At 61.1% G+C, this 114,128-nt stretch carries 105 protein-coding genes, 1 other RNA gene and 4 pseudogenes (1 of these 110 cut by a window edge); 54 read left to right on the forward strand and 56 right to left on the reverse strand.

The features are described 5' to 3' along the window. Positions 1-226 precede the first annotated feature (226 nt). From A7X77_RS12755 to A7X77_RS12820, 14 genes are all read left to right on the forward strand, one after another. Positions 227-3,223: a BPTD_3080 family restriction endonuclease gene (locus tag A7X77_RS12755; RefSeq protein WP_064683276.1), complete on the forward strand. Its 2,997-nt coding sequence runs from the start codon at positions 227-229 to the stop codon at positions 3,221-3,223. Continuing rightward, a complete protein-coding gene (locus A7X77_RS12760; protein ID WP_064683277.1) occupies positions 3,220-4,224 on the forward strand; it encodes a DUF3883 domain-containing protein in 1,005 nt (334 codons plus the stop codon). Before A7X77_RS12755 ends, A7X77_RS12760 begins: the two co-directional genes overlap by 4 nt. Next, the gene (locus A7X77_RS12765) at positions 4,224-7,184 is read left to right on the forward strand and encodes a site-specific DNA-methyltransferase (protein ID WP_064683278.1); all 2,961 of its coding nucleotides are present in this window, start codon (positions 4,224-4,226) and stop codon (positions 7,182-7,184) included. The genes A7X77_RS12760 and A7X77_RS12765 overlap by 1 nt, the downstream gene beginning before the upstream one ends. A 2-nt stretch (positions 7,185-7,186) precedes the next feature. Beyond that, on the forward strand, positions 7,187-8,008 hold the full coding sequence (locus A7X77_RS12770; RefSeq protein ID WP_064683279.1) for a hypothetical protein: 822 nt from the start codon (positions 7,187-7,189) through the stop codon (positions 8,006-8,008). Positions 8,009-8,014: 6 nt separating this feature from the next. Then, a complete protein-coding gene (locus A7X77_RS12775; RefSeq protein ID WP_064683280.1) occupies positions 8,015-8,383 on the forward strand; it encodes a hypothetical protein in 369 nt (122 codons plus the stop codon). Positions 8,384-8,393: 10 nt separating this feature from the next. Then, positions 8,394-10,451, forward strand: a complete 2,058-nt coding sequence (locus A7X77_RS12780; RefSeq protein WP_064683412.1) for a 3'-5' exonuclease — start codon at positions 8,394-8,396, stop codon at positions 10,449-10,451. 259 nt (positions 10,452-10,710) lie between these two features. Further along, positions 10,711-12,084 (forward strand): DUF4365 domain-containing protein, encoded by a 1,374-nt coding sequence (locus tag A7X77_RS12785; RefSeq protein ID WP_156668103.1) that lies wholly within the window; start codon positions 10,711-10,713, stop codon positions 12,082-12,084. Further along, positions 12,081-13,532 carry an argonaute/piwi family protein gene (locus tag A7X77_RS12790; protein WP_064683282.1) on the forward strand — a complete coding sequence of 484 codons (1,452 nt, stop codon included), beginning with the start codon at positions 12,081-12,083 and terminating at the stop codon, positions 13,530-13,532. Before A7X77_RS12785 ends, A7X77_RS12790 begins: the two co-directional genes overlap by 4 nt. A gap of 1,111 nt (positions 13,533-14,643) precedes the next feature. Continuing rightward, positions 14,644-15,771, forward strand: a complete 1,128-nt coding sequence (locus A7X77_RS12795) for a hypothetical protein (RefSeq protein WP_064683283.1) — start codon at positions 14,644-14,646, stop codon at positions 15,769-15,771. Between the two features lie 197 nt (positions 15,772-15,968). Beyond that, positions 15,969-17,345 (forward strand): hypothetical protein, encoded by a 1,377-nt coding sequence (locus tag A7X77_RS12800; RefSeq protein WP_156668104.1) that lies wholly within the window; start codon positions 15,969-15,971, stop codon positions 17,343-17,345. Further along, on the forward strand, positions 17,346-20,744 hold the full coding sequence (locus A7X77_RS12805; RefSeq protein WP_064683285.1) for a hypothetical protein: 3,399 nt from the start codon (positions 17,346-17,348) through the stop codon (positions 20,742-20,744). It abuts the gene before it with no gap. Beyond that, positions 20,741-21,529 carry a hypothetical protein gene (locus A7X77_RS12810; RefSeq protein ID WP_064683286.1) on the forward strand — a complete coding sequence of 263 codons (789 nt, stop codon included), beginning with the start codon at positions 20,741-20,743 and terminating at the stop codon, positions 21,527-21,529. Before A7X77_RS12805 ends, A7X77_RS12810 begins: the two co-directional genes overlap by 4 nt. A 195-nt stretch (positions 21,530-21,724) precedes the next feature. Beyond that, entirely contained in the window at positions 21,725-23,176 is a 1,452-nt protein-coding gene (locus tag A7X77_RS12815; RefSeq protein WP_064683287.1) for an AAA family ATPase, read from the forward strand. Then, positions 23,173-23,808 carry an HNH endonuclease gene (locus A7X77_RS12820; protein WP_064683288.1) on the forward strand — a complete coding sequence of 212 codons (636 nt, stop codon included), beginning with the start codon at positions 23,173-23,175 and terminating at the stop codon, positions 23,806-23,808. Before A7X77_RS12815 ends, A7X77_RS12820 begins: the two co-directional genes overlap by 4 nt. 89 nt (positions 23,809-23,897) lie before the next feature. On the opposite strand, the gene A7X77_RS12825 is transcribed toward A7X77_RS12820, so the two are convergent. The 4 genes and pseudogenes from A7X77_RS12825 to A7X77_RS12835 all read right to left on the reverse strand — a co-directional run bounded on the left by A7X77_RS12825 (position 23,898) and on the right by A7X77_RS12835 (position 25,602). Next, the gene (locus A7X77_RS12825) at positions 23,898-24,158 is read right to left on the reverse strand and encodes a DUF2312 domain-containing protein (protein ID WP_064683289.1); all 261 of its coding nucleotides are present in this window, start codon (positions 24,156-24,158) and stop codon (positions 23,898-23,900) included. A 112-nt stretch (positions 24,159-24,270) separates the two neighbouring features. Continuing rightward, a pseudogene (locus A7X77_RS32290) lies at positions 24,271-24,405 on the reverse strand (GapR family DNA-binding domain-containing protein); the annotation flags it as partial. An 87-nt stretch (positions 24,406-24,492) separates the two neighbouring features. Beyond that, positions 24,493-24,798 (reverse strand): DUF1244 domain-containing protein, encoded by a 306-nt coding sequence (locus A7X77_RS12830; RefSeq protein ID WP_064683290.1) that lies wholly within the window; start codon positions 24,796-24,798, stop codon positions 24,493-24,495. Between the two features lie 15 nt (positions 24,799-24,813). Next, positions 24,814-25,602 carry an N-formylglutamate amidohydrolase gene (locus A7X77_RS12835; protein ID WP_064683291.1) on the reverse strand — a complete coding sequence of 263 codons (789 nt, stop codon included), beginning with the start codon at positions 25,600-25,602 and terminating at the stop codon, positions 24,814-24,816. 202 nt (positions 25,603-25,804) lie between these two features. Between A7X77_RS12835 and A7X77_RS12840 the strand changes: the two genes are divergently transcribed. From A7X77_RS12840 to A7X77_RS12850, 3 genes are all read left to right on the forward strand, one after another. After that, entirely contained in the window at positions 25,805-26,290 is a 486-nt protein-coding gene (locus tag A7X77_RS12840; RefSeq protein ID WP_156668105.1) for a DUF1036 domain-containing protein, read from the forward strand. Continuing rightward, positions 26,290-27,729, forward strand: coding sequence for a pyruvate kinase (pyk, locus tag A7X77_RS12845; protein ID WP_064683293.1), 1,440 nt, complete (start codon positions 26,290-26,292; stop codon positions 27,727-27,729). The genes A7X77_RS12840 and pyk overlap by 1 nt, the downstream gene beginning before the upstream one ends. 124 nt (positions 27,730-27,853) lie before the next feature. Further along, positions 27,854-28,489, forward strand: coding sequence for a LysE family translocator (locus A7X77_RS12850; protein ID WP_064683294.1), 636 nt, complete (start codon positions 27,854-27,856; stop codon positions 28,487-28,489). Between the two features lie 8 nt (positions 28,490-28,497). Here A7X77_RS12850 and A7X77_RS12855 read toward each other — a convergent pair. Beyond that, positions 28,498-29,048 (reverse strand): annotated as a pseudogene (locus tag A7X77_RS12855) (DUF4865 family protein). Next, a complete protein-coding gene (locus tag A7X77_RS12860; RefSeq protein WP_064683295.1) occupies positions 29,045-29,464 on the reverse strand; it encodes a tautomerase family protein in 420 nt (139 codons plus the stop codon). The pseudogene A7X77_RS12855 and the gene A7X77_RS12860 overlap by 4 nt, the downstream one beginning before the upstream one ends. A 117-nt stretch (positions 29,465-29,581) precedes the next feature. Here A7X77_RS12860 and A7X77_RS12865 point away from each other — a divergent pair, with 117 nt between their 5' ends. Next, entirely contained in the window at positions 29,582-30,475 is an 894-nt protein-coding gene (locus tag A7X77_RS12865) for a LysR substrate-binding domain-containing protein (RefSeq protein ID WP_064683413.1), read from the forward strand. Between the two features lie 52 nt (positions 30,476-30,527). Here the strand turns inward: A7X77_RS12865 and A7X77_RS12870 are convergent, their stop codons facing one another. Next, positions 30,528-31,472 carry a GlxA family transcriptional regulator gene (locus tag A7X77_RS12870; protein WP_064683296.1) on the reverse strand — a complete coding sequence of 315 codons (945 nt, stop codon included), beginning with the start codon at positions 31,470-31,472 and terminating at the stop codon, positions 30,528-30,530. 128 nt (positions 31,473-31,600) lie between these two features. Between A7X77_RS12870 and A7X77_RS12875 the strand changes: the two genes are divergently transcribed. Then, positions 31,601-32,413, forward strand: a complete 813-nt coding sequence (locus tag A7X77_RS12875; RefSeq protein WP_064683297.1) for an SDR family NAD(P)-dependent oxidoreductase — start codon at positions 31,601-31,603, stop codon at positions 32,411-32,413. A 9-nt stretch (positions 32,414-32,422) separates the two neighbouring features. On the opposite strand, the gene A7X77_RS12880 is transcribed toward A7X77_RS12875, so the two are convergent. The 8 genes from A7X77_RS12880 to A7X77_RS12915 all read right to left on the reverse strand — a co-directional run bounded on the left by A7X77_RS12880 (position 32,423) and on the right by A7X77_RS12915 (position 39,367). Further along, positions 32,423-33,397 carry a threonine ammonia-lyase gene (locus A7X77_RS12880; RefSeq protein WP_064683298.1) on the reverse strand — a complete coding sequence of 325 codons (975 nt, stop codon included), beginning with the start codon at positions 33,395-33,397 and terminating at the stop codon, positions 32,423-32,425. 124 nt (positions 33,398-33,521) lie between these two features. Beyond that, on the reverse strand, positions 33,522-35,258 hold the full coding sequence (ggt, locus tag A7X77_RS12885) for a gamma-glutamyltransferase (RefSeq protein WP_064683299.1): 1,737 nt from the start codon (positions 35,256-35,258) through the stop codon (positions 33,522-33,524). Between the two features lie 75 nt (positions 35,259-35,333). Next, positions 35,334-36,419, reverse strand: coding sequence for an alpha/beta hydrolase (locus tag A7X77_RS12890; protein ID WP_064683300.1), 1,086 nt, complete (start codon positions 36,417-36,419; stop codon positions 35,334-35,336). Between the two features lie 120 nt (positions 36,420-36,539). After that, entirely contained in the window at positions 36,540-37,154 is a 615-nt protein-coding gene (locus tag A7X77_RS12895) for a tetratricopeptide repeat protein (RefSeq protein WP_064683301.1), read from the reverse strand. Between the two features lie 108 nt (positions 37,155-37,262). Further along, a complete protein-coding gene (ykgO, locus tag A7X77_RS12900; RefSeq protein ID WP_003582204.1) occupies positions 37,263-37,388 on the reverse strand; it encodes a type B 50S ribosomal protein L36 in 126 nt (41 codons plus the stop codon). Positions 37,389-37,552: 164 nt separating this feature from the next. Further along, entirely contained in the window at positions 37,553-38,629 is a 1,077-nt protein-coding gene (locus A7X77_RS12905) for a 5-(carboxyamino)imidazole ribonucleotide synthase (RefSeq protein ID WP_064683302.1), read from the reverse strand. After that, positions 38,626-39,120: a 5-(carboxyamino)imidazole ribonucleotide mutase gene (gene purE / locus A7X77_RS12910; protein WP_004679370.1), complete on the reverse strand. Its 495-nt coding sequence runs from the start codon at positions 39,118-39,120 to the stop codon at positions 38,626-38,628. The genes A7X77_RS12905 and purE overlap by 4 nt, the downstream gene beginning before the upstream one ends. 43 nt (positions 39,121-39,163) lie before the next feature. Further along, positions 39,164-39,367 (reverse strand): YdcH family protein, encoded by a 204-nt coding sequence (locus A7X77_RS12915; protein ID WP_010028538.1) that lies wholly within the window; start codon positions 39,365-39,367, stop codon positions 39,164-39,166. Positions 39,368-39,595: 228 nt separating this feature from the next. On the opposite strand from A7X77_RS12915, the gene A7X77_RS12920 reads away from it, so the two are divergent. Beyond that, on the forward strand, positions 39,596-39,769 hold the full coding sequence (locus A7X77_RS12920) for a YdcH family protein (RefSeq protein ID WP_009996782.1): 174 nt from the start codon (positions 39,596-39,598) through the stop codon (positions 39,767-39,769). Positions 39,770-39,969: 200 nt separating this feature from the next. Here A7X77_RS12920 and A7X77_RS12925 read toward each other — a convergent pair whose 3' ends face one another. Both A7X77_RS12925 and A7X77_RS12930 read right to left on the reverse strand, forming a co-directional pair. Beyond that, complete coding sequence (locus A7X77_RS12925) at positions 39,970-40,230, reverse strand: ArsR/SmtB family transcription factor (RefSeq protein ID WP_003552646.1); 261 nt, start codon at positions 40,228-40,230, stop codon at positions 39,970-39,972. A gap of 72 nt (positions 40,231-40,302) precedes the next feature. Further along, positions 40,303-41,067 (reverse strand): sulfite exporter TauE/SafE family protein, encoded by a 765-nt coding sequence (locus A7X77_RS12930; protein ID WP_064683303.1) that lies wholly within the window; start codon positions 41,065-41,067, stop codon positions 40,303-40,305. A 108-nt stretch (positions 41,068-41,175) separates the two neighbouring features. Between A7X77_RS12930 and A7X77_RS12935 the strand changes: the two genes are divergently transcribed. Together A7X77_RS12935 and A7X77_RS12940 are read left to right on the forward strand one after the other, a co-directional pair. Then, the gene (locus A7X77_RS12935) at positions 41,176-41,829 is read left to right on the forward strand and encodes a thiamine phosphate synthase (RefSeq protein ID WP_064683304.1); all 654 of its coding nucleotides are present in this window, start codon (positions 41,176-41,178) and stop codon (positions 41,827-41,829) included. Between the two features lie 10 nt (positions 41,830-41,839). After that, entirely contained in the window at positions 41,840-42,922 is a 1,083-nt protein-coding gene (locus tag A7X77_RS12940; protein WP_064683305.1) for a tetratricopeptide repeat protein, read from the forward strand. A 34-nt stretch (positions 42,923-42,956) separates the two neighbouring features. Here the strand turns inward: A7X77_RS12940 and A7X77_RS12945 are convergent. Next, positions 42,957-44,707: pseudogene (locus tag A7X77_RS12945) on the reverse strand (chemotaxis protein). Between the two features lie 277 nt (positions 44,708-44,984). Between A7X77_RS12945 and A7X77_RS12950 the strand changes: the two are divergent. The 4 genes and pseudogenes from A7X77_RS12950 to A7X77_RS12965 all read left to right on the forward strand — a co-directional run. Next, a pseudogene (locus A7X77_RS12950) lies at positions 44,985-45,568 on the forward strand (CheB methylesterase domain-containing protein); the annotation flags it as partial. 204 nt (positions 45,569-45,772) lie between these two features. Beyond that, a complete protein-coding gene (locus tag A7X77_RS12955) occupies positions 45,773-46,573 on the forward strand; it encodes an inositol monophosphatase family protein (protein ID WP_064683306.1) in 801 nt (266 codons plus the stop codon). A gap of 112 nt (positions 46,574-46,685) precedes the next feature. Further along, positions 46,686-47,789: a MotA/TolQ/ExbB proton channel family protein gene (locus A7X77_RS12960; protein ID WP_064683307.1), complete on the forward strand. Its 1,104-nt coding sequence runs from the start codon at positions 46,686-46,688 to the stop codon at positions 47,787-47,789. Between the two features lie 3 nt (positions 47,790-47,792). After that, the gene (locus A7X77_RS12965) at positions 47,793-48,824 is read left to right on the forward strand and encodes a peptidoglycan -binding protein (protein WP_064683308.1); all 1,032 of its coding nucleotides are present in this window, start codon (positions 47,793-47,795) and stop codon (positions 48,822-48,824) included. Here the strand turns inward: A7X77_RS12965 and A7X77_RS12970 are convergent, their stop codons facing one another. The 5 genes from A7X77_RS12970 to A7X77_RS12990 form a co-directional block, all read right to left on the reverse strand. Continuing rightward, positions 48,825-50,075 (reverse strand): RNA polymerase sigma factor, encoded by a 1,251-nt coding sequence (locus A7X77_RS12970; RefSeq protein ID WP_064683309.1) that lies wholly within the window; start codon positions 50,073-50,075, stop codon positions 48,825-48,827. Positions 50,076-50,088: 13 nt separating this feature from the next. Continuing rightward, positions 50,089-50,421, reverse strand: coding sequence for a YciI family protein (locus A7X77_RS12975; RefSeq protein ID WP_064683310.1), 333 nt, complete (start codon positions 50,419-50,421; stop codon positions 50,089-50,091). Positions 50,422-50,666: 245 nt separating this feature from the next. Then, positions 50,667-50,855 carry a YegP family protein gene (locus A7X77_RS12980; RefSeq protein WP_064683311.1) on the reverse strand — a complete coding sequence of 63 codons (189 nt, stop codon included), beginning with the start codon at positions 50,853-50,855 and terminating at the stop codon, positions 50,667-50,669. Positions 50,856-51,108: 253 nt separating this feature from the next. Then, positions 51,109-52,101 carry a Bug family tripartite tricarboxylate transporter substrate binding protein gene (locus tag A7X77_RS12985; RefSeq protein WP_064683312.1) on the reverse strand — a complete coding sequence of 331 codons (993 nt, stop codon included), beginning with the start codon at positions 52,099-52,101 and terminating at the stop codon, positions 51,109-51,111. Between the two features lie 144 nt (positions 52,102-52,245). Continuing rightward, positions 52,246-54,048: an ABC transporter transmembrane domain-containing protein gene (locus A7X77_RS12990; protein WP_064683313.1), complete on the reverse strand. Its 1,803-nt coding sequence runs from the start codon at positions 54,046-54,048 to the stop codon at positions 52,246-52,248. 192 nt (positions 54,049-54,240) lie between these two features. Between A7X77_RS12990 and rpmE the strand changes: the two genes are divergently transcribed. Then, on the forward strand, positions 54,241-54,462 hold the full coding sequence (gene rpmE, locus A7X77_RS12995; protein ID WP_003566413.1) for a 50S ribosomal protein L31: 222 nt from the start codon (positions 54,241-54,243) through the stop codon (positions 54,460-54,462). Between the two features lie 136 nt (positions 54,463-54,598). Here the strand turns inward: rpmE and A7X77_RS13000 are convergent, their stop codons facing one another. The 3 genes from A7X77_RS13000 to A7X77_RS13010 form a co-directional block, all read right to left on the reverse strand. Continuing rightward, a complete protein-coding gene (locus A7X77_RS13000) occupies positions 54,599-55,114 on the reverse strand; it encodes a DUF1465 family protein (RefSeq protein WP_004679442.1) in 516 nt (171 codons plus the stop codon). 389 nt (positions 55,115-55,503) lie between these two features. Then, a complete protein-coding gene (locus tag A7X77_RS13005) occupies positions 55,504-55,695 on the reverse strand; it encodes a DUF1192 domain-containing protein (protein ID WP_064683314.1) in 192 nt (63 codons plus the stop codon). A 152-nt stretch (positions 55,696-55,847) separates the two neighbouring features. After that, a complete protein-coding gene (locus tag A7X77_RS13010) occupies positions 55,848-57,128 on the reverse strand; it encodes an MFS transporter (protein WP_064683315.1) in 1,281 nt (426 codons plus the stop codon). A 173-nt stretch (positions 57,129-57,301) separates the two neighbouring features. Here A7X77_RS13010 and A7X77_RS33480 point away from each other — a divergent pair, with 173 nt between their 5' ends. Continuing rightward, complete coding sequence (locus A7X77_RS33480) at positions 57,302-57,466, forward strand: hypothetical protein (protein WP_097664134.1); 165 nt, start codon at positions 57,302-57,304, stop codon at positions 57,464-57,466. Between the two features lie 22 nt (positions 57,467-57,488). On the opposite strand, the gene A7X77_RS13015 is transcribed toward A7X77_RS33480, so the two are convergent. The 8 genes from A7X77_RS13015 to tkt form a co-directional block, all read right to left on the reverse strand. Continuing rightward, on the reverse strand, positions 57,489-58,412 hold the full coding sequence (locus A7X77_RS13015) for a PhzF family phenazine biosynthesis protein (protein WP_064683316.1): 924 nt from the start codon (positions 58,410-58,412) through the stop codon (positions 57,489-57,491). Positions 58,413-58,557: 145 nt separating this feature from the next. Beyond that, on the reverse strand, positions 58,558-59,583 hold the full coding sequence (locus A7X77_RS13020; RefSeq protein ID WP_064683317.1) for a class I fructose-bisphosphate aldolase: 1,026 nt from the start codon (positions 59,581-59,583) through the stop codon (positions 58,558-58,560). Between the two features lie 283 nt (positions 59,584-59,866). Further along, positions 59,867-61,069: a phosphoglycerate kinase gene (locus tag A7X77_RS13025; RefSeq protein WP_197486832.1), complete on the reverse strand. Its 1,203-nt coding sequence runs from the start codon at positions 61,067-61,069 to the stop codon at positions 59,867-59,869. 70 nt (positions 61,070-61,139) lie between these two features. After that, positions 61,140-63,014, reverse strand: a complete 1,875-nt coding sequence (locus A7X77_RS13030; RefSeq protein WP_064683319.1) for a potassium/proton antiporter — start codon at positions 63,012-63,014, stop codon at positions 61,140-61,142. 382 nt (positions 63,015-63,396) lie between these two features. Further along, entirely contained in the window at positions 63,397-63,576 is a 180-nt protein-coding gene (locus A7X77_RS13035) for a hypothetical protein (RefSeq protein WP_064683320.1), read from the reverse strand. Positions 63,577-63,717: 141 nt separating this feature from the next. Beyond that, positions 63,718-64,032 (reverse strand): hypothetical protein, encoded by a 315-nt coding sequence (locus A7X77_RS13040; protein ID WP_064683321.1) that lies wholly within the window; start codon positions 64,030-64,032, stop codon positions 63,718-63,720. A 141-nt stretch (positions 64,033-64,173) separates the two neighbouring features. Continuing rightward, the gene (gene gap, locus A7X77_RS13045) at positions 64,174-65,184 is read right to left on the reverse strand and encodes a type I glyceraldehyde-3-phosphate dehydrogenase (protein WP_064683322.1); all 1,011 of its coding nucleotides are present in this window, start codon (positions 65,182-65,184) and stop codon (positions 64,174-64,176) included. An 81-nt stretch (positions 65,185-65,265) separates the two neighbouring features. Continuing rightward, complete coding sequence (tkt, locus tag A7X77_RS13050; RefSeq protein ID WP_064683323.1) at positions 65,266-67,239, reverse strand: transketolase; 1,974 nt, start codon at positions 67,237-67,239, stop codon at positions 65,266-65,268. 333 nt (positions 67,240-67,572) lie between these two features. On the opposite strand from tkt, the gene A7X77_RS13055 reads away from it, so the two are divergent. The 3 genes from A7X77_RS13055 (at position 67,573) to ssrS (ending at position 68,470) form a co-directional block, all read left to right on the forward strand. Beyond that, positions 67,573-67,848, forward strand: coding sequence for a DUF4164 domain-containing protein (locus tag A7X77_RS13055; protein WP_009994078.1), 276 nt, complete (start codon positions 67,573-67,575; stop codon positions 67,846-67,848). A 16-nt stretch (positions 67,849-67,864) separates the two neighbouring features. After that, positions 67,865-68,242 carry a cell division protein ZapA gene (locus A7X77_RS13060; RefSeq protein ID WP_064683324.1) on the forward strand — a complete coding sequence of 126 codons (378 nt, stop codon included), beginning with the start codon at positions 67,865-67,867 and terminating at the stop codon, positions 68,240-68,242. 69 nt (positions 68,243-68,311) lie between these two features. Continuing rightward, positions 68,312-68,470: non-coding RNA, 6S RNA (gene ssrS / locus A7X77_RS13065), on the forward strand. Between the two features lie 78 nt (positions 68,471-68,548). On the opposite strand, the gene A7X77_RS13070 is transcribed toward ssrS, so the two are convergent. From A7X77_RS13070 to A7X77_RS13080, 3 genes are all read right to left on the reverse strand, one after another. Beyond that, on the reverse strand, positions 68,549-69,532 hold the full coding sequence (locus A7X77_RS13070; protein ID WP_064683325.1) for an NAD-dependent epimerase/dehydratase family protein: 984 nt from the start codon (positions 69,530-69,532) through the stop codon (positions 68,549-68,551). A 97-nt stretch (positions 69,533-69,629) separates the two neighbouring features. Next, a complete protein-coding gene (locus tag A7X77_RS13075; protein WP_064683414.1) occupies positions 69,630-70,166 on the reverse strand; it encodes a helix-turn-helix transcriptional regulator in 537 nt (178 codons plus the stop codon). 67 nt (positions 70,167-70,233) lie between these two features. Continuing rightward, positions 70,234-70,566, reverse strand: coding sequence for an ArsR/SmtB family transcription factor (locus A7X77_RS13080; RefSeq protein WP_064683326.1), 333 nt, complete (start codon positions 70,564-70,566; stop codon positions 70,234-70,236). A 56-nt stretch (positions 70,567-70,622) separates the two neighbouring features. Here A7X77_RS13080 and A7X77_RS13085 point away from each other — a divergent pair, with 56 nt between their 5' ends. The 4 genes from A7X77_RS13085 (at position 70,623) to A7X77_RS13100 (ending at position 75,070) form a co-directional block, all read left to right on the forward strand. After that, positions 70,623-71,105, forward strand: coding sequence for an SRPBCC domain-containing protein (locus tag A7X77_RS13085; protein WP_064683327.1), 483 nt, complete (start codon positions 70,623-70,625; stop codon positions 71,103-71,105). 11 nt (positions 71,106-71,116) lie between these two features. Next, on the forward strand, positions 71,117-71,473 hold the full coding sequence (locus A7X77_RS13090) for a hypothetical protein (RefSeq protein WP_064683328.1): 357 nt from the start codon (positions 71,117-71,119) through the stop codon (positions 71,471-71,473). A gap of 247 nt (positions 71,474-71,720) precedes the next feature. Then, on the forward strand, positions 71,721-72,752 hold the full coding sequence (gene gnd / locus A7X77_RS13095; RefSeq protein WP_064683329.1) for a phosphogluconate dehydrogenase (NAD(+)-dependent, decarboxylating): 1,032 nt from the start codon (positions 71,721-71,723) through the stop codon (positions 72,750-72,752). Between the two features lie 206 nt (positions 72,753-72,958). Next, the gene (locus A7X77_RS13100; protein ID WP_064683330.1) at positions 72,959-75,070 is read left to right on the forward strand and encodes a mechanosensitive ion channel family protein; all 2,112 of its coding nucleotides are present in this window, start codon (positions 72,959-72,961) and stop codon (positions 75,068-75,070) included. A 6-nt stretch (positions 75,071-75,076) separates the two neighbouring features. Here A7X77_RS13100 and A7X77_RS13105 read toward each other — a convergent pair whose 3' ends face one another. After that, positions 75,077-75,454, reverse strand: coding sequence for a DoxX family protein (locus A7X77_RS13105; RefSeq protein ID WP_064683331.1), 378 nt, complete (start codon positions 75,452-75,454; stop codon positions 75,077-75,079). A gap of 233 nt (positions 75,455-75,687) precedes the next feature. Here A7X77_RS13105 and mprF point away from each other — a divergent pair, with 233 nt between their 5' ends. Together mprF and A7X77_RS13115 are read left to right on the forward strand one after the other, a co-directional pair. Then, positions 75,688-78,291: a bifunctional lysylphosphatidylglycerol flippase/synthetase MprF gene (gene mprF / locus A7X77_RS13110; protein ID WP_064683332.1), complete on the forward strand. Its 2,604-nt coding sequence runs from the start codon at positions 75,688-75,690 to the stop codon at positions 78,289-78,291. Continuing rightward, positions 78,288-79,670 carry a virulence factor family protein gene (locus tag A7X77_RS13115; RefSeq protein WP_064683333.1) on the forward strand — a complete coding sequence of 461 codons (1,383 nt, stop codon included), beginning with the start codon at positions 78,288-78,290 and terminating at the stop codon, positions 79,668-79,670. The genes mprF and A7X77_RS13115 overlap by 4 nt, the downstream gene beginning before the upstream one ends. On the opposite strand, the gene A7X77_RS13120 is transcribed toward A7X77_RS13115, so the two are convergent. From A7X77_RS13120 to ruvC, 10 genes are read right to left on the reverse strand one after another with little or no spacing between them, the layout of a single operon-like run. Beyond that, entirely contained in the window at positions 79,667-80,230 is a 564-nt protein-coding gene (locus A7X77_RS13120) for a DinB family protein (protein ID WP_064683334.1), read from the reverse strand. The genes A7X77_RS13115 and A7X77_RS13120 overlap by 4 nt on opposite strands. A 49-nt stretch (positions 80,231-80,279) precedes the next feature. After that, entirely contained in the window at positions 80,280-80,792 is a 513-nt protein-coding gene (locus A7X77_RS13125; RefSeq protein WP_064683335.1) for an NUDIX hydrolase, read from the reverse strand. Between the two features lie 7 nt (positions 80,793-80,799). Continuing rightward, the gene (locus A7X77_RS13130; RefSeq protein ID WP_064683336.1) at positions 80,800-81,702 is read right to left on the reverse strand and encodes a metallophosphoesterase; all 903 of its coding nucleotides are present in this window, start codon (positions 81,700-81,702) and stop codon (positions 80,800-80,802) included. Beyond that, a complete protein-coding gene (ruvB, locus tag A7X77_RS13135) occupies positions 81,703-82,743 on the reverse strand; it encodes a Holliday junction branch migration DNA helicase RuvB (protein ID WP_064683337.1) in 1,041 nt (346 codons plus the stop codon). Next, complete coding sequence (locus A7X77_RS13140) at positions 82,740-83,138, reverse strand: PIN domain-containing protein (RefSeq protein ID WP_064683338.1); 399 nt, start codon at positions 83,136-83,138, stop codon at positions 82,740-82,742. The genes ruvB and A7X77_RS13140 overlap by 4 nt, the downstream gene beginning before the upstream one ends. Next, positions 83,135-83,395 (reverse strand): AbrB/MazE/SpoVT family DNA-binding domain-containing protein, encoded by a 261-nt coding sequence (locus tag A7X77_RS13145; RefSeq protein ID WP_064683339.1) that lies wholly within the window; start codon positions 83,393-83,395, stop codon positions 83,135-83,137. Before A7X77_RS13145 ends, A7X77_RS13140 begins: the two co-directional genes overlap by 4 nt. 54 nt (positions 83,396-83,449) lie before the next feature. After that, positions 83,450-84,067 carry a Holliday junction branch migration protein RuvA gene (gene ruvA / locus A7X77_RS13150; RefSeq protein WP_064683340.1) on the reverse strand — a complete coding sequence of 206 codons (618 nt, stop codon included), beginning with the start codon at positions 84,065-84,067 and terminating at the stop codon, positions 83,450-83,452. A 13-nt stretch (positions 84,068-84,080) separates the two neighbouring features. Continuing rightward, positions 84,081-84,494, reverse strand: coding sequence for a type II toxin-antitoxin system VapC family toxin (locus A7X77_RS13155; protein ID WP_064683341.1), 414 nt, complete (start codon positions 84,492-84,494; stop codon positions 84,081-84,083). Further along, positions 84,494-84,745, reverse strand: a complete 252-nt coding sequence (locus tag A7X77_RS13160; protein WP_064683342.1) for an AbrB/MazE/SpoVT family DNA-binding domain-containing protein — start codon at positions 84,743-84,745, stop codon at positions 84,494-84,496. The genes A7X77_RS13155 and A7X77_RS13160 overlap by 1 nt, the downstream gene beginning before the upstream one ends. Positions 84,746-84,801: 56 nt before the next feature. Next, entirely contained in the window at positions 84,802-85,311 is a 510-nt protein-coding gene (gene ruvC / locus A7X77_RS13165; protein WP_064683343.1) for a crossover junction endodeoxyribonuclease RuvC, read from the reverse strand. Between the two features lie 241 nt (positions 85,312-85,552). On the opposite strand from ruvC, the gene A7X77_RS13170 reads away from it, so the two are divergent. Together A7X77_RS13170 and A7X77_RS13175 are read left to right on the forward strand one after the other, a co-directional pair. Continuing rightward, positions 85,553-87,868 carry a methyl-accepting chemotaxis protein gene (locus tag A7X77_RS13170; protein WP_064683415.1) on the forward strand — a complete coding sequence of 772 codons (2,316 nt, stop codon included), beginning with the start codon at positions 85,553-85,555 and terminating at the stop codon, positions 87,866-87,868. Between the two features lie 126 nt (positions 87,869-87,994). Then, on the forward strand, positions 87,995-88,996 hold the full coding sequence (locus A7X77_RS13175) for an LLM class flavin-dependent oxidoreductase (protein ID WP_064683344.1): 1,002 nt from the start codon (positions 87,995-87,997) through the stop codon (positions 88,994-88,996). 260 nt (positions 88,997-89,256) lie between these two features. Here the strand turns inward: A7X77_RS13175 and A7X77_RS13180 are convergent, their stop codons facing one another. Then, on the reverse strand, positions 89,257-90,003 hold the full coding sequence (locus A7X77_RS13180) for a YebC/PmpR family DNA-binding transcriptional regulator (RefSeq protein WP_064683345.1): 747 nt from the start codon (positions 90,001-90,003) through the stop codon (positions 89,257-89,259). A gap of 141 nt (positions 90,004-90,144) precedes the next feature. On the opposite strand from A7X77_RS13180, the gene A7X77_RS13185 reads away from it, so the two are divergent. Continuing rightward, positions 90,145-90,648: a pyridoxamine 5'-phosphate oxidase family protein gene (locus A7X77_RS13185; protein ID WP_064683346.1), complete on the forward strand. Its 504-nt coding sequence runs from the start codon at positions 90,145-90,147 to the stop codon at positions 90,646-90,648. Between the two features lie 33 nt (positions 90,649-90,681). On the opposite strand, the gene A7X77_RS13190 is transcribed toward A7X77_RS13185, so the two are convergent. From A7X77_RS13190 to A7X77_RS13215, 6 genes are all read right to left on the reverse strand, one after another. After that, positions 90,682-91,530, reverse strand: coding sequence for an MBL fold metallo-hydrolase (locus A7X77_RS13190; RefSeq protein ID WP_064683347.1), 849 nt, complete (start codon positions 91,528-91,530; stop codon positions 90,682-90,684). Positions 91,531-91,631: 101 nt separating this feature from the next. Next, positions 91,632-92,456, reverse strand: a complete 825-nt coding sequence (locus A7X77_RS13195; protein WP_064683348.1) for a TIGR00282 family metallophosphoesterase — start codon at positions 92,454-92,456, stop codon at positions 91,632-91,634. 3 nt (positions 92,457-92,459) lie between these two features. Next, positions 92,460-93,047 carry a 5-formyltetrahydrofolate cyclo-ligase gene (locus tag A7X77_RS13200; RefSeq protein ID WP_064683349.1) on the reverse strand — a complete coding sequence of 196 codons (588 nt, stop codon included), beginning with the start codon at positions 93,045-93,047 and terminating at the stop codon, positions 92,460-92,462. Positions 93,048-93,134: 87 nt separating this feature from the next. Continuing rightward, the gene (locus A7X77_RS13205; protein WP_064683350.1) at positions 93,135-94,097 is read right to left on the reverse strand and encodes an NAD-dependent epimerase/dehydratase family protein; all 963 of its coding nucleotides are present in this window, start codon (positions 94,095-94,097) and stop codon (positions 93,135-93,137) included. Next, positions 94,094-94,933, reverse strand: a complete 840-nt coding sequence (locus A7X77_RS13210) for a glycosyltransferase (protein ID WP_064683416.1) — start codon at positions 94,931-94,933, stop codon at positions 94,094-94,096. The genes A7X77_RS13205 and A7X77_RS13210 overlap by 4 nt, the downstream gene beginning before the upstream one ends. A gap of 264 nt (positions 94,934-95,197) precedes the next feature. Next, positions 95,198-96,418 (reverse strand): NAD-dependent epimerase/dehydratase family protein, encoded by a 1,221-nt coding sequence (locus A7X77_RS13215; RefSeq protein ID WP_064683351.1) that lies wholly within the window; start codon positions 96,416-96,418, stop codon positions 95,198-95,200. Between the two features lie 163 nt (positions 96,419-96,581). Between A7X77_RS13215 and ybgC the strand changes: the two genes are divergently transcribed. The 13 genes from ybgC to serA all read left to right on the forward strand — a co-directional run bounded on the left by ybgC (position 96,582) and on the right by serA (position 112,706). Continuing rightward, positions 96,582-97,037, forward strand: a complete 456-nt coding sequence (gene ybgC, locus A7X77_RS13220; RefSeq protein WP_064683352.1) for a tol-pal system-associated acyl-CoA thioesterase — start codon at positions 96,582-96,584, stop codon at positions 97,035-97,037. Positions 97,038-97,411: 374 nt separating this feature from the next. Beyond that, positions 97,412-98,131: a protein TolQ gene (tolQ, locus tag A7X77_RS13225; RefSeq protein WP_004671617.1), complete on the forward strand. Its 720-nt coding sequence runs from the start codon at positions 97,412-97,414 to the stop codon at positions 98,129-98,131. 18 nt (positions 98,132-98,149) lie between these two features. After that, a complete protein-coding gene (gene tolR, locus A7X77_RS13230; RefSeq protein WP_003566333.1) occupies positions 98,150-98,605 on the forward strand; it encodes a protein TolR in 456 nt (151 codons plus the stop codon). Between the two features lie 8 nt (positions 98,606-98,613). Next, the gene (locus tag A7X77_RS13235) at positions 98,614-99,750 is read left to right on the forward strand and encodes a hypothetical protein (RefSeq protein ID WP_064683353.1); all 1,137 of its coding nucleotides are present in this window, start codon (positions 98,614-98,616) and stop codon (positions 99,748-99,750) included. Positions 99,751-99,771: 21 nt separating this feature from the next. Further along, entirely contained in the window at positions 99,772-101,082 is a 1,311-nt protein-coding gene (tolB, locus tag A7X77_RS13240; protein ID WP_064683417.1) for a Tol-Pal system beta propeller repeat protein TolB, read from the forward strand. Positions 101,083-101,232: 150 nt separating this feature from the next. Continuing rightward, a complete protein-coding gene (gene pal, locus A7X77_RS13245; protein ID WP_064683354.1) occupies positions 101,233-101,766 on the forward strand; it encodes a peptidoglycan-associated lipoprotein Pal in 534 nt (177 codons plus the stop codon). 159 nt (positions 101,767-101,925) lie between these two features. Continuing rightward, complete coding sequence (ybgF, locus tag A7X77_RS13250) at positions 101,926-102,915, forward strand: tol-pal system protein YbgF (protein WP_064683355.1); 990 nt, start codon at positions 101,926-101,928, stop codon at positions 102,913-102,915. 11 nt (positions 102,916-102,926) lie between these two features. After that, positions 102,927-104,429: a tRNA lysidine(34) synthetase TilS gene (tilS, locus tag A7X77_RS13255; RefSeq protein ID WP_064683356.1), complete on the forward strand. Its 1,503-nt coding sequence runs from the start codon at positions 102,927-102,929 to the stop codon at positions 104,427-104,429. Between the two features lie 96 nt (positions 104,430-104,525). Then, entirely contained in the window at positions 104,526-106,457 is a 1,932-nt protein-coding gene (gene ftsH, locus A7X77_RS13260) for an ATP-dependent zinc metalloprotease FtsH (protein ID WP_038691074.1), read from the forward strand. A 242-nt stretch (positions 106,458-106,699) separates the two neighbouring features. Continuing rightward, the gene (gene glmM, locus A7X77_RS13265) at positions 106,700-108,052 is read left to right on the forward strand and encodes a phosphoglucosamine mutase (protein ID WP_064683357.1); all 1,353 of its coding nucleotides are present in this window, start codon (positions 106,700-106,702) and stop codon (positions 108,050-108,052) included. Positions 108,053-108,831: 779 nt separating this feature from the next. Further along, entirely contained in the window at positions 108,832-109,668 is an 837-nt protein-coding gene (locus tag A7X77_RS13270; RefSeq protein ID WP_064683358.1) for an outer membrane protein, read from the forward strand. A 186-nt stretch (positions 109,669-109,854) separates the two neighbouring features. Beyond that, on the forward strand, positions 109,855-111,033 hold the full coding sequence (locus tag A7X77_RS13275) for a phosphoserine transaminase (protein WP_064683359.1): 1,179 nt from the start codon (positions 109,855-109,857) through the stop codon (positions 111,031-111,033). 77 nt (positions 111,034-111,110) lie between these two features. Then, on the forward strand, positions 111,111-112,706 hold the full coding sequence (gene serA, locus A7X77_RS13280; protein ID WP_064683360.1) for a phosphoglycerate dehydrogenase: 1,596 nt from the start codon (positions 111,111-111,113) through the stop codon (positions 112,704-112,706). A gap of 80 nt (positions 112,707-112,786) precedes the next feature. Here the strand turns inward: serA and A7X77_RS13285 are convergent, their stop codons facing one another. Then, positions 112,787-113,053 (reverse strand): hypothetical protein, encoded by a 267-nt coding sequence (locus A7X77_RS13285; protein ID WP_064683361.1) that lies wholly within the window; start codon positions 113,051-113,053, stop codon positions 112,787-112,789. 497 nt (positions 113,054-113,550) lie between these two features. Here A7X77_RS13285 and mnmA point away from each other — a divergent pair, with 497 nt between their 5' ends. Continuing rightward, positions 113,551-114,128: the 5' end (the start) of a tRNA 2-thiouridine(34) synthase MnmA gene (mnmA, locus tag A7X77_RS13290; RefSeq protein WP_064683362.1), read on the forward strand. Its footprint extends 622 nt past the window's final position; only the first 578 of its 1,200 coding nucleotides appear in the window; the start codon lies at positions 113,551-113,553; the stop codon falls past the right edge of the window.

Genomic DNA, 114,128 nt, shown 5'->3' on the forward strand with positions numbered 1-114,128 from the left:
GGCTGTGAGACGGGTCGAACTAGATCATGCCGGGCGTCTCTCTACAACCTGTAGGGACGCTGGGGACAGCTCTGAAAAGTCAGTAATTGTAAAGGACTTCATTTAATTTCTTTTCACGCGGACTTCTTGCACCTTCAATTTCCCACTGGTCGTCGCCCCATATGGACGTTACGTGTTGCAACCGAAAACACCGCAATCGAATCGACGTTCTCGGGGGGCGTTAGTAGTGAGCAGCTTTTACGAACGTCCTATTCTTAACTCGCCTTACCGCGCCCCCGAATTCCATCATCCGCTGGATAAGAACGGTCAGCCTCTCGACGGCGAGCCGCGGCAAGGTCGTCGCGCGTCGCGCTTCATCGTCCCGGTCCCAGCATCGCGTAAGAAGGCGGCGGCATCCCAAGCGTCCCTTGATCTCGAGACGTACAATGAGAACGCGTTGATCAACGCGATCCGAGGACACCTCGACGCGTGGCGAAAGCTACACAATCCGGCAGATTGGGGTGTAACAGCGGCGACGCAGAGACTGCTGGAGCATTGGCGGATGCACGAGTTCAACGGACCTAAACCTTTCTTCTGCCAGGTTGAGGCCGTCGAGACGATTATCTGGTTGACAGAGGTGGCTCCGAAGCGTGCCGCCACCAAGGCCTTCATCAATGACTTAGCTGCCGCCAATGCCGAAGCAAATCCGGCACTGTTCCGCCTGGCGATGAAGATGGCGACGGGCAGCGGCAAGACGACCGTGATGGCAATGCTGATCGCATGGCAAACAGTTAATGCAGTCAGACGGGGATCGAAGGACTTCTCCCGCGCCTTTCTAATTATCACCCCAGGCATCACGATCCGGGACCGGCTGCGAGTCCTGCTACCCAGTGAAGCCGACAACTACTACGAGACGCGCGAGATCGTCCCGCCGGAGATGCTGCCGGATATTCGCCGGGCCGAGATCGTCATCACAAATTACCACTCGTTTCAGCACCGCGAGACGCTTTCTCTCCCCAAGGTCGCTCGCAGCTTCTTACAGGGCAATTCGCCGGAGCCGGTGAAGACCACCGAAACCGATGCGGACATGCTCAAGCGGGCGTGTGAAAAACTGCTGAACTTCGACCGCGTCAATGTGATCAACGACGAAGCGCATCACTGCTATCGCCACAAGGTGGATGGAGACGATGAAGGGCCCCTGACCGGCGACGATAAGAAAGAGGCAGCCGAGAACGAGGAAGCAGCCCGACTTTGGATCAATGGTATCGAGGCGCTTGACCGAAAGCTGTCGAAGGGCGTTCGCGCCGTATACGACCTCTCTGCGACTCCATTCTTCCTGAAAGGATCGGGATATCCGGAAGGTTTTCTGTTTCCATGGGTCGTTTCTGACTTCAGTCTGATCGACGCGATCGAATGCGGCATCGTGAAGCTTCCCCGCGTCCCGGTAACGGACAATCTCGTTCAGACAGACTCGGTAATTTATCGCGATCTCTGGAAGCACATCGGCAAAGACCTTCCCAAAACCGCAGCCGGTGCGAATAAGCTCAGCCCATTCGATCTTCCAAACCAGCTCAAGACTGCCCTGAGTGCCCTCTACAGCCACTACGAGGGTGAGTTTGAACGGTGGCAACGCGAAGGAATCGAGGTTCCGCCGGTCTTCATCGTGGTCTGCCAGAACACGGCAATCTCGAAGCTTGTATTTGAATGGATCGGAGGTTTCGAGCGAGGTGATGCCGAAGAAGGCGAACGCGCTGCATTCCATGCAGGACATCTCGAGCTATTTCGGAACTATGACGAGAACGGCACCAGGTTGCCGCGGCCGCGAACACTGCTCATCGACTCGCGTCAACTTGAATCCGGGGACGTACTAGACAAAGGATTCCACGAGGCCGCCAAAGCGGAGATCGAGCAGTTCAGGCGCGAGATGGCGGATCGAGAAGGCGCCGGCAGTATCGCGACCGCAACGGACGAGAGCGCGCTGCTGCGCGAGGTGATGAACACCGTCGGCCGTCCAGGACGCCTCGGCGAGCAAATCCGCTGCGTTGTATCGGTGTCGATGTTGACGGAGGGGTGGGATACGAACACCGTCACCCACATTCTGGGCGTTCGTGCCTTCGGCACGCAGCTTCTGTGTGAACAAGTGGTCGGCCGCGGGCTACGTCGCCAGTCCTATGAGCTGAACCCCAAGACCGGCCTGTTCGATGTCGAATATGCGGATATCATGGGCATTCCCTTCGACTTCGCATCTGCTCCCCAGGTCGCGAAGCCGACCAAGCCGAAGCCTGTGACCCGCGTGCACGCGGTCAAGGAGAGGGCGAGCCTTGAGATAGTCTTCCCACGGGTCAGTGGCTATCGGCGCGAACTACCATCTGAGAAGCTGGAGGCTGTCTTCAACGATGACAGCCGTCTGGTAATTACGCCCGAAGACATCGGGCCGACTTCGGTTGTGATGGAGGGCATTGTTGGCGCAGGCGTCACCATTACGCCGGCCGTTCTCGAGCGCCTGCGACCATCCGAGATCAGCTTCAATCTCGCGAAGCACCTTCTCTACACCCATTTCCGTGATGATGACGGCTTTCCCAAGCAACATCTCTTTCCGCAGATCCAACGGTTGGCGCGCCGGTGGCTGGACGAGGGCTACCTCGTCACGAAGGGCGTGCCGGTCGGGGCGATCCTCTACCAAGACCAGCTAACCCGCGCGGCCGAGAAGATCGACATCGCGCTCACGCGCGGCGGCGAAGGTCGAATCATCGCGGTCCTGGATCCTTACAATCCCAAGGGATCCACGCGGCACGTCAACTTCATCACATCAAAGCCGTGCTGGACGACCGGGGCTCGGCCTGCAAAGAGCCACATCAGCCATGTCGTCCTCGATTCAACCTGGGAGGAACAGCTCGCGCTGACGCTGGAGGGGCACCCGCGCGTCATCGCATACGCCAAGAACCAGGCGATGGGTTTCGAGGTTCCCTACCTCGACGGTGGCGTCTTACGCCGCTACCTCCCCGATTTCCTTATGCGGCTTGATGACGGCAGGGCGGAGCCGCTGAACATGGTTCTGGAGGTCAAGGGCCTTCGCGATGAAGCTGACAAGGCGAAGTCCCAGACGACGAGAGACCTCTGGGTGAAGGGCGTCAATGCCCTCGGTGGCTTTGGCCGTTGGGAGTTTGCCGAGTTTCGGGATTGGACTGTGATGGAGGAGGACTTCGCTGCCTTGGTCAAGCAGTACGCGGGAGATCGGTCGTGAAGAAGGTGCTCTGGGTGAAGTTCGGTTGGTCCGAATACTACCGCGGCGGCTCAGTCGATGGCAACTTCGGCTGGCTGAAGGACGCGAAGGGCAGCAAGAACGAAGGGAAGGGCCATGAAGCCTTCAACTTCATGCCTATCAATGGCACCTATTATTGCTACGTTCCCCCTCAGAAAAAGGAATACGCTCCTTGGAACGAGGACAATCACGGGTGGACCGTACTCTGCCTCGCGAAGCACCCGAAGCGTAGCGGGATACACATCGTAGGTTGGTACGAGGATGCGACACTTTTAGGAAAGTGGCTGAAGCCTCCTCGGGACAGAGCACGCACTGAGGTGGAGGATGAGGGCTCAGCCTACGGTTGGTCTTATTGCATCAAGAGCAAATCCGCCTTCTTGGTACCTCCAGAGAATCGAACAATCCCATTTTCACATCCTTCGGTGCGGCAAGGTAAGTTTTCCTTCCTGGTCGGGCCGCATATTGAGCCGAAACCTGAAAAAAAGGCCTTGCTGAAAGTTCTCACAAACCGCCTTGATCAATTGCGCGCCCTTGCCGTCCACCAACCTTCAGAGGAAGCAATCCCGGATCCGGAACTGAATCCTTCTGATCCGTTGACAGGATTCGGTTCCCCTGAGCACAGGAAGCAGGTGGAGAAGGCGGCGGAAAAGGCAGTGATTGCCTACTATGCAAAAAGAGGATTTGAGAGCCACGACATGACAAAGGTGAAGTGCGGATATGACTTTCTCTTCAGGAAGGGTTCGGCCTCCCTGCACGTTGAGGTCAAGGGTACCTCGAGCGAGAATGCCGGTTTCTTTCTCACTCGCAACGAACATGATGTCGGCTTACAGAATGACCCGGCATGGCGCATGGCCATGGTGACGAAGGCCTTGTCAGACAATCCTGTCGTCCAGGTATTCGATGCCAAACAACTTCGGAAAGCCTTTGACCTTGCGCCTTACGTCTACCTCGGCCGGCCGGTCGTCGAACCGGAGCCTGCGTAATGGCACGTGCACCTAAATCTCCTCGCATTATTGATACGCTGAAACATGAGGGCGCGAGCCGCATAAACATTCCAACGGCCGAGATGGAGAGCTTCTTCCGACGGGACGAGGACACCTCTCCGATGCCGCCGGTGCACTATCCGCGGGCTCGACCTCTTCCCCACGGCGTGACACGGACCGTGGAAGAACCGGGCAAGCCCGAACTGATATGGAACGGTGCGACCATCACCATCTCCGACGAGCAAATGCAGGAATTGACCGAGACAGGGCGGCTTACCCTATCGGATGCGCAACTCGTCTGGCGTGGGAAAGACCGTCAGGATTGGTCGGACCTCGTGGTCAACGTGCCGCCGCTTTACATTCAGGAGAAGATCCACCCCAAGGCTATCATTGATGACCTGAAGCGCCGGTCGGCGGCGAACCGGGAGGCGCAGACGGACGCGCCGGATCTTTTCGCCGACTTCAACGGCATCGAGCCTGACCAGCGTGCCGAGTTCTACCAGCACGACCAGCACTGGTCGAACCGCATGATCCTGGGGGACAGCCTGCAGGTGATGGCGAGCTTGGCCGAACGCGAGAGCCTGCGCGGCAAGGTGCAGTGCATCTTTTTCGACCCGCCTTACGGCATAAAGTTCAACTCGAACTGGCAGGTCTCGACGCAGTCGCGGGACGTGAAAGACGGCAAGCAGACCGACATCAGCCGAGAGCCTGAGCAAGTCAAAGCATTCCGGGACACCTGGAAGGACGGTATCCACTCTTACCTGACTTATCTGCGGGACCGCCTGACGGTAATGCGCGACCTGCTGACCGACAGCGGATCAATCTTTGTGCAGATCGGCGACGAGAACGTCCATCGAGTGCGCGCAGTAATGGATGAGGTGTTTGGTGCGGAAAATTCAATTGTCGATATAGTATTTGCCAAAACCGTTGCACAAACGTCAGAATTCTTACCAGGAATTACAGACTATTGCCTTTGGTACGGTAAGATCCGGGAGAAGACAAAATTCAAACCACTCTTGAAGACGAAAGAAATTGGTGGCGAGGGAACCAGCGGCTATCGTTTTCATGAAAGTGGCCCTTTCGACTGGCGTCCACTTACCCAACAGGAAAAAACGGGAGTAGCTTTGGTCCCGACCAGTGGACGGCTTGTTGCGATTGGCGACCTATCCTCACAAAGGCAGGGTCGCTCTTCGGGTGCGAATTCGGCTATGGGCTTTCCGATCGAGATGCACGGGAAACTCTTCAAGCCTTCCGGAACCCGCGGGTGGTCAACCACTAAGGAAGGTATATCTAGGCTAAAGCGCGCAAACCGGATCTATTCTTCAGGGACTGGATTGGGATATATTCGCTATCTCGATGACTACAACACGTTGCCTCTTAGTAACGTGTGGACCGATACGGTTGGTCAGGGCCAATACAGTGGTGAAAAGCTATATGTTGTTCAGACGGGTAATCGCGTTATAGAACGCTGCGTCTTGATGGCCACTGACCCCGGTGATCTCGTCCTCGACCCTACGTGCGGCTCGGGCACTACTGCCTTCGTTGCCGAGCAATGGGGGCGGCGCTGGATCACTATGGATACGAGTCGCGTTGCGCTAGCACTCGCCCGCACGCGGCTGACGGCAGCGCGATATCCTTGGTATTTGCTAGCCGACAGCCGTGAAGGCCGTTTGAAGGAGGCGGCACTGACACAGCGGCCGCCGACCGACACGCCCGTTCGCAACGACATCCGCCAAGGATTCGTCTACGAGCGCGTTCCACACATCACGTTGAAGTCGATCGCCAACAATCCGCTGATCGATGAAATCTGGGAGAAGTGGCAGGCAGTGCTCGAGCCTCTGAGGATCGAATTGAACCACCTTGTCGGTAAGGACTGGCAGGAATGGGAGATCCCACGGGAGCCGGATAAGTTGTGGTCAGACAATGTTCGTGGCGCCCATAAAGCCTGGTGGGACGCCCGCATCGCTCGCCAGACCGAGATCGATGCCTCAATCGCGGCACGGGCCGATGTCGAATATCTCTACGACAAGCCGTACTCCGACACCAATCGCGTTCGTGTCGCCGGCCCCTTCACCGTGGAAAGCCTTTCGCCGCACCGCGTGCTGCCAGCCAGCGAAGAGGAACTGATTGATAATCTCAAGGCCGCAGAAGGCCGGCGCTCTGTCGCCGACGCCGATCTCGCGGGCCAAGACTTCGCAGCGATCGTCATTGACTATCTCAGGACGGAAGGTGTTAAGCAGCAGGACAAGGGCGACCGCATCACCTTCGACAGCCTGACGCCCTGGCCGGGCGGAAGGTTCATCGGAGCGAGCGGCACCTTCATCGAGGGCGAGAGCGGGCCGGAGCGTCGTGCCGCAATCCTGATCGGGCCCGAATACGGCACGGTCGGGCGGCAGGACATCGTCGCTGCTGCGCGCGAGGCGGTCGATGCCCGCTTCGACGTGCTGATCGCCTGCGCCTTCAACTTCGACGCCCATTCATCAGAACTTGGGAGCCTGGGCAGCCTGAGAATTCTCAAGGCCCGGATCAACCCCGACATGCACATGTCGGAGGAGCTGAAGAACACCGGGCGCGGCAACATGTTCGTCGTCTTCGGCGAACCGGACGTCGATATTCTCGACGATGGCGGGCCGCAGATCCGTGTCAAGGTGAACGGCGTCGACGTGTTCGACCCGAACACAGGAGACATACGCTCGAACGACACCGCCGGCATCGCCGCCTGGTTCGTCGACACGGACTACAACGAGGAAAGCTTCTTCGTCCGCCACGCCTACTTCCTCGGCGCCAACGATCCCTACAAGAGCCTGCGCACGGCGCTCAAGGCCGATATCGACGAGGACGCCTGGGCGACGCTATATTCGGACACGTCACGCCCGTTCGAACGCCCGGCAACGGGCAGGATTGCGGTGAAGGTCATCAACCATTTCGGTGATGAAGTGATGAAGGTGTTTGGGGTTTGAGCATGAAGATCGCAAAGCCGCTCAACATCGTCCAAACAACCTTCAACGAACTTTGCGGGAAGGGTGGCGGAATCGGCGGAGGCCCAGCACGATCAAAAGTTCAGCAACTCCTGCACGAGGGCAGTAAAAAGCTGAATAAGTTCGCGTTCGACGAAATCACAGACCAGTTGGCCAAGTTTCCCGATCGCGACCCGTGGCACGTCTGCTTCGCCGTCGGGCTAGGATGGGGGCATCTAGCCCAGATACACGACGACTTTACGGACAACGCGACGAAGGTCCTCTCAAGTCTTGATATTACGTCACTTGGCAAGGCGAAGGCATTTCACCTTGAGCGCGGCCCGACCCCGATCGAACAGTCTCTCACAGGCGGCTATGCGATGTTTCAGAAGGTCAGGCTGCCCGAGGGCCTTCCGAATGACCTTGCGAGCTATCGCCGCGCGCAAGAAAGGTGGCTGCAGCCAATCCTTTCGAAATCCAACGAGCGGCCGCGCTACATCGGCAGTTGGAATGCAACCGCCATGTTCATGGTGGCACTGTTCTCCAAACCTGCGTTGGCATCCACACTCAAGAATCGAGAAGTCATGCTTCCGCCAGGAGGGCCGATTTATATGGCTTTGTCGCTGTTACACCAGGCCAAGTTGATTTCCCAAAAACCTGCGGGAAGCGCACTTGATGACGAGGCATTCGAACCGGGCGCCATCTATGAAAACAATGCTCTGATGGACGAACTCCTCAAGGGTAAATCGGATTGGAGCATATTAGACGTTCATAGTGGCCTCTACATGCTCGGAACACGCCACAACCTTTCTGATCAGTGGGCGTAGCTGAACATGAAGCGGGAAAACTTCGACCACGGATTCAGCGCCGCGGACTGGAGGAAGGCCAAGGCCGAAGCCCTGACCGTTCTCAGGGAAAGAGCGAAGCGCGGTGACCCAATCACCTATTCGGATCTCGTGAGCAAGATTTCGGCAGTTCGGATGGAGCCACATGATCCGCGGCTCGCCCATTTTCTTGGTGAAATTTCTGCCGAGGAACACGAGGTTGGCCGCCCCCTTATCACCGCGCTGGTGGTTCACAAACACGATCTGCAACCGGGCAAGGGCTTTTTCGAACTTTCACGATCGCTTGGGTACTCCTTCGTTGATGAGATCGAATTCTGGAGCGATCAGATCGACCGACTGCGCACACAATGGAAGTGAGGTGGTAGACGTGAATTTCCTAATTGCAGAGACATTCACGGCATCGTTCAGTCGCCTTTCCGGCGTAGATCAGAAGGCAGTAAAAGCAAGCGTCTTCGACCTGCAAATGGACGCCACCGGGAATGGGCTGCAGCTTCATCGCATTGGCAACAGCAAGGATCCTAATTTCTGGTCGGTCCGGGTCAACCGCGATATAAGACTGATTGTCCACAAGTCGGGCGATAGCGTGCTGGTCGCCTATGTTGACCACCACGACCCAGCTTATGCCTGGGCTGAGCGTCGACGGATTGAGGCGCATCCGCGAACCGGGGCTATCCAGATAGTCGAGGTACGCGAGCGCGTCGAAGACGTAGTGCCGCCGGCGACGTTTGACTTCGTTTTCCCGGAGCCTACGAAAAGCAAGGAGGATGCGCCGCCGGCTGAATCCCTCTTCGCGTCTCTCGACGATGAGGCGCTTCTATCGGCAGGCGTTCCGGTAGACTGGCTCGCCGACGTCCGCACCGCCAACGAGGACGGTTTCTTCGCACTCGCGGCGCATCTGCCAGCAGAGGCCTCCGAGGCGCTACTGGAATATGCTGCCACCGGAATGCTGCCCGCGCCGATTGCTCGCGTTGCTGATCCATTCTCGCACCCTGATGCGCTGCGCAGGATTCGTCCGATCGCCGACCAAGATGAACTGGAACAGGCGCTCGCCTTCCCTTGGGAGAAATGGGGCGTCTTCCTCCATCCCTCGCAGCGGGCGTTGGTTGAGCAAACGTTCGCGGGACCTGCCCGCGTTGCGGGCTCGGCCGGGACAGGCAAGACGATCGTCGCGATTCATCGCGCGGTCAGGCTGGCCCGGCAGAACCCGAATGCTCGGATCCTGCTAGCAAGTTTCTCGCAGCCCCTTGCTGACGCCATGGCGAAGAAACTTCTCGTGCTCGCGCCGGAGAATGGCGGCATCGTACCCCGCATCACCACCGCCTCGTTTCGCGGAATTGCAGAGCAGATGCATCAGCTAGAATATGGCGTGCGCCCGCGGATTGCGTCAGAAGCGATGCTGAGGGATCGCATCCACGATGCCGCGACGAAAGCCAACCTCAAGGGATTCTCTGATCGTTTCCTGCTGTCGGAGTGGACCAACGTGGTCGACGCCTGGGGTATTACGTCGCCCGAGGCATACGCGACCGTTCAAAGAATGGGCCGCAAGAGCCGTCTCGGCCCCAACCAGCGCGAGCGGCTTTGGCCTGTGTTTGCGTCGGTGCGCGCGTCATTGTCGTCTGAGCGATACACGACGTGGTCTGAGGTCTTCACGAGTCTCGCTATTTCAATCATCGACCGCGGGTCGAAGCCATTTGACCATATCATCATCGACGAGGCACAGGATCTTGCGCCAGCCGAACTACGATTCTTTGCAGCTCTCGCTCCGGTCGCAACGGACGCCATTTTTCTGTCTGGGGACGTCGGGCAGCGCATCTTCCAGCACCCCTTCTCGTGGGCCGGGCTGGGCATTGACGTTCGCGGGAGGTCGCATACGCTCAAGGTCTGCTATCGCACTTCACAGCAGATTCGGCGGGCTGCTGACAAGCTCTTGCCTAACATCCTACGCGACACCGATGGACTTGAGGACGAGCGCCGCGGAATCGTCTCCGTCTTTTCAGGGCCGCCGCCCGAAATTAGGACCTTTGAGAATGAGCATGAGGAAGCCGACAGTGTGCGCGCCACCATCGGCGCCTGGCTTGCCGAAGGTATCGCCGCTCATGAAATCGGCGTCTTCGTGCGGACGGCTCAATTAATCCCGCGTGCCCGGTTAGCACTGGATGGGATCAATGAGGCGGCCGAGATTGTCACGTCCCCGTTGAGCCTGGCAAAAGGTCTGGAATTTCGCGCCGTAGTCGTGATGGCTTGCGATGAAGGAATTCTTCCTCTCGACGAACGCGTGGCGGATGCCGCTGACGAGGCAGAGCTTGACGATGTATATGAAACCGAGCGGCGCCTGCTCTACGTGGCATGCACCCGCGCGCGGGAACATCTAGTTCTTACCGGCCTGCGGCCGGGATCCGAGTATCTCGCCGACTTCAGTGAGTAGCCGCAGCCCGTAGCGGGAAGCGAAATCGTTTCTCCGCAGCATCGAAGGGCGCTCCGAGTCAGAAATGCGCGTGACAATCTCGCGCTCGTCAAACTGCTCGATAGGTGGCGCGGACTGAAAGAAGGCCATGCCGCGGACGAGATCCTAGAGGGAGAGCATTCGTGTCTGTACCCTTCGATTCGTAAGCTACGCCAAATAATGGGTGCCGGGTGAAGTTCTGCTTGCTGTGCATAGCGGACGAAACATAAGGCGAACGTCTTTGAAACTCAACGCTTTCGCGTATGCTCTTCGAATGGACAAGCGAATCACCGAAAGTCAGATCCTCGGCGAGCTTGGCGAAACGGTCGTCAAGAAGATCGTCCTCGAAAACGGGTTCATCTACGAGCCCCGTGGCCGGCTGGAAGCTGGTACCGATGGCCTGATAGAGTTGCGAGATCCGAAAACTGGCTCTCCTCTCGGCAAGTGGCTGGGCGTTCAGGTCAAGTCCACTGCGGACGGTCGGTACACCCGCGAGACTGAGGACCATTTCGAGTATCTTCTGAAACCTCAGGATCTTCGAAACTGGCGTCAGTCGAACATTCCGATCATCATCGTGGTCTGGCGGAAGTCAGACAATTCCGCTTATTGGAAGGAAGTAACGGATTCCGTTGCCGGCGAGGAGCGCCGCCTGTTTTTCAGCAAGAATGACGACGTGTTCGACGGCGTCTGCGGTGATCGGCTCGGGGCCTTGACTGTGGACCGACGGACACCCGGCGTGTTCCTCCCCCCGTTGAACGGTGGCGAAGGCGCCATCATCAATATGTTACGGATCCGAATGCCGGACGAAATCTTCATTAGCACGTCGCCGTTCGGCTCGGGTCGAGATGCATTTCCCGAACTTCTTGAGCAGGACGACATTGCCTTAGACTGGGTCATTCGGAAGCGCCGCTTTATCTCGTTCTCCAATCCGCGCTCGACCGGCGCACGAGCGATCGTCGACGAAGATCAGGTAGAGGCCATCGAAACCGCTCTGCTGGCCGACAGCGACGACCAAGACGACGTCAATGATATGATCCATCTCCTTCGCAGGACATTGGAACGGCAGTTGTCGCAGGATCTCGCATATTCGAGGCATGAAGGGCTTTTCTATTTCAAGGCCTTCGCGCGCAACGCCGTTCGCCGATATCAATACATGTCGAGTTCAAAGAAGACCGCCGCGGGAGTGGTCGGCGTATATCCTGGTAAGGGTGGTTCTGGCTCCAAGGCATATGTGCGACACCATGCTGCCACGTTCCGGTTCGAACGTCTCGGAGATGAATGGTTTGTGGTGATCGATCCGACCTTCTTCTTCACCAATGACGGTTTTTCCCCGCACCGGTACCCTGGCGCGCTTCTCGCAGGAAAAAAGCGGCTCGAGAGGAATGCTGCTGTGAGGGGGCAGGTCATCATGTGGCAGCATCTGCTCGTCGAAAGCGGAAAGCAAGAAGATGGTCTGCTTTTCGCGATGCCAAAGGAACGCCCGGTCCTCGGGTTCGAGACGCTTCCTATCATTGATCTTCCCAGCGCGGTGCCCGAGGCCTCTTGGATGAGAACCGACCCTCGTGCGGAGCAGATGGTACCCATGGATCTGCTCGAGAGGCTGATATCGGCATGATGTTCAAAAGCCGTATTTTCGAGGAGCCGGCGCTGGAATTCGGCGATGGAGGTAAGGGGCCGGATCCGAGGCAGGGATTGCGGGAACACGGGCCGCTGCAACCCAAGCCGGGCGACCTTGTCAGGATCGGCGTCATCGGTACGGAAGACACCGTAGAGGGCTTTTCCGAGTTCATCGAAGAGGTCGCGGACGGAATTGAAAGCGGCAACGAGAAGCTTATCAACTTGAACCCAGACTTTCCGGGTCTTTCGAACCAGAATCCATTCCGTTGCCGTTTCGAGGTTCAAAGCGATGCAATGGTCTTGATCTCAAAGCGCCAGATAAACGAGATCCGGAAGATTGCGAAGCACGAGGACGCCGTCAGGGCTGCCGTGGATCTTATGGCGGGCCAGATTGCGGCGCTCGTAGAAAGCAGCGCAAAGCCAGACGTGATCGTTCTCGCGTTGCCGCTGCTCCTGATCGAGAAGGTCGTCAACGCGAAGAGCGATCCGGAGGAGGAAGGGGCCGAGGAAGACAGCGGCGACGAATCCTTGAACTTCCGCGATCTGCTCAAGGCCCGAGTCCTTCACATCGATGTTCCCTGCCAGATCGTCTGGCCCGATACCTGGGACGACAGGGCAGTCATTCCCCGGAAGGTGAAGCGTTCGAAGAACCGGCAGACGCAGCCGAAGGCGACGCGCGCTTGGAACCTTCTGAACGCGCTTTTCTACAAGGCGGGGAAGGTGCCATGGCGGCTTCTGCCGGATCAGGCCGAATATCGCACAAGTTTCCTTGGTATCGGCTTCTACCGCGATCTCGATGGTCAGCAACTTTGGACGAGCACGGCCCAGATGTTCGACGAGCGGGGACGAGGATTGATTCTCCGTGGAGCTCGGGCCCAGACTGAGACCAAGGGGCGCCATCCTTATCTGACTGCGGAGGATGCCGAGGATCTGGTTGCACGGTCGATCGACGCCTACAAGGCTCATCACAAGCATGTACCGGCCCGCATTGTTGTGCTCAAGACCTCGCGATTTCGTCCGGAAGAGGCTGAAGGCATCCATGCCGCGCTTAAGCGGTGCGGTATCGAACTGTGCGACATGGTCTGGGTCCAGGAAAGCTCCCCGATAGCGATCTTCCGCGACGGGAACTATCCGGTTCTTCGTGGAACGTTCATCGACCTTGGAGAGAAGGGGCTGCTCTACACTCGCGGAAGCGTCCCCTACTATGGGACCTATCCTGGCTTGCGGGTACCAAGGCCGCTGCTCTTGGTTCCTCATGAGGACAGCGACAGCCCGCTCTGGAGGATCGCAGAAGAGGTTCTAGCGCTGACGAAAGTGAACTGGAACACGACGCAGTTCGACCAGAAGCTGCCCGCGCCGATCAAGGCCTCCCGCGACGTCGGACGGATACTCAAGCATGTCCCATTTGGAAGTGGGGAATCGTCGGATTTTCGACGATACACTTAAAGCCACGAACCATGGTAGAGGATGTCAATCTTCTCGATCCTGCGCCGGAGTGGCGCCTTGTTAGCGGCATGGCGAATCCTTGCCGGCTGTCGATGCGCGAGGTCGATGGCCGTCCCTGAGGCCGAACTAGCGATGTGACTTGGCCCCGGATTAGGGCGAAAGCTTCGCCGACCATCTTATCGTTGATGGACGCGTTTGGAGGCCTCGGAGGTGTCGAAGAAGGACACGGCTCGGTCGATCCTCGCCCTGAGACGCCCGACCGCCTCGGTGCGAACGTAGGTCGTCGATGACAGTTCAATCGCTGCCGAACCCGATGGTCGATAGCTTGGGGTCGAGCTTTACAAGTTTATGCTTCTGCTCGTCCCCTCCGACTGTGTTTCCATCCGGCCGCCAACCGGCGACCTACCGGAGAGAGTGCCTCGCCTCTGCTCCACGCTATCACAGGGCTCGTGGACCCGAGCCGCCGAAGCCAGTGACCCGCGATCTCCATGCTGTTACCGATCCCGTATCCGCCATGGATGATGAAGGGACAATGTCCTTTCCCGAGCAATCGTGAGACTGAGGGAAGGATCTGATGACGGGAGACGCCGTCATTCCTCAGATGTGGAAGCCGATAGCCCGAGCTGTGTCGGGCGACGTCGCTCACTAACCTCGCAAGCGACGGGGGATAGCCGGAACCCGTCACCCGGCTCGCCTGCGCGACAGTTTCTTCATTGTCCTCCGGATGGAGCATGGTAGGGACGATTTCGAAGAGAGCGGCTTTTTGTGCTTCGCTGGCCGTTGGTTGGCCAGACATTCCAGGATTCGAAGAGGTGCCTCCGCATAACGCGCCGCCGTTCAAATCCTTCACCGGATGAAGTGCGAATCCTTGAATGCCTGTTCATTACCGCCGTTCATAAAGAAAGTCTATTTGATTTTAATAAAGGATTCAAATATCATTTTTGGATGTAGAAAATTGTCAACAATTATACTTTCCATTTACATTACATTTTTTATTATGTCAAATAAATTTACATGACAATCTCCAGATTACATGTGATGAGGCGGGATCTTTACATTCCAACTTTTCGTCGGCCATCTTTCCCGGCAGACATGCAAGCCGGGAGATCGCATGAAGCTCGAACACAAACTGGATGCTCCTCTACGGGGTGGGGCCCTGACGCAAGCTGCCAAATGGGCGATTCACTTCCCGGCCGCCATAACGGTGCTTCCAGAGCATGACGAATATCCAGCCGATCTTCCTAGAAAACTGGAAGCCACGCCGGAATTGAATGATCTTATCGAGCAATTCCGGATCGGTGCGCTTGTGCCGGGCTTTCCTGACGACTTTCTGACTCGTGGGCGTCTGCATCCGCGCATCTTGTTCCAGCGGCTTGATCGCTTCGACTTCGACGAACGCTGGTCTTTGGGACTGTCACAGTCCATCCTCGGGGTTGCCGTTCCGATCGATGAACTTAGAGATCTCGGGTCTTACACCAACGTCATACCGGGCATGCCTCACTGCCTTCTCAACGACTTCGAGGCATGGGACAGAGGGCGTTCGGGCGGGAAGAAAGTGCTTGTGCCAGATGGCAAAGGCGATTTCGACTTCACACAGGGTCTGCCGCTTTTCGCCGGGGGCGAAGCCGCCTTCAGTGCTATGGCGATCATAGCTCCATGGTGGAACGAGGCCGAAAGAATCCAGCGTTTCCTGACCGCTCGCCAGCTAGGCTATCGGTATGGGCGCTGGGATAAGCCATTCTCGAATTCGGCAGAAAAATTGCTGGCTAACAGTGTTGTGCTGTGCGTAGAGGAGCTGGTTAACGCCAATCCGTGCTCGATCGAGGGCTTGAAACTCGGGACGGAAGTGGACCAACTCTGGGAAATTCCCGGCGTCTACCGGCCAAGCGTTTTGGAGCACGAGCGGGTACTGGGCCCCGTCATTGAGCGTCTCCTGCCGATTGCCGATGAACACGGTTTGGCGGTGATCCCGACGGGCGGCATGATCCACTGCATTGCGTTCGAACCCAAGGCCGGCGATCCGTTCTCCGACTTTCTGGTAGATTCTGCCTGGGCCATACCAACCATGAGCGACCGTCCCAACCAATACCTTTTCAATCTGCAGCGACTATTTGGATCCCTACATGGCGCGACACCGCTCGGCCTTCGACTGGTCAGAAAGATCTTAAGCGAACACCTGGATTTTGACTTCTACATTAAGGACTTCAACTTAGGCGATGGCGCCGAAGATGTCCTCTAGGCCCCCACTTGCGCCTGCCGATCTGTGACGCAGTCTTTAGACGGGTGATCTGCCGGCTCACCCGTCGCAGGTGATGCGGTCTCAGTACCCCTTAACCAGCGTGATCGAATGGCGCCTACGGTCCACGGGCCGGCGTCCAACATCATGCGCGAGCTACTCTCATTGAAAGTTTGAAGAAAGCGGTCAAGGACGGAAGCATGAATGACGATAGCCCGACGGCTCCTGACGCTACCGCCATCGTGATCGACGTTCCGGTCCGATTGAAGAGGTTCGGCAGCATGATGGATGTGCCGCTGCCTATTCTCGTGGTCCTGGAGAAGGGCGAGGTCAATGTTCCGTCAGACACGTACCAATTTGCTCTTAATCGAGCAGCGGTTGAGAGGTTCGACGCGCTCCACCGGATGCTCGTTGCGATCCGGTCTCTATATGCCTTCTGGCGCTCTTCCGGGTTGTCGATCCGGACAGGTGAAGAAGTCGACGTGGTGATCTGGAGCTACTTAGGCTGGCGGCTCACCGGACCGGAGAGCGTGGGCTACGGCACGGTCGGGATCGAGTTCGCGGACATTCGAACCTACGTAAGATTTTGTCGGAGGCAAGATCGTCTGGCCTCACCGTTCGCTCGGGCTTTAGGGTCTGAAAGCCGGCTTTTTGAAACGAAAATGCCCGTTCGTCCGACGGCTGCGTTTCTGCAGCATCTAAAAATCCAGAGGGAAAGATTTCTCGAACTTCAGGAGTTGGAGGCCGTCCTTCCCACAGATTTCAGGAAAATCGCAGTACCTTCATTCAAGAAGGCGAAGCATATCATACGGTTCCCTACGGAAAACCAGATGGACGACCTGATCTTGTCCGAGCCGAACCCGGTGTATCGGGCCCTCTACTGCCTTCTCGCCGCCACTGGCGCCCGGCTCTCCGAGGCGCTGCACATGTGGCGTTGCGACGTGCTTCCGCCGAGCTACGCCGGAAGGTTCAGCGGTTCGAACGATGGGAATCCGTTCGTGATCTACGCCCATCCTGAGGCGTCAACATGGACGGGAGAGAGCTTCGCTAGCAGAGGCGTGCGGTGTCGGAAAGAGGTTCTTGAGACTGAGTATAACGCGACGTCGCGCCTCTGGACGGTATCAAAGAAGGAGCGCCTCGGATGGAAGGGGATGCTGCTGTTTGATCCTCGCAATTTGTCGTGGGGGTTCTGGGTCGTAGACCGGTACGCCAAGGAGTTCGCGCGGCTTCTCCCTTCTATCCACGCCCTTCACGAGGAACTTCGTACGGACGAACAGCATCCATATATCTGGATCAACCCTAGCAACGCGTCCTATCGCGGAAATCCGATGCGTCGGCAGATGCTCCGGAGAGCAATTGGCAGAGCCTGCGCCCGGATCGGCATCGAGCCATTTATCGACGAGGGCGGACATGGTCACGGATTCCGTCACTTCGCCGGCTGGTACGCCGAAGCGAAACTCGGGATGTCTCCTTCTGAAAAGCAGCTCGTCCTGCGGCATGGCGACGTGCAGTCGCAGGAAGACTATGGGCGCCGCTTGGCGGACATTTTCTCGAAACTCGCATCAGGGAAATCATAGTTGGAAGTCTATTCTGAAACCCACGTGAAATACTTCGATCAGGACGGGGGCTGCACGGTCAACGTCTCCGATCAGATCGTAATGCTCGCAAACCCGCAGACGCTCGATCTCGAAGCCCTGTGGTGGGAGTTCGACAGGACGCTGCGCCGCGAACTCGGAGCCTTGCTGAAGACGGAATACGGTCAGATCGTCCAGAAGTACGGTCTACTCAACTTCAATGAAAGATACGTGGTAGAGCGGCACAACACGCTTCTGGGCCTGTTTCTGCGCGGTAAAGGCGGCAAGCTTCACGTCTTCGAGAACGCGCCGGTCGTAAGAGCTCTGGTGGATCTGGAATTGGTTCAGGCCGGGCGGGCCAGGGCCGGACGCTGGCAGAAAGCGTATTCGGGAGCCACAGGCGATTTCGTTGCGACGTTGCCGAAGCAAGTCCAGCTTCAGATCATCGACAGAGTTTTGAACGACGATCTCGACGACGCCATTCGTCTGGGCCAGCGCGAGAGCCTGGGCATGTCGGACCTTGAGACGACGCTGTTCCTTGGAAAGCCCCGCACCGTCGACGCACTTCGGACCCTAGCCGGCTTGATGGAGAGCAACGTCGCGCCGGTCGACAGGTCCAAAGGCGTATCCTCGGTCACGGGGACGGGTCGGACCTACGCCCCGATCTGGTTCGCGCAGTTCCTCGCAGCCAGAGGGGTGTGGCTGCTGCCGCTGCGATTCTACGATCGCATCCTCGCGTTCTGGCCGTACCATCTCCGGCCGCTTCTGCTGCTGCTTTCCGTGCCTCCGCATTCCCGCGACGTCGCCGACGGTATGTTGGCGACCTTTGACCGAGAAATGACGTCCCTGCGCCAGGTTCCGAGCGCGTTCGTCATGGCTGCGCTCTCGAGCACGATGTGGTCGCAGCGCCGGTTCTGCCCCGCGCCCCTGTTTCATATGAAGATGCACTACGGGACGGCGGACCAGGGTCGCTCATCGTCAATCAACCATGTCTACACGGTTCTGGCCGGGGCGTTCGACGTTGATGTTAGGGAGCGCGGAGAGGCGCGCCTGCTGGATGGAAGAAAGCGGACGTCCTCGATCGAAGCGTTCAGGTGGATCGAGCATCCCTCGGCGTCGAACATGAAGAAGGCATCGCGCATCCTCGGGCGGGACTGGAACGAGATAGAGATCCCGGAGAGTACGCGGCAACTGGCTGCGGAGATGCGAGAGCTGCTGCCGACCTTCAAGGTCCAGAACATGCGCGCAGTCGAAGACGCGCTAGATTACTTTCTCATCTATTCGATCGTGCTCGGACCGGAACTGCGGATCAGTCGCCTCCGCGACATCACCCGTCATGACCACGTGAGGTCGGAGGTCGCACCCCAGGAGACGTTCTACGAATTTCTCTTGTCGAGATGTCTGGCCGTAGGATCGGATTCGGCCAGGTCGGCGATGTCGAAAATGCAGGATCTATGGAGGGCCGGCGCGGCGAGGGGCGGCTACGACAGACATGTTCCGTGCCCCTTCGACGCGACGTTCGATCGCCTTCCTTCCAAGAAGAGGGAACGGGGCCGCGCTGGGCGGGCGCTCGAGAAGGAGGTGATCGATCTTCTGATCGAAATAAACCGTTCGGGCGGCTGGGCCTTCGCCAGAAGTCTTCCAACATCCTATGCAGTCGTACGGAATCCTGAAGGGGTCTTCGAGCGCGTGTTCTGGCCGTTCGCTCCGCTTGCGTTGGAAATCTCCCTTCGAACCGGCCATAGGCTGAGGACAGTTCGCTGGCTCGATAGCGGCGAAGGCGACGAGCAAACCTACGATCCCGTAACGATGACGCACAGTCCGAATACGCTGCCATGTGCGATCGCTGGGCACAATCAGTTCGCGATCAGATACCTTCGTCTCGACGACGCCGAGCGTACCCCCGTCAACGCCATGTACCTGTGCGTCGCCAAGAGCGGGGCGTACGAAAGCGTCTACCTGCCAGAAGAGCTGATAGGACCAATCTGCGAGCTTCGTGACCTTCAGATACGCTACAACCGTATGAACAAGCCGGTGCCGGCCGTCGACAACGGGGCGAGGACGGCCGATACGGATGACGATCTTTTTTCCCACGTATTCCCTCTATTTCGCTCCCCCGACAAGTTCCAGGACGTTGTGTCGGATTCCAAGATGCGGACCTACTACAAGGGTTTTCTCAAATACGCGCAACCGATCGTCGCCGAAAGACTAGGGCGCGACTATCCGCTTGTGGATTTGGAGCGTGATCTGGTGCTCACCACCTTTCATGACCATCGCCGAAGCCTGGTGACCAATGGCGAAGAACGCGGCGTGCCGATCGGCGTGCTGAGGCAACTCCTCGGTCAGGCCTCCAATGAAACTACGAACATCTACAATCGGGTTCGAAGTCGCCGGATCCATGCTGTCACGCAGCGCGCCACCTACGACGCCACGTTGATCGAAGGGATCGCGCAGAACCAGCCGGAGGCTCTGACGTCGATGTTGGAGCAGATCGAGGCTGTCGCCGGGACGGAATCTCCAGCAGCCCTTCGGATGCGCGAGGTCGTCACGGGTAAGCGACCGGCCTCTCTCGATATCTTCATGCATGGGCTTTGTATCAACGGCGACTGCGCAACTGGGAGGATCAAAGGTGGGCAGCGAATTCCAATGTGGCGGTTACGCGCATGCGGGGGCTGCATGTATCGTGGCAACGGCTACGCTTTCCGTGCTGGCGTCGTTAACCGCATAAATCTGCTCATGATCGAACTGCGGATGTCCGGGACGCGGAGCATCGACCTGAATGAGAGGATCAGAAGGGAATCCGCCGCAGGTAGACCCGTGAAGGCGCTTGAAAAGGGCCGTGCGATTGAGGAGGAGCTCCGCCGGAACCTGACTGAAGAGCTTCGCCTGGAACAGGACGTCCTTCGGCGAATAGACATCGCGGCGAAGGCCGCCCGTATGGCCGGCCGGTCGCCCAACAGTGTCGTCATCGCCAATGCTGTGTTCGATTTCAACAAGGTCGAGACGGTCGAGAACAGGGTTCACGAATTCGAGTTGCTGCTCTCCGTCATGAGGGACGTCGTGATCATTCCGGCGGCGGCTATCGAGCTGCCGTCCGCCGTTCCCTTCGAAGCCGAGAGGCACGTGCGCTCAATATTGCGTGCCAACAAGCTCGAAGACGTGATGCATAGGATTCCCGAGACTGATAAGATCGAAGCGCTTGTGGCGATAGGCGACGTCCTCCTTGATCTCTTCGGTGAAGTCGAGGAGTTTCAACGGGTACTCGATGAAAGCCGCTCCGGCATAGCCCAGCCTGCCATCGAGGCAATCGCGCAACGAATCCGGGAGGCGGCAGAACGGCCCTCCGGAGCGCTTCTGGGATCGCTGCGAGGACTGCCTCCAACGTCGGAGGCGCGCGGGTGAGCGAAGATTCAGATGGACTTTTGTCCAGCCAGATAATGGCGAGGCTGATGCTGGAAGCCAAGGACAATGGCAGCGACAGACGCCTGGGCACGCTCACCAGGCTCAGGGAAGCCTGCGATGACATCCTTTCCGGCCGCGCGCTCGAACTCGCAAGAAAGAAAGGCTGGAGCACGACCTACTTCCATCCGCATCGTCGACTGGTGGCACTAAGCGTCCACGAATACAGGAAGCTGAAGCAGTCTCTGTCGCCCGGAACGGAGCCACCGGGACCGACGAAGGACACCATCGCCCACGACAAGGGGCTATCGGACTATCTACAGGCGCGGGACGGAGAGCGCAACGGTGCCCGGCCGTCCGCGCGAAAAGGCACACGAGCCCGCAGGACAGACGAGATTCTGTTGGAAAAGCTGGACTTCAACGACCAGTCTGTAGTCAGGACGGAACTCGAGGAAGGGCGGCGGGCCCGGCTTCGCTATAACACGCTGGCGGCGTTCTTTCACAAGCTTTCGGGGGTTGACCTCCGCGACCGTGAAAACTTCTCGTTCGAGGACGTTGCGGCCGAGATAAGAGGGCAGATTAGCGGCGAAGATCGGCAGGAACTCTCGAGCCTCGTGGCTCGTCTGCGTGACAACCGGGCACTAGCTGGAATGGGCCTGCAGTACGAGAAGGACTCGGCGAGGATCATGACCGACCTGGGTGACCTGGTCCTCGTCACTGGGAGCGAGATGCGAGTGCTGGTGCGCCTGGCAGGTCTCAATCCTGACAGACTAAAGCCGATCGACTGACAGGTGTGTGCGCACCGATGGATTAGAGGATCCAATGCGATGCGGCGGTCCCGAACCTCAATGCAGTCGCGGGCGGATTCGATCCGTCCAATTTCAGTGGTAGTCTTCAAAAAAATCGTTCACATATGCGACATCGCAACTTGACCGCTGGTAGATGGGTCCTCTCGACGCTGCCAGGAAAGGCACGCCTAGACAGTGGAAACTACATTTATCGTCAGACGAGGGCGATTCACGGACGCGGACACGTACTTCGACCTCGTGAGCGAGCATGCCGATCTCGCGACCACCCATATTTCCATCCTTGCTGGCCAGAACGGAAGCGGCAAGAGCCGGATCCTTGCCTCGATCGCGAACCTTCTCGGCGTGGTCTACAACGCGTCCGAGTTTCGGAAGCTGCCTGACTATGACAATCGGGGCTTCTGTCGTGGATTAGATGTCCACAATGGAGAGACGACAGCCAGGGTTGGACTCGGTAGGCTCTATCGGGATGACGCGATAGAAAGGCTTCCTACCCGCGTGCTGGCCATTTCGAATTTAGTGTCCGATCGCTTTCACTTCCAGAAGGCGCAAAGCAGGGACGACTTCTACTATTATCTTGGAGCACGCCAGAGCAGCAATCTCATGACGACCGGCGCGGTGGAGCGCGGAGTCGCCGAGGCATTGCTAAATATGGGTTCGGATCCCATAAGGCTCGCCGCCTTTCGTCGCTGGCTTTCGCTGGTGGTCCGGGACGCCGCCGCCGGCATCTGGATCATGTTTCCAAAGATCTCGCCAGGCGAACTGACCGGACTTCTGAAGCTGGACGAGGTCGAGTGGCTTGATCGTGTGCGCAAGCGACTTGGCCGTCCATCGTCACGGATAGAGCCGACGGAGGAGAACGTAAGAAACTACGCCGGCCAAGTACGCAGGCTATTCGTTGCATTGGAAAGTGCGACGGAGCGCGTCCGACACCCCGGCAGCCAAAGATCCTTCCTGGCCGTTTCGCTTGATGATATGGCCGGTCGGTATGGCGCCTTCCTGGCCGATGAATTTAGCGACCTCGCCCCATACGCCCAGCGGCTAGGCTTCAACGTGTCGCCATCCGTCACCTTTGGTGCGCCGTTCGACATCGAGTTCGGGCACCTCAGCTCCGGTGAGCAGAATATCCTTGCTGCCGGCTCGAAGCTTGTTTCCTACGCCCGCCCCGGATCCCTCGTTCTGATCGATGAGCCGGAAGTCAGCCTTAACGTTACCTGGCAGCAACGTTACATCGAACTCGTGTCACAGTCGCTGGATCACGCTGAGGGAAGCCACGTACTCATAGCGACACATTCTCCGCACCTTATCTCCAATCTGCCGAAGGGGCGCGCCACCGTGGTGACAGTTACGACGGACGCCGGCGGCGTGGTGCTCGAAGCGGTGGACGCCCGCTTCGAAGGATGGGGCTCCGAAGCGGTCCTATACCAGGTGCTGGGTATCCCATCCGCGTCGAGCACGCTCTTCTATGAGGATCTGGCTGCGACCCTCGAGCACGTCCAGACCGGTGGCGACGACGTCGGCCTGCTCGACGCATTCCTTGAAAAGGCCGCCAGACTGGATCTCGCCGGAGACAAGCCCCTGCAGATCGTAGTGGAAGAGATCAAGGCATATCGACGGAAAATTCGATGATCAGAATACGCGTGCCCGCATACGACTGGGCGCTTGTCCAGCATCTTTCGAGAAGGGACGATGACGCTAAACCGACTCTTTGGGAACGAACGACGGGTCGCGTGGGCCGCTTCAAACGCGACGTCACCGCGCTCTTGATGGTCCAGCAACGCCGTCGATGTGCCTACTGCCGTTCGTATCTTCACGAGGATTATCCTGCGAGAGACCATGTCGCACCGAAGGCGGTCTATCCAAAGTGGACGTTCCGGCCGGAAAATCTCGTTCTGGCCTGCTACGCCTGCAATACGGACCGAAAGGACTCGTACGACCCTATCGAGGTCTGGCATCGCAAATACAGACGCTGCCGCTTCAAGATTGTTCATCCTTACTTCGACAGGCCAGGCGCTCATCTCGACTACTCGATCGGCGGCCCGCGGCAGATCCTGATCGCCGGTATAACACCAAAAGGAGACGAGACGATAAGTCGCTTCGAATTGATGACTCCGGAAAGGGCCAAGGAACGTGCCGCAGACGCCCTTGTCGAAGACCAGCCCAACCGGCTCCAGCAGCAGTTCCAGAACGACTACCGTGCAGTGCTCGCGATGCGTAGGCCACTGAAGCCTGCTGTGAGAATCAGGCCGGCGCGGCTGTAGGGATCCTGCACCGTGGCGCGAGGGTTGCCCCGCGCCACGGTGAGCGACTTGAACTAGGGCGCTCCGCGCTTGTCGGGCGCCCGTTCGATCTACTCCATTCCGAGCGCGGCCATGTAGGTTTGAAGGATGGACTCCTCCTCGAGCCGCTCGTTGGCGTCCTTCTTGCGCAGTCGGATGATCGTCTTCATCGCCTTCGTATCGTAGCCGCGGCCTTTGGCCTCGCCGAACACGTCCTTGATGTCGTCGGCGATCGTCTGCTTCTCTTCTTCCAGACGTTCGATCCGTTCGATGAACTGGCGCAGTTCCGCTGCGGCGACGTTGACGTCTCCGGTCGTTGCGACTTCTTCCATGTTGTTCCTTCTCTTTTGTCCCTTCCGCCCGCTTGCACATATGGGCGGCAGCATATATGGTCATTCTAAGTCATTGATTCTAAATCAATAACATACGATCGGAGGGGGTTTAGAAGCCCATTCCCTTGGCTTCGCCGTAGACGTCCTTGATGTCGTCGGCGATGGTCTTTTTTTCTTCTTCCAGCCGTTCAATGCGCTCGATGAAAGCGCGAAGCTGGTCGCGGGCGACGCCATGAGCATCAGACATCGTGTTCTCCTGATTGGATGATCATTTTGGATGCCCGTGACTGCCGCGAAGCGGCGCGAGGGTCAAGCCTATTCGCTCGGTGACGGGCTATTTGTGCGGGTTGTTCAGTTTAAAAGCGGCCTTTTGCACAGGCGAGGCCTCGTTCTGGTGGAGATTTTTCCAGTCCTCGTAAGGCATGCCGTAAACCATTTCGCGCGATTCGTCCTTGGTTACCGCGACACCCTCGGCCTCGGCCGCTTCGCGGTACCAGTTCGAGAGGCAGTTGCGGCAGAAGCCGGCCAGGTTCATCAAGTCGATGTTCTGCACGTCGCTGCGCTCACGAAGATGCGCGACAAGGCGGCGGAAGGCGGCGGCTTCGAATTCGGTCTGCTGTTCTTTACTGAGCGCGGTCATCTCGCTTTCCTTCCTTCAGTAGGGACCGGTGCGCGACAGATGGACGTCGTAGTCGTGCAAGGCAGGATCGGCGTTCATCGCCGCAAAGATCGGCGCCAGGCGTTCGGCCCATGCAGCAATACCGGTCTCGTCTGCGATCAGATCCTGGCGCACTTCGAGCAGCGCGTGCGGGATGCCGGTCATCATGCAGTGCCGGTACATGGTATCGCCCTTCAGGGCGCCGTCATAGGGCTCGTTGTCGCCAACGAAGAGATCGGGATCGGCGCGCAGCATGTCGAGCAGCGGGCCGACCGCGCGCCGGTCGCTGTCCCAGAGAACGGCGGCATGCCAGGGGCGAGGAATTCCTTTCCACGCCGGCGTGAAGGAATGCAGCGACAGGACCAGCGGCGCCCGGCCGGTGGCGTTCGCTACCTTATCGATCGTGTCCGCCACGGCGTTGTGATAGGGGCGGTGGAAGGTCTCGATACGATACTCCCACTCCTGCGGTGTGATCGGGTGGTTGCCCGAGATGACGGCGCCGTCGGAAATTTTCATGATCAGCGTCGGATCATCCTCGCCGCGGTTCGGGTCGATCAGCAGGCGCGAGAAGCCGCCGAGCACCGCGGGCACGCCGAGTGTCGCCGAGAGCTGCCGCGTCAGGCCCTCGATGCCGATGTCATAGGCGATGTGGCGGGCAAAGGCCGCATCGGGCAGACCGAGCCGGCCGTATCGCGCGGGGAGGCGGTTCATCGCGTGATCGGCGAGGATCACCATGCCTTTGTCATGTTTTCCCGGTAGGCTTTCGAAGGATTGGAAGTCGTCCATGAAGGAATTGCCGTTCGTCATTGCGCAGTCGGGCGCAGTGATCGCATGGGGTTGCCGCCGGTTCAAGCGCGACAGGCGGCGGGAAGCGAAGATGAAGCCTTGATGCGCGGTTTGTGAAAGGAAATATAATCGATTAGCATCGCGTTGACTTTCGCATGACGGCGGCGCAAGAAGACACGGATACGAATAACCGTGGAGCTATTTGGGAGCCGTGTTGATTCAAGCCGCGCCAAGTTTCCTCACGCGGTCCGGACCGCTGGTCCGACTCGCTCTGTTCGCTCTTGCAGCCTTAATGCCGTTCTTCATCGCAGATGCCGCACGCGCCGATTTTCGCGTCTGCAACGGAACACAGAATCTCGTTGGCGTCGCGATCGGATACCGGGCCAAGGATGGCTGGGTGACGGAAGGCTGGTGGCAGGTGCCGGCAACCACCTGCGCCACGCTGATCGAGGGAGAACTGCAGTCGCGTTATTATTACCTCTACGCAGAGGACGCCGCCCGGGGAGGGCGATGGACGGGTGACGTGCAGATGTGCGTGGCGGAAAACGAGTTCAAGATCTCGGGTGTGCAGGATTGTTATGCCCGCGGTTACCAGAAGATGGGTTTCAAGGAATACGACACGGGCCGCCAGGGCAGCTGGATGGTCCAACTCTCCGACACCCCAGGGACGCAAGAAAGCCAGAATTGATGAAGCGTAATCGCAAAATTAAAATCCTCGCCACCCTCGGGCCCGCCTCCTCCGAGGAATCGATGATCGAAAAGCTCCACCAGGCCGGTGCCGATGTCTTCCGCATCAATATGAGCCATGCGAGCCACGAGCTGATGCGTACGCTTATCGAGCGTATCCGCTCGGTCGAGGCGCGCTCCGGCCGGCCGATCGGCATTCTCGCCGACCTGCAGGGACCGAAACTGCGTGTCGGCAAGTTCGTCGACAGCAAGGTCGACCTGAAGCCCGGCCAGACATTCACGCTCGACAACAACGAGGCGCTTGGCGACCAGACCCGTGTCTATCTGCCGCACCCCGAAATCCTGGAATCGGTGCAGCCCGGCCATCGCCTGCTGATCGACGACGGCAAGCTCGCGCTCCGCGCGGAAAAGTGTGACGGCAAGAGCATCGTCACGACGGTTATTTCGGGCACCCGCATTTCCGACCGCAAGGGCGTCAGCCTTCCCGACACGCTGCTCGGCGTCGGTGCGCTGACGGATAAGGACCGCGCCGACCTCGACGCGGTGCTCGCCACCGACGATGTCGACTGGGTGGCGCTGTCCTTCGTCCAGCGTCCCGACGACCTTGCCGAAGTGCGCAAGATCGCCCGCGGCCGCGTTGGTCTGATGTCGAAGATCGAAAAGCCGCAGGCTCTCGAGCGCATCGAGGAGATCATCGAGCTTTCCGATGCACTGATGGTCGCCCGCGGCGATCTCGGCGTCGAAATGCCGCTCGAATCGGTTCCCGGCATCCAGAAGCAGCTGATCCGCGCCTGCCGCCGTTCGGGCAAGCCGGTGGTCGTCGCCACGCAGATGCTGGAATCGATGATCTCGGCGCCGGTGCCGACGCGCGCCGAAGTCTCCGACGTCGCGACCGCCGTCTTCGAAGGTGCCGATGCCGTCATGCTGTCGGCCGAATCGGCCTCCGGCGACTATCCGGTCGAAGCCGTCTCGACCATGGCGTCGATTGCCACCGCCATCGAGCGCGAGCCGCATTATCCCGGCATCATCTATGCCCAGCGCGCCCAGCCGGAAGCGACTGGCGCCGATGCGATCTCGCTCGCTGCGCGCCAAATCGCCGAAACGCTGAAGCTGTCGGCGATCGTCTGTTATACTTCGTCGGGCACGACAGGCCTTCGCGCCTCGCGCGAGCGCCCGCAGGTACCGATCCTGGCGCTGTCGCCGATCATCAAGACGGCACGCCGGCTTGCCATCGTCTGGGGCCTGCATTGCGTCGTCACTCATGACGCCACCGATCTCGACGACATGGTCAACCGCGCCTGCCGCATCGTCGCGGACGAAGGCTTCGGCAAGCCGGGCGACCGCATCATCATCTCGGCCGGTGTGCCTCTCGGCACGCCCGGCGCCACCAACATGATCCGCATTGCCTATATCGGTTCCGACGGCCAGAGCGGCATCTGATCCGACCGTTCCTTCAAAAAGACCGCCGCCACAACGAGGCGGCGGTCTCTTTCGTTGATGGGGTGTTGTTGCCAAGAGCTGCTGCGCGTGCAAGTTTCGTTCCTCTGACCTGGGAGGGATCATTATGGACACCGTTACGCTTGCCGCCTTTGCAGCCGTTTCCTTCGTCGGTATTGCGACGCCGGGGCCAACAGTGCTGCTGGCCCTGACCAACGGTTCACGCCTCGGTCTGCGCCGGGCAATTGCCGGAATGGTCGGCGCGGTGCTCTCCGATTTCGTGCTGATCGGCGCCGTGGCGGTGGGGCTCGGCGCGCTGCTGGCGGCATCCGAATTCTGGTTCTCGATGCTGAAATGGGCGGGTGCTGCCTATCTTGCCTTTCTCGGTATCATGCTGCTGCGCTCGAAAGGCGGGATCGATGCGGCGTTGCAAGCAGGTGCGCCGGCCGGCGCGGCGTCGACTTTCTCGATCGGCCTGAAGAGTTTCATGGTCGCGGCGACCAATCCGAAGGGCTATCTGTTCTTCTCGGCTTTCCTGCCGCAGTTCATCGATCCAACCCAGCCGCAGGCAGGGCAATATGCGCTGCTGGCGCTGGTCTTTGCCACGCTCGATTTCATCATCATGTTCGGCTACGCCTTCTTCGGTTCGCAGGCGGTGCGTTTCCTTAAGACCTCAGGCACCCTTTGGCTGGAGCGCGCCTGCGGCGGCGCGCTCCTGGCGCTTGCCGGCTCGCTCGCCTTCTACCGCCGGGCAACCATTTGACGCCAGCGTCAGGGCAGGGACAGGTGACCGACGCGATAGGCCTGCATCTGCCCGCCGATCTCTGGCATCTCGCGCCATAGCCTGAAGCGCACCCGCGTCCATGTCGTCGGTTCGAAGCTGGAGACGGAGGCGAGCGCGCCGCCTGCCGCAACCTCGGCTTCAGCCTGCGCGCTTTCGGCCCGCCGGATATCAGCGAGGGGCGCGTAAGGCTCGGTCAATAGGATATCGCGGGTCGCAAATACGGCGGCAGCGATCTCAGCCGAAAGCTCGGCTTGCCAGACAATCCAGGTTATGACCGTCGGCCAGCCGAAGGCGCCGGTCAGGGCTTCGAATCCCGGGCCACAGAGAAAGTCACTTGCCCCTTCCGGTTTCTGCCAGAGATAGAAGAGCGCATAGAGATTGTCGCGACTCGCGCATTCGCCTCGGCAGGCGCTGAGATAGGCTTTGAAGCCGAGATTGGGGATACCGTCTAGCAGCGGCCCTTGTCGCGGATGCGTCGGTCGACGATCGACATGTCGTAATCGGCGGGCAGGGTGAAGCTGTATTGCATGGCAATCATGAGCGTTCCCTTGCTGCCCGCAGCCGCCAGTCGGGATCCGTCATCTGCGCGATACCGTTGCCGAAGGACCAGTCTTCCGGGGCGCTGGTGCTGATGACGATCATCACGTCTTCCGGCCGAAGACCCGGCGATTGCGCCAGGAGATCGACAAGCCGGCGATAGAGCGCCGCCTTCATCTCGGCCGTTCGGGGTCGGCCGATGGTGATCGAGATATAGACGAAATCGCCGGAGCGCGGGCCGGCGAGATAGCTGCTGTCGAAGATCAGCTCGTTCTCATCATGCTGGTGGATGGCCTGGAAGCGATCGTCCTCAGGCACGTCGAAGGTCTCGACTAGGGCGCGCTGGATGGCGTCGGCGAGTGCCGCGAGATAGTCCGGCGACTTGCCTTTGCGAAGGGAAATGCGAACAAAGGGCATCGGGATCTCCATGGTTGGGGCCGTCCGCCGGCCTTGACAACAGCACCATTGCACGGCACGATGATGCTGAAAATCAGAATATTTTGGACAAATAATCCCGAAAATCTGGACTATGTGATGCGGCGGACCATCTTCGATCTTAACGTGCTTCGAACCTTTTCGACCGGCATGGAGCTCGGCAATTTCACCAAGGCGGCCGAAAGGCTCGGGCGTTCGACCTCGGCGGTCAGCGCGCAGCTGAAGAAGCTGGAGGAACAGGCGGGCACGCCGATCTTCCGCAAGGCGGGGCGCGGGCTGGCGCTGACCGATGCCGGTGAGACGATGCTCGGCTATGCCAGGCGGCTGTTGGAACTCAACGACGAGGCGGCCGCCGCCGTGCACAGCATCGAGCTGGAGGGCTGGGTGCGGCTTGGGCTGCAGGAGGATTTCGGAGAGACCTTGCTGCCCGAGGTGCTCGGCCGTTTCGCCCGCGCCCATCCGAAGGTCCGCATCGAGGCGCGGGTGGCACGCAATACCGAACTGCTCGAGCGCGTCACGTCAGGCAAGCTCGATCTGGCGCTTGCCTGGAGCGACGGCGCGCTGACGGCGCATTGCGAGCGGATCGGCGAAGTGCCGATGTGCTGGATCGGGCCTGCTGCGGGGCCGCTCGGCTGGTATGCGGCCAGCGGTGAGCCGATGCCGCTCGCATCACTGGAGGCGCCGTGCCTGTTGCGCACCGCGGCGACAAAGGCGCTTGATGCGGCCGGCATTTCCTGGCGGCTCGCTTTCGTCAGTGCCAGTCTCGGCGGCCTCTGGGCGGCGACGGCAGCCGGCCTCGGTCTCACCATCCGCACGCCGATCGGCCTGCCGGCGAAGCTCCGGCCGCTGGCGCCCGAGGCGCTCGGCCTGCCCGAGCTGCCGAAGCTCGGCCTGGTCCTACATCGGGCCGAAGCCGAACTGCAACCGGCGGCGGCGCGGCTTGGCGAGTTGGTGATGCAATCCGTGCATGGGGCGCTGGTCTCTGCACATTGACCCTTCCTGCTGACGGTTGATCGTGGCATCCGGCTTGAAAGGGCCGGATGCCTCAGGCTTGATATTGCTGCTGGGCGTTGCGGCGGATCGCCTGCGGCGGCTGGCCGAAAGCGCGCAGGAAGGCGCGCCGCATGCGTTCGCGATCGGCAAAGCCGGTCTCGTCAGCGACCACATCGATCGGATGACGGCTTTGCTCCATCATCAGCCGCGCCGCTTCGAGCCTCAGATTCTCGACTGCCTTGGCCGGCGACTGTCCGGTTTCGGCGCGGAAGGCGCGGCTGAACTGGCGAGGGCTGAGATGGGCCGCTTCCGCCAATTCTTCGACCGAAAGCGTCGATTTCAGATTGCTGCGGGCGTGGGCGAGCGCCTTCTGGATGCGGTCTGATTTAGGCTCCAGTTCCAGAAGGGCTGAAAATTGCGACTGACCGCCGGCGCGCCTGTGATAGACGACGAGCGTGCGGGCAACGGCGCGTGCCACCTCGAAACCGTAGTCCTTCTCGACCATCGCCAAAGCCAGATCGAGACCGGCCGTCATGCCGGCCGAAGTCCAGACCGGTCCGTCGATGATGAAGATCCGGTCCTCTTCCATCTTTATTTTGGGATAGCGGCTTTGCAGTTCGCGGGAGACATACCAGTGCGTCGTCGCGCGGCGGCCGTCGAGGATACCGGCTTCGGCAAGGAAGAAGGCGCCGGTGCAGATCGAGGCCAGCCGACGTGTGGCGGGCAGGGCGGCGCGGATGAAATCGGCTTCCGCAGCATTCGGAAGCCTGATACCCGGTGCTCCGGCCACAATCAGTGTATCGAAGTTCGGCTCGCCGAAGGCCTCCGTCTCCATCACCATACCAAGCGAGTTTGCAATCGGCCCGCCATTTTCGGAGAGGTAGCGGATCTCGTAGACCTTTTCCTCGAGTTCGAGATTGGCGAACTCGAAGGCCGAGATCGCCGCCAAGCTCATGATCTGGAAGCCGGGGTAGAGCAGAAAGCCGATTTGCTGCATGGTCATCGAGTACCGAAAAGAGGATGTCCTAAAAGGTGGTATATATGACATTCAGGTCATTCGCAATCGGGCGTAAGACTCTCCTCAAGCGCAAGGCATCGGGCCGGCGCAATTGAAGGAGACTGACCATGACGCAGGAACGCAATAAACCGGAGCATAGGGGCACGGCGCTGGTAACCGGCGCATCTTCTGGCATTGGAGCAATCTATGCCCATAGGCTAGCGAAGCAGGGTTACGACCTGATCATCGTCGCCCGCAATGGCGAGCGGCTGAAGGCGCTGGCTAGCCGGCTGACCGATGAAACCGGCCGGAGCGTCGAGACCGTCGCCGCCGATCTCGGCGACAGGGCAGGCCTTGCCCGCGTCGAAGGCGTGCTTAGGCAGGACCGGAGCATCACGCTTCTCGTCAACAATGCCGGCTTCGGCGGAACGGCGCCACTGCTTTCCGCCGATGTCGACAAGATGCAGGAGATGATCGAGCTCAACGTCACGGCGCTGACGCGGCTGACCTATGCCGCCGTTCCCGGCTTCGTCGCACGCGGCGGCGGCACGATCATCAACATCGCCTCCATCGTCGCGATCGCGCCGGAGCTTCTGAACGGCGTCTACGGCGGTACGAAAGCCTTCGTGCTCGCCTTCAGCCAGTCGCTGAAGCATGAGCTGGCGGAGAAGAATATCCGCATCCAGGCCGTACTGCCCGGCGCCACTGCAACGGAATTCTGGGGCATCGCCGGCACGCCGGTCGAGCATCTGCCCAACGAGATCGTAATGTCGGCGGAAGACATGGTCGATGCGTCGCTGGCCGGCCTGGAGCAGGGCGAATTCGCGACGATCCCGTCGCTTGAGGATGCCGATCTGCTTACCGCCTACGAACAGGCGCGCCAGGCACTGATGCCGAACCTCTCCCGCAGCGTGCCTGCACCCCGTTACAAGGCGGTGTGACCGGCGACTTTAGCCGAAGCGTTCGAGCGCCATAGCGAAAAGATCGGCATCAACATTCCCGCCCGAGGTGACGGCGACGACTGCATCGCTTTCCAGCGCCTCGCCGTGGAAGAGGGCGGCGGCGAGCGCCACGGCGCCGCCGGGCTCGACGACGATCTTCAACCGGGTGAACGCGAGCGCCATGGCGCGCAGCGCCTCCTCGTCGGTGACGACGATGCCGGCGCCGGCAAGGCGCTTGAGGATCGGGAAGGTGATGTTGCCGGGCTGCGGCGTCAGGATCGCATCGCAGATCGAGCCTGATATCGACGCGTTGCGTTCGATCCTGCCGGAGGCGAGCGAGCGGGTGGTATCGTCGAAACCATCGGGCTCGCAGGGCCGGACGCGGAGGCCGGGGGCACTGGCTTCGAGGGCAAGGGCAATGCCGGAGGTCAATCCGCCACCGCCGCAGGGCACGAGGACCTCGGCTGACGTCACGCCCTCTTCTTCGGCTTGTTCGGAGATCTCGAGGCCGGTTGTGCCCTGGCCGGCGATCACCAACGGTTCGTCGAAGGGCTTGATCAGCGTCAGGCCGCGCTCGGCCGAGATCCTGGCGCCGATTTCGTCGCGATCCTCGTTGGCACGATCGTAGAGCACCACCTGGGCGCCGAAGGCGCGGGTGTTGGCGATCTTCAGCTTCGGTGCATCACTCGGCATGATGATAACAGCGGGCACGCCGTGCAGCTTGGCGGCCAGCGCCACGCCCTGGGCATGATTGCCGGAGGAAAAGGCGATGACGCCGCGGGCGCGCACGGCCGGGTCGAGGCCGGAGACGGCAGACCAGCCCCCGCGAAACTTGAAGGAGCCGGTATGCTGCAGGCATTCCGCCTTCACGAACAGGCGCCGGCCGGCGATGTCGTTCAGGAAGGAGGAGGAGAGAAGCGGCGTGCGGCGCGCATGGCCGCGCAAACGGGCGCGGGCGGCGACAATCATTTCAATGCTTGCCATTCGGGAATCGTCCTGCTTGGAGAGTTCGCACATGCATAGGATGCGGCACGCCGTTTGTGAACGTCGACTTTGTCACCGTGACATGAATGGGATATCCGCCGCCGCCTGAACCGTTTGGCGCCCGTCAATAGCCGCCGGCCGACCCTTCCACCGCGCGGGCGTCCATGGCGCCGTTGTAGCGGGCGCCGCCGCCCTTTGCGATGGCGGCAAGGCTTTTGCCGCCGACGAGGATGCCGGCAGCCTGGCCCCAGACCGCTGCATCATTGCCGCCGTCGAAACTGTAACCCATGGCGGCGAGGGCCTTTTCCGTATCCGGCGAAAGTGCATAGGGCTCGAGATAGACCTTGTCGGGCTGCCATTGGTGATGGAACCGCGGCGCATTGACCGCTTGGCTGATATCCATCCCGAAATCGACGACATTGAGAATTGCCTCCAGCGTGATGGTGATGATACGCGAGCCGCCGGGGCTGCCGATCACCATGAAGGGCTTCCCGTCGCGGGTGACGATCGTCGGGCTCATCGAGGAGAGCGGCGTCTTTTTCGGGGCAATGGCGTTCGCCTCGCCCTGCACCAGACCGTAGAGGTTCGGCACGCCGGGCTTGGAGGTGAAATCGTCCATCTCGTTGTTGAGCAAAACGCCGGTACCGGGTGCCACGACGGCGGCGCCGAAGGAGCCGTTCAGCGTGTAGGTGACGGCGACGGCGTTGCCCTCGTCGTCGATGATCGAATAATGCGTCGTCTCGTTGCTTTCCTTGCCGCCGAGCGGTTTCAAATTCGCCGACGTGCCGGCCTTGTAGGGATCTATCTTTGCCGCGGTCTCCTTGGCGTAACCCTTGTCGAGCAATTTTTCGACCGGGTTCTCGACGAAATCGGGATCGCCGAGCGCCGCGTTGCGGTCGACATAGGCGTAGCGCATCGCCTCGACCATCACGTGCACGGTTTCGGCAGAGGCGTAGCCGAGGTAGGAGAGCGGATAACCTTCGAGGACGTTGAGGATTTCGCAGATGATGACGCCGCCGGAAGAGGGCGGCGGCGAGGAGATGATGTCGTAGCCGCGGTAATTGCACTCGATCGGCTTCAATTCGCGCACGGCATATTGCTCGAAATCCTGCTTGGCGAGGATGCCGCCCTTGGCCTGGCTCGCCGTGACGATCGCATCGGCGGGGGCGGCCTTGTAGAAGGCGTCGGGGCCTTTTTCGGAGATGGCGGCGAGGACCGCGGCGAGATCCGGCTGCGCAAGTTTTTCACCCGGTGCATAGGGCTTGCCATCCGGTTTCAGAAAGATTTTCGCCGCCGTCTCATCCTTGGCGAGGCGTTTGGCGCTGCCGGAGAGGATGGCCGCGTCGCCCTGTTCCAGAGTGAAGCCTTCCTTGGCGAAGCGAAGGGCCGGCGCGATCAGATCCTGGCGTGAGCGCGTGCCGTATTTCTCGCGCGCGGTTTCAAAACCCATGACCGAGCCGGGGACGCCGACGGCCAGATAACCGTCGAGGCTGGCGCGCGGCACGATCTCGCCCTTGGCATCGAGATACATGGTCTTCGTCGCGGCGAGCGGCGCGCGTTCGCGGAAATCGAGGAAGGTTTTGGTTCCGTCTTTCAGGCGGATGGTCATGAAGCCGCCGCCGCCGAGATTGCCGGCCGAGGGATAGACCACCGCTAGCGCATAACCGACGGCGACGGCCGCATCGACGGCGTTGCCGCCGCTCTTCAGCACTTCGACGCCGACATCGGTCGCCAGATGCTGAGCGGTAACGACCATGCCGTGTTCGGCTTCAACAGGTGCGGGCGAGGCCGCGAAAGCCGGGGTCAGGCAGAGCGACAATGCCGATATGACCGAGATCGTCCCGATATGCAGGCGGCCCATGATTTCCCCTCCTATGGACAACAACGGAAAAACATATGGGGCTGCGCCGGCTCGAGGCAATGCAGGCGATCGGCTTTATGCGAGGCGTTCGATCGAGTTTCCGGCTGAAGGATCATGCCCGCGCGGGGCGCCCGGCTCGAGCGACGGCAACGATGTCCGATCGCGCGACGCCGCGGCAAGCCGCTCCTCGGCCCGGCGGGCGATTGCCTGCAGGTCGCGCGGCTTGCCGGCGATCTTTTCCATGGCAGCGACGGCGACATCGGTCGCGAGATAATCCGGCTTGTGGCCGACGCCGCGGACGGTGATGAGCTCGGAGCCGGCTATGTCGCGGGCAAGGCCGCGTGAATGCAGGTGTTCCCAGACGATTTCGTCGCTGTCGCCAGTTATGATGACGGTCGGCGCGCTGATCTGGGAATAGAGCGGCGATTGCTCCTTCAGATAGGCGAGAAGCCTTTTAAAATCGGCGGCGTTGTTGCGGAAGGTGCAGGGCCGCAGCACCAGCGATGGGCCGGTCTTTTCGATGTAATCGATCGGGCGCGGATTGGGATGGAAGACATTCAGCGTGCCGCGCTCCAGCCGACTGAGCCCCAGCGGCACGACGATGGCGTGGTTGAACAGCCGGCCGATGACCGGCGCCGTCGCGACATGATAATACCAGTCGATCCCGCCCGGCCAGGGATGGGTGGCGGGTGCCAGAAAGAGCAGGCCGGATGTCTTTTCGGGATGGCGCAGGCCGAAGGTTGCGGTGATCGCGCCGCCGAAAGAATGACCGACGATGATCGCCTTCTCGATGCCACGGGCCTCCATCAGCCGGGCAATCGCATCCGCCTGGCCGGAAGGGACCGCATTTTCAGGGCCGCCGCGTTCGGAATAGCCGTGCCCAGGACGGTCGACGAAGAGCATTTCCGCCCGGCCCTCGAGTGCAGCGCGGAAGGCGACGACCTGGTCGAGCAGATTGCCGCTGGCGCCGTGAATGAACACGAGCGCCGGCAGATCGGCATGTTCCGGACGCTTGATATGGACGGCATTCATGCGGTAGCCGCCGACATCCGTCAGCTCGCCGATATTTGGATAGGTCTGTTCGAAGCGCCGCGCCTTGTAGGAGGAGTAACCGATGGCGGCGGCTAGGGGAGCGAGAAGAGCGGAAACTTCTGCAAGCATGGTCTTTACGGGCGATGGTTGCGGCGGTTCTCGAGAGCGGTGGGCGAAGCGTCGCGTAGCTCCCTCGATAATGCTAAACTTGTGCGCTCAGGCCGGGCTTCAAGATCGGGCGATCCGACATCACGTGCGGTTGCCGGCAAGTTTTTCCGACAGCGTATTGACCTGTTCCTGCGCAGTGCGCTCGGCGGGATAGATATCGAGGAACCGCTCCCAGGCTTTCAACGTCAGCTGATCGTTGCCGGAATTGCTGAGGATCGCGGCCATGCCGGAGAGCGCGCCGAAATGGCGCGGCTCGAGATCCAGCACATGTCCGATGTCGGACATCGACTTGCGGTAATTGCCCATGACGAAATTCAGCGTAGCGCGGCGATTCCAGCTTTCGGCGTAATCTGGCTTCAGCGCTATTGCCTCATCGAGGAAATCGAGAGCGGCGGGGTTGCGCTTTTCCTCAATCGCCTTGTCGGCCCATTGCATCAGCAGATTGACGGTCGCGCTGCCGGAATCATTCCATGCGAGGCGAATTTCGTTGGCGATGCTGCTGGCCTTGTCGGGATCGCGCTCGCGCTTCAGCTGGCTGAAGAGCTGATCGAGACGCTGCTTCGGTGAATTGGCGGCATTGCTCTGCTCGACGATGACGTCCTTTTCCGCCGCGATGGCCGGAAGCGGAGAGATGGAGAGGACGAGGAAGAGCGGCAAGGCCGCTGGCATTAAAGCAAAAAAGCGCATGGCGGACATATTAGCCCGCCAACGCCGAAGATCAAACAAATTTGACGTGATCACCGCAGCGACCTACCGGATGACGAACGGCGCACCGGCGCGGCGCGGCGATCCGGATGCGCGCAATCAGCCCTGACGAGCCTTGTAGCGCGGGTTCAGCTTGTTGATGATGTAGATGCGGCCTTTGCGACGAACCAGACGGTTGTCACGGTGGCGAGCCTTGAGCGACTTGAGCGAATTCTTGATCTTCATTTTTCTGATCCGCGATCTCTATGGGGGAATTCACATTCGCCCGTATCTTTAACAATCAAAAGCGCGCCGTCGGGGCGCGCTCTTTAGGTGGGGAGCAGATACCCCGTCACCTTTTCCGTGTCAACCACATGACCGTGTTTTTCCCAGGGCAAGAGGGTGTTTTCTCACCGGGAAGGCGGGGATTTCGGCGCCAACGTGGTGACATGGCCCATCTTGCGGCCGGGGCGCCACTCTGTCTTGCCGTAGAGATGGACCAGCGTATCGGGGCGTCGCAGCCAGTCGGGAACGGCAAGGATATCGTCGCCGATCAGGTTCTGCATGACGCAGTCGGAATGGCGCGCGCCATCGCCGAGCGGCAGGCCGGCGACGGCACGGATATGCTGCTCGAACTGGCTGACGGTACAGGCCGCTTCCGTCCAGTGTCCGGAATTGTGTACGCGCGGGGCCATCTCGTTGGCGATCAGGGTGCCGTCGGCAAGCACGAAGAATTCGATGCCGATGACGCCGACATAGTTCAATGCCGCGAGGATTTTTTCGGCCGACCGACGTGCGGCTTCGCCCGTCGCTGCGGAGATCGCGGCGGGAACCGTCGAGGTATGGAGGATGCCATTGCGGTGAATATTTTCGGCGGGATCGAAGCAGACGACCGCGCCGTCGGCGGTGCGCGCGGCGATGATCGAGACCTCGCGCTCGAAGGCGACGAAGCTTTCGAGGATCAGCGGCACGGCGCCGAGCGCAGAATAGGCGCCGTCAGGGCTGTCGGCCACTGAACGAAAAACCTTCTGGCCTTTGCCATCATAACCGAGACGGCGGGTCTTCAACACCCCCTGGCCGTCGAAGTCCTTCAGTGCCGCCTCGAGATCGGCCTGGCTGTCGATCGCGTGAAAGCGGGCGGTGGTGATGCCGCAATCGTTGAGGAAGCGCTTTTCGACCAGCCGGTCCTGGGCGGCTTCCAGCGCCTTCGGCGGCGGATAGACGGGAATGCTAGCCGCAAGCGTTTCTGCGGCGGCGACGGGCACGTTCTCGAATTCGTAGGTGACGACATCGCAGGCGGCGGCAAGTTCGGCCAGCGCCGCCTGATCATCATAGGCGGCAACGATCTGCCGGTTGGCGAGCTGAGCGGCCGGGCAGTCCGCCTGCGGCTCAAGAATGATCGTGCGGAAATTCAGCCTGGCGGCGGCGATGGCCAGCATGCGGCCGAGCTGGCCGCCGCCGACAATGCCGATCGTGCTTACAGTCATTGGTCGTCCATCGGGTATTCGGCGATGCTGGCACTCTGACGTTCGCGCCATTCGTCGAGCCGCTCGGCGATTTCTTCGTCGGAAAGGGCGAGCACAGCGGCGGCGAGAAGGGCGGCGTTGACCGCGCCCGCCTTGCCGATGGCGAGCGTTCCCACCGGAATGCCGGCCGGCATCTGCACGATCGACAGGAGGCTATCCTGGCCGGACATGGTTTTCGACTGGACCGGGACGCCGAAGACCGGCAGCGGCGTCATCGATGCGGTCATGCCCGGCAGATGGGCAGCGCCGCCGGCGCCGGCTATGATGACCTTGAAGCCCTCGGCGCGCGCTCCCTTGGCGAAATTCGCCATGCGGTCGGGCGTGCGGTGCGCGGAGATGATGCGCGCATCATAAGGGATTTCCAGGGCTTCCAGCGTATCGGCCGCGTTCTTCATGGTTTCCCAATCGGATTGGCTGCCCATGATAATGGCGACGGGTGGTCTGTCTGTCATCGTTGCCGCTATTCCTCTCAAGCAATGCGATCGGGCGATGCGATCAGGCGATGATATCAGGAACGATCTGATCTTCCAGCTTGGAGAGCTTGTCCTTGATGACGAGCTTCTTCTTTTTCATGCGCTGGATTCGCAGAGCGTCGCATCCGGTCTCGATCATGGCGTTGATCGCGGCGTCGAAATCCTCGTGCTCCTGACGCAGCCGCGCCACCATGAGCCTGATTTCCGCCTGTTCCTGATCGGCCATATGCATTCCCCGTTGTCGTCTTCGGATCTTGTCCGATCTGCCGATGATTTCCGCAAGCTCCTATCACCAAATACGGGTAACGGCTAGTTAGTCTTGATCATGAATTTGCCATCTCATCTCCATCTTTTCGCCTTCGACAAGCCTTCAAAAATATGTCACAGTCCGGCGCGTTGACACCTTGATCCCCGACGATGATGGCCGGGGAGGGTAAGAGGAAGGAAGGGTCAAATGACAGTTCAAGCTCATCTTGAATCACTCCAGAAAAAGCATGTTGCTCTCGAGGAGGAGCTGCACGCGCTCAGAACAGCTCCCTCTATCTCCGATACGGAAATTGCCGAATGCAAGCGCCGCAAGCTGCGCATCAAGGACGAGATTCAGCGTCTCAAGTCATCCGTCCACTGATCTTCCCAAGGGTCGCCGGCCGATCATCTTGCGTATGAAGAGGTAAATCCATCCATTCCGCCTAAAATTTGCAAGACCCGGTGATTTGACACCAGAATTGCGCCAGCCCGATGCTCGCGGCATCGTGGCTGGCGCCTTTGCATCTCCCGCGCCGCCGATCGTCTTCATTGGATTAGGTTTGGGGTCTTGTCGGAGGGCGATCAGGCCCAGAACTGATCCAGCCACAGATTGAGCTTGTCGAAGCCGCGGTTATTGACCGCGTAGATGCGTTTCGTGCCTTCCGACGTCACCGAGACGAGGTTGCTGTCGAGCAGCGCCTTCAGGTGTTGCGACACGGCCGGCCGGCTGATCGGCAGGCCCTCGGCGAGCTCGTTGACTGTCCGCGGCGCGCGCCGCAATTCCTCCAGCAGAAACCGCCGGTTCGGATCGGCAATCGCAGAGAAGGGGTCCGTGTTCGACATGGCGGGAACGCTACGGCAAACCGGCCGCGGCGGCAAGAAAATTGTGCGTTGCAGCGAGGAGCACGGCCGCCCTTACCCGCCGAGGCCCTCGCGCACGATCAGCAAGGCGGCGATGAAGGCCATCGCATACATGAAGGGGTAGAAGATCGCCGGCTGCATGCGGCGCACGCACCAGGCGCCGGCAAGCGTGGCGAGCGGGGCGAAGGGCAGCAGCGTCGCCGAGGTCGCAAGGTTCTGCGTGTCGAGCTGGCCGAGCGCGAAATAGGGGATCAGCTTGACGGCATTGAGGATCGCGAAGAAGCGCACGCTGGTGCCGGTATATTCGCGCGGCTGCAGCTTGAGCGGCAGGGCATAGACCTGGAACGGCGCGCCGCCGGCATGGGCGACGAAGCTGCCATAACCGGAAAACGTCCCCCAGAGGCTGGCAGCAACCGGCCGCTGGCCACGCGGCTGGGTCACCTTGTCGATGCCGGGACCGAAATTGCTCCAGAAATAGCGAAGGCAGAAGAGGACGGTAACCGCCCCGATGACGATGCGCAGCATGTTGCCCGGAACCAGCGCCGACGTCGCCCAGCCGAGGCCGATGCCGAATATTGCGCCCGGCAGCATGATCTTCAGCGTCGTCCAATCGCCATGCTTGCGCCAGATGACGAGCGAAATCATATCCATGAAGATCAGAATCGGCAGCAGGATCGCCGCCGCTTCGACCGGCGAGACGACCAGAGCGAGAAAGGGCAGCCCGATCAGCGACAAAGCGTCGCCCATGCCGCCTTTCGCGAGGCCGACCAGGAGGACGGCGGGCACGGCGGCGTAGTAGAATGACAAATCCTGCGGCATGCTTTCGGCGTCCTCCTCTTGCAAGCCTCCTCTAACGGAACTACTCACACAAAACGAGTGCGGATCCGTCCTTTCGAAAGGGGAATTCGCTGGAAACGGAAAGACCTCATGACCGAACCGGAAAACCGCTGCCGCGTTGTGCTCATCGCCCCCGATATCGCCGATGCCGATGAACAGGCAAAGATCGTTGCCGACGCGCTGAAAGGCGGCGATGTCGCCTCGGTGATCGTGCCGCAATACGGGCTCGACGACGGCGCCTTTCAAAAACATGCCGAAAAGCTGGTGCCTGTCATTCAGGATGCCGGGGCGGCGGCGCTGATTGCAGGCGATAGCCGCGTGGCGAGACGGGCAAAGGCCGATGGCCTGCATCTTTCCGGCAATGCCGAGGCGCTGTCGGAGGCGATCGACAAGCACGCGCCGAAGCTCATCGTCGGCGGCGGCAATGCGGCCGACCGGCACACGGCGCTGGAGATCGGCGAAGTGAGGCCGGACTATATCTTCTTCGGCAAGCTCGATGGCGACATCAAGCCGGAGGCCCATCCGAAGAACCTTGCGCTCGGCGAATGGTGGGCTTCGATGATCGAAATCCCTTGCATCGTCATGGGCGGCACCGATCCGGCCTCGGCGCTCGCCGTTGCCGAAACCGGAGCGGAGTTCGTGGCGCTGCGGCTGGCGGTCTTCGGCGAGCCCGCCCGGGCGCCATCCGTCATTGCAGAAATCAACGCGCTGCTTGACGAAAAAGCGCCACGGTTTGAGGATTGAAATCGCGTTCATGCCGATCCCGCCCGCCCGCCACTTGAAATATCTGCTCGCCAGCATCGCCGTTCTCCTTGCAGCCGGGCCGGATATCGCTCTGGCGCAGGCAGCCGACAGCGTCATCAGCCCGCCGGTCCCGGCGCCGGCTTCGACCTTTCGCACCGACCGGCCCGCCGGTCCCGGCGTGCGACCCTCCGATGGCGTCGGGGTTTTCGACCGGATGGGCGCGAAGCTGCCGGACCTGCCGCCGGAGAAGGACTACAAGGGGCCGGTCGACGAGGCTTACGGCGCTTACCAGCGCGGCTATTACCTGACAGCAATGGATAAGGCGCTGCCGCGCGCCCAACTCGGCGATCCGGCGGCGCAGACACTGATCGGCGAAATCCTCTCACAGGGTCTCGGCGTCAAGAAGGACGTGAAGAACGCGGCCTTCTGGTACGGCAAGGCGGCCGAAGGCGGCGATCCGGCGGCAATGTTCAAATATGCGCTGATGCTGATGGAAGGCGAAGGCGTGCCGCGCGACAAGGTCAAGGCCGACGACTACATGCGCAAGGCGGCCGAGGCCGGCAACCCCTCAGCCGAATTCAACTGGGCGCAGATCCTCGTGGCCGACAATCCCGGCGAGAAGGGGCTGAAGCTGGCGCTGCCATTCTATGAGAAATCGGCCGAGCAGGGCATTGCCGATTCGCAATATGCGGTGGCGCAGCTTTACGCGACGCTGAAAGACCTGCCGGAGGAAAAGAAGCGACTCGCCCGCGAGTGGATGGCGCGCGCGGCGCGGGCCGGCTTCGACACGGCCCAACTCGATCTCGGCATCTGGCTCGTCAACGGCATCGGCGGCCCGAAGGATTATGTCAAAGGTTTCGAATGGCTGAAACTTGCGGCCAATGGCGGCAATGTCGCGGCGCAAAACAAGCTCGCCCACCTCTATGTCAATGCCATCGGCACGCCGCCCAATCCAGTCGAGGCGGCGAAGTGGTACGTGCTGTCGCGCCGCGCCGGGCTTGCCGATCCGGCGCTCGAGGATTTTTACCTCGGCATTGAAGACGACCAGCAGAAGGCTGCGATCGATGCCGCCAACAAGTTCCGCCGACGCTAAATTAATCGCGCCTCGCGTCCCAACCGGGGCGACTTTAAATCAGCGCGTCGGCGAAAAGATCCTCGTCGTTTTCGATCTTGGCAGGCTCGGCGGGAGCAGGGGGGCAGCAGCGCTTTCCTCGCAGGCCGGGATGATGTCGCGATGAATGTTGCGTTCCTGAACCATCGTATAGTGCTTGAAGATCTTGCGGTCGAGCGGGGCGATCGCCTCCGCGAGATCGGAGATATCGGCGACCTCGGTGCCGGCGGCCTCATCAAGCACATCGGCGCAGCGGGCAAAGACCTCGCCGAGGTCACGCTGGAAATCGAGCTTGCCGATCAGCAGGCCGATCTTGGTGGCGACCTCGCGACCGTTTTCGGCAAGCACTTTCAGCTCGTTTTCCATGACGTCGGCTGCGGCGCGGATGTTGCCGACGGCCGACGTCAGGCCCTCTCCCAGGCCGCCCGCCTCGGCATCGGTGGCGGGGGCGATGCGTCCGGCCGCGGCTTCGAGCGCCGGCAGGCCGGTGACGATGGCATCGGCGGACTCGTCGAGCTTGCCGGCGAAGATGCGCAATTCGGCCGTGACGACGTTGATCGACCTGCCTTCCTCGCCGAGACGGCTGCAGCGCAGATTGGTGTTCAAGGCCATATAATGGATGTCGGTCTTGACGGCGCGGATATTGGCGATCGCTTGGGAGAGCTTGGTGGCCGTGTCGATCGTCGACTGGCTCACCTGGTCGGCCTGCCGGCTTGCCGTATCGACCTGCCGGACGATTTCGTGGGCGGCCGAAACGCTCGATTCCAGCGCGCGCATGAAGTTGCCGCTGGATTCGCCGCTCGCGTCGCTCATCTGGTCACGCAGTTTTAGGATCTCCCGCATGTCGTGGTCAAAACTGGCGATCGTCGTGACGACGTTTTCCGATTCCCACTGGAAATTTACGCACATGTCGTTCATCTGCGCCGCGGTCAGATGGTGAATGACGTTCTGAAGGCGCTTGCGCGCGCCGGCATCGAGCTTCGCGCCCTCGTCGCCGGCAAAGAACTCCTCAAGCAGCGAAAGCGTGGCCTGTACATGCTCGATGCGCTGGCGGGTGATGTCGCCGATCTGCAGGGCAGAAAGCGTCGAGGCGACCTTGCTCTGAACGCCGCGTGCAATCGCGCCGACCTCGCGGGCGACGACGCCGAGATGCTTGCGGTGTTCGGCGATCTTGGCGGCGTCGCCGCGCAGGGCGGCGGCAACGGCCGGAACGGTATCGGCGTAGCCCTTGGAGACACTGGCGCCGAAGGAGGCGGCGAGTTTGACCTCCTTGTCCAGGCTGTCGAGATGCGCGGCGAAACGGTTGACTTCATCGGTGCCGGAATAGATTCGCTCCAGGATTTCCTGTGCGAAGCCGGCGAATTCGGCAAGGCCGGCGCCGGTGATCTTCACGGTCACGGCGAAAGTTCTGAGATAACGCATCGTCTCCTGCATATCGGAGACGTATTTGCGCAGCTCCCTGCCGGTCTGCGCCAGTGAGACGAGTGCCTGCTGACGATTTTCTTCGGTGACCGGCAGCGCCGTCAGGCTCTCCACCGTGGCACGGAGATCGGCACCGGTATCGCTCGACTCCCCATTGTCGAGCGCCGCCGTGACGCTCTCGAGAGAACTCAACAAACGGTTGAGAACATCCATCACCGACAGCAGTACCGTGCCGCCTTCGAGAAAACGTTCCTCGACCCGGCTGCGGGCGGATTCCAGGGTCCGGCCAATGTCCCGCCCGGAGGTGTAGGCTGCAGCGGTCGGCGATACCAGAGCGTGTGCCAACATTTATACCTTTTCGTAAGATACAGGCTTATCTGACACTATTTTTACGCGCAGGATGGAAACCTCCGGTAAACGCGCCGGACTCGTCAGCGTTGTGATTAACGAAAGATGAGGATTGGGCGCCGTCGCGACCTTGTGGTCGGTTAATACGGCTAACCCATTGCTTTTATTTGTTTGTTGCAAAATTTTGAGGATAAACACAACTTTATTTCGGATCAGAATTGCGAGTCTCAAGACTCGTTATATGGCAGTTTCATACAACCGCTGTGTGCCCTGCATGGCGAAGACGACCGAGATGGTCGTCTGCGTCGGCGCCTCCACCGGCGGCACGGAGGCGCTGCGTGAATTTCTTGAGGAATTGCCGGCCAATGCGCCTGGCATGGTAATCGTCCAGCATATGCCGGAAAAATTCACCGACGCCTTTGCCAAGCGGCTGAACGGGCTCTGCGAGGTCGAGGTCAAGGAAGCCGTCGATGGCGACCCGGTGCTGCGCGGGCATGTGCTGATTGCGCCCGGCGACAAGCACACGCTGCTCGAACGCCAAGGCGCGCGCCATTATGTGAGCGTGAAGACCGGGCCGTTGGTGTCGCGCCACCGGCCTTCCGTCGATGTGCTCTTCCGCTCGGCGTCGCGTTCCGCCGGCTCGAATGCCATGGGGATCATCATGACCGGCATGGGCGATGACGGCGCGCGCGGCAGGCTGGAGATGCAGAGGCCGGCACCTACACGGTGGCGCAGGACGAGGCGAGTTCGGTCGTTTTCGGCATGCCGAAGGAGGCGATCGCCAAGGGCGGCGTCGACCGCGTCTTGCCGCTCGATCAGATCGCTCGCGAAGTGATGATCACGCATCGGAAATTCTGAGACCCGTATTGAGCCGATCCGATTGGAATAAAAACCGCGGGTTCCCGACGAGGAAAGGCAGCCATGCGGGCCTCCTCTTGAAATTTCCCTGGTTTTGTGGTCTTGAGGCCGCCAATCTTTGCAGCGCTGCCTGTCATGCATGTTCAGGGACATTTCCCGCCCCTGGCAGCGCGCGTCCCGTATCAGTCCCAAGGAAATGCGCCGATGGCCCGTTCAGCTCTTCTCAATGTCATGGTTCAGGCTGCCCTCAAGGCAGGAAAATCGCTGGGGCGTGATTTCGGCGAAGTGCAAAACCTGCAGGTTTCGGTGAAGGGACCGGGCGACTTCGTGTCCACCGCTGACCGCAAGGCCGAAAAGATCGTTCGGGAAGAACTGCTCAAGGCACGCCCGACGTATGGGTTCCTCGGTGAGGAGAGCGAGGAGATCAAGGGCACGGACGGTGCGCATCGCTGGATCGTCGACCCGCTCGATGGCACGACGAACTTCCTGCACGGCATCCCAGCATTCGCGGTCTCGATCGCTCTCGAGCGCAACGGCGAGATTGTTGCCGCCGTCGTCTTCAATCCGGCGACCGACGAGCTCTATACTGCCGAACGCGGCGGCGGCGCCTTCCTGAACGACCGGCGCCTGCGCGTCGCTGCACGCCGCGTGCTGTCGGATTGCGTCATCGGCTGCGGCGTGCCGGCGCTCGGCAAGCGCAATCACGGCAAATTCCTGGTCGAGCTTCGGCACGTGATGGGCGAGGTGGCGGGCATTCGCCGCCTGGGCTCGCCTACGCTTGATCTCGCCTATGTCGCCGCCGGACGTCTCGATGGTTTCTGGGAGGCGGAGCTTGCTCCCTGGGACATGGCGACCGGCATCCTGCTCATCCGCGAAGCCGGCGGCTTTGCCAGCGATTGGGACGGCGGAGCGGCCATTCTGGAGGGTGGCGCGATCGTCGCCGGCAACGAACACATTCACAAGGCGCTCATCGAGGTCATCAAGCGACCGATTCCCGCCAAGTAGGGGAGAGAAAACGCGGCTGTTGTAAAGTCACGGTTTTCGCCTCCAGATACTTCAATTCGGCACAATGTTGCTCTAGTCTCCGCCAGCAATGAGTTCGGAGGCTGCTGAACCTATGGAAAATGTGAATGTGGCGGAGATCGGCTCCACCGAAAAGACGCCCGGCGGTTATGTCTACAGGCTTTCGAGCCCCATGCCCTTCCTCTGGACGATGCTGCTTTTCCTCGTCATCGTCGGGTTCATTGCCGCCATCCTCTTCCGGCAGACGCAGACGGCCTTCATGCACAATCCGGGCCTCAACGGCCTGATCGTCGGCGTTCTCGCGGTCGGCATCATCCTTGTTTTCAGTCACGTGCTGGCGCTTCGCCCCGAAGTGCGCTGGTTCAACTCCTTCCGCGCTGCCGGCAGTGCCGACAAGGTCAATCGCAACCCGCGACTTTTGGCGCCGATGCGGGCACTGATCGGCAACCGCCAGACCTCGTTGGCGCTATCGACGACGGCGCTGCGTTCGATCCTCGATTCGATCGCGACCCGCCTCGACGAATCGCGCGACGTTTCGCGCTACCTGATCGGCCTTCTGGTTTTCCTCGGCCTGCTCGGGACGTTCTGGGGCCTCATCGGCACGATCGGTTCGATCAGTGGTGTCATCCAATCGCTCGATGCCGGCTCGAACGGCACCGGGGACGTGCTTTCGGCACTGAAGGACGGGCTGTCCACGCCGCTTTCGGGTATGGGCCAGGCCTTCTCGTCCTCGCTGCTCGGCCTTTCCGGTTCGCTCATTCTCGGCTTCCTCGACCTGCAGGCCGGCCGCGCGCAGAACCGCTTCTACATGGAACTGGAAAACTGGCTCTCCTCCGTTACCGATGTCGGTTCCGATCTTGCGCCGGCGCTCGACGCCGTGTCCGGTTCGTCCTCTGAGGACATGCGTGCGCTCTCCGAATATCTGCGCAAGGCCTCCGAAGAGGGTGGTGTCGGCAGCCAGCGCTCGGTCGCCGCCATGGCGAGCCTTGCCGAAGGCATCCAGGGGCTCGTCAAGAATATGCGAAACGAGCAGCAGATGCTGCGCGACTGGATTGAGGCACAGCAGGACGAGGCGAAAGCAATGCGCCGCACGCTCGACCGGCTGGCCGAACGCATCGGCCTGCAGGAGCGGGCCGGTGAGAAACCCGAACGCCACCGCGAACGCACAAGCCACACAGAGAAGAGCGAGGGCAAGTAAGCCATGGCTCTTGCCCGCAACCGCCGCCGCGAACGCACGGTCGACTATTGGCCGGGTTTCGTCGATGCGCTTTCGACGCTGCTCATCTCGATCATGTTCGTGCTGACGGTCTTCGTCGTCGGGCAGTTCATTCTCAGCCGCGAGATCACAGGACGTGACGAGGTGCTCAATCGCCTCAACAGCCAGATCAACGAGCTAACGCAGCTTCTCGCGCTCGAAAAGGGCAGCAATCAGGATCTTCAGGACTCGGTCGCCAACCTGCAGGCTTCGCTTGCCAACGTCGAAGGCGAGCGCTCGCGGCTGCAGGCGCTGCTGAATGCCGGTTCTGGTGGCCAGGACGCGGCGCAGAAGCGGATCGGCGCGATGACGCAGGAACTCGACGAGCAGAAGCAGGTAAGCCAACGGGCTCTCAGCCAGGTCGAGTTGCTGAACCAGCAGATATCAGCGCTTCGCAGCCAGATTGCCGCCGTTGAAGCAGCCCTTCAGGCCTCGGAGGAAAAGGATCGGGTCTCGCAGACCAAGATCGCGGATCTCGGTAGCCGTCTCAACGTTGCGCTCGCGGCCCGCGTGCAGGAGTTGAACCGTTACCGTTCCGACTTCTTCGGCCGTTTGCGCGAGATCCTTTCGGACCGCGAAAATATTCGCATCGTCGGCGACCGGTTCGTTTTCCAGTCGGAGGTGCTGTTTCCCTCGGGCGGCGCCGATCTCAATCCGGAGGGGCAGACGGAGATGGCGAAGCTTGCAACCGCCCTGCTCGACCTCGCCAAGGAAATTCCACCTGAAATCAACTGGGTGCTGCGTGTCGACGGCCATACCGACAACGTGCCGCTGGGCGGAACGGGCCGCTATCGCGACAACTGGGAGCTTTCATCGGCGCGCGCGACGTCGGTCGTCAAGTTCCTGATCGGCCAAGGCGTGCCGGCCGACCGGCTCGTCGCCGCCGGCTTCGGCGAGTTCCAGCCGATCGCACCCGGCGATACGCCGGATGCGCGCGCCACCAACCGCCGCATCGAGCTGAAGCTGACCGAGAAATAATCAGCTTGATATTGTCTGCCGCCACTCCTCGAGCCTGTCGGCAAGAAAGGCGCGAACGGCTGGACTGTCGCTGAGGCCGATCGCCGTCACGTAAGCCTCAGCCGCGGCGGTATTGTCGCCGGCCCGTGCCAGAAGAAAGGCACGCACGGCCCAGTAGGGCTGATAGGCCGCGATGGCGCCCGGATCGATCTTGTCGAGTAGGCTGATGCCTTCGGCAGCGCTTGAGGCCCTGCTGATCACCGCCGCCTCGGCGACGCGGGCGCCGAGCATCGGCTTCATCAACAGCAGCGCGGCATAGAGCGTCGTCAGCGCCTGCCAGTCGGTCGTCCCGGAAAGGCGACGCGCCGCATGCACGGATTGAATTGCCGCCTGACACTGAAAAGGGCCGAAACGCTCGAAGCTCCCGGCCTTGCGCAGCAGTGCGTCTGCCTCGGCGATCATGATCGCGTTCCAGACCGCCGTGTCCTGCTCGTCCAGCGGCACATATCGGCCCTCGCCGTCGCGCCGGGCATCACGGCGGGCTTCGCAGTGAAGCATCAGCGACAGGAGGCCGATCGCTTCCGGCTCGTCCGGTAGCACCGTCAGCAGCGCCCGGCAGAGCCAGATCGCTTCGGCGGCAAGCGACTGGTGCGCCTCCTCGCCGTCGAGGCCATCCCATCCCAGGCCGTAGGCAGCGTAGATCGCCGAAAGCACGGCGGCGAGTCGCCCCGGCAGAGTGGGCCGAGGCGGAACGGCGAAGGGAATACCGGCATCACGGATCTTCACCTTGGCCCGCACCAGCCGCTGGCTTATCGCTTGCGGCGAAACGACGAAGGCTCGTGCGATGGTTCTCGCCTCGATGCCGAGAACCGTCTGCAGCATCAGCGCCGTATGCACGGAGCTGTCGATGGCAGGGTGGGTACAGGCAAAGAGCAGCTTCAGCCGCTCATCGGGAAAAACGGAATTGCCGGCCTCGTTCATGCGCTCCTCCGCTTCCTCGAGGGCGAGCGATATCGTCGTTCGTGCGTTGGCCTCTACGGTGCGGTGGCGGGCCGCCTGCATGAGGTTGCGGCGAGCGGCGACCAGCAGCCAGGCTTCGGGATTGGCAGGAATGCCGCGCTCCGGCCAGACGCGCAAGGCAGAAGCCAGCGCTTCCGACAATGCGTCTTCCGCCGCCGGCACGTCACGCGAGCGGGCGGCGAGAAAGGCGATCAGCTTGCCATAAGACTGACGCGCTACCTGTTCGGCGGCGCGTCCGGCATCGGCGGACATTCCCGCCTCACATCTACAGGCGCGGGCGCACCTCGATCGAACCCTTGTCGGAGATCGGAACGCGGGTCGCCCATTCCAGCGCGGTGTCGATATCTGGGACCTCGATCAGATAGAAGCCGCCGAGCTGTTCCTTGCCTTCCGGATAGGGACCGTCCTGGACATCGTGATCCTCGCCTTTGCGGCGCAGGATCGTGCCGGTCTCGGGGGCTGTCAGGCCGGCGCCGCCGGTCATGATTCCTGCCTGCGCGAGCGCCTTGCTGTAGGCGACCCAACCGTCGCGATAGGCAGGATCGCTGCGGCGCGCGAAATCTTCGGGGGCTTCGCGAATGATGAGAGCATATTGCATGGAAAACTCCTGATCTCGTTGTTGGCCTTCCAGGCCGACGAAAGCCGTTATCCTGGTGGAGCGGCTCAGCCGTTCCGAGACAATGAGGCACGAGCGGCGGTCGTTTCGACATGGCTTTGAAAAATACTTGAAAACGAAAACGGCGTCGGAAATTCGAAAGCAGGTGAGCCAAGCTCAACGGCGCCAGCGCCGCTGAAGGCGCGAAAGAAAACAGGGCGGCGCTCACGCCGCCCGTGCCTTCCTGCTCAGGCTTCGGCCTTCGTCTGATCGACGATGTCGGCGCCGGGCGTGTTCTTCTTGATGGATTCGATGGCACTGATGGCCGAGGCCTTCGCCTTGTAGCCTTCGGACAGGAACATGGTTTCCCCGTTCGATGCCTTGAAGCGGAAGCGAAATTCGCCTGATTTATCCTTGTAAACTTCAAATTTGTACATGGATGTCTCCCGAAACGCTGAATTGTACCATCAGCATCGAGGAGGCTAGATCAAAATGGCGAGCTTTTCCACTACCTTAATGACAATTGGGATGCCTGAGCATCGCCCGAAAATCGTCGTCGATTTGTCGCAAAGCATGATGCGCCAGATCTGTGCGCATTATTGTGCGTGGAAGACATGCCGCGCGAGAGCGTCCCGCGACATGGTTTCCGTTGGGTACAAGTACCCGCGATGTGGGACGGGCGCCGCCGCGTCATTCCATCTGGATGTTCGCGCCTTTGATGACCGGCCCCCATTTGGCGAGTTCGGCTTTCACATGGGCTGCGAGTTCCTCCGGCGTGGAGCCGACTATGGTGGCGCTGAACTCCTTCATCCGTTCGGCAACGGCGGGATCGGCCAGCGCCTTCTTAGCCGAGGCGTTGAGGCGCGTTACCACCTCGCTCGGTGTCTTTGCCGGTGCGAAGAGGGCGTTCCAGGTGTAAGTCTCATAGCCTGGAATGCCGGATTCCGCGACCGTCGGCACGTCGGGGAAGGAGGGCGCGCGCTCAGCCGTCGTCACCGCCAGCGCCCTCAGCGTGCCCGCCTTGATGTGGCTGGACGAAGAGGGCAGGTTGTCGAACATGATCGGCACCTGATTGCCGATGACATCGTTCAAGGCCGGGCCGGCGCCCTTATAGGGGATGTGCTGCATGCTGACGCCGGCCATGCTCTTGAATAGTTCGCCGGAAAGATGCAGCGGCGTGCCATTGCCCGACGAGGCGTAACTGTATTTGTCGGGCTCGGCCTTCAGCAGCGCGATCAGTTCCGGCACGGTCTTTGCCGGCAATTCCGGATTGACGACCAGCACGTTCGGCACGACGACGAGCAGCGAGACCGGTGCGAAATCCTTCTCGGGATCATAGGGTGTCGATTTGAGGATCAGCGGATTGAGGGCATGGGTCGCGACCGTGCCCATCAGAATCGTGTAACCGTCAGGGTCGGCGCGGGCGACGTTGCCGGCGCCGAGATTGCCGCCGGCCCCGGCGACGTTCTGAACGATCACCTGCTGGCCGAGATCTTCCGACATCTTCTGTGCGACGATGCGGGCGACGACATCGGTCGAGCCGCCGGCCGCGAAGGGAACGACCATGGTGATCGCACGATCCGGAAAATCCGCGGCAACGGAAGCCGTTCCGAGACCGGCCGTTGCAGCCAGGCCGAAAGCGAGCGCAAGGCCCGTGCGTCGCGTCATATCGGAAAGCGCCATTCCAATCTCCTCCCAAGTTATTTCAACAACTTTCCCCTACCCAGGGGCATGAAGAGGGTAGGGCGGGCGGCGCGAAAGACAACCGCGAGAAGGTGCAAAGAGAGGTCAGACTTTAGTTACTGTCCTGGAAAAAGCGGATGCCGGCTATTTCGCGGGGGCGAGTACATCTTCGTTCGCGGCGTCGAACTGCAGCCGGGCGAGGCGCGCATAGATGCCGCCGTCGCGGATCAGGCTCTGATGCGTGCCCTCCTCGACGACGCGGCCCTGATCCATGACGAGGATGCGGTCGGCCTTCAGCACTGTGGCCAGGCGATGGGCGATGACGAGCGTCGTGCGGCCGTCGACCAGGCCGTCGAGCGCCTTCTGCACCAGGGTCTCGCTTTCGGCGTCAAGGGCAGACGTCGCCTCGTCGAGCAGCAGTATGGGCGCGTTCTTCAGGATGGCGCGGGCAATGGCGATGCGCTGCCGCTGGCCGCCCGAGAGGGTGACGCCGCGTTCGCCGACCGCGGTCTCATAGCCGCTCTCCAGCCGGGCGATGAACTCGTCGGCCTGGGCGGCAAGGGCTGCGGCGCGGACCTCCTCACGCGAGGCGCCGGGGCGGCCGAAGGCGATGTTGTCATGGATCGAAGCGGCAAAGATGGTGACGTCCTGCGGCACGATGGCCATGCGCTGGCGCAACTCGTCGGGTGTCGTCAGCCGGGCGTCGACACCGTCGATCATCACGCCGCCCTGCTGCGGATCGTAGAAGCGTAGCAGCAGCGAAAAGACGGTGCTCTTGCCGGCGCCGGAGGGACCGACGATGGCGACGGTTTCTCCCGGCGCGATGGCGAAGTTCAAGCCATGCAGCGCCGATTTGCCGGGGCGCGAGGGATAGGCGAAATGCACGCCGGAAAATTCGACGCGGCCGCGGCTGGGCGAGGGCAGGGCTTCGGGGCTGGCAGGGGCGGCGATCGGCGAGACCTCGTCGAGAAGCTCGGTTAGACGGTCGGCAGCGCCGGCCGCCTGCGAGAGTTCGCCCCAGACCTCGGACAGTGCGCCAAGCGATCCGGCCGAAATGACGGCATAGAGCAGGAACTGACCGAGCGTGCCGGCCGAAAGCGTGCCGGCAAGCACGCTATGGGCGCCGACCCAGAGGACGGCGACGACGCTGCCGAAGATCAGCGTGATGGCGATGCCGGTCAGCAAGGCGCGCGAGCGGATGGCGGCGCGGGCGGCCTGATAGGCGGATTCAACGGCGCCGCCGTAGCGCGTCGCTGCGGCATCTTCGCCGTTGAAGGCCTGCACCGTGCGGGTTGCGGCGATCGTCTCGTTGGCAAAGGCGGACGCTTCGGCAAGCGTATCCTGGGCGGCGCGGGAGCGCCTGCGCACCGAGCGGCCGAAGGCAACGAGCGGGAAGACGATTAGCGGGATCGCCCCGATGACGAGGCTGGAAAGCTTCGGTGAGGTGACGACCATCATGCCCATGGCGCCGAGACAGAGGATGAGGTTCCTGAGCGCCACGGAAGCAGTGGCGCCGACAGCAGACTTGATCTGCGTCGTGTCGGCCGTCAGACGCGAGACGATTTCGCCGGACCGGTTGACGTCGAAGAAGGAGGGCGACAGCCGCGTCACATGGGCAAAGACATCGCGGCGAAGATCGGCAACGATGCGTTCGCCGATGGTGATGACGAAATAGTAGCGCATGGCGCTTGCAACAGCGAGCACGACGGCCATGACCATCAGCATGGCGAAGTAGCTGTTGATGAAGCGGCCGTCCGACTGGGTGAAGCCATGATCGATCATGCGGCGCACGGCGAGCGGCAGCGCCAGCGAGGTGACGGCGGCAAGCGTCAGCGAAATCAGCGCACCCGCCACCAGGCCGCGATAGCGCATGAGATAAGGCGTCAGTCTGCCAAGCGGCCGCAACGACCGCCCTTTGTTTTCTTCAGCCCGTCCCTGTTCTGCCAAATCATCTCCGATCGCCGCGAGGACCCGCTAATGCGGCCTGTTGGCTCTTGTTATCCCGGCGTCCTTCATGTATAGGCACGCCATCCTAATGGGAAGCCGTAGCCATCACGACTGCGGCTTCATTTATTCAATCGGTTCGGTGGCCGCAACTGCATGCGGCAAATTGAACTCCGGTATCGCAGGAAGATTGTTATGAAGGCAGGCATCCATCCCGACTATCACATGATCAAGGTAGTCATGACCGATGGCACCGAATACGAAACCCGCTCGACCTGGGGTTCGGAAGGTGCTGTCATGAACCTCGAAATCGATTCCAAGTCGCATCCGGCCTGGACCGGCGGCAATCAGCAGCTGATGGATCGCGGTGGTCGCGTTTCCAAATTCAACAAGCGTTTCGGCGGCCTCGGCCTCTAATCGCTTCTGCTCGACGGAATTTGAAAAGAGCCCGGTTCTGCCGGGCTTTTTTGCGTTTGCAGGCTGGCGGTAGCGCAGCAAATGAAAAACCGGCCGCGCGAGGCGCAGCCGGTTCAAATGCAATTTGTCAGATCGGTCAGTTGTTGCCGAAGGCCGTCTGCAGCAGGGAAAGCTGGGCCTGCACACTGTTTTGATTATCGTGAACGATCACGGCTTCGGCCGGGCGATAGATTTCGCGATCAAGCAGGGCGATGCGGTTCTGCAGGCGCAGCGAGCGCTCGACGAGATCGCGGAAGGATTCCGGCAGATCGCCCCAGCCCGGTGCGGCGCGGTCGACGTTGAAGCCGTCGAGGCGGACCTTGTTCTTCTCGGCCAGCACCTGATCGCGGGACATTTCGCCGTTGTTGACGGCGCGCTGCAGCAGCAGCCAGGAAGCCATCTGCATCAGTCGGGTGGTCAGTCGCATCGATTCCGCGGCATAGAGGACGGACGCCATGCGCGGCAGAACCTTGGAGGCTGCGCGGCCCTGGCCGTCGAGATAGGCGGCGGTCTCCTCGACCAGCGACATGCCTTCGGCATAAAGCGCCTTGAACTGTGAGGATGCAGCCGCGCGGCCCGCAAAACTGATCGTGTTCAATCCAACTTCCGACATCGCAATAGTCCCTGTTGCACGCAGCTACTTATGGTCAGGTAACGCCGGCGCCGACGGAAAAGTTTCCGGAGCCGGTCTTTATGACTTTAAGATGGTATCATTAGCGCAAATGCGCAAGCCGTTTCTTAAGAAAGGGTTAATCTCCACAGTTTCATGGAAATGCGCCGGCCGCAGCAAAAAGAAGAGCCGCAAAAGCGGCTCTCAAGGTAAAACAGGGAGAAAAATCAGACCAATTCACCGCATGGAAAACTGTCTGAGACCCAGAGGAAATCTGGATGAATATAGTAATACCTTATAAAGCTTAATATTTTATTAACATTGTACCGAATGAAGACTTGAGGCTGACTCATTTAGTCAGCCATGCTGTTGTTTTTTGAGGTTTTTGCGGATCATGATCGGAAGAAGCTTTCCGCCGCCTGTCGTCCGGAGGCCTTGCGGGCGGCCTCGGCTTCCAGCCGGGTGATCTCGGCCTTCAGCAACTCCACTCGCGCCTTCAGCTCGTCCACCGAAAGCATGGAGAGATCGGCGCCGATCTCATGGGCGGTTTTCTTCTGCGGCCGGTCGTCATCGATAAAGCTCATCGGTTCTCCTCCTTTTGCTGTAGGCAGCATGATGGCGAAAAATATGGGCGATGCGGAAAGGAAATTTAGGCCGATCCGGCCTAAACCACCCTTGTCCTGAGCTTCCCGTTCACGAGTTACTGAAAAAACCGCGCGCAGTTCTGCGGGACGCTCTATCCGAACTTTACAGCAGGATCGCTGCTTTCGGGAGACTTGCCGGTGCCGCGATCGGCAAGCGACATGCTTTGCGGCGTCAGCATCGGCGATGTGCCGGTCGGGATCGTCGTATAGGCGTCGCGGTCGCTGGCCGGGACGGCGGCGCGGATGCGGCTTCTGATAATCGCATAAACGGTGATCAGCACATGGGCGATGGCCGTGACCAGGAAAAGCGCATGCGGTGTGATCGCCGACATGACGGGGCCGCCGAGCGTCGGGCCGATAACCGTGCCGATGCCGTAGAGGAGCAGCAGACCACCGGAGACCTTGACGAAATCCTCCGATGCCGCGAAGTCGTTCGCGTGAGCGACCGCGATGGGGTAGAGCGTGTTGGCCACCGCGCCGTAAAGAATAACCAGCCCGATCAGCAAGGCGGGCGATGTCGGGTGGAGCATGAAGATCAGTAGGCCGGCGAGGGCGGCGATCGCCGACATGGCAGCGAGTACGTAGCGCCGGTCGATACGATCGGAAAGTCGGCCGGCCGGCAACTGCATCATGGCGCCAGCGAAGATGGTGGCGCTCATCATGACGGCGATGCTGGTGTCGGAAAGGCCGGCGCCGGCGCCGAAAACGGCGCCCAGCGTGCCATAGGCGCCGTTGGCGATGCCGACGAGCAGGATGCCGAGGCAGGAGACGGGCGAATTGCGGTAGAGCGCCGGCAGGTCGAGACGCACGGCCTTCAGCGGCTGCGGCGAGGCGGCGGTCGAAAGCGTCGTCGGCAGCATGGCGATGCAATAGAAGATGCCGCAGATCATGAACAGCACCGGCGTGCGCACATCCTCGAGCGGGATCATCATCTGGCCGCCGACGACGCCGAGCAGAGTGATGCCGATATAGAGCGAGAAGATCGCGCCGCGGCTTTCGTTGCTGGCGCGCTCGTTCAGCCAGCTTTCGATGATCATCGATGTGCCGGCGGTGGAGAAGCCGGTGACGGCGCGCAGAACCACCCACCAGATAGGATCGATGATGATGCCGCTGACCAGCGCGATGATGGCGATGATCGAGATGAAGCCGGAGAAGGCTCTGACATGGCCGACGCGGCGCACCAGTTTCGGCGCCACCAGGCAGCCGATGACAAAGCCTCCGGCCCATGAGGTGCCGAGCAGACCGAGCGTCGTGGTGGCGTAGCCTTCGAGATTGCCGCGCACGGGAAGCAGGATGCCCTGCAGGCCGTTGCCCATGAAAAGGAAGAGCGTGCCAAAGAGCAACGCGGCGACGGACAGCAGATTTCTCTTCATTTCCCCAGACTCGGTCTCAGCGATTGTAAACGGACATAAGGCAAGACCTGCGCCTGGCCAGCCTCAAGATGATTGATTGTGCCCCGGAATATCTTTACGGCGTGTCGAGATGCTCTTGTTCGCTCGGAAAAATGTCCGTCCTGTGACATTCCGAAAAATGGAAAAAATAAAGCATGACAAAGCTGATAGCCTTGCTGCTCATGCTTGCCATGGCGATACAGGTGATCAAGCCGCTCGGGCTCCCCGGCCTCCGGCGGCGTATGGATTTCTGGAAGATCGCGCTTATCGCCTTCGGCGTCTGGGCCGTGGCGCTCTTATCGCGCGACTTCCTTATGTAAGCCCGCGCTCCATCCCGGATCGTCAGTCCTGCAGGATGATTTCTCCGCGCATGACGGAAACGCAATGTCCCGAGATGACGACATCGGTGACGATGCCGCCGGATTTCACGACATTGAGGGCAATGATACTGCGGCGGCCCATTTCGACGCCTTGTTCGATGGTGAGGCGGACGTCCATGTCGGCGTCCGGCGCGAGCGAGACAAGATAGGCGCCGAGTGCTGCAGAAGCGCTGCCGGTTGCCGGATCCTCGGGCACGTTATCGAGGGGGGCAAACATGCGGGCGCGAATATGCCACGGATCGTCGGATGTCCTGGCATAGACGAAGAGCGAGAAGTCGTGGCCGTTCGTCGTCTGCCGGCCCGCGGCCGCCTGGAAGCCGGCCAGGTTCGGACGGGCGGTGGCCAAGGTTTCGAGCTCCTTCAATTCGGCGACGGCGAAGTTCAGGCCGACGGAGACAAAGACCGGCGCGTGGGTGGTGGAGACGATGACGCCCGGATCGAGCGAGATGCAACGGGCGATGGTTTCCTCGGCAATGGTCTCGCCGATCGTCAGCGGCCGCGGCGCGCGGATGGCGGCGGCCTTGATTTGTCCGCCGTTGCGTTTCAGGTCGACTTCGACGATGCCGGCCTTTTCCTCAAAGCGTAGCCTCTCGCCGATCGGTTTGCCGAAGATCTCCGCCTGCTGGCCGAGTACGTAAGCGGTGCCGACATTCGGATGGCCGGCAAAGGGCACTTCCATCGTCGGCGTGAAGATGCGTACGCGGGCGGAATTTTCTGGACTTTCCGGCGGCAGGACGAAGGTCACCTCGGAATAGTTGAACTCGGTAGCGATCTGCTGCATCGCCGCATCGCTGACGCCCCGCGCATCGGAAATAACGGCAAGCGGATTGCCCTCGAAGCGGCTGGAGGTGAAAACATCGACGGTGACGTAGGAGATGGTGTGCATAGCGGCTCCTGTTGCAGCGGGCCGCTATGGATAATCACGATTTTCCAGCGAGGCGAGCCGGTTTCTTGTCGCCATGACAATACAGAAAGGGGCGGCAACATCGTGTTGCCGCCCCTGCTTCTTCTAACTTCGCGCCCCTGAAAAATCAGGCTGCCTGTTCCAGGTCTTTCTTCCAGCTGCCCTTGGCGGCGAGGCTGTTCATCTCGGCGCGGTGGGTGAATTCGCGCTGGCCGGCGGCGACGTTTTCCGACTTGCCGTTCCAGGCCTTGAGGGCGCTGTCCTGCAGGGCGCGGCCGTAGGAGAAGGTGACAAGCCAGGGCAGGTCGCCGGTGGCATTGATGGCGGAAAGATGCGCGGTCGCCTCTTCGGTCGTCTGGCCGCCGGAGAGGAAGGCGATGCCGGGAACGGCGGACGGGACGGTTGCCTTCAGAACCTTGACGGTGCGCTCGGCGACTTCTTCGACCGAGGCCTTGCGGGCGTTCTTGCCGTCGATCACCATGTTCGGCTTCAGGACCATGCCTTCGAGGCTGACGCGGGCTTCGGCAAGTTCCTCGAAAACGATGCGCAGGGTGGATTCGGTAACTTCGGCGCAGCGGCCGATGTTGTGGTCGCCCGGCTTGCCATCCATCAGGCATTCCGGCTCGACGATCGGCACGATCTTGGCTTCTTGGCAGAGAGCCGCATAGCGGGCGAGCGCCTGAGCGTTGGCGCGGACCGAGCCGCGGGTCGGCAGCGAGGACGAGATGGCGATGACGCCGCGCCACTTGGCGAAACGGGCGCCGGCTTCATAATAGCGGGCAAGGCGCTCGCCGAGGCCATCGAGGCCTTCGGTGATGGTTTCGCCGGGAAATTTGGCCATCGGCTTGGCACCGGTATCGACTTTGATGCCGGGAATCGAACCGGCAGCGCGGATGATATCGACGAAAGGCGTGCCGTCGGCGGCCTTCTGGTAGAGCGTTTCTTCGAAAAGAATGACGCCGGAAATATATTTCTTCATCGCCTCGTCGGAGCGGAAGAGCATCTCGCGGTAGTCGCGACGGCTGGTTTCGGTCGATTCGAGATTGATCGTGTCGAAACGCTTCTTGATGGTGGAGGTCGATTCGTCAGCCGCAAGCAGTCCTCGGCCACCTGCAACCATCTGCACTGCAATGTCTTCCAGTCGTTCGCTCATTCGATCTCTCCACAGCGTTAACATCGGCGGTTTAAGAATATAGGACGGCGATAACAGAAGTTTATAGAGAGGAAAATGGAAGGCTAAGTCATTGAAACGATTGAAATCAATTCAATCGTTTGAAAAAATGGGAATTTTTTCAACCCTTGAGCAAAAGACCGCGGAAGGCTTCTCGTCACCGCGGTCTATCCACATGTAAAACCTGCTAAATTGCGTTTGCGGCGCCGCACCGCCTATCGCAAGATGCGACGCCGAATGCGATTTTTGCCCGAGGCGCTCGGTCTCATCCGGCGGCGTTGAGAACGGCGACGCCGGGAAGTTCCTTGCCTTCCATCCATTCGAGGAAGGCGCCGCCGGCAGTCGAGACATAGGTGAAATCGTCGGCAACGCCGGCATGGTTGAGCGCCGAGACGGTGTCGCCGCCGCCGGCAACCGAGGTGAGCTTGCCGGCTGCCGTGCGCCCGGCGGCGTATTTCGCGGCAGCGACCGTTGCGGTGTCGAAGGGCTCGATTTCGAAGGCGCCGAGCGGACCGTTCCAGACGAGTGTTGCGGCGCGCTCGATCCAGGCGTTGATGGCCTCGACCGATTTCGGCCCGACGTCGAGCACCATGGCATCGGCGGGAATGGCGTTGATATCGACCGTCTCGTTGGCGGCACCCGCCTTGAATTCGCGGGCGACGACGCCGTCCTCCGGCAGGATGATGGCGCAGCCAGCGGTCGCCGCCTCGATCATGATCTGCTTGGCGGTTTCAGCGAGGTCATGCTCGCAGAGCGACTTGCCGACATTGGTGCCGCGGGCGGCGATAAAGGTATTGGCCATGCCGCCGCCGATGACCAGCGCGTCGACCTTCGTCACGAGGTTCATCAGGAGGTCGATCTTGGTCGAGACCTTGGCGCCGCCGACAATTGCGACCACCGGGCGGGCCGGGGCGCCGAGGCCCTTTTCCAGCGCTTCCAGCTCGGCCTGCATGGTGCGGCCGGCATAGGCCGGCAGGTGATGGGCAAGGCCCTCGGTCGAGGCATGGGCGCGGTGGGCGGCGGAGAAGGCGTCGTTGACATAAACATCGCCATTGGCGGCAAGCGCCTTGGTGAAGTCGGGGTCGTTCTTTTCCTCGCCGTTGTGGAAGCGGGTGTTTTCCAGAAGCAGGATATCACCGTCGTTCATCGCGGCGACGGCGGAGGCGGCAGCCTCGCCAATGCAGTCGGAAGCCGTTGCCACGGCGTGATCCAGCACTTCCTCGACGGAAGGGGCGATCAGCGACAGCGACAGATCCGGCGAAGGGCCGTCCTTCGGCCGGCCGAAATGGGCAAGCAGGATCACCTTGGCGCCCTTGTCGGACAATTCGAGGATCGTCGGGGCCACACGCTCGATGCGCGTCGTATCGGTGACCTTGCCATCCTTGACCGGAACGTTGAGGTCGACGCGGACGAGAACGCGCTTGCCGCTGATGTCGGTGAGATCGTCGAGGGTCTTGAAAGCAGGCATGGGGAGGATCCAGTCTTGGTTGGCGGAAGTTGCGCCGACCATAGCAAGGATCATTCGAGACGCAAGGCGTTCAACGGCCGTTTTCGCGTCTGGCTTCCTCGCGTCCGACCGATGCTTGCGGCGCGTTTTCAGAGACCGCCGCTTCGCGGTTCCGGCGTCCCTTCAGTCGATCGCGGATGCGCTGGATGATGTCCTTGAGATTGATGAAGATCGGCAGAGTGATTGCCGGTTCGACCGCTTCGAGCGACATGCCGACGGAGGTGATGTGGTCGTGCTCGTCGAGATCGCGGACGATGAGAATGATCGAGCCGAGACGGACGCGGTCGGCATAATCGGCCTTGCCGCCAAGGCGCTGGCGCATCAGTTCGGCGATCGTCAGGCCTTTTTCGGATTCGTTGAGCAGGCCGGGACCGTAAGCCGCATCGAGATCGGCGGCGGGGCGGGCGGGGGAGAGCGCGAAGGCGCCGAAGAATTCGGCATCGTCCTCATCGACCGGCGCACGGCTGGCGAAGAGGCGGTCGAGCAGGCGGGAATAGCTCGGCACGATGAAGAGATAGACGAGATCGTTCTCGCGCAACCGCCCGGCATATTGGTAGCGCATTGACTTGCCATCGCGGATGACAAGCGAGGGGGTCGCCCAGCGCGGAATGCGCTCGCCGCGCAGCACCGGGCTATCCTTGATGACACGATAGGAGAGCAGTTCGTGGTTGGCGGCGCCCGGCAGGTCGACCTCCACCTTGTCGACGGCGCCGATGCGCGGCGGAATGATCAGGCCGAGCTTCTTGGCGACGGGTTTGATCGTCCAGCCTTGGATCAGCAGCGAGACCAGCACGATGATGAAGGCCGTGTTGAAGAAGATCTGGCCGTTTTCCAGTCCGCCGAGGATCGGCATGATGGCGAGCAGGATGGAGACGGCGCCGCGCAGACCGACCCAGGCGACGAAACCGATTTCCTGCTGGGTATAATCGAACGGAAGCAGCGACAGCCAAATCGCCAGGGGCCTGGCGATGAAGATCAAGAAGAGGGCGAGGAGGATGGCCGGCACGATGATGACAGGAAATTGCGACGGCGTGGCGAGCAGGCCGAGCACCAGGAACATGATGATCTGCGCCAGCCAGGTCATGCCGTCCTGAAAGCGCTTGATGGTGCCGATCGCCTGCATCTTGCGGTTTCCGGCGTAAATGCCGGCGACGTAAACGGCAAGGAAGCCACTGCCGCCGACGGCGCCGGTGAAGGAGAAGACGAGCAGGGCGAGCGCCAGCACGAAGATCGGCGTCAGGCCGCGGTCGGTGTCGAGCTTGCTGACGATCAGCACGATCATCATGCCGCCGAGCAGGCCGAGAATGACGCCGAGCCCCATCTCCTGGATGAACATGGCGAGCATGCCGATATTGATGCCGGCGTAACGCTCGCCGCTCGCCAGCACTTCGACAAGGGCGATGGTGAGGAAGATCGCCATCGGATCGTTGGTGCCGGATTCGACTTCAAGCGTCGAGCGCACCTTGTCGCGAATATTGATGCCGCCGATGCGCAGCAGGAAGAAGACGGCGGCGGCGTCCGTCGAGGCCACGATCGAACCGAGCAGAAGGCCTTCCAGCCAGGTGAAGTTCAGCAGCCAAATGGCGGCGAAGGCAAACAGCGAGGCGGTGATCAGCACGCCGACTGAGGCAAGCGTGAGAGAGGGCACCGCCGCCAGCCGGAAGGCCTGCATCGGCGTGCCGAAGCCGGAATCGAACAGGATGACGGCAAGCGCAATGGAGCCGAGAATATATGCCAGATAATTGTTGCTGAACTCGATGCCGAGGCCATCAACGCCGGCGGCAAGGCCGATCATCAGGAAGAGCAGCAACAGCGGGGCGCCGAAACGGAAGGCAAGCAGGCTCGAAAAAGCGGCAAGAAGCACGAGCGCCGTCGCGACCAGCACTACGATATAAAACGCTTCCATGCCCACCCCTTTCCATCGAATGCTTGCCGATGCGGCCACCTCAGGCCGATCCGCCTTGTCTTAACCCCTCCACCACGCGCGTCGATGCATCAGTAAACGGCAAAACGGCAGAGAAGGGTAGGCCTTGCGGCTTAACCTGGTCTCGTGCTGCATCATGCTGCTGAACGGCTGCCGGACGGCCACCGACACGGAAATGCTACGGGAGAAACTCTCTACAAAGAATGTATAAGCAAATCAGGCAAGAGCAGGGCGAAAAGCAGGAAGATCGTTTTTTCCTGCCGGTAGCTGCTAACGGCGACGGGATGCACGCTCCTGCGTTCACGCGGCCGTTCGTCTTGTCAATGACGGGAAGAAGGGATTGCAGCCGCGGATTGAGCGAGTGCTATCCCAACACTGACTGAAGTATGATGACGGCGAGAAACCCAAGGCCGATCGCCGCGGCAAAACGGACCACCAGACGATCAGCCTTTGCGAGCACGGCAGGTCGGACGTCCCGCTTGCGATGAAACCGCTGCCGCCGCTTGAGGGTGGTGTGGGACGAGCGCTTTTGCGGCTCTGCCATTTATCACCTCCGCTTGGATCATTTCAGCCTCAATCTATCACGATTGGACAGCGGATCGCCAACCGTGATTCCATCCTTGCGGCCACCGAACCCGTCGCGCCGAAGCGGCTTTCAAAACAGGAAGACGATGCTGATCGGCTGTCAGTCCGAGGTTTGGTCCTCATCGTCGGTGAGATCCTCGACCGGAATCAGGAAAACGACGAATTCGTCGTCGATGGTCCTTTGCGGATCGTCATCGAATTCATAGGCGTGCTCGACTTCGCTGGCTTCCTCGGCGGTCGCCTTGCGCAGGCTGAGCGCCGCCTTGCGGTCCCACAGGGGCTTGCCTTCGGATTCCAGGATGGTCAGGTCGTCGCGAAAATCTTCCGCCTCGAAGAAATGGGTCGCTTCCTCATGGTTTTTCGAGCGAAAGCTGGCAATGGCGCGGCCGGCGATCTCAACGGTAAAGTAATCCATGCATCTCTCTCTATCTCCCCGGCCGCAATGCGGGTCAGGGCTTGGTGCACCATATCAGGTTTCGCAATCGATCCGGCGCGGTGCCTATAACAAAACGGCCCGGTTTCCCGGGCCGCTTGCGCTTATTCGTTCGTCAGGCTCTCAGATGAGCTTGGCGAAGGCGACGGCCGTGTCCGACATGCGGCTGGAGAAGCCCCACTCGTTGTCGTACCAGGACAGGACGCGCACGAAATTGCCTTCCATGACCTTGGTCTGATCGGTCGCAAAGATCGAGGAGTGGCTGTCATGGTTGAAGTCGCGGGAAACGAGCGGCTCGTCGGTGTAGCCGAGAATGCCCTTCAGGGCGCCGTTGGAAGCGGCCTTGATGGCTTCGTTGACTTCGCCGACGGTGGTCGCCTTCTTGGAGACGAACTTGAAGTCTACGACCGAAACGTTTGGGGTGGGAACGCGGATCGAGGTGCCGTCAAGCTTGCCCTTGAGATGCGGCAGCACGAGGCCGACGGCTTTGGCTGCGCCCGTCGAGGTAGGGATCATCGAGAGGGCGGCTGCGCGGGCGCGATACAGGTCCTTGTGCATCGTGTCGAGCGTCGGCTGGTCGCCGGTGTAGGAGTGGATGGTCGTCATGAACCCGTGGTCGATGCCGACGGCGTCGTCGAGAACCTTGACAACAGGCACCAGGCAGTTGGTGGTGCAGGACGCGTTGGAGATGACCAGGTGCTCCTTGGTGAGCTGGTCATGGTTGACGCCGTAAACGACGGTCAGGTCGGCGCCGTCGGCAGGGGCCGAGACGATGACGCGCTTGGCGCCGGCCGTCAGATGGGCAGCGGCCTTGTCCCGAGCGGTGAAGATGCCCGTGCATTCCATGGCAATGTCGACGCCGAGTTCGCGGTGCGGAAGCGTTGCCGGATCCTTGATCGCCGTAACCTTGATCGGCTTGCCGTTGCCGACGGTGATCGTGTCACCTTCGACTTTCACATTTGCCGGGAACTTGCCGTGGATCGAGTCGTAGCGCAGCAGGTGGGCATTGGTCTCGACGGGGCCGAGGTCGTTGATGGCGACGACTTCGATGTCGGTGCGGCCGGATTCGACGATAGCGCGGAGGACGTTACGGCCGATGCGGCCGAAACCATTGATGGCAACCTTGACTGTCATGTGCATTCACTCCCGATAGAATAGAGCCCGATAGAGAGGGCCTGGAATTGAGGAGATGGAGAGCGCCTCAAGGCGCCCTCTTTAAAGCTTTGCCTCCGCAGCCGCAACGACCGCGTCGGCGGTGATGCCGAAATGCTTGTAAACGTCCTTGACCGGGCCGGACGCGCCGAAGCTCTTCATGCCGATGAAAGTGCCTTCCGGTCCGATGAAGGCGTCCCAGCCCTCGCGGACGGCGGCTTCGACGGCGATCTTGACCGGCGAGTTGCCGAGAACACCCTTGCGATAGGCGTCCGGCTGCTCGAAGAACAGTTCGGTGCAGGGCACCGAGACGACGCGCACCGAAACACCCTTGGCTTCAAGACCGGCGCGAGCGGCGACGGCGATTTCGACTTCCGAGCCGGAGGCGAAGATCGTCACCTTGGCGTCGGCATTGCCGGCGAGCGTATAGGCGCCCTGTTCGCAAAGGTTCTTTTCGCTGTATTCGGTGCGGGCCGGGCTGAGGTTCTGACGCGTCAGGGCAAGGCCCGATGGGCGGTTGTGCGTCTTAATGGCGATCTGCCAGCATTCCGCCGTTTCCGTGGCGTCGGCCGGTCGGAAGACCAGCAGGTTCGGAATGGCGCGCAGGCCAGCGAGCTGTTCGACCGGCTGGTGCGTCGGGCCGTCTTCGCCGACGCCGATCGAGTCGTGCGTCAGGACGTGGATGACGCGGATGCCCATCAGTGCTGCGAGGCGGATCGGCGGGCGGCAATAATCCGAGAAAATCAGGAAGCCGCCGCTATAGGGAATGAGGCCGCCATGTAGCGCAATGCCGTTCATGGCGGACGCCATGCCGTGCTCGCGGATGCCCCAATGCACGTAACGGCCGGCGAAATCCGTCGGCGTGATCGAGTGCATCTGGCTGGTCTTGGTGTTGTTCGACGGCGTCAGGTCGGCGGAGCCGCCGAGGGTTTCCGGCACGAAGCCGTTGATGATTTCGAGTGCATCCTCGGATGCCTTGCGGGTTGCAACCGTCGGCCTGGTCTCGGCGAGCTTCTTCTTATATGCGCTGATCGCGGCATCGAAACCTTCCGGCAGGTCGCCTGCCATACGGCGGGAGAATTCCGCTCTGGCCGGCGATCTGGAAAGAGTTTCTTCCCATGCCTTGACGATATTGTCGGAGCGGGTGCCGGCAGAACGCCATGCCTCAAGAATGTCGGAAGGGACGACGAAGGGCTCGTAATCCCAGTTCAGAGCCCTGCGGGTCGCGGCGATTTCATCGGCGCCGAGCGGGCTGCCGTGAACCTTATGGCTGCCGGCCTTGTTCGGAGCGCCGAAGCCGATAACCGTCTTGCAGGCGATGAAGGTCGGGCGATCGGACTGATGGGCGGCCTCGATCGCATCGGCGATGGCGGCCTGATCGTGGCCGTCGATCTCGATGGTGTTCCAGTGGACGGCCTTGAAGCGGGCGATCTGGTCGGTCGAATCCGACAGCGAGACGGCGCCGTCGATGGTGATCGAGTTGTTGTCCCAGAAGAGGATCAGCTTGTTCAGCTTCAGATGACCGGCAAGCGCGATCGCCTCATGACTGATGCCTTCCATCAGGCAGCCGTCGCCATTGATGACGTAAGTATAGTGATCCTGCAGGTCCGCACCGAATTCCTCGCGCAGCTTGCGCTCGGCGATCGCCATGCCGACGGCGTTGGCGATGCCCTGGCCAAGCGGGCCGGTCGTGGTTTCGATGCCGGTCGCATGGCCGTATTCCGGGTGGCCGGCGGTCTTGGAGCCGACCTGACGGAACTGTTTCAGATCCTCGACCGTCATATCGGGATAACCGGTCAAATAGAGCAGCGAGTAGAGCAGCATCGAGCCGTGGCCGGCAGAGAGCACGAAACGGTCACGGTTCGGCCAGTGCGGCTTCTTCGGATCGAAGCGCAGATATTTGGTGAACAGGACCGTTGCCACGTCGGCCATGCCCATCGGCATGCCCGGGTGGCCGGAATTCGCCTTTTCAACGGCGTCCATGGCGAGGAAACGGATCGCATTCGCCATCCGGTCGTTTTGTTCGGGAGAGGTCATGGCTTTTCCGCAAGCTCCGAGTGTCGGGGGATGGCCTCGAGCCTCCAAGACCATCGAATGAAAGCGGCAGAGACATAGCAGTTAAGACGAACGAGTCAATAAATGGCGGCCCAAATCCAGGCGGGCTCTGGCCTTTTTGACATTTGATCGTGCGGTTATACAAATGACAAACCCCGCGTGGTAGCCGTCGTTAAAACGCTCATCCACAAGATAGGCCGGCGGACGGGTGGGGGGATTTATTGACGGGCCGTTGGCGAGCTGCATATCCTTTTTGAAATCACAGGATCGGTGCAGAGTGCCGATTCGCGGATCCTGCGCGGGAATCGGAAAGGCATGATGCCCACAGGCAAAACCATGGAAGCAGCGCTGAACGAGCTGAGGCAGGCGATTTCGAGCCTCGAAAACGCCGTCGACATGCGCATCGAGCGGCAGCGCGAGCAAGGGGAGATCGAGGGCGAGGTGCGGCGTGTGCACGCCGACCGCTCCCGGCTGGCGCAGGAGCTCGACCAGGCCGAATTCCGTGCCAATCGACTGGAAGAGGTCAATCGCGAAGTATCGCGGCGGCTGGTCACGGCCATGGAAACGATCCGCGCGGTTCTGGATCGCTGATGAGGATGAATATGACATGGCGCAGGTAACGGTAACGATCGACGGCAAGGCCTATCGCATGGCCTGTGAGGAAGGGCAGGAAGATCATCTGACCGACCTCGCCACCCGTTTCGACCGCTATGTCGGCCATCTCAAGGGTCAGTTCGGTGAGATCGGCGATCTCAGGATCACCGTCATGGCCGGCATCATGATCATGGACGAGATTGCCGAACTGACGCGCCGTGTTGCCGAGCTGGAATCCGAGCTGGAGTCGCTGCGCGGCAACCGCGACACGGTGCTTGCCGCGACCGCCCGCACCGAGGAAACGCTGGCGGCAGCGCTCGGCGAGGTGTCGAGCCGCATCCGCGGCATCACCGACAAGCTGAATGGCCGCTCCGCCCCCGAGCTCAATTGACGTCAATTAAATCGACGCGGCCTGCCGTCGCCACTGGCGCGTCGATGCAAACGCCCTTATATATTGCGATGCGGTCTGCGCCTCTCGACAGGAACCACAATCCCTGGGGCCATACTCGATCCAAAGGGAGCTGTCCCTGGCCAGGCCCGTGGGCCTGGACACACGGTGCCCACCTACGTTTGTAGGCGCCCAGGATCGTAAACATCCATCGGTCGTCGTGGATCGCACTCCCTTTCATTTTGGCGAAGAGACGCGACCACCTGCTTCGGCGGGGTCATGATGATGCGCTGAGGCTGCAACTCAATCCTAGTCGACCGGGTAAGGCCCTTCGGCGAAGACCTCGTCGTGGTAACCTTTGGAGCCGACATCGCGCGCCAGCGGGCTGCGCCATTCCCTGCCGTCACGCAGGCAATCGAGCAAGAACGGGAAGTCGTATTGAGGTTGCCAGCCGAGTTCGCGCCTTGCCCGTTCGTTGACATAGACGCGGTCGAGCCTCGGAAACAACTTCCAACCGCGCTCGGAATAGAGGGCGCCGGCACCCGGAAAGAGCCGCTCGACTACAGCGGGCGCGTCTTCCCTGAGCTCAGCGAGATCGCCTGACGAAAAGGGCGTCGTGGCCGAGACGATGTAGCGGCCGAAGCCGATAGCCGGCGCCCTTTCGAGCGCCAGCAAATGGGCGCCGACCACATCGCTGATATCAACGCGGCGATGAAGCAGCTCGTTGCCCTGTGCGTTTTCCGCCGCATATTCGTTGCGGATGCTGGGATCGTCATCGCTTTCGGGAAAGAAACGCGAGGTCCTGAGGATGACGACAGGCAGACGGGATTTGCGGGCGAAGAGTTCACAAATGCCTTCGGCGGCGAGTTTCGTCACGCCGTAGATGTTCCTTGCAACAGGGCACACGTCCTCGGTGATCCATGCAGCGGGTTCGCCTTCGGCCGGTGTCAATGCGGCACCGAAGGCGCTGGTGGTGCTGGTGAAGACGAAGCTTGAAACGCCGGCGGCGGTGGCCTCTTCGAGCAGGTTCAGGGTGCCGCCGACATTGGTGTCGAGGAAATCGCGATTGCCGTGCGTCGCCACATGCGGCTTGTGCAGCGTCGCGGCATGGATGACGTGGCTGATACCTGACATCGCCTGTCTGATGAAGTCACGGTCGCCGATCGATCCGACCCTGTCGGTGAAGGCCGAGGGCTTGATATCGATGCCGCGCGCCCACCGGCTCTGCGCTCTCAAGCTGCGCATCAGCGCCTCGCCGAGATGACCCGCACTTCCCGTCACCAGTATCGTCATCGCATCCTCTCCTGACCCTTCTGCGGCGGACGCTATAAAGGCCGGTGTCTGGGGACAACGCATAAATTATGCATGGGAATGCAGGAAAGCTGCAGGCTCAGTCGATTGTCGTGACGAGACGGCCGGCGCTGCCGTCGGAAAGGCTGATCCGCTCCCAGGTCACCCGGCCGGCTGTGATCGGCATCGATGCATTGTCGTTGGCGCCGGTTTCGAACGTCAGCGACAGGAGCTTGCCCTCATGCCAGCCACGCGCCTCCAGAGACTGTTCGGTTGCGGCGATTTCAGCGGATGCGTAGCAGAAAAGCGAGCGGCCGAGAAAGGCGGCGAGCGGTGCGCGCCATTCCGCCTGGCGCGGGCGGGAGGCAGACAGCAGCCGATGGGTGACGTCGCATATCAGATGTACCGGCCGGATAGAATCCTCGACCAGCCGCTTCAGCGCCGCATCGGCTGCGGCATGTCGCGGCGAGGCGAAAATCCGCTCCAGCCTGACGGCCTGTTCGGGTGAGAGAGCGAGCTGGTCGCGCTCCCAGCGTGAAACGGTTGCCTGGTTGACGCCGAGAAGTTCGGCGAGGTGCTGCTGCTTGATGCTGCGCAGCAGCCGCATGCGGCGTATGCCTGCCCCCGATATCGTCATCTGTTCTCTGTCCCGCATTTCTGCCAGCATAAGGTTTCAGCGAGCCGGGAGGCAAGCTGGTCCGATACTATTCCGGCTGGCCTTCGAGATCGCTTTTCAGTCGGTCGAGGATCGATAGGGCATGGCCGGCATAGGCGCTGATCCAGCGATCGTAGATGTGCTTGATCGGCAGGCTGTTCAGGTGGTTCCAGCGTTCGCGGCCTTCCTTCCTGGCAATGACCAGATCGGCTTCCTCCAGCACTTTCAAATGCTGCATCACGGTACAGCGGTCCATTCCGGGAAACATCTCGCAGAGAGCGCCTGTCGTACGAGGGCCGTTCTTGAGGAGGTCGAGAATTTCGCGGCGGCGGTGATGCGCCAGTGCCTTGAAAACGGGGTCGTCTTTCGATTCGCTTGACATGTTATATTTTTATAACATAATGACGGCAGGTGCAATGGAGAAGAGGAGGAAGTCTCATGTCCCTCAATATTCGCGTCTCGGGTCGCATCGGCCGCCCGGTGGCCGAAGTCTTCGACGCGGTCGTCAATCCCGCAAAACTGTCGAGCTACTTCACGACTGTCGGCGGAGCGAGCGCGCCGCTGGCACAGGGCACGACAGTAACCTGGTGGAAGGATGTGCCCGTCGAAGTGATCGAGCTGGTGCCGGAGAGCAAGATCGTGCTGCGCTGGGATGGCGCGACGGACGAAGACAAGAAGCCCTACAAGACGCTCGTGGAAATGAATTTCAAGCCGCTGGATGACGGAGGCACCATGGTGACCATCGCCGAAGACGGATGGCGTGACGATGAACCCGGCCGCCGTGGAACCTACCTGAACATGGAGGGATGGACGCAAATGTTCTGCTGCATGAAGGCCTTTGTCGAATATGGCATCAATCTGCGCGACGGCATGTTCCTCAGCGAGATGCGCGGCGAACAGGCCAGGGCGCCGGAAGGTTGAGGAGAAGCGTCATGAGCGATCTGATCTGGGGCGGCGTCGATGTCGCGATGAAGGTTCCGCCGCATCAGTATGATGCGACGGTTTCGTTTTACCGGGACGTCGTGCAGCTGAAGGAAATCGAAGGAAACGATATCTCGTTCGAACTCGGACCGATCCGGCTCTGGATCGACAAGGTCCCAACTATGAGCCAAGCCGAACTTTGGCTGGAATTCATGACGTCGGATTTCAACTGCGCGGCCGCGCATTTGGACAAGGCCGACGTTCCGCGCTGCGATGCGATCGAGACGCTGCCGCCCGACCTTCGCGGCGGCTGGATCCTCAATCCGGCCGGTATTGTGCATCTGGTGCGGGAGACCGGGCGCGATTGACCGCCACCGGAAGGTCGGCGCCGTCGATGCGCTCCGCGTTTCGGATGATATAGCCGCCCGCGTGGCGGCAATATGCTTGTTGGAGGGTGGAATTGCGCTCCCAAAACGCCAGATTGGCGACTGCGGGCGTTCAGTCGCGCACAAGGGTGCAATCGTCGCATCGCCCTTGCGCCAGAGACTTCGCTTGCCTGTCACGATGCCGGTGCTAGTTTCCGGAATCATATCGATAAATCCCAGGAGATTTCAGATGCAGCTTGGTATGGTCGGTTTGGGCCGCATGGGCAATTACATGGTCCAGCGCCTGATGCGTGGCGGTCACGAATGCGTCGTTTATGACGCCAGGCCGGAAAGCGTTGCCGAGCTTGCAGGCCTCGGCGCGACCGGCAGCGCCTCGCTCGAGGAGTTCGTCTCGAAGCTCGCCCATCCCAGAGCGATCTGGCTGATGCTGCCGGCGGCGATCGTTGACAAGGTACTGGCGAGCCTGGTGCCGCTGCTGCAGAACGGCGATATCGTCATCGACGGCGGCAATTCCTATTACCACGACGATATCCGCCGCGGCGCCGAGCTCATCACCAAGGGCATCCACTATGTCGATGTCGGCACCAGCGGCGGCGTCTTCGGCCTGGAGCGCGGCTATTGCCTGATGATCGGCGGCGAAAAGGGCACCGTCGCCCATCTTTCGCCGATCTTTGCAACACTCGCCCCCGGCGTCGGCACGACGGAAGCATCGCCGAACCGCACAGCCGAAGCGGCTGCGGTGAGCACCGCGGAACAGGGCTACCTGCATTGCGGCCCGCATGGCGCCGGCCATTTCGTCAAGATGGTCCACAACGGCATCGAGTACGGCCTGATGGCCGCCTATGCCGAGGGCATCAACATCCTGAAACACGCCAATATCGGCGCTGCCTCGCATGAGGCCGATGCGGAAACCGCGCCGCTCGCCCATCCCGAACATTTCCAATACGATTTCAATCTACAGGATGTCGCCGAAGTCTGGCGCCGCGGCAGCGTCATCACCTCGTGGCTGCTCGATCTGACCGCCGATGCGCTGCATGCCGATCCGGCACTTTCGAAGTTTGCCGGCCGTGTCTCGGACAGCGGCGAGGGCCGCTGGACGATCATGGCGGCAATCGACGAAAGCGTGCCGACGCCGGTTCTAAGCGCGGCGCTCTACGGCCGCTTCTCCTCACGCGACAACGACGAATTCGCCAACAAGGTCCTGTCGGCGATGCGCGCCGGCTTCGGCGGCCACGTGGAAAAGCCGGCGCCGAAATCTTGAAGGGGCCGGGGCTGAATCCTGTTCTAAATTAGCTGTTAGAGCATGACGTCGTTCGAAAACCACTCACATTTTTCGGCGTCATGCCTAGCCATTGGTATGGTTTTCCTGCCGCTTGCTGGCGGCTACGGTCACGAGTATCCATTGCGGAAAGGGAAATGTCGGGGCTGCTTCCATCCAAGCGGCCGACACTCCATTGGAGGGCGGTCATGGGACGTGTCACGGCGGCGGGCTTGAAGGCCGCCATATTCGGCATCTTGGCATGCGTTGCGCTTTTCGCGGCGGCTTCGCCCGGCTTTTCCCAAACGCCTGCACAAGCGCCGGCTGCAAATACCCCGCCGGCGCAGGTGCGTGAGATGATGCAGCTCATGCAGGCACCGGAGGTCAAGCAGTGGATGGCGACGCAGATGGCGGCACCCGCTGCGGCCGATTCGGCAACCCAGAACCAGATGTCGGTACTCTCAGGCCTGCTGCAGCATGCCCGCCGGCATGTCTCAATGGTGTCCGACGCGGCGATGATCTTGCCCTCGCAGATCGGCAATGCGTCCTCGCTGTTTTTCGGTGAGGTCGCCGCCACCGGCTGGAGCCGAATGATCGCGCAATTCTTGGCGATCTTCCTGCTCGGGGCCATCGTCGAAAGCATGGCCCGCTATGCCTTCCGCCGTCGTCGCCGGCGCTTGGCGCAGATGGCGGGCATGCATCTGACGCCGCGCGTCGTACCGGCTCTCATTTTCGCTGCGGCAACCATGATCGCGCTTTTCAGTCTCAGCTGGCCGCCGCTCAGCCAGAGCGTGGCGATCCTCTGCGCCGTCGCGCTCATCGTCCAGCGTTTCACGATTTGCCTGGGCGGCGTCTTGGTCGATCTCATCGGGCTGGCGCGGGCCGAGGAAGAGCGGCAAGGCGTGACCGTGCCGACCATGCCGTCACGCGCCGTCGCGCTCTTCTGGTATCGCCGCTCTGCGATTTTCGTCATCTATTTCATGCTTGGCTGGGCGGCCATCCAGTCGATGGAGCCGCTCGGCTTTTCCCCGAGCGCCCGGCTCTTCGTCGGCTACATCCTCGGCATCGGGCTGCTGCTGATCGCCATCGAAGCTGTCTGGTCGCGGCCGCAGAAAGACGAGAAGCGCGGTCATGGGATGTCCTGGGCGCTCACCGTTTATTTCCTGTTGCTCTGGGGGCTGTGGGTCACCGGGTTCAACTGGCTGCTCTGGCTCGGCATCTATGTGCTGATGTTGCCGCGGGTGCTCGCCGTCTCGACGATTGCGGTGAAATCGTTGCAGCAGACCGAGGCGAGCTTCCTTGCCACGCGCCGCATTGCCGCCGTATTGCTCGATCGCGGCGTGCGGGCGCTGATTATCGGATTCGCGGCCATCTGGCTCGGCCAACTGATCGGCGTCGGCGCCGACACGATGGCGGCCGGCGACAAAATGGTCGATAAGATCGCCCGCGGCGTCATCGGCGGAATCGTCATCCTGCTTGCTGCCGATCTGCTCTGGCACGTCGTCAAAGCCTATATCGACGGCAAGCTGCTCGGCTCGCCCTTGGACGGCGGTGCGACGGACGAGGAGAAAGCCAAACATGCACGGTTTCAGACGCTGCTGCCGATCTTCCGCAATATCCTTGCCGTGGTCATCGCCGTCATTGCGGTTCTCATGGTGCTCTCGGGCCTCGGCATCGAGATCGGGCCATTGATTGCCGGCGCCGGCGTCGTCGGCGTTGCGGTGGGTTTCGGCGCCCAGACGATCGTCAAGGACGTCATCAGCGGCATGTTCTATCTCTGGGACGATGCCTTCCGCGTCGGCGAATATATCGAAAGCGGCAGTCACAAAGGCGTCGTCGAGGCCTTCAGCCTGCGCTCGGTGAAGCTCAGGCATCATCGCGGGCCGCTGACGACCGTGCCGTTCGGCGAACTCGGCGCGGTGAAGAACCTCAATCGCGATTGGACGATCGACAAGATCAGCCTCAACGTCACATACGACACCGATCTCGTCAAAGCGAAGAAGGTGATCAAGCAGATCGGTCAGACGTTGCTCGAAAACCCGGAATTCGGTCCGCACATCATTGAGACGCTGAAGATGAAGGGTGTCGAGCAGTTCGGCGAATTCGCGATCGAGATCCGCCTGTCGATGATGACGAAGCCTGGCGAACAGTTCGTTATCCGCCGCAATGCACTGGCGATGATCCGCAATGCCTTCAAGGAAAACGGCATCGAATTCGCCGTGCCGACGGTGCAGGTGGCTGGTGATCGTGCGGCGGAAGTGGATGCCGCCGCGGCGCGCTATGCTGCGCTTGCGCGGGCCGGCGGTGAGCCGGCCACGTGAACCGCCTCACATCGCCGCAGCGGCTGCGGTGAGCAGACCGCCGATAATGGCCATGTTGTTTTTCCAGCTGTTGATGGCGCTGTCGCGGGCTGTGCCTTCCATGTCCCAGAAATTCAGCAGCATCACGGAGGCGGCAAGCGTGAAGATGATGAGGCCGAACGCTGCCGCGACGACAAAGAAACCCAGCATCAGCAGGAGACCGGCAGCAATTTGAAAGACGCTGCCCGACAGCAGCACCCATTTCGCAAAAGGTATGCCGCGGGCTTCGATGGCGTCGGTTATCGGCACGATGACGAAAAAATGATGGATGCCGCCGGCCACGAAAAGGCCGCCGAGCAGCAATCTGCCGAGGATAAGGATCATGAAGGCCAGGTCATCCTGCATGTCTCATCCTTCTCGCGTCTCAAATCTTCGTCATGACCGCAAACTCTTCGCAAGCTTACGAAAAAGCAATGTGGCAATACAGTTTGCCTGCCCACTTTCGCCCCATTTGAGGATGATTGAAGCGCAGGCGGGGCTGAGGCAGCGGCGGCATGGCTTCATAGAGCTTCTGTGCCTGTCATGTTACGTCTTCGAAAAATGATTCCCGCCGAATTTGAAAATTGCGCAGGTACGAGATGTCGGGTCACGGCAATTTGGAAGAGATGGAAGCGACGGACGGGTTTTCCTTTCGCGCGCTTTTCAGGCGGTACAGGACGCCACTGACGGCAGCCGCGACCCTCGTTGTCTTCTGTCTCGTCGGCTATGCGATCATGCAGCTGACCAACGAGGTTCGCTATGATGATGTCGTCGGTGCGCTGGCGGCGACCAGGCCGAGCGCGATCCTGCTCGCGCTGTTCTTCACGGCCCTCAGTTTCCTCTCGCTGGTCTTCTATGACCTCAATGCCATCGAATATATCGGCAAGAAGCTGCCCTTTCCGCATGTGGCGCTGACGGCTTTCAGCGCCTATGCAGTCGGCAATACAGCCGGCTTCGGGGCGCTTTCGGGCGGTGCGATCCGCTATCGCGCCTATACGCGCCTCGGCCTCTCGCCGGAAGATATCGGCCGCATCATCGCCTTCGTCACGCTGTCCTTCGGCCTCGGGCTCGCGGCTGTCGCGTCGATCGCCCTCATTATCATCGCCAGCGAGATCGGGCCGCTGATCGGTGTCAGCGCGTTCCTTCTCCGGCTGATTGCCGGCTCGATCCTCGCCATTCTCGGGGCTGTCATGTTCATCGGCCGTGAAGGCCGCGTGCTCGACCTCGGTGCGGTGGCGATCCGCTTGCCGGATTCACGCACCTGGTCGCGCCAATTCCTGGTGACGGCCTTCGATATCGCTGCCTCGGCCTCGGTGCTCTATGTGCTCTTGCCGCAGACGGCGATCGGCTGGCCGGCCTTCCTGGCCGTCTATGCGATCGCCGTCGGTCTCGGCGTGCTCAGCCACGTTCCGGCCGGGCTCGGCGTGTTCGAGACCGTGATCATCGCCTCGCTCGGCAGCGCGGTGAATATCGACGCCGTGCTGGGATCGCTGGTGCTCTATCGGCTGATCTATCATGTATTGCCCCTGTTGATTGCCGTGCTTGCGGTCTCCGCGACGGAGCTGCGCCGTTTTGTCGATCACCCGGCCGCCTCCAGCGTCCGGCGCATCGGCGGACGGCTGATGCCGCAGCTGCTGTCGACCTTGGCCCTGCTGCTCGGTGTCATGCTGGTGTTTTCGAGCGTCACACCGACGCCGGATCAGAATCTGGAATTTCTGTCCAACTATCTGCCGCTGCCGATGGTCGAAGGCGCGCACTTCCTCTCCAGCCTGCTCGGGCTGGCGCTGGTGGTCGCCGCGCGCGGCCTTGGTCAGAGGCTCGACGGCGCCTGGTGGGTGGCGGTGTTCTCGGCCGTTGCGGCGTTGACCTTGTCGCTGTTGAAGGCGATTGCGCTCGTCGAAGCCGCTTTTCTCGCCTTCCTCATCTTCGGGCTCTTCGTCAGCCGCCGGCTCTTTACTCGCCATGCGTCGCTGCTCAACCAGGCAATGACGGCATCCTGGCTGATGGCAATCGCCGTCATCGTCGTCGGCGCCGTCGTCATCCTGCTCTTCGTCTATCGCGATGTCGAATACAGCAACCAGCTCTGGTGGCAGTTCGAATTCACCGCCGAGGCGCCGCGGGGACTGCGTGCCCTGCTGGGCATCACCATCATCTCGTCGGCCATTGCCATTTTCAGCCTGCTCCGGCCGGCGGCCTTCCGGCCGGAGCCGGCGACGCAGGAGGCGCTGGCGCGTGCCGTCGACATCGTCAGGCAGCAGGGCAATGCCGACGCCAATCTGGTGCGGATGGGCGACAAGAGCATCATGTTCTCGGAGAAAGGCGACGCCTTCATCATGTACGGCCGGCAGGGCCGCTCATGGATCGCGCTCTTCGATCCGGTTGGCGATCCTCGCGCCGTGCAGGAACTCGTCTGGCGCTTCGTCGAGGGGGCGCGGGCGGCGGGCTGCCGCGCCGTTTTTTACCAGATCTCGCCGGCCTTGCTTTCCCATTGCGCGGATGCCGGCCTGCGCGCCTTCAAGCTCGGCGAACTGGCGGTGACCGATCTCAGGACCTTCGAGATGAAGGGCGGCAAATGGGCAAATCTCCGGCAGACTGCGAGCCGGGCGCAGCGCGACGGGCTGGAATTTGCCGTTATCGAACCGCAGGAGGTGCCCGTGGTCATCGATGATCTCGCTGCGGTTTCCTCGGCTTGGCTCGAGCACCACAACGCCAAGGAAAAGGGCTTCTCGCTCGGCGCCTTCGATCCCGATTATGTCTCCTCTCAACCGGTCGGCATTTTGAAGAAGGACGGCAAGATCGTTGCCTTTGCCAATATCCTCCTCACCGAATCCCGGGAGGAGGGCACGATCGATCTCATGCGTTTCTCGCCGGATGCGCCGAAGGGCTCGATGGACTTTCTCTTCGTGCAGATCATGGAATATCTGCGCGGTCAGGGCTTCACCCACTTCAATCTCGGCATGGCGCCCCTCTCCGGCATGTCGAAACGCGAGGCGGCACCCGTCTGGGACCGCATCGGCAGCACCGTCTTCGAACACGGCGAGCGCTTCTACAACTTCAAAGGCCTTCGGGCATTCAAATCCAAGTTTCATCCGCACTGGCAACCGCGCTATCTTGCGGTCTCCGGAGGGGGCAATCCGATGATCGCGTTGATGGACGCGACGTTTCTGATCGGGGGCGGGTTGAAAGGGGTAGTGAGAAAATGATCAGGTCAATCCTTCTTGCCACGGCATGCGTCTGCATGCTCGCGGCCGTACCGGCCGATGCCGCCGAGGAAACCACCCAGAGCTTCGAAAGCGGGCTGATCCCCTCGCCGCACATCTTCCTGCCGGAAGGGGAGGTGAAGGGCACGGTGATGCTGATCTCGGATGCTGCCGGCTGGGGCGATTACGAGAAGGCCGAGGCCGACAGGCTGGTCGCCGAAGGCGCCGTCGTCATCGGCGTCGACTTTCCTTCCTATATCCAGGCGCTCAGCCGCTACGATGTCAGCCTCAATGACGGCTGCCTCTACATGGTCTCGGATATCGAATCGCTGAGCCAGCAGGTGCAGCGTGCGACCGGCAACAACGCCTATCATCTGCCGATCGTCGCCGGCATCGGCGAGGGCGGGGCCTTGGCGCTGGCGATTGCGGCGCAGACGCCGGACGCGACGATCGGTCAGACGCTCGCCGTCGATCCGAAGGCCGGCATTCCGCTGACCAAGGAGCTTTGCACGCCGGCGTCCAAGCGGGCCGTCGGCGAGCGCATGGTCTACGGGCTGAGTGATGGCACTCTGCCGGATCCCGTCATAACAGTGTTTACGCCCGACGCCGACAAGGACGGCCGGGCGCATGCCGAAGCGCTCAAGAAAGTCCATTCTGCGATCGAGATCCGCGATTCCACCGACGACGCGCAGACGGTCTTTGCCGATACGCTCGATGATCTCGTCACCGCCTCCGGCGCCTTCGGCAATCCGCTCGGCCTGCCGCTGGCGATCCTCGAGACCACCCCCACGCTCGATACTATGGCGGTGATCTATTCCGGCGACGGCGGCTGGCGAGACATCGACAAGGAGGTGGGCGGCACCCTGCAGAAGGAAGGCATTCCCGTCGTTGGCGTCGACTCGCTTCATTATTTCTGGTCGGAGCGCAAGCCGGAAGAGACCGCCGGCGATCTTTCGAAGATCATCGATTTCTACCGCAAACAGTGGAAGGTGAAGCATGTGCTGCTCGTCGGTTATTCCTTCGGCGCCGACGTCGTGCCTGCGACCTACCAGTTGTTGAAGCCGGCCGAGAAGTCCGCGGTGGCGCAATTGTCGCTGCTGTCGCTCTCGCACGAAGTCGACTACGTCATCTCCGTTCTCGGCTGGCTCGGCCAGAAGACGGAAGGGGCGGGAGGTGACCCGGTCGCCGATTTGAAGAACGTCGATCCCAAACTCGTGCAATGCGTCTACGGCAAGGACGATGATGACGACGTCGCCTGTCCGGCGCTGAAGGACAGCGGCGCCGAGGTCATCGAGCTACCCGGCGATCATCACTTCGATGAGAATTACGACCTTCTCACCAAGACGATCATCGACGGGCTGAAGAGGCGGCTGCAGGATTAACGTATCAGTTTTTCCTCGCTCCAGCCGAGTTCGGCGAGTTCCTTGCCGCGAAACCGTGCATCATCGGCGACGATGAATTCGTCGAGCTGCGGCGGGGCGACGCTGGTGCCGGCAAGCATGGCATGCACCTGGCCGCGATGGTGGGTCTGGTGCTGGAAGAGGTGAGCCAGCACGTCCTCCATGCGCTCCTCCTGGATGCGGTCGCCGCGATGGAGTCTGACGATGGAGACGAGTTTTTCCGGGGTCAGAGCCTCGCAGAGCGCCGTCAGGCGCTGATCGACCGCCGCCTGCGCAACGCCGAGCGACGCTATGTCGTCGAATGGCTCTTCGACCTCGAAGGCCTGGTAGCCAAGCGTGCCGCCTTCCAAGCCATCGACATAGAACCAGTCGACGGTGATGATGTGGTTCAAGGTTTCTTTGATCGACGGGAAGAAGCTCGTGCGCGGCGCTTCGAATTCGCCGGGCTTCAAGGCCGTGCAGGCGTGAAGCAGGCGACGGTTGGCAAGGGCGTTGTTATAGGCAAGTTTGCGAAACGCCCGAACGGGATCGAAGGTCGGCATCGAGACATCTCCTCTTCTGCGTTGCGGCCATATGCATGACGTTACGACGTCAGTTCTTTTCGTCGAGATTGCCGTCGCGCCAGACGAGATGACGTGGTGCTGCCGGCAGGTTCTCGATGTCATCAGCGATGAAATAGGGCGGGATGTCGAGCGCGGTCAGGGCCTCGCGCGTCGCCCGCACCCATTTGAACTCGAGATGGTTGTCGCCGTCCTCGACCCGATGGATGATTTCGTGCGACAGAAAGGCGAATTCGGGCGGGATCTCCATCAGATAATAGAGGCCGAGTTCATGCCAGTTGCGCTGCTCATAGTGGAAAAAATTCTCGAGGACCCAGAGCAGGCGGGAGATGGTGACCTCGACGCCAAGTTCCTCCACCATCTCCCGTTTCAGCGTCTCCTCCGACGTCTCGCCGATTTCCGCCCTCCCGCCGGGAAAAGTCCAGAAGGGCTCGTGCACGGCACGATGGACGAGCACATGGCCATCGCGAAAACCAAGTCCGACGATGCGATAGTTGAAACGCTCAGCCCCCGCGGTCAGGCGGATGAGGGTACGCCTGCTCATGACATTCTTATCCGAGATCGATGACGACGATTTCCGGCGGCACGCCGAAGCGGACCGGCGCGATGGAGCAGCCGAGGCCACCGGACACGATGATATTGCGCCCGTCCTCGACGATGTGGCCGTAGGCGTAGCGATTGCCGTAACGCGAGGGCACGATCGGCGAATGGCCGAGGAAACGGATCTGCCCGCCATGGGTGTGACCGGATAGCGTCAGCGAGACGCGCTCGGGCACGCGCGGAAAGATATCGGGCTCATGGGCGAGCAGGATGACGGGCGCATCGTCGGTCACCTGCGCCATCGTTCCATCGAGGTCGTCGAGGCCGAGCATGCGCGTGCGGCCCCATTTCCTGCCGGGCAGCAGCGCCAGCTGGTCTTCGAGGCCCGCGAGCCAGAAGCCGCGGCCATCCTTTTCCAGCCGAACGGCGCGGTTGCCGTAGACCGGGATGCCGACGTCGGCAAGCGCCCGGTGCCCGAATGTTTCCATCCCGCCGTTCTTCTGGGCGGTTCGATCCTCCCACCAGTCATGATTGCCCATGATCGCATGGACGCCGAGAGGGGCCTGCAGGGTGGCCAGCGCTTTCGACCATCGGCTCGAATGCACGTACTGCGTCACCATGTTCATGCCCGAGGCATAATCGCCGAGCAGCACGGTCACGTCGCCTTCGAGCTCGTTGGCCCTGTGGCAGATCGCGGTAATGCGGTTTTCCGACATCCAGGGCTCGCAGGCGTGGATATCGGCGAGCGCGACGACGCGGAGCTTCAGTCCCGGTGCCCATCCCGGCGGCGTCAGCCGGTAACGGGCGATGCCGAGCCGCGCCAGCGGTTCATAGGCGAAGGCATAACCACCAAGCGACATGACGCCCGCGATACCACCGCCGAGAACCTTGAAAAATCCGCGGCGGGTGATCACTCAGTTATCCTCCTGGAACAGCCGGAACTGCGCAGCCTCCATGTCCTTGGGCGGTTGCATTCCGAGATGTTTCCACGCGATTGCGGTCAGAACACGGCCGCGCGGCGTGCGCTGAATGAAACCTTGCTGGATCATGTAAGGCTCGATGATATCCTCGATTGCATCGCGCGGCTCGGAAAGGCCGGCGGCAATGGTTTCGATGCCGACCGGACCGCCGCCGAAATTGACAGCGATCATGTTGAGGTAACGTTTGTCGAGCTGATCGAAGCCGACATTGTCGACGAGCAGGCGGGTCAGCGCCTCGTCGGCGATTTCGCGGGTGACGGCTTCCGCCCTTGCCACCTCGGCGAAGTCGCGCACGCGCCGCAGCAGCCGGCCGGCGATGCGTGGCGTGCCGCGGGCGCGTCTGGCGATCTCGCGGGCGCCTTCTTCGGTGATCGGCAGGTTCATCAGCCGCGCGCCGCGACGCACGATCAGTTCCAGCTCCTCGACGGTATAGAAGCTTAGGCGCACCGGGATGCCGAAGCGATCGCGCAGCGGCGTCGTCAGCAGGCCGAGACGGGTGGTCGCCGCCACCAGCGTGAATTTCGACAGGTCGATCTTCACCGAGCGGGCGGCAGGGCCTTCGCCGATAATCAGGTCGAGCTGGAAATCTTCCATGGCGGGATAAAGGATTTCTTCGACGGCCGGGTTGAGGCGATGAATCTCGTCGATGAAGAGCACGTCGCGCTCCTCGAGATTGGTGAGAAGGGCGGCGAGATCACCGGCCTTGGCAATGACGGGACCCGACGTTGAGCGGAAATTGACACCGAGTTCCTTCGCCATGATCTGCGCCAGCGTCGTCTTGCCGAGGCCGGGCGGTCCGACGAAGAGCACGTGGTCCAGCGCCTCGCCGCGGTTCTTCGCCGCTTCGATGAAGATCTTGAGATTGGCACGCGCTTCTGCCTGGCCGGTGAACTCGTCCAGCGATTGCGGGCGCAGCGTGACATCAAGGTCTTCGCCCCGCTTTTCCGGCGATATCAGGCGGGCGGGTTCGCTCATGAAAGAAGTTCCATTCCAGGTATGGTTTTTGCAGCTTGGGCGTCAAATGTCTTGGTTGTCACGCAACCGGCGTCACGGTTGCGAAGAGCGATGAAGACATCGGCAAATTCGGCATTCGTCCGCACCATGATTCCGAGCGCCTCCTCGACCACTCTTTCATCTTCAAGGATCAGATCCGCCGAGTCCAACAAATCCGAAATCGCCTCCACGATCTGTTCTCTCTTCAGCTTGATCCGTTGCCGCAGGAACCACGTGCATTCCAGCAGCGTGATGCAGCTAATATAGCCAGGTGCCGTATCGGAGAGGTTCTCGAACAGCGCTATGACTTTGTCTGTCTGGGCGGCATCATCCTTCAGGAGGAAGCGCAGCAGGATATTGGTGTCGAGGCCAATCATCCTGCTATATTCACATGAGCGGCGATGGCTTCTCCAATAGCCTCGTCCATTTCCTTTAAAGTGATCGTCCGCCGATTCGGATCGTGAAACCTGCCTGCAAGGTCAATGGCGCGCTTGTTCTTGGCTTTCATGATGATTTCGCCGTCGCGATTGATGTAGCGGATCCTGTCACCGGACTTCAGATTCAGCAATTCACGAACTTCCGCCGGAATTGTTGTCTGGCCCTTCGATGTCATTGTGCCGTAGTAGATATTCATCCGGATCTCCTTACCATTCAAGTTTAGTAAGGAATTGTGATATGTTCAAGGAGGTCACCGCGGCCCCAGTTCCTTCAATCCCAGCCTGATCAGCTTGGCGCTGTCTGCGCCTTCGCCGGCCGTCTTCATCGCCACAGCAACGGCATTTGCCGCCTGGTCTCTGCTGTAGCCGAGGTTGGTCAGCGCGGAAACCGCGTCAGCCACGGGTGCGGCGGCCACACCTTCGCCGAGTTCCTGCTTGAGGGCGATATTGATCGCTTCCCCGGCAAAGGCGGGAGCCCGGTTCTTGAGCTCGGTGACGAGGCGCATCGCCACTTTCGGGCCGACGCCCGGCGCGCGGGAAACGGCGGCGCGGTCCTGCAGAGCAATCGCATTGGCGAGTTCGCCCGGCGTCAAGGTCGAGAGCACGGCAAGCGCCACCTTAGCGCCGACCCCCTGGACGCTTTGGAGCAGATTGAACCATTCCCGCTCCAATGCGGTCATGAAGCCGAAGAGCTTCAACTGGTCCTCACGCACATAAGTCTCGATGAACAGCACGCAGGCCTCGCCGGCCGAGCCGAGCTTGGACAGGGTGCGGGCGGAGCAGTAAGCGACGTAGCAGACGCCGTGCACATCGACGAGTACATAATCTTCGCCGATCTCGTCTATGGTGCCTTTCAGCTTGCCGATCATGGGTCGTGGTCTCTCAAGGATGCGTTTCGGGCGTGATAAGTTCCACGGAGGGGAAAAAAGACCTGTATCCGCTGGGATCCCGGGTCAAAATTCTATAGCCCCGGATCGCCGCATGGGCGCCGATGAGGAAATCGGGCGGTATCCGTTCGCGTCCCCCACCGTCGCGACGGTAAAGCCGAAAGGCTTGAGCCGCGGCAAAAGCCGCCGGCCAAGGCAGATTCTCGCGGCGGAATTCATTCTGGGGAAGCAGGCGCTCGACTTCATCCACATCGCCGTAGCGGACGGAAAATTCGGAATAGATGATCGGGTTTATGAGCACTGGCCCCTCTTTGAAGACATCGAGCATCTTCTGACGCGACCAGGCATGCCAGTCCGAGCTGACCACGGCCAAGTCGACAAGGATGTTTGTATCGACAAGCGTCGCCATCAGCGATCACGGGTCAGCGACATGAGGTCTTCGGCATCGATCTCCTGATCACCGGTTCCTTCGAGACGACGGATCGTCTGCAGGAAACGGTCGAGCCGACCTCGATCCTCGATCTCCTGCTTGCCGTTCTTCGGCGAGAGAACGAGCTTGCCGCCCTCGATCGAGAAGATGACCTCGCTGTTGGCCTCGATGCCGGCAAGCTCCCTGAGGTCGCGAGGGATGGTGACCTGGCCTTTGGACGTGACGCGCATCTCGTTGCTCCTTCAAAGTAAGAATTATCCTTACCTCGGAACAAGTCAAGAACAGATCAGCCGGCCAGTGCCTGCCGCATTCGATTGCTGCCGCGATTGTGCGCATGGCAGATGGCAATCGCCAGGGCGTCGGCGGCATCGTCGCCTTTGAATTCGACTTTCGGCATCAGGATCTTCAACATCATGTGAATCTGACGTTTTTCGCCGTGGCCGACGCCGATGACAGCCTTCTTTACGGCGTTCGGGGCATATTCGGAGACTTGCAGCCCGGCGCGCGCCGGCACCAGCATGGCGATGCCGCGGGCCTGGCCGAGCTTCAGGGTTGCAACCGCGTCCTTGTTGACGAAGGTCTGTTCGACGGCGGCCTCATCCGGCTTGTAAGCGTGCACAACCTCCGCCAGGCCGTCATGCAGCTGGCAGAGGCGGGAGGCGAGGTCCATGTCTCCATCGGAGGTTACGGTTCCCGAGGCCACAAACCGTAGGGAATTGCCCAATGTGTCGATGATTCCCCAGCCGGTGCGGCGAAGTCCGGGGTCGATGCCGACGATGCGAATCGTATTTTGCATGGTTCAACCTATAGCGACTGCAAAATAAGTGCCATCGATATGTGAACAAAACAAAAACCTTCCCGTATTTAAGCCGCTCCATTTACCGCGAATTAAAACAGATGCTTGAATTCTAGTGTCGAATACGAAGGGGGTCTCGCATGCAAAGAGATAAGCCCCCGATGTTCTGTTTGAAGACCGGTCGATCAGGCATGCCTTGCCTGCCCGCGCCGGCAGGCGCGTTCAGAAGGGGTTCGTCGACATGGCTCTGAGATTCCAATCCCTGTCCTTCAAGGTCATTGCCACATTCATCCTGATGACCGTGCTGTCGATCGCGGTGATCGACGTGCTCGCCTATTTCGCCAGCAGCCGCATCTCCGACGAGCAGGCGCTGAAGGCCAAGGAGAGCGTGCTGATCTTCCGCGGCGACATGCTGCAGGACCAGCTGGCGCAGCTTGAGAACCAGGCCAATTCCATCGCCCGCATCGAGGCGCTGCAGATGTCGATCACCAGTCTGAAGAGCGGCTGGAAGACCATCGAGAAAACCTCCGGTGATGCCCGTGCCGAGCTGAAAAAAGTTTTCATCACGGCCAATCCCAACCCGGCGGATCAGCGCGAGAAGCTGATGAAGCCGGAAGGGCCGAGCGGTTTTTATTTTTCGAATCACGAGAAGACGCAGAGCGAGGTCGCCCGCGACCTCGCGGATACCGCTTTCAGCGATCTGCTGATCGCCGATCTCGACGGTACCGTCCTCTATTCCTACAAGAAGCTGGACGACTTCGCCGAGAATCTGAAGACGGACGCCTGGAAGACGACCGGCGCCGGCATCGCTTTCGCCAAGGCGCTGGAGAATACCGCCAAGGCGACCGAAGATGCCGCGCCGACAGGCTTTTCCGGGCTTCGCGTCGATGCCGCCAGCGGCAGGTCGGCGATCTTCTATGCCGTGCCGATTGTCAAGCTCGGCGCCGCCAAAGGCATCATCCTGTTCAAGGTGCGTGACGACATCGTCACCAGCATCCTTGCAAAGGGCATTGTTCAGGGCAGCACCGCGCGGGCGGCGATCGTCTCCGCCGATGGTTCCGCTATCGGTCTCGATGCCGGCGGCAAGCTTGCGACGCTCGATGCTACCGCCTTCACCTTCATCAAGGACGCGCTTGCCAGTTCGGCGATGACGGTGGCCGATTTCGACAGGGCTGACGGCTCAGCGCGCGCCTATGTCCGCGGCATCGACTATCGCGGCGACCGCTTCCTCGTGGTCGAGAGCGTGCTGCTCAGCGAGCTCAATGCCGGCTCGATCGAGATCGCCACCTTGCTGACGATAATCGGCATCGGCGTGCTCGTCGTCATGGCGATCGCCACCGGGCTTGTTACCAACCTTCTGTTCTCGCCACTGGCGCGGCTTGCCGGCGTCACCCGCGATGTCGCCGACGGCAAGCTCGACAGCGAGATCGGCAGCCTGAACCGCAAGGATGAGATCGGTACGATGGCGAATGCGCTCGCCCGCTTCCGGCAGTCGCTCATCGAAAGCCGCGAACTGGAAGCCGCCAGCGAAGAGACGCGCCTTCAGGCCGAGCAAGACCGCCAGCAGAACCTTGCCGAGCGCGAGGCCGAGGCGAAGTCGCTGCAGCAGGTGGTCGAGGCGATCGATGAGGGCCTGCATCATCTGGCGAGCGGGGATCTCGCCTATCAGATCGACACACGCTTCCCGAACGAGCTCGAAAGCCTGCGCATCAATTTCAACGAGGCGCTCGCGACGCTGAGCGAAACCATGACGGCCATCGGCGGCAACTCGATGGCGGTGCGCGCCGGCTCCGAGGAGATGCGGACCGGCGCCGACGAGCTTGCCGGGCGCACCGAGCGCCAGGCCGGCTCGATCACCGAGACGGCGAATGCGATCAGCGCCATCACCCAGTCAGTCCGCCGGCAGATCGAGCGGGCCGAACAGGCCGAGCGCATCGCCCGCGACGCCAAGAAGGAGACGACCGGCTCCGGCCAGATCATGCGCGAGACGATCGCGGCGATGGAGGCGATCCAGACCTCCTCACGCCAGATCAACACGATCATCTCCGTCATCGACGATATCGCCTTCCAGACCAATCTTCTGGCGCTCAATGCCGGTGTCGAGGCGGCGCGCGCCGGCGAATCCGGCAAGGGTTTTGCTGTCGTCGCCATGGAGGTGCGCGAGCTTGCCCAGCGCTCATCGAGCGCGGCCAAGGAAATCTCCAGTCTGCTGCAGAAATCGACGCATGAAGTGGAAAGTGGCGTGTCGCTGGTCGAAAAGGCGGGTGCTGCGCTGACGGGCATCGGCGGCCACGTCGAGGCGATCAACGGGAAGATCCACGAGATCATGGAATCGACCCGCGAGGAGGCCAATACGCTGCGCGAGATCAACAGCGCCGTTGCCGAACTCGACGCGATGACGCAGCAGAACGCCGCTATGGTCGAGGAGACGACGGCGGCGATCCACCGGCTGGCGACGGAAGCCCTGGAAATGGATCGCCAGCTCGGCAATTTCACGCTGCCGCCCGGCGATCACAAGCCGAGCGCCGAGGTGCATGTGCTGCGCCGTCACCGGTAGGCTACCGCATCCGAACCGACACAAGGGCCGCCGTCTCGCGGCCCTTTTTGTTTGCGTTGACGGTTTGGAATAGCGTGGGCGCGAACCTACATAGACGGCACCCTTCAACTGCCCGGCAGGTTTCCCATGGTTCCCTTTTCCATCCTCGACCTTTCCCCCGTTGCCGAAGGCAGCACTGTTGCTCAGTCGCTCGAGAGTTCGGCTCGCATGGCTCGCAAGGCCGAGGAATTCGGTTACAAGCGCTTCTGGCTCGCCGAACATCACGGCATGCCGGGAATCGCCAGCGCGGCCACCGCCGTCGTCATCGCGCATGTCGGGGCGGCGACCAAGCGCATCCGGATCGGCTCCGGCGGCATCATGCTGCCCAATCATTCTCCGCTCGTCATCGCCGAGCAGTTCGGCACATTGGAGGCGCTCTTCCCCGGCCGCGTCGATCTCGGTCTCGGGCGCGCGCCGGGGACGGATATGCGCTCGGCGCAGGCGCTGCGGCGCAATCTCGAGGCCGGCGCCAACAGCTTCCCGAACGACGTGGTGGAACTGCAGCAACTGCTCGGCACGCCGGTCGAGAACCAGGCGATCCTTGCCGTCCCCGGCAATGGCTCGCATATTCCGATCTGGCTGCTCGGCTCCAGCCTCTACAGCGCCCAGCTCGCCGCCATGCTCGGGCTTCCCTATGCCTTCGCCTCGCATTTTGCGCCCGATATGCTGCTCGATGCGATCGCGATCTACCGCGACCGCTTCCAGCCCTCGGCAACGCTCGACAAGCCGTATGTGATGGTCGGCGTCATGGGCGCGGTGGCGGCGACGGACGAGGAGGCGCGCTATCATTTCACCTCCGCCGAGCAACAGTTCGTCAACCTGCGCCGCAATGTCCGCGGCCCGTTCCCGCGTCCGGTGACGGATATGGAGGCGTTCTGGTCGCCGATGGAGAAGATGAACGTCGAACACACGCTGCGTTATGCCGTGGTCGGCTCGCCGGAGACGGCAGAGGCAAAGCTGACGGCGTTTCTCAAGGAAACGCAGGCCGACGAGGTGATCATCTCCATGCCGATCCATGATATCGAGGCGCGGCTGAGATCGGTGGAACTATTCGCAGGCCTGGGAAACTTCATGCGGGTGGCCGCATAGGGGTTCGTAACGAGCGCCTTTGAGAGCGGAACATCCTATGCGAGGCGAGGGCTACCCGTCAGAAGGAGCCCGGCGTCGCAACTGGGTTCAAAGGCGGCCAACCACTCTTTCGTCATGCTCGGGCTTGTCCCGAGCATCTGCCGTGGTTGCAGCAGATCCTCGGCACAAGGCCGAGGATGACGGCGAGTAAAGAGCAAGGTTGGTCAACAAACTGAACCCGGCGCTGCAGCCGGGTTTTCCATCGGGATGTGCCGAAAAACTCAGGCCGAGAGCTTGGCCAGCACTTCTTCCGATACCTCGAAGTTGGAATAGACGTTCTGTACGTCGTCATCGTCTTCCAGGCTGTCGATGAGCTTCATCAGCGACTGGGCTTTTTCTTCGTCCACCGGCACATTGTTCTGGGCGCGCCAGACGGCCTTGACGGTTTCGGCTTCGCCGAGCCCGGATTCCAGCGCTTTCGATACTTCGCCGAGGGCTTCGAAGGCGCAGGTGATGTAGTGGCCCTCTTCGTCGGTCTCGACGTCGTCGGCGCCGGCTTCGATCGCGGCTTCCATTACCTTGTCGGCGTCGCCGACGGAAAGTTTGTAGGTGATTTCACCGACATGGTCGAAGGAGAAGGACACGGAGCCGGTTTCGCCGAGGGCGCCGCCGGCCTTGGTGAAGATCGAGCGGACGTTGGAGGCGGTGCGGTTGCGATTGTCGGTCAGGGCCTCGACGATGATCGCCGTGCCGCCCGGGCCGTAGCCCTCGTAGCGGACCTCGTCGTAGTTTTCGCTGTCGGCGCCGGCTGCCTTCTTGATGGCGCGGTCGATGTTGTCCTTCGGCATCGACTGGGCCTTGGCGTTTTGGATCGCCAGGCGAAGACGGGCGTTCATCGACGGGTCGGGCAGGCCGGCCTTGGCGGCAACGGTGATTTCGCGCGCAAGCTTCGAGAACATTTTCGACCGCACGGCATCCTGACGGCCTTTGCGGTGCATGATGTTTTTAAACTGTGAATGGCCAGCCATGGCACCCCTGTTCACGTCTCATTGTTCGGAATGGGGCGCCTTATAAGAGCGAAACGGCACCTGTTCAAGGGAAAAGCAGTTCGGAACAAAGGCGAAAGGATGACGTTTCAATCGAACTCCATCCAACGGAAAGGAACGGTCATGGCAAGTCTCAGCGAGGCGCGGGAGCAACCCGCACGTCAGCTTTGGGATCAGGTCAACGGCGTTCATGCCGGCATGCTTGGAATTTCCGGGCTTGATATGCACATGCAGCCGATGGCGCCGCATGCCGATCCCACCACCAACACCATCTGGTTCTTCACCAAGACCGACGCCGATATCGTCCGCGCCATCAAGCCCGGCAGCCGCGCGCATTTTTGCGTCATCGGTAAGGATCACGATTATCACGCCTGCCTTTCCGGCGTGATCGAGGTACGCCCCGATCCTTCCAAGATCGAGGAATATTGGAGTTCGATGGTAGCGGCCTGGTATGACGGCGGCAAGAAAGACCCGAAACTCACCATGCTTTCCCTGCATGTCGATGATGCCGAGATCTGGGTTTCCACCGGCAACACCTTGAAATTCGGGTGGGAGATCGCCAAGGCCAATCTCGACGACGACAAGATGCCCGACGTCGGCGTGAAACGCCACCTGCAGTTTGCCTGATACGCAAGGCTTCGAGGAACCCGCCGGATCTTCTTACTGCACGCCTTTCATGACGTAGATCAGCGGCTTCTTCGGCAGCGTGCGCATGGAGACGGTGATGCTGTCATCGGGCGCATAAGCGACATCGAAGTCCTTGCCGAACATGGCTACGAAGGCACTGACCGGTGGGCCGCGGCGGTGCATCGGCAGGATCAGCGACGAGCGCAGCCGCTTGATGACACGGCTCATGCTGTCGGCGCCCATGGTCAGGCCGCCGTCGACCGGCACCATGACGACGTCGAGGCGGCCGATCTCGGTATAATGGGTATCCGTCAGCTCGTAATGCAGATGGCCGAGATGGCCAATGCAAAGGCCGGCAATTTCGAAGACGAAAATCGAGTTTCCATTCTGCTGCGAGCCGCCGAGGCCATAGCTGAAGCGGATATCCGTGGCGATGTTGCGGATATAGGCGTCGCCGACCGCAAGATCGATCTTCGCTGCCTCGCCGGGAACATCGCTCCAGCCATGCAGCACATGCTTGATCCCCGGCTCAGGCGTCAAGGTGAAGTGGGTCGTGTGAGCCTTGTTCATCGTCACGACGTCTGGAAGCGCCGCCGGCCGGTACCAGCCGTTATAGTCGGTCGCGATGATGATGCCGGCGGGCGTATCGATCTCGAAAGTGGAGTGGCCGAGGAAGGTGAATTTGACATCCTCGCCCTCGGCGACGGCAGGTGCGACCGGCTGGGGGCCGGAAAAGCTGGCGAAGGTCGCCTTGGGGATGGTCTGCGCGATCGCCTGGCACTGGCTGACGGGCGCTCGCTGTTCCTGCGCCGTTGCTGCGCGACCTGACACGATGAAGGCGGCAAGGCATGCGATCGCGAGGACAAGATGTTGCGGCCTCATGCCACCCCTCCGGCGCTTTCACGTGAAGGCCGGAGAATGCGGCAAGAGGTCGCGGGGGTCCAGACCGGGGCTGCTCACATTTGCGTGTTGGTCGTGGTGGGTTACCGCCAGAACTCCGGCACGGTCCCGGCCAGGCGCGGCCCGAGCCGCAGCGGCGCGATCTTTTCGGCCAGTCCCGTCGCATCAGAAATCTCGACGCCGACGCCGCAGATCGTCGCCGGGCCGCTCGCCGCTTCCATGCGGCCTTTCGGCATTTTGGAGATGAAGCGGTTGAGCGGCTCCTCCTTGTCCATGCCGAGCGAGGAATCGTAATCGCCGCACATGCCAGCATCCGACATATAGGCCGTGCCGCCGTTGAGGATCTGCGCATCGGCGGTCGGCACATGGGTATGGGTGCCGACGACGAAGCTGGCGCGGCCGTCGACGAAATGGCCGAAACACTGTTTCTCGCTGGTCGCTTCCGCATGGAAATCGAAGATGATCGCATCGGCCTGCTCCTTCAGCGGGCAGGCGTCGAGGATCACCTCCGCCGATTTGAACGGATCGTCGAGTTCCGGATGCATGAAGACCCGGCCCATGACATTGGCAACAAGCACGCGCGCGCCGTTCCTGGCATAGAAAAGACCGGAGCCGCGGCCGGGCGTGCCTTGGGGATAATTCGCCGGCCGCAGAAACTGATCGTGGCGCCCGGCAAAGGCGACCGCTTCCTTCTGGTCCCAGACGTGATTGCCGGTCGTTACCACATCTGCGCCGGCATTGATCGTTTCCAGAAAAATGTCCTCGGTGATGCCGAAGCCGCCAGCGGCGTTCTCGCCGTTGACGACGACGAAATCGAGCCGGAGGTCGGAGATCAGGCCGGGGAGGCGGTCCCAGACCGCCGTGCGCCCCGTCTTGCCGACCATGTCACCCAAAAAAAGCAGCCGCATTCCCTATCCAATCCAAGAGGCAAAAAAGCGCAGGCCGCTTTCTGTCAGGATGGCATCCAGGCTTATGTCATGCGGCTCGTCGGGCACATGTGCCACTTCCTGGCAGTCGAATGCAATGCCGATCAGCTTCGGATGCAGGCGTTTCTCTCTTAGCCGGCTGATGGCGCGGTCATAGTAGCCGGCGCCGTAGCCGATGCGATGGCCGCGGATATCGAAGGCCGAAAGCGGCACCAGCATGATCTCGGGATCGAGAATCTCGGCCTCCGTGCCGGGGGCCACCGTGCCGAAGCCGGTCTCGATGAGAGGCACGTCTTGCGTCAGTTCCCGAAAGGCGATGGTCTGCTTGTCGAGGATCGCCGGCACGCAGAGCCGCGCGCCGCGCGCTGCAAACCGGGCCATCAGCGGTCGCAGATCGGCCTCGGACCGGATCGGCAGGAAACCGGAGACGATCGTGCCGGGCGCAAAGGCGACCGCCTCGCCGGCATGATCCGCCATTGCAAGACTTTTGGAGATACGCTCTTCAGGAGCGATGGCGTCGCGGGCGGCCAGCCGTTCATTGCGCAACTGCGCTTTCAGTTCTCGTGCGGTCATTCGATCTGCCAGATGTGAGAGGTTTGGCCGAGCATAGACGGCTGGAGGTCCGATGCAAATGCAGGGTGCGACGGGAGCGCGGCGGTTTCACGCCGTGTCAGCCTGCGGCCGCCGATCGTCAGACGAGGATGCCGATCGCTCCTGCGTCGATTCGTGTGCCGATGTCGGTAGCACGACGACCAGCCGCCGCATCGTTTCCTCGAACAGAGGGATTCCACCCGGCATCCAGCCGAGCGCGCGGATTTTTGCCGTGCTCATCGGATTGAGCGCTGTCCTGTCGGCCGTAGCCGGCAGCGCATGACGACATTCCGTCTCACGGCGGATGGGGGCAAGGATGTCGCGGGTGTCGACGACGATGTCCGACACGTTGAAGATCTCGCCGGCGATGCGGGTGCTTTCCGTCTCCAGCATCAGCCGCACCGCCCGCCCGAGATCACGGCCGTGGACCTCCGTTGCCGCGCGGGCAGCGACCGGCCGGCCGGCGCGATAATCGGCGATGAGGCCGTCCCATTTGTTCGGCGAAAGATCGCCATAGATGCCGGTCGCCCTCAGACTGACGCCGGCAAAACCCGGCGTCGAGAGATGGCTCAGCGCGCCTTCGGCGTCGAGTTTGATCTGGCCGTAGAGCGTCTCCGGCTTCGGCAGCATCGTTTCTGTGAGCTCGGTTCCGGGCGGATGTTCGCCGTAGGCAGCACGGCTGGAGATGAAGACGCAGCGACGCGTGCCGGCGCGTCTGGCCGCTTCGAAAAGCCGGACGGTGCCGTCGAGGTTCAACCTGTGGAAGGTCGTCGGATCGTCGCCTTCGCCGCCGCGATATTTGCCGGGAACATGGCTGAAGGCGGCGTGGACGAAGAAATAGGCGTCGTCGAAAATGTCGATCTGATCCTGGTCGGGATCGAGGGAGAGCGCTGCGAACTCGACCGGGCGGGAGAAAAGGCGGGGATGCGGCGCCCGGCGGCCGCCGACGATCACCTGATAGCCGGCGGTCAGAAGTTCCTCGACAACATAACGGCCGACGAGACCGGTTCCGCCGGATACCAATACCTTCATGCTGCCCCTTCCGGATTGTCCAGCGCCGCGACCTCGGGCACATCGCCACCATCGTGGAAACGATGCCATAAATCGATCAAAGGTTGTAGCTGCGCTGCCTTGGGATGATCTTTTTCCCACGGTTTCTCATACTGGTAGTGCAGGATCGAGACGCTCTTCCAGTCCCAAAGCGCCGGCATGGTGAACCATACATATTGCAGCATGTTGAAATAGACCGGCAGGCCGTGCCAATCCGAGAAGAAGGTCTCAAGAAAGGTCTGATCGGTGCGGCGCCAGAAGACTTCCGGCGTGTCGAGCCTTTCGAGCATGTGCCGGAACGTGTCATGCGCCGGCGTGGCGACGAAAACGCCGGAATTCATGCGGTGGAAATCGGCGAGGCTTTCGTAGACATTGGGGGCGGCGGAAAATTCCGGATAAAGGAAGAGCCTGTCGACGTTTTTCAGCACGAGGGCATCGGCGTCGATGAAGACGCAGCGCTCGTATTCGACGAGCTGCCAGAGCCTGAGCTTGCAGAAATTGTCGAGCGGCGAATGGAACGCCGGCTTGCGGCCCTTGGTGAAAGGCGCTGCGGAATGGAGTTGGCCTCGGGCGTGGCGTTCGTTGAAGGCGGCAGACAGCGGCAAGTGCTCGACTTCGATCAGGCGGCAGCCGAGGGTCGCGAGCGGGGCGAGGGCGGCTGCATCGACGCCGCCGGTAAGGAGGACGACGATGTCGGCGCTGGTGCCGGTTCGGCGGAGGGAGCGGGCAAGCGCGGTCGCACCCATGGCGTAGTCGCGGTTGGTCACGAGGGTGACGTAGGCGAAACGGGAGCGTGGGTGTGGGGTCACGTGCGCCATCACCGCCTTCATGAACCATCCGCCGAGGTGTTTCTCTGTACACCGGCGGCGAGTTTGGCGAGAAGGCCGACCAGACTCTCCGTCATCCCAGGCCTTGCGCCTGGGATCCATGCGACTGCTGCTGAGGGAGGCGGTGTGGATGCTCGGCTCAAGGCCGAGCATGACGGAGCGTGGGGTGGGCGGAAGGAACCATTCACAGCGCAGACGCCAGTGTCACGGAGGGGTGAGGGAGTTTTATATCCTTCAATGCGAATTCGCTCCTGCTCATGACACCGATTTCAGCCGCTTGCCTTCCGGATCGTGGTTGATCGTCGCGGCAATGTCCCTGGTCCAGGCGGAGACGGCCGGCACACGGGCGCGGTCGACGCGATAGGCGAATTTCTTCGCGACGTCGACGATCTCGCCGAGCAGCCCTGTTTCCAGCGTGATCGGTTCGAGGCCGAGATCGAGGAACTTTTCGTTGCGAACGATCAGCTCGTTTTCGGCGGCTTCCTTGCGTGGATTGGGCAGCCAGGCAATCGTGGCGCCGCTGATCCTGGCGATCATTTCGGCAAGGTCGCGCACCCGGTGGATTTCCGTCATCTGGTTGAAGATTTCGACGCGGGCGCCGCGGGCGGGAGGATTCTTGAGCGCCAGCTCAATGCAGCGCACCGAATCCTGGATATGGATGAAGGCGCGGGTCTGGCCGCCGGTGCCGTGAACGGTCAGCGGATAACCGATCGCCGCCTGGATGAGGAAGCGGTTCAGCACCGTGCCGTAATCGCCGTCATAGTCGAAACGGTTGATGAGCTGCGCGTGGCGGCGCGTCTGTTCGGTATGCGTGCCCCAGACGATGCCCTGGTGCAGGTCGGTGATCCGCAAGCTGTCGTTCTTGGCGTAGAACTGGAAGAGAAGCTGATCCAGGCACTTGGTCATGTGGTAGATCGAGCCCGGATTGGACGGGTAGAGGATCTCCTGGCTGACCGTCTCGCCGCCCGCCGTTTCAATGCCGACCGGCAGGTACCCTTCCGGGATCGCCGCGCCGACCGTCGAATAGCCGTAGACGCCCATGGTGCCGAGATGGATGAGATGGGCGTCGAGGTTGAGCTCGGTCAGGGCGTTCAAAAGGTTGTGCGTGGCGCTGACATTGTTGTTGACAGTGTAGTTCTTATGACGGTCGCTCTTCATCGAATAGGGCGCCGCCCGCTGTTCGGCGAAATGGATGATGGCATCGGGGCGATTCTCGGAAAGCCATTTCTTCAGCAGTTCGTAATCCCTGGCGAGATCGATCAGGTTGAAGTGGATACGGCGTCCCGTTTCGGCATGCCAGATGCGGGTGCGCTCCTGGATCGAATCCATCGGCGTTAGCGATTGAACGCCGAGTTCGGTGTCGATCCAGCGGCGTGAGAGATTGTCGAGGATATGGACGTCGTGACCGGCGTCGGAGAGATGCAGCGACGTTGGCCAACCAATGAAACCGTCTCCGCCCATAACCGCAATCTTCATCGTATCGTCTCCTGATCGGTCGCTCGTTATCGGGAATAGTTAGGAATTATGACAATCATTCAATGCCTGGCGGCGACGCGTTCACTACCTGCCTGCCGGGCATTCGATGCTTGCCTGTTGAGAAGCGTTGCGCCAAAGAGGGCACCTCAGTTTGGAGAAAATTATGACGGAACGCCCTTTTTCCATTTCGGGAGAGCTGACGGAGGCCGGACATCGCCTCGTCCAGCGGGTTTATTATGAGGACACGGATTTCTCCGGGCTCGTCTATCACGCCCGCTATCTGCATTTTCTTGAACGCGGCCGCACCGATTATCTGCGCTGCCTCGGCGTCGAGCAGCGCGAACTCGTCAGCGCCGACGAGGAGGGGCTCGTCTTCGTCGTCCATCGCATGGAGATCGATTTCAAGAGCCCGGCGCGCATGGACGATGTGCTGACGATCCTCACGCACACCGAGAAGGCCGGCGGCGCCAAGATGGTGCTTGACCAGCAGATCCGTTGCGGCGAGATGCTGCTGATTTCGGCCAAGGTGATCATCGCCGTCATCAATGCCAAGGGGCGGCCGCGACGGCTGCCGGAAACGCTGGCGGCGAAGTTCCTGGAAGGCAGCACGCCTCTATAGCGCCGAATCGGTCGAAATTCGGCCTTGTAAAAACTTGATCTTTATGTGAAGGAATTTCCGCGCCGCGGGATGAGCGCTCTTTCGGCAGCCGGAGCTTGCTCCGGTCAAGTAATCCAGGAATAAAATCTTGCGAATACAGGCTTGCTGTCACGGTCCGGCACTAACGATCTATTAACCATAATAGTGTCTTACTGGGAAAGTCGGAGTTTGTGCGGTGCACGCCTTCCTTTGACCAAATTTGACGGCAAGAAGGCGGAAGATGAGCTTGGAAGCTTGACCAGGGCTTTGGGCGGCGGCCGCCGGACACTTCTTGCGAGATCACTTTGTGCCGCCCGGTCCAGCACCGGGCGTTTGGATTCGGGGATTTTGGATCAATGGAACAAGTAGGATTGGCAGCAGCCACGACGGACGTCAGCCTCTGGTCGCTTTTCATGCAGGCCGGCATCGTCGTCAAGCTCGTCATGCTCGGGCTCATCGCAGCCTCTGTGTGGACCTGGGCGATCGTCATCGACAAATACCTGGCCTATGGCCGCGCACGGCGCCAGTTCGATAAGTTCGAACAGGTGTTCTGGTCGGGCCAGTCGCTGGAAGAACTCTATCGCTCCCTGTCGGAGCGCAACAATACCGGCCTGGCGTCGATCTTCGTCGCGGCCATGCGCGAGTGGAAGAAATCCTTCGAACGCGGCGCCCGCTCGCCGATCGGCCTGCAGATGCGTATCGACCGCGCGATGGACGTGACGCTCGCTCGTGAAACAGAATATCTCGGCGCCCGTCTCGGATCGCTTGCGACCATCGGTTCTGCCGGTCCGTTCATCGGCCTGTTCGGCACCGTCGTCGGCATCATGACCTCGTTCCAGGCGATCGCCGGTTCGAAGTCGACCAATCTCGCGGTCGTTGCTCCCGGTATCGCCGAAGCGCTGCTCGCCACCGCGATCGGCCTCGTCGCCGCTATCCCGGCGGTCATCGCCTACAACAAGTTCTCCGCCGATGCCGGCAAGCTCTCGGCGCGCATGGAAGGTTTCGCGGATGAATTCTCCGCCATACTTTCGCGCCAGATCGACGAGAAGCTGCAGCCGCGCGCTGCCGCTCAGTAACCAACGGAGAATACTGACATGGGTATGGCTGTTGGAGGCAATGGCGGCGGGGGCGGCGGACGCCGCCGTCGCGGCGGTCGGAACAAGGCCGTCATCTCCGAAATCAACGTGACGCCACTCGTCGACGTCATGCTGGTGCTTCTGATCATCTTCATGGTCGCAGCACCGATGATGACCGTCGGCGTGCCGATCGACCTGCCGGAAACGCAGGCCAAGGCACTGAATTCCGAGACGCAGCCGATCACCATCTCCGTCAAGAACGACGGCGAGGTGTTCCTGCAGGAAACGCCGATCCCAGCCGCCGAGATCGCCGCCAAGCTCGAGGCGATCGCCACTACGGGGTATAACGAACGCATCTTCGTGCGCGGTGATGCAACGGCGCCCTACGGCGTCATCGCCGACGTCATGGCGCGCATCCAGGGCGCCGGCTTCAAGAATATCGGCCTGGTGACGCAGCAGAAGAAGGACCAGTAGCGTTCAAGATGAAGACCAGCGTCGTCACATCTGCTGTTCTGCACTGCCTGGTGTTGACCTGGGCGATGGTATCGCTTGGCGCGCCGGAATCCTTCAAGGTGGAGGATTTCGAGGCGATGCCGGTCGATCTCGTGCCGGTGGAATCCATCACCCAGATGCAGCAGGGCGACAAGAAGGCTCCGAAGAAGGAGACATCGGCGCCTGTGCCGACGACGCGGCCGCCGATCGCGCAACCGGCCGAAAACGCCGGCGATAACAATATCGACCTGAAGACGCCGCCGGTTCCGAACGCCAAGCCCAGCAATACGGAAGCTGCGGCAGCGAATTCGAGCGATAAGCCGCTGCCGAAGACCGATCCTGTCCCGAACGATGTCAAGGATATCGTCAAGGAGGAAACAGAAGTCGAGCAGCCGAAAGAAGTTGCTTCCATTCCGCCGCCTAAGCCGGTCGAGGTGACGCCGCCGAAGCCCGAAGAAAAGCCGCCGGAAGAACAGGCCAAGCCTGAGGAGCCGCCAAAGCCGGATGCAGAGGCGTTGCCGGACAAGGTGCCGACGCCAGTCGTCAAGCCGCAGGTAAAGCCGCCGGAACCGCAGAAGCCAGCCGAAAAACCGCCGGAAAAGGCCCAGGAGCAGCCGAAGACCGCTGACAAGCCGACCGAGAAGAAGAAGGCGGACCAGAAGCAGGAAACGGCGAAATCGGCTTCATCGATGAAAAGCGATTTCAATGCGGACGAAATTTCAGCCTTGCTGAACAAGACCGATCCTTCCGCCGGCGGCGCCAAGCGCTCGACGCAGGAGGCATCGCTGGGCGCCAAGAAGAGCAATGGTGGTTCCAAGCTGTCGATGAGCGAGATGGATGCGTTGAAGAGCGCCATCGCCGGGAACTGGACGGTCATCCCCGGCATGGAAGGCATGGGCGACGTTCGCATCAAGGTCCACATGAATCTCGACCAGGACGGCAATATTGTCGGCGAGCCGGAGGTCGAGGCAGTCGGTGGTGATAACGAGTCGACGCGCCGGGCACTCGCCGGCGGCGCTTATCGCGCCATCATGAAATCGGCACCTTTCTCCTCCCTTCCAAAAGACAAATACGATGCCTGGAGCGAAGTCGTCGTCAATTTCGACCCGAGCGATCTGGGAATTTAAATGCTGAAAGGCTTTTACTCCATGAACAAGTGTTCCTTTTTCCGCGCGATTGCGGTCGCTGCCGGTCTCATGACCATTGCTGCGTTCGCGACACCGGCGAATGCGCTGGTCGAGATCAACATCAACAAGGGTAACGTCCAGCCATTGCCGATTGCTGTGACGGATTTCCTTCAGGGCAACATGGGCGCGCAGGTCTCGCAGGTGATCGCCGCCGACCTGCAGCGTTCCGGTCTGTTTGCGCCGATCAACAAGACAGCCTTCATCGAGAAGATTTCTAATCCGGACGCTTCGCCGCGGTTCGAGGACTGGAAGGTCATCAATGCCCAGGCGCTGGTAACTGGTCGTGTCACACAGGAAGCGGACGGCCGCCTGCGCGCCGAGTTCCGCCTCTGGGATACATTTGCCGGCCAGCAGATGACCGGTCAGCAGTTCTATACCCAGCCGGAGAACTGGCGCCGTGTTGCCCACATCATCGCCGATGCGATCTACAAGCAGATCACCGGTGAAGAGGGTTATTTCGACACCCGCGTCGTCTTCGTCTCCGAATCCGGCACGAAGCAGCAGCGCAAGCGGCAGCTGGCGATCATGGACCAAGACGGCTTCAACGTGCGCATGCTGACCGACGGCAGCGATCTCGTGCTGACGCCGCGCTTCTCGCCGAACCGGCAGGAAGTCACCTACATGTCCTTCGCCAATCAACAGCCGCGCGTCTATCTGCTGCAGCTGGAAACCGGGCAGCGCGAGGTCGTCGGTAATTTCCCCGGCATGACTTTCTCGCCGCGCTTTTCGCCTGATGGCCAGAAAGTGATCATGAGCCTGCAACAGGAAGGCAATTCCAACATCTATACGATGGACCTGCGCTCGCGCACGACGACGCGGTTGACCTCGACGGCGGCGATCGACACTTCGCCCTCCTATTCGCCCGATGGTGCGCGCGTCAGCTTCGAGAGCGACCGTGGCGGCAAGCCGCAGATCTATGTGATGAATGCCGATGGTTCCGGCCAGACCCGCATTTCCTTCGGTGACGGCTCCTATTCGACCCCGGTGTGGTCGCCGCGCGGCGATCTCATCGCCTTCACCAAGCAGGCCGGCGGCAAGTTCTCGATTGGCGTGATGAAGCCGGACGGTTCGGGCGAGCGCATCCTGACCACCGGCTTCCACAATGAGGGTCCGACCTGGGCGCCGAACGGCCGCGTGCTGATGTTCTTCCGCCAGGCGGCGGGCTCCGGCGGTCCGCAGCTCTATTCGATCGACCTGACCGGCTACAACGAACAACTCGTCAAGACGCCGACCTACGGTTCCGACCCGGCCTGGTCGCCGCTTCTGGAGTAGCAAGCGCGGCAATGCCTTCTTGTCGCCCCAGAATCATGGAAACGGGCGACTACGGGACAAATCAGTAAATTGTTAACCATAATCTTTGAGGGGCGGTTAACCGAGTGCGGTTACTGTCCGGAAACCCTGAAATCGCAAGGAGACCCGGCCATGAGCCGAATTCACACCCCGGCAATGAGCCGCATGCAGAATTTCGCCCGAAACCCCGTCATGATCGCGCTTCTGGCCGGTCTCGCGCTTGCAAGCTGCGCAAAGAAGCCGCCGAACAGCGCTGGTGAGCTCGGCCTCGGCGCCGGCGCGGGTGGTGCCGCAACGCCGGGTTCGGCCCAGGACTTCACGGTCAATGTCGGCGACCGCATCTTCTTCGATACCGACTCCTCGTCGATCCGTGCCGATGCCTCGCAGACGCTCGACCGTCAGGCGCAGTGGCTCGCCCGTTATCCGAACTACCAGATCACTGTCGAAGGTCATGCCGACGAACGCGGCACGCGCGAATACAACCTCGCGCTCGGCGCCCGCCGTGCCGCTGCCGCCAAGGATTACCTCGCTTCGCGCGGTGTTCCGGCGCAGCGCATGAAGACGATCTCCTACGGCAAGGAACGTCCGGTCGCCGTCTGCGACGATATTTCCTGCTGGTCGCAGAACCGCCGCGCGGTCACCGTGCTCGGCGGCGCCGGCATGTAATTTGCCGACATAATTCGTTTTCTAAAGGCGGTCCCATCAGGGGCCGCCTTTTCTTTTTGACCACACTTTGGCCAGACTCCGTTGCTTTTTGACAGCAATTGGAAAAATCTCCTGTTCGTGCCTCAAGGCGCGAAGAATCACTGGGACAGGACGATACATATGAAGAAACTTGTCGTGGCAGGCATGCTGTGCCTCGCGGCTGTGACCGGGAGTGAGCGGGTGGCCTATTCGGCCTCGTTCTTCGGGCTGCATCTCGGCGGCCGATCCGCGGAGAACCAAGCGGCAGCGCCCGTTGTCAAGGTGCAGAGCGGCGACGCCGAGATTCGCGTGCAGCAGCTCGAAGAGCAGCTGCGGCAGCTGAACGGCCGGATCGAGGAGATGAGCTTCCAGCTGCTGCAGATGCAGGAGACGATCCGCAAGCAGCAGGAAGATAATGAATTCCGCTTCCAGCAGCTCGAAAAGACCGGTGCCGGCAGCGGTGGCGCCAAGGCTCCTGTCAAGAAGAGCGAGACTGATGCCGCTCCGGCAGCGTCCGGCGGGGACGATGTGGCCAGGGTGATCCAAGCACCGCAGGGAGCCGAAACGGCTCCCTCCACCGATGTGCCCGATAATACCGGCCTCGGCCAGCCGCCGAAGCAGCTTGGCTCGATCGACTTCGATCAGAACGGCAACCCGATCGGCGGAACCGTCGACGAAAATGCCACCATCGGGTCCGGTCCGATTCCCGATGCCAGTGGCCGCACACCGCAGCAGACGGCATCGCTCGGCAGTGAGGCGGATCAATACAAGGCGGCGTACGGCCACGTTCTTTCCGGCGATTACGGCACGGCAGAGCAGGAATTCAACCAGTACATTGCCCGTTACCCGAGCAGCGCGCGGGCGGCCGATGCCAATTTCTGGCTCGGCGAAGCGCTCTATTCGCAGGGTAAATATAACGAGGCTGCCAAGACTTTCCTCAACGCGCATCAGAAATACGGCAGCTCGGAAAAGGCGCCGGAAATGCTGCTGAAACTCGGCATGTCGCTTGCTGCCCTCGATAATAAGGAGACGGCCTGCGCGACGTTGCGCGAAGTCTCGAAGCGCTATCCGAAGGCGTCACGCGCCGTCATAAGCAAGGTTGCGAGCGAACAGAAACGCCTCGCCTGCTAAGGTCTTCCGGAATGTCTCCGGAAGCCGCATCGCCTCGACAGGCAATCCTCCAGTTTCTCGAATCGCTTCAAAGTCCTGCGCGCATTCTCGTCGCGATCTCGGGCGGCAGCGATTCCACCGGCCTGCTTCTCCTTCTCGACGACGCCGTCAAGGCCGCGCCTCATCTCAAGTTTTCACTCTGTGCTGCCACCGTCGATCACGGGCTGCGGGCCGGCTCCGCGGACGAAGCGCAACAGGTAGCCGCGCTCTGTGCATCGCTCGGCATTCCCCACATCATCGCAGCCTGGCAGGGCGAAAAGCCGAAAACCGGCATCATGGCCGCGGCCCGCGAGGCGCGCTACGACCTCTTGGCGGAATCGGCGGAAAGGCTCGGCGCCAATCTCATCGTCACCGGCCATACGGTCGATGATCAGCGCGAAACATTGCAGATGCGCGGCAGGCGAACGGAACAGCTTTCATCAGGTATCGCCGATGCGGTGCTCTTCGACCGGCGGTTCTGGATCTTGCGGCCGCTTCTCTTTTCCAGCCGGGGAGATATCCGCGCTTTGCTCAAAGATCAGGGTGTTTCGTGGATCGACGACCCCAGCAATGAGGATGTGAATTACGAGCGCGTGCGGGTGCGCCGGCAGTTATCTGCGGATCCTGTGATGGAGACGGATATTCGCGCGGCCTGGGAAACACGGCTGGCGTTGTCTGTGCGCGCCGCCGAATGGCTGGATCGCCATTTCAGACTTCATGGCGGCCTGCTTGGGCATGTGGCGCCGGATGGGTTGCGGCAGGATCGCGCCGTTCTGGACTATGCGCTCGGCCGCCTGACGGCCGTCTTCGGCGGACAGCCATTCGTGCCGGGGAGGGTGCAGATGGAGCGCCTTCTCTCATTTGTCACTGGCGGGGAACCGGGGCGGATGACTGTCGGTCGAGTGGTGTTCGATTGCAGGCGTGATGGGCTTTATCTCTCGCGGGAGAACCGGGGGATCGTACCGATGATTTTGCAGCCGGGAGAGGCGGGGGTGTGGGATGGACGGTTTTATGCGAGCAACGGGTTGGTCGCTCCGATCAAAGTCGAAGCGGCTGCTACACGCTCCCCCTCATTCCTGTGGCCTCAGGGCTTTGCCCGAGTGATGTCACAGGAAGCCAATGCGCCCAAGTCCTTGGGCGCGGAAGACTTTCTTCCGCTGTATACGGAGTCATTCACCGCGCGGACGCGCGGTGGCTGGATTCCTGTGACATCACTCGGGCAAAGCCCTGAGGCCACAGGAATGAGGGAGAATATGAGGCACCTGCCCAAGTCCGCATGGAAACGCGCCGTCGCATCGGCGCCCGTGCTATCGTCACATGAGCCCCCCTTACCTCCGGAATCTGTCGCAGCAATTCATCTGGTGCCCTATTTCGCACCCTTCGACCGCTTTTTGACACGATTTGATTTCATCTTTGCCGACAGGCTTTCGGCGGTTTTCGCGATGGCGCCCTATGCGGGACTGCCTTTTAGAAGTATTGACGGAAAAACCATCTGACCTGGGGGATTGCCTTGGCAACAGCACGGCGCAACCCTATGTTAGAATGAATAAGACGGTCGCCATGAGGCGGCTGTTCCAGTGCTGGGGAGTTCAATGAACCCTAACTTACGTAATTTTGCCTTGTGGGCGATCATCGCGCTTCTGCTGATCGCCCTGTTCAGTATGTTTCAGACGGCGCCGGCGCAGACGGGCTCCCGCGAAATCCCTTATTCGCAGTTTCTGCGTGAGGTCGATGCGGGCCGGGTGAAGGATGTCGTGGTCACGGGCAACCGTGTTTCCGGAAGCTATGTTGAAAACGGCACCACCTTTCAGACCTACTCCCCCGTAATCGACGACAGCCTGCTGGATCGCCTGCAGCAGAAGAATGTCCTGGTTTCCGCCCGTCCGGAAACGGACGGTTCCTCGGGGTTTCTGAGCTATCTCGGCACGCTCTTGCCGATGCTTCTCATTCTCGGCGTCTGGCTGTTCTTCATGCGGCAGATGCAAGGTGGCTCGCGCGGCGCGATGGGCTTCGGCAAGTCCAAGGCCAAGCTTCTGACCGAAGCGCATGGCCGCGTGACCTTCGATGATGTCGCCGGCGTCGACGAGGCCAAGCAGGATCTCGAAGAAATCGTCGAATTCCTGCGTGATCCGCAGAAATTCCAGCGTCTCGGCGGCAAGATCCCGCGCGGCGTGCTGCTCGTCGGCCCTCCGGGTACCGGCAAGACGCTGCTCGCCCGCTCGGTCGCCGGTGAAGCCAATGTGCCGTTCTTCACGATTTCCGGTTCCGACTTCGTCGAAATGTTCGTCGGCGTCGGCGCAAGCCGGGTCCGCGACATGTTCGAACAGGCGAAGAAGAATGCGCCCTGCATCATCTTCATCGACGAAATCGATGCGGTCGGCCGCCATCGTGGCGCCGGTCTCGGCGGCGGCAACGACGAGCGCGAGCAGACGTTGAATCAGCTGCTGGTCGAAATGGACGGCTTCGAGGCGAATGAAGGCGTGATCCTGATCGCCGCCACCAACCGCCCCGACGTTCTCGATCCGGCGCTGCTGCGTCCCGGCCGTTTCGACCGTCAGGTCGTGGTGCCGAACCCGGACATCGTCGGGCGCGAGCGCATTCTCAAGGTGCATGCCCGCAATGTGCCGCTGGCGCCGAATGTCGATCTCAAGGTTCTCGCCCGCGGCACGCCCGGTTTCTCCGGCGCCGACCTGATGAACCTCGTCAACGAAGCCGCCCTGATGGCCGCCCGCCGCAACAAGCGTGTCGTCACCATGCAGGAATTCGAGGACGCCAAGGACAAGATCATGATGGGCGCCGAGCGCCGTTCCTCGGCGATGACCGAGGCGGAGAAGAAGCTCACCGCCTATCACGAAGCCGGCCACGCCATCACCGCGCTGAACGTTGCCGTCGCCGATCCGCTGCACAAGGCGACGATCATTCCGCGCGGCCGTGCGCTCGGCATGGTCATGCAGCTTCCCGAGGGCGACCGCTACTCGATGAGCTACAAGTGGATGGTGTCGCGCCTCTGCATCATGATGGGCGGTCGTGTTGCCGAAGAACTCACCTTCGGCAAAGAGAACATCACTTCGGGCGCCTCCTCCGACATCGAGCAGGCGACCAAGCTTGCCCGCGCCATGGTCACGCAGTGGGGCTTCTCCGATCAACTCGGCCAGGTCGCCTACGGCGAAAACCAGCAGGAGGTCTTCCTCGGCCACTCGGTCTCGCAGTCGAAGAATGTGTCGGAAGCAACCGCGCAGAAGATCGACAATGAAGTGCGCCGCCTGATCGACGAAGCCTATACCCAGGCCCGTACGATTCTGACGGAAAAGCACGATGAATTCGTCGCTCTCGCCGAAGGCCTGCTGGAATATGAGACGCTGACCGGCGAAGAGATCAAGGCGCTGATTCGCGGCGAGAAGCCGTCTCGCGATCTCGGCGACGACTCACCGCCGAGCCGTGGCTCGGCCGTGCCGAAGGCCGGCGCGCGGCCCGCTACCAAGGGCGACGAGCCCGAGGCCGGCCTTGAACCGCAGCCGCATTGAGCCGCCAGCGCCATCTTGAACAAGGCCGGATTTCCCAAGCGGGAGATCCGGCCTTTTCTATTGGTAACGGGATATAATCATTTTTCTTGCTAATTTACGTGCCGATCGCCGCATTTTGTGGCATTCCGCTGAATTGAGGCAAGCATGAATCACGCTCCTGGATCGACGACATTCCATTGAAGCCGGATTCGCTTGGAACGGTGCGCTGCCTTGAATGGCGCGCGGAAAGTGCAGGAGTGTAGATGAAAAGACGCTATTTCGGGACCGACGGCATTCGCGGCCAATCCAATGTCTTCCCGATGACACCGGATCTCGCCATGCGGGTCGGCATCGCCGCCGGCACGATCTTCCGCCGCGGCAACCATCGCCATCGCGTCGTCATCGGCAAGGACACGCGCCTTTCCGGCTATATGCTCGAAAACGCCATGGTCGCAGGCTTCACCGCCGCCGGCCTCGATGCCTTCATTCTCGGCCCGATCCCGACGCCTGCCGTCGCCATGCTGACCCGTTCGCTGCGCTGCGATATCGGCGTGATGATCTCAGCTTCGCACAATCCTTACGAGGATAACGGCATCAAGCTGTTTGGCCCCGACGGCTATAAGCTGTCCGACGACATCGAGGCCGAGATCGAGGATTTGCTCGAAAAGGATCTGAGCACCCAGCTCGCCAAGTCCGATGACATCGGCCGCGCCAAGCGCGTCGACGGCGTACATGACCGCTATATCGAACACGCCAAGCGCACGCTGCCGCGCGACGTGACCCTGCAGGGCCTGCGGATCGCCATCGACTGCGCCAACGGCGCCGCCTATAAGGTGGCGCCTGCCGTGCTCTGGGAGCTCGGCGCCGACGTCGTCACCATCGGCAACGAGCCGAACGGCACCAATATCAATCTCAATTGCGGCTCCACCAGCCCGGTCGCGCTGCAGAAGAAGGTCGACGAGGTGCGTGCTGATATCGGCATCGCGCTCGATGGCGATGCCGATCGCGTCATTATCATCGATGAGAATGGTTCGATCGTCGACGGCGATCAGCTGATGGCCGTCATTGCCGAGAGCTGGGCCGAGAGCCAGCAACTGCGTGGCAATGGCATCGTCGCCACTGTCATGTCCAACCTCGGCCTCGAGCGTTTTCTCGACGAGCGCGGCATGGCGCTCGCCCGCACCAAGGTCGGCGACCGTTATGTTGTCGAGCATATGCGCCAGCACAATTACAATGTCGGCGGCGAGCAGTCGGGCCATATCGTGCTGTCGGATTACGGCACGACGGGCGACGGCCTGGTTGCCGCTCTGCAGATCCTTGCCGCCGTCAAACGCACCGGCAGGACCGTCAGCGAGGTCTGCCGCCGCTTCGAGCCGGTGCCGCAGCTGCTGCGCAATGTCCGCATCAGCGGCGGCAAGCCGCTGGAGGATATTCAGGTGCAGAAGGCGATCGCCGATGCCGAAGCCGAGCTTGCTAAGACCGGCCGGCTGGTCATCCGCCCCTCCGGCACCGAGCCGCTGATCCGCGTCATGGCCGAGGGCGACGATCGCGCCCAGATCGAGCGCATCGTCAACGAGTTGATCGGCACGATTTCAAACGTCCGTACCGCTGCCTGATTTTTTGATGGCAGATCGGGTTCGGCGGCAAGCTTGGCGACATGGTTGGGCGTTTGGGCTGATGCTCAGAGAATGAGCGAGGCCCTCTCTTCGCCCTCATCCTGAGGTGCCCCTCAGGACGAGGGCTAATGGCATGCCGTGCGGCTGATGGGCTGGTCGGCGTGCTTTGCTTGTGAAGCTTCGTTCGACGCTACGCTCTACGGCAGAAAATCTAGCGCAAGTACCAGCCCATCCACCCTTCACGCTGGCGGCGAGTTTGGCGAGAATGCCAACCACACTCTCCGTTATCCCAGGCCTTGAGCCTGGGATCCATGCGGCGGCTGCTGATGGATGCGGCGTGGATGCTCGGCTCAAGGCCGAGCATGACGGAGGGCGGGGTAGGCAGGAGAGACCATTCATAGCGCAGACGCCGTGTCAGCGATGCATCCGCTAGCGAAACCAGACAATGCCAGTCACGGCCTAAACTGACTTGGTGAGCGTTGGTGGGGCGAACGTCCTCGCCAATATATCACCGCTGGTGATGATCATATGCCGTGTCGCGGCTGCGCGAAGATTTCGGGAAGAGCTGGTGCGCTATCCAGCCAAATCGCCTCGTCAGATCATGACTTCAAAAGGCGTTTACTGCGGCAATCCATGCTCGTCAGGCGGAATCTCCAAGATCTACGGTAAATAATCGTGGTTAAGCAGCTTTTAACGTTTCCGGTTCATTATCCATACGAAGCGTATCAGATTGGCGGCGACTTGAGCCTGCCGATGTAACGGATTTTGGAGTGGGATCCATGAAAAGAAGCTTGTCCGGCATCTTCGCGGCATTGTTGATCGCGACAAATGCCTATTCCGCGGACTTCGCTCCGGCCGAGCCCATCCCGGAGCAGCCGCCCGAGGTGACGGTCAGTGAAGCGACGGGCTGGTACCTGCGCGGCGATGTCGGTTATGCCTTTACCGATCTGCGCGGCGCCCGTTATTTCCAGGGCAGCAATGCTACCGAAGTCGATTTCGACGATGCTGACCTTGACGACGCATGGACGATCGGCGGCGGTGTCGGTTACCAGATCAACAGCTACCTGCGTACCGATCTGACCTTCGACTATCTCACACAGGCTGATTTCCGCGGCTCGACGGTCGGGCAGTGCGGCTTCCCGCTGGTGGATTGCACCTCGCGCGACCGCTCGTCGCTGACCGCCTACACGCTGCTGGCCAACGCCTATGTCGATCTCGGCACCTATGGCTATGTAACGCCTTATGTCGGCGCCGGTATCGGCGGTTCCTACGTGAAATGGAAGAACCTGCGCAACGTCGCCTGTGCCGATGACGGCAGCTTCTGCGACGACGAGGTCACCCATGGCGGCAAGGGCAACTGGCGCTTCACCTACGCCCTGATGGCCGGTGCCTCGGTCGACGTCACCTGCAACTTCAAGGCCGATGTCGGCTACCGATACCTGCATATCGATGGCGGCAACATGTTCGGCTATGCCGAAAATGGCGGTCCGGGCCGCGACAAGGGCCTCAGCGCCCATGAAGTCCGCGTCGGTGGCCGCTACCTCTTCGGCGGATGCGCCCAGGCGAGCTACGAACCGCCGCCGGAAATTCCGCTGCAGCAGCCAGTCTACAAGTAAATCCAATCTCCTGCATCAGAAAGCCGTCCGACCTCCGGGCGGCTTTTTTCATTTTGACGACCTCTCTGCGTCAAAATATCTTCCGCTTGCGACATTTCGATCTTGACTGTGAAGCCTCCGATCCATACACACGGCGGCGGGACACCCTTCCCCAACGAAGGGCTTTCTATCTGAGAGGATAGCATCATGGCGAAGACCGCAAAGCCGGACATCCGTCCGTACAATACCCATTTTTCTTCTGGCCCCTGCTCGAAGCGCCCCGGTTGGTCGCTCGAAGCCCTTTCCGACGCGGCTCTCGGCCGTTCGCACCGCGCCAAGGTCGGCAAGGCCAAGCTCAAGCAGGCCATCGACCTTACCCGCGAAATTCTCGAAGTGCCGGCGGATTACCGCATCGGCATCGTTCCGGCCTCCGACACCGGCGCCGTCGAAATGGCGCTATGGTCGCTGCTCGGCGAACGCGGTGTCGACATGCTCGCCTGGGAAAGCTTCGGCGCCGGCTGGGTCACCGATGTCGTCAAACAGCTGAAGCTCAAGGATGTGCGCAGGCTCGAAGCCGTTTACGGCGAGCTTCCCGATCTCTCGGCTGTCGATTTCGACCGTGACGTCGTCTTCACCTGGAACGGCACCACATCAGGTGTGCGCGTGCCGAACGGCGATTTCATTCCCGCCGACCGCAAGGGCCTGACGATCTGCGACGCCACCTCGGCCGCTTTCGCCCAGCAACTCGATTTCGCAAAGCTCGATGTCGTCACCTTCTCCTGGCAGAAGGTTCTGGGCGGCGAGGGCGCGCACGGCGTCATCATTCTTTCGCCGCGCGCCGTCGAGCGCCTCACAACCTATACGCCGGCCTGGCCGCTGCCGAAGATCTTCCGCATGACCTCGGGCGGCAAGCTGACGGAAGGCATCTTCCAGGGCGAGACGATCAACACGCCTTCGATGCTCTGCGTCGAGGACTACATCGATGCGCTGCTCTGGGCCAAAGAGCTTGGCGGTCTCAAGGCGCTGATCGCGCGGGCCGATGCCAATGCCAAGGTCATCCACGATTTCGTCGCGGCGAACGACTGGATCGCCAATCTCGCCGTCAAGGTGGAAACGGCCTCCAACACCTCCGTCTGCCTGAAAATCGTCGACAGGGACATCACGGCGCTTGACGACGATGGCCAGGCGAATTTCGCCAAGGGTCTGGTCGGCCTGCTGGAAAAGGAAGGTGTAGCCTATGACATCGGCCATTACCGCGACGCGCCGTCGGGTCTGCGCATCTGGGCGGGTGCGACGATCGAGGCATCCGACATGCAGAAGCTGATGCCCTGGCTTTCCTGGGCCTTCGAAACGCAGAAGGCGCAGCTCTCTCAGGCCGCTGCTTAATGTGATCGCATCCGGCTCCGCCACAGGGCGGAGCCCCTGATTTCATCCATCGCTGAACATTTTTGAAGGAGTCCCTCATGGCACCTCGCGTTCTCGTATCCGACGAATTGTCGGAAACCGCCGTCCAGATCTTCCGCGACCGCGGCGTCGAAGTCGATTTCGAACCGCAGCTCGGCAAGGACAAGGACCGTCTGCTCGAAGTCATCGGCAAATATGATGGCCTGGCCATCCGTTCCGCCACCAAGGTGACTGAAAAGATCATCGAAGGGGCGAAGAACCTCAAGGTCGTCGGCCGCGCCGGCATCGGCGTCGACAATGTCGATATTCCGGCCGCCTCCCGCCGCGGCATCATCGTCATGAACACGCCCTTCGGCAATTCGATCACGACGGCCGAACACGCGATCGCGCTGATGTTCGCTGTCGCTCGCCAGCTTCCGGCAGCCGATACCTCGACGCAGGCCGGCAAATGGGAGAAGTCGAAATTCATGGGTGTCGAGATCACCGGCAAGACGCTCGGCGTCATCGGCGCCGGCAATATCGGTTCGATCGTCTGCGCCCGCGCCATCGGCCTCAAGATGCATGTCGTCGCCTATGACCCGTTCCTCTCCAAGGAGCGCGCCGAGGAAATGGGAGTCACCAAGGTTGAGCTGGACGAGCTTTTCGCCCGCGCCGATTTCATCACGCTACACGTGCCGATGACCGACAAGACGCGCGGCATCCTCAACAAGGAAGCGCTCGCGAAGACCAAGCCGGGCGTGCGCATCATCAATTGCGCCCGTGGCGGACTGGTCGATGAAGCGGCTCTCGCCGAGGCCATCAAGTCCGGCCACGTCGCCGGTGCCGCCTTCGACGTGTTCGAGGTCGAGCCCGCCAAGGAAAGCCCGCTCTTCGGTCTGCCGAACGTCGTCTGCACGCCGCATCTCGGCGCTTCGACGACCGAGGCGCAGGAAAACGTCGCTCTGCAGGTGGCCGAACAGATGTCGGACTATCTCGTCAAGGGCGCGGTCTCCAACGCCATCAACATGCCGTCGATCACCGCGGAAGAAGCGCCGATCCTGAAGCCTTTCATCCGTCTTGCCGACGTTCTCGGCGCCTTCGTCGGCCAGGTCACCGAAGAGCCGATCAAGGAAATCGAGATCCTTTATGACGGCGTCACCGCCAACATGAACACGCGGGCACTGACGAGCGCGGTGCTCGCCGGTCTCATTCGCCCGCAGGTCGCCGACGTCAACATGGTTTCGGCGCCGATCATGATCAAGGAAAAAGGCATCGTGCTTTCCGAGGTCAAGCGCGATAAGACGGGCGTGTTCGACGGCTATATCAAGCTTACGGTGACGACCGAGAGCATGACGCGTTCAATCGCCGGCACGGTGTTTTCGGACGGCAAGCCGCGCTTCATCCAGATAAAGGGTATCAATCTCGATGCCGATGTCGGCTCGCACATGATCTACATCACCAATACCGACGTCCCTGGCATGATCGGCTTCATCGGCACGACGCTCGGTGCTGCCGGCGTCAACATCGCCAACTTCCAGCTCGGTCGCGACAAGCAGGGCGGCGACGCCATCGCGCTGCTCTATGTCGACGGCGAGGTGGAGGACGGCGTGCTCGAACGGCTGACAGCGCACCAAGCAATCCGCCAGGCAAAGCTGCTGACATTCAACATAGACTGAGCTTCCTTCCTCCCAAGGAAACAGGAAAACCCGGCGCCGGAAACGGCGCCGGGTTTTCTGCGTCAGCAATGGGTATATTTTCAGTGAGGCAAGCGCTTGCGGCGGACGATCTTGCCGAAACGGGCTCTATCGTCCTCAGCCTTGGTGCGATGAAGGAAGGCGCGCCTGCTGCCTTCGAGACCCTGGAAGAATTCGTCCCAGGAAATCTCCTCCTGCGTTTCCGAGGAAAAATCGACGCGGACGGTTTCGCTGTCGCTCGCGTCCTTGATGCGGGCGGGATGGCCGCCTCGCTCTTCGATCCAGTGTCTGATCCTGTTGTAATCCGCCGTCGTGCCGAACCTGGCCATGAAACCCTCCGCAGCATACGATTGCGACATTGATCACCCCAAACGCATGATCGAAAGAATAGTTCCATAGGGCGATAATTATTTGCTCGACGATTTCCGGTTGAGCCGGCTGCTCAAGCATTCGTTATTTTGAGAACAGCGGTCGGAGCGGCATAATTCGCATTGGCTGGAAGGAGGATGTATATGAAACGCTATTCATGCTCGATAATCGGACTGGCGCTCATGACCGCCGTCATCGCCAATCCAGGCATCGCATTCGCCTGCAACAAGCTGATCGGCACCTGAGCCGCACCCCCGCTTTCAAGGCGTGGCTTCGGCCGCGCCTTCCTTTCTGACTGGCGAAACGATCGGCCGCCCGAACGCCGCCTCTTGCGTCCCGATACAATCCTTTCTATATCGATCGCTTATCGAAAGGCGGCCGATCCCGCCCCATACAGCAATCCGCCGCAATTGCAGCGCAAGGGCGGATGATGAGCGCGCAGAATTTGGCACCACCGTTGAACACACTGGATTTTGACAAGAAGCCGGAAGAGACCCGCGTCGTCGTCGCCATGTCGGGCGGCGTCGATTCCTCCGTCGTGGCCGGCCTTCTCAAACAGCAGGGTTACGACGTGCTCGGGATTACGCTGCAGCTTTACGACCATGGCGCCGCCGTTCATCGCGCCGGGTCCTGCTGCGCCGGTCAGGATATCGACGATGCGCGCCGCGTCTGCGAGACGCTCGGCATTCCGCATTATGTGCTCGATTACGAGAAGCGCTTTCGCGAGACGGTGATCAATCCCTTCGCCGAAAGCTATGTGGCCGGCGAAACGCCGATCCCCTGCGTCTCCTGCAACCAGACCGTCAAGTTCGCCGATCTCCTGGCGACCGCCAAGGAGCTCGGCGCCGATGCGCTGGCGACCGGCCATTATATCCGGTCGCGGCCGAACCCTTCGCCCGAACATCCCGGCCGCCGTGCGCTGTTCCGTCCGGCCGACGCCGACCGCGACCAGAGCTATTTCCTGTTCGCCACGACGCAGGAGCAGATCGATTATCTGCGCTTTCCGCTCGGCGGTCTGCCGAAGGCCGAGACCCG

Origin of the sequence: Rhizobium bangladeshense (assembly GCF_001662075.1) — a bacterium.
Taxonomy (GTDB): domain Bacteria; phylum Pseudomonadota; class Alphaproteobacteria; order Rhizobiales; family Rhizobiaceae; genus Rhizobium; species Rhizobium bangladeshense_B.

Excerpts from the sequence above, each read along its gene's own strand:
- A7X77_RS12765 (WP_064683278.1), top strand. The coding sequence starts at position 4,224 with ATGGCACGTGCACCTAAATCTCCTCGCATTATTGATACGCTGAAACAT.
- A7X77_RS12770 (WP_064683279.1), top strand. The coding sequence starts at position 7,187 with ATGAAGATCGCAAAGCCGCTCAACATCGTCCAAACAACCTTCAACGAA.
- A7X77_RS12775 (WP_064683280.1), top strand. The coding sequence starts at position 8,015 with ATGAAGCGGGAAAACTTCGACCACGGATTCAGCGCCGCGGACTGGAGG.
- A7X77_RS12790 (WP_064683282.1), top strand. The coding sequence starts at position 12,081 with ATGATGTTCAAAAGCCGTATTTTCGAGGAGCCGGCGCTGGAATTCGGC.
- A7X77_RS12795 (WP_064683283.1), top strand. The coding sequence starts at position 14,644 with ATGAAGCTCGAACACAAACTGGATGCTCCTCTACGGGGTGGGGCCCTG.
- A7X77_RS12800 (WP_156668104.1), top strand. The coding sequence starts at position 15,969 with ATGAATGACGATAGCCCGACGGCTCCTGACGCTACCGCCATCGTGATC.
- A7X77_RS12820 (WP_064683288.1), top strand. The coding sequence starts at position 23,173 with ATGATCAGAATACGCGTGCCCGCATACGACTGGGCGCTTGTCCAGCAT.
- A7X77_RS12825 (WP_064683289.1), bottom strand. The coding sequence starts at position 24,158 with ATGGAAGAAGTCGCAACGACCGGAGACGTCAACGTCGCCGCAGCGGAA.
- A7X77_RS12830 (WP_064683290.1), bottom strand. The coding sequence starts at position 24,798 with ATGACCGCGCTCAGTAAAGAACAGCAGACCGAATTCGAAGCCGCCGCC.
- A7X77_RS12835 (WP_064683291.1), bottom strand. The coding sequence starts at position 25,602 with ATGGACGACTTCCAATCCTTCGAAAGCCTACCGGGAAAACATGACAAA.
- pyk (WP_064683293.1), top strand. The coding sequence starts at position 26,290 with ATGAAGCGTAATCGCAAAATTAAAATCCTCGCCACCCTCGGGCCCGCC.
- A7X77_RS12850 (WP_064683294.1), top strand. The coding sequence starts at position 27,854 with ATGGACACCGTTACGCTTGCCGCCTTTGCAGCCGTTTCCTTCGTCGGT.
- A7X77_RS12860 (WP_064683295.1), bottom strand. The coding sequence starts at position 29,464 with ATGCCCTTTGTTCGCATTTCCCTTCGCAAAGGCAAGTCGCCGGACTAT.
- A7X77_RS12865 (WP_064683413.1), top strand. The coding sequence starts at position 29,582 with ATGCGGCGGACCATCTTCGATCTTAACGTGCTTCGAACCTTTTCGACC.
- A7X77_RS12870 (WP_064683296.1), bottom strand. The coding sequence starts at position 31,472 with ATGCAGCAAATCGGCTTTCTGCTCTACCCCGGCTTCCAGATCATGAGC.
- A7X77_RS12875 (WP_064683297.1), top strand. The coding sequence starts at position 31,601 with ATGACGCAGGAACGCAATAAACCGGAGCATAGGGGCACGGCGCTGGTA.
- A7X77_RS12880 (WP_064683298.1), bottom strand. The coding sequence starts at position 33,397 with ATGGCAAGCATTGAAATGATTGTCGCCGCCCGCGCCCGTTTGCGCGGC.
- ggt (WP_064683299.1), bottom strand. The coding sequence starts at position 35,258 with ATGGGCCGCCTGCATATCGGGACGATCTCGGTCATATCGGCATTGTCG.
- A7X77_RS12890 (WP_064683300.1), bottom strand. The coding sequence starts at position 36,419 with ATGCTTGCAGAAGTTTCCGCTCTTCTCGCTCCCCTAGCCGCCGCCATC.
- A7X77_RS12895 (WP_064683301.1), bottom strand. The coding sequence starts at position 37,154 with ATGTCCGCCATGCGCTTTTTTGCTTTAATGCCAGCGGCCTTGCCGCTC.
- ykgO (WP_003582204.1), bottom strand. The coding sequence starts at position 37,388 with ATGAAGATCAAGAATTCGCTCAAGTCGCTCAAGGCTCGCCACCGTGAC.
- A7X77_RS12905 (WP_064683302.1), bottom strand. The coding sequence starts at position 38,629 with ATGACTGTAAGCACGATCGGCATTGTCGGCGGCGGCCAGCTCGGCCGC.
- purE (WP_004679370.1), bottom strand. The coding sequence starts at position 39,120 with ATGACAGACAGACCACCCGTCGCCATTATCATGGGCAGCCAATCCGAT.
- A7X77_RS12915 (WP_010028538.1), bottom strand. The coding sequence starts at position 39,367 with ATGGCCGATCAGGAACAGGCGGAAATCAGGCTCATGGTGGCGCGGCTG.
- A7X77_RS12920 (WP_009996782.1), top strand. The coding sequence starts at position 39,596 with ATGACAGTTCAAGCTCATCTTGAATCACTCCAGAAAAAGCATGTTGCT.
- A7X77_RS12925 (WP_003552646.1), bottom strand. The coding sequence starts at position 40,230 with ATGTCGAACACGGACCCCTTCTCTGCGATTGCCGATCCGAACCGGCGG.
- A7X77_RS12930 (WP_064683303.1), bottom strand. The coding sequence starts at position 41,067 with ATGCCGCAGGATTTGTCATTCTACTACGCCGCCGTGCCCGCCGTCCTC.
- A7X77_RS12935 (WP_064683304.1), top strand. The coding sequence starts at position 41,176 with ATGACCGAACCGGAAAACCGCTGCCGCGTTGTGCTCATCGCCCCCGAT.
- A7X77_RS12940 (WP_064683305.1), top strand. The coding sequence starts at position 41,840 with ATGCCGATCCCGCCCGCCCGCCACTTGAAATATCTGCTCGCCAGCATC.
- A7X77_RS12955 (WP_064683306.1), top strand. The coding sequence starts at position 45,773 with ATGGCCCGTTCAGCTCTTCTCAATGTCATGGTTCAGGCTGCCCTCAAG.
- A7X77_RS12960 (WP_064683307.1), top strand. The coding sequence starts at position 46,686 with ATGGAAAATGTGAATGTGGCGGAGATCGGCTCCACCGAAAAGACGCCC.
- A7X77_RS12965 (WP_064683308.1), top strand. The coding sequence starts at position 47,793 with ATGGCTCTTGCCCGCAACCGCCGCCGCGAACGCACGGTCGACTATTGG.
- A7X77_RS12970 (WP_064683309.1), bottom strand. The coding sequence starts at position 50,075 with ATGTCCGCCGATGCCGGACGCGCCGCCGAACAGGTAGCGCGTCAGTCT.
- A7X77_RS12975 (WP_064683310.1), bottom strand. The coding sequence starts at position 50,421 with ATGCAATATGCTCTCATCATTCGCGAAGCCCCCGAAGATTTCGCGCGC.
- A7X77_RS12980 (WP_064683311.1), bottom strand. The coding sequence starts at position 50,855 with ATGTACAAATTTGAAGTTTACAAGGATAAATCAGGCGAATTTCGCTTC.
- A7X77_RS12985 (WP_064683312.1), bottom strand. The coding sequence starts at position 52,101 with ATGGCGCTTTCCGATATGACGCGACGCACGGGCCTTGCGCTCGCTTTC.
- rpmE (WP_003566413.1), top strand. The coding sequence starts at position 54,241 with ATGAAGGCAGGCATCCATCCCGACTATCACATGATCAAGGTAGTCATG.
- A7X77_RS13000 (WP_004679442.1), bottom strand. The coding sequence starts at position 55,114 with ATGTCGGAAGTTGGATTGAACACGATCAGTTTTGCGGGCCGCGCGGCT.
- A7X77_RS13005 (WP_064683314.1), bottom strand. The coding sequence starts at position 55,695 with ATGAGCTTTATCGATGACGACCGGCCGCAGAAGAAAACCGCCCATGAG.
- A7X77_RS13010 (WP_064683315.1), bottom strand. The coding sequence starts at position 57,128 with ATGAAGAGAAATCTGCTGTCCGTCGCCGCGTTGCTCTTTGGCACGCTC.
- A7X77_RS33480 (WP_097664134.1), top strand. The coding sequence starts at position 57,302 with ATGACAAAGCTGATAGCCTTGCTGCTCATGCTTGCCATGGCGATACAG.
- A7X77_RS13015 (WP_064683316.1), bottom strand. The coding sequence starts at position 58,412 with ATGCACACCATCTCCTACGTCACCGTCGATGTTTTCACCTCCAGCCGC.
- A7X77_RS13020 (WP_064683317.1), bottom strand. The coding sequence starts at position 59,583 with ATGAGCGAACGACTGGAAGACATTGCAGTGCAGATGGTTGCAGGTGGC.
- A7X77_RS13025 (WP_197486832.1), bottom strand. The coding sequence starts at position 61,069 with ATGCCTGCTTTCAAGACCCTCGACGATCTCACCGACATCAGCGGCAAG.
- A7X77_RS13030 (WP_064683319.1), bottom strand. The coding sequence starts at position 63,014 with ATGGAAGCGTTTTATATCGTAGTGCTGGTCGCGACGGCGCTCGTGCTT.
- A7X77_RS13035 (WP_064683320.1), bottom strand. The coding sequence starts at position 63,576 with ATGGCAGAGCCGCAAAAGCGCTCGTCCCACACCACCCTCAAGCGGCGG.
- A7X77_RS13040 (WP_064683321.1), bottom strand. The coding sequence starts at position 64,032 with ATGGATTACTTTACCGTTGAGATCGCCGGCCGCGCCATTGCCAGCTTT.
- gap (WP_064683322.1), bottom strand. The coding sequence starts at position 65,184 with ATGACAGTCAAGGTTGCCATCAATGGTTTCGGCCGCATCGGCCGTAAC.
- tkt (WP_064683323.1), bottom strand. The coding sequence starts at position 67,239 with ATGACCTCTCCCGAACAAAACGACCGGATGGCGAATGCGATCCGTTTC.
- A7X77_RS13055 (WP_009994078.1), top strand. The coding sequence starts at position 67,573 with ATGATGCCCACAGGCAAAACCATGGAAGCAGCGCTGAACGAGCTGAGG.
- A7X77_RS13060 (WP_064683324.1), top strand. The coding sequence starts at position 67,865 with ATGGCGCAGGTAACGGTAACGATCGACGGCAAGGCCTATCGCATGGCC.
- A7X77_RS13070 (WP_064683325.1), bottom strand. The coding sequence starts at position 69,532 with ATGACGATACTGGTGACGGGAAGTGCGGGTCATCTCGGCGAGGCGCTG.
- A7X77_RS13075 (WP_064683414.1), bottom strand. The coding sequence starts at position 70,166 with ATGACGATATCGGGGGCAGGCATACGCCGCATGCGGCTGCTGCGCAGC.
- A7X77_RS13080 (WP_064683326.1), bottom strand. The coding sequence starts at position 70,566 with ATGTCAAGCGAATCGAAAGACGACCCCGTTTTCAAGGCACTGGCGCAT.
- A7X77_RS13085 (WP_064683327.1), top strand. The coding sequence starts at position 70,623 with ATGTCCCTCAATATTCGCGTCTCGGGTCGCATCGGCCGCCCGGTGGCC.
- A7X77_RS13090 (WP_064683328.1), top strand. The coding sequence starts at position 71,117 with ATGAGCGATCTGATCTGGGGCGGCGTCGATGTCGCGATGAAGGTTCCG.
- gnd (WP_064683329.1), top strand. The coding sequence starts at position 71,721 with ATGCAGCTTGGTATGGTCGGTTTGGGCCGCATGGGCAATTACATGGTC.
- A7X77_RS13100 (WP_064683330.1), top strand. The coding sequence starts at position 72,959 with ATGGGACGTGTCACGGCGGCGGGCTTGAAGGCCGCCATATTCGGCATC.
- A7X77_RS13105 (WP_064683331.1), bottom strand. The coding sequence starts at position 75,454 with ATGCAGGATGACCTGGCCTTCATGATCCTTATCCTCGGCAGATTGCTG.
- mprF (WP_064683332.1), top strand. The coding sequence starts at position 75,688 with ATGTCGGGTCACGGCAATTTGGAAGAGATGGAAGCGACGGACGGGTTT.
- A7X77_RS13115 (WP_064683333.1), top strand. The coding sequence starts at position 78,288 with ATGATCAGGTCAATCCTTCTTGCCACGGCATGCGTCTGCATGCTCGCG.
- A7X77_RS13120 (WP_064683334.1), bottom strand. The coding sequence starts at position 80,230 with ATGCCGACCTTCGATCCCGTTCGGGCGTTTCGCAAACTTGCCTATAAC.
- A7X77_RS13125 (WP_064683335.1), bottom strand. The coding sequence starts at position 80,792 with ATGAGCAGGCGTACCCTCATCCGCCTGACCGCGGGGGCTGAGCGTTTC.
- ruvB (WP_064683337.1), bottom strand. The coding sequence starts at position 82,743 with ATGAGCGAACCCGCCCGCCTGATATCGCCGGAAAAGCGGGGCGAAGAC.
- A7X77_RS13140 (WP_064683338.1), bottom strand. The coding sequence starts at position 83,138 with ATGATTGGCCTCGACACCAATATCCTGCTGCGCTTCCTCCTGAAGGAT.
- A7X77_RS13145 (WP_064683339.1), bottom strand. The coding sequence starts at position 83,395 with ATGAATATCTACTACGGCACAATGACATCGAAGGGCCAGACAACAATT.
- ruvA (WP_064683340.1), bottom strand. The coding sequence starts at position 84,067 with ATGATCGGCAAGCTGAAAGGCACCATAGACGAGATCGGCGAAGATTAT.
- A7X77_RS13155 (WP_064683341.1), bottom strand. The coding sequence starts at position 84,494 with ATGGCGACGCTTGTCGATACAAACATCCTTGTCGACTTGGCCGTGGTC.
- A7X77_RS13160 (WP_064683342.1), bottom strand. The coding sequence starts at position 84,745 with ATGCGCGTCACGTCCAAAGGCCAGGTCACCATCCCTCGCGACCTCAGG.
- ruvC (WP_064683343.1), bottom strand. The coding sequence starts at position 85,311 with ATGCAAAATACGATTCGCATCGTCGGCATCGACCCCGGACTTCGCCGC.
- A7X77_RS13170 (WP_064683415.1), top strand. The coding sequence starts at position 85,553 with ATGGCTCTGAGATTCCAATCCCTGTCCTTCAAGGTCATTGCCACATTC.
- A7X77_RS13175 (WP_064683344.1), top strand. The coding sequence starts at position 87,995 with ATGGTTCCCTTTTCCATCCTCGACCTTTCCCCCGTTGCCGAAGGCAGC.
- A7X77_RS13180 (WP_064683345.1), bottom strand. The coding sequence starts at position 90,003 with ATGGCTGGCCATTCACAGTTTAAAAACATCATGCACCGCAAAGGCCGT.
- A7X77_RS13185 (WP_064683346.1), top strand. The coding sequence starts at position 90,145 with ATGGCAAGTCTCAGCGAGGCGCGGGAGCAACCCGCACGTCAGCTTTGG.
- A7X77_RS13190 (WP_064683347.1), bottom strand. The coding sequence starts at position 91,530 with ATGAGGCCGCAACATCTTGTCCTCGCGATCGCATGCCTTGCCGCCTTC.
- A7X77_RS13195 (WP_064683348.1), bottom strand. The coding sequence starts at position 92,456 with ATGCGGCTGCTTTTTTTGGGTGACATGGTCGGCAAGACGGGGCGCACG.
- A7X77_RS13200 (WP_064683349.1), bottom strand. The coding sequence starts at position 93,047 with ATGACCGCACGAGAACTGAAAGCGCAGTTGCGCAATGAACGGCTGGCC.
- A7X77_RS13205 (WP_064683350.1), bottom strand. The coding sequence starts at position 94,097 with ATGAAGGTATTGGTATCCGGCGGAACCGGTCTCGTCGGCCGTTATGTT.
- A7X77_RS13210 (WP_064683416.1), bottom strand. The coding sequence starts at position 94,933 with ATGGCGCACGTGACCCCACACCCACGCTCCCGTTTCGCCTACGTCACC.
- A7X77_RS13215 (WP_064683351.1), bottom strand. The coding sequence starts at position 96,418 with ATGAAGATTGCGGTTATGGGCGGAGACGGTTTCATTGGTTGGCCAACG.
- ybgC (WP_064683352.1), top strand. The coding sequence starts at position 96,582 with ATGACGGAACGCCCTTTTTCCATTTCGGGAGAGCTGACGGAGGCCGGA.
- tolQ (WP_004671617.1), top strand. The coding sequence starts at position 97,412 with ATGGAACAAGTAGGATTGGCAGCAGCCACGACGGACGTCAGCCTCTGG.
- tolR (WP_003566333.1), top strand. The coding sequence starts at position 98,150 with ATGGGTATGGCTGTTGGAGGCAATGGCGGCGGGGGCGGCGGACGCCGC.
- A7X77_RS13235 (WP_064683353.1), top strand. The coding sequence starts at position 98,614 with ATGAAGACCAGCGTCGTCACATCTGCTGTTCTGCACTGCCTGGTGTTG.
- tolB (WP_064683417.1), top strand. The coding sequence starts at position 99,772 with ATGAACAAGTGTTCCTTTTTCCGCGCGATTGCGGTCGCTGCCGGTCTC.
- pal (WP_064683354.1), top strand. The coding sequence starts at position 101,233 with ATGAGCCGAATTCACACCCCGGCAATGAGCCGCATGCAGAATTTCGCC.
- ybgF (WP_064683355.1), top strand. The coding sequence starts at position 101,926 with ATGAAGAAACTTGTCGTGGCAGGCATGCTGTGCCTCGCGGCTGTGACC.
- tilS (WP_064683356.1), top strand. The coding sequence starts at position 102,927 with ATGTCTCCGGAAGCCGCATCGCCTCGACAGGCAATCCTCCAGTTTCTC.
- ftsH (WP_038691074.1), top strand. The coding sequence starts at position 104,526 with ATGAACCCTAACTTACGTAATTTTGCCTTGTGGGCGATCATCGCGCTT.
- glmM (WP_064683357.1), top strand. The coding sequence starts at position 106,700 with ATGAAAAGACGCTATTTCGGGACCGACGGCATTCGCGGCCAATCCAAT.
- A7X77_RS13270 (WP_064683358.1), top strand. The coding sequence starts at position 108,832 with ATGAAAAGAAGCTTGTCCGGCATCTTCGCGGCATTGTTGATCGCGACA.
- A7X77_RS13275 (WP_064683359.1), top strand. The coding sequence starts at position 109,855 with ATGGCGAAGACCGCAAAGCCGGACATCCGTCCGTACAATACCCATTTT.
- serA (WP_064683360.1), top strand. The coding sequence starts at position 111,111 with ATGGCACCTCGCGTTCTCGTATCCGACGAATTGTCGGAAACCGCCGTC.
- A7X77_RS13285 (WP_064683361.1), bottom strand. The coding sequence starts at position 113,053 with ATGGCCAGGTTCGGCACGACGGCGGATTACAACAGGATCAGACACTGG.